This is a genomic window from Qipengyuania sphaerica, from assembly GCF_019711595.1.
GTDB classification, from domain to species: Bacteria; Pseudomonadota; Alphaproteobacteria; order Sphingomonadales; family Sphingomonadaceae; genus Qipengyuania; species Qipengyuania sphaerica.
In genome coordinates, this window is sequence record NZ_JAIGNR010000003.1 from 168853 (window position 1) to 278754 (window position 109902).

Here is a 109902-nt window from a genome sequence, read left to right on the forward strand (position 1 = left end):
GATGCCGCCCGCAAGATCGTGGCCGAGGTGAAAAAGGCGGCCTGAGCGCCGCCTTCAGCGCCTACTCCATCCGTTCGAAACGGAAAATCAGCTCGTTAATCTCGTCGCCGGCGCTCTTCATGCGCACGGCAGCGAGCAGTCCGTCCTCGCCATCGCACCGCAGCGTGAGCGAGCGGAAATAGGCCGCGCAGTCCTCCACCGCGATGAGGCGGAAGGTCAGCATCTTGTCCTTCTCCTCCCATCCGGTGAGATCGGCGTTGAAGTGCTTGAGCCGCAGGACCAGCGTGCCTTCTTCTTCCATCAGGTAGAGGATTTCGCTGAAGCGGATGCCCCCCTCGCCTGTTTCCTGCACGAAGGTGCCGACCATGGTGTCGCCGCTCGGCGGGAGCCAGCTTTCCATCGCGGGAGCGCCGCCGATTCCGGTCCCGACCCACTGGCCGACGAGCCAGTCCATCTGTTCGACGCCGGCGGGTGGGGGCACGTGGTCGTCGGGTGCGACACGCGTCTCCTGGCCTGCGAGCGGCGAACCAAGCAAAAGCAATGCGGAAACAATCGGCCAGACGCGCATGGTGCACTTCCTCCCTCGGGAGCCGAAACTATTGCCGAATTGAGGGATAGTAAAGGTGAACGTCCGTCGCGCTTGACCTGCGGTTTTACGCGGGCGAGGGAGCGGCAGGAAAGGTCAGAATTCGATGCCCGCCCAACTTGACGTTTACGTAAACGCAAGCTAGGTGGGCGCCACAGTTTCTATCGAGAGGAAGGTACTCGCATGAAAATCCTCGTCCCCGTCAAGCGGGTGATCGATTACAACGTCAAACCGCGCGTGAAGGCCGATGGCTCGGGCGTGGACCTCGCCAACGTCAAGATGAGCATGAACCCCTTCGACGAAATCGCCGTCGAAGAGGCCATCCGCATCAAGGAAGCGGGCAAGGCGGAAGAAATCGTCGCCGTGTCGATCGGCCCGGCAAAGGCGCAGGAAACGCTGCGTACCGCGCTCGCCATGGGTGCGGACCGCGCGATCCTCGTCGAAACCGATGACGAAGTCGAACCGCTTGCTGTCGCCAAGATCCTCAAGGCCATTGCCGAAGAAGAGAACCCCGGCATCGTGATGCTCGGCAAACAGGCGATCGACGACGATTCGAACCAGACCGGCCAGATGCTCGCTGCCCTCATGGGCCGTCCGCAGGGCACCTTCGCCAACACGGTCGAAGTTGACGGCGATCATGTCACCGTGAAGCGCGAAGTCGATGGCGGTCTCGAAACCGTGAAGCTTTCGCTTCCCGCCATCGTCACCACCGACCTTCGCCTCAACGAGCCGCGCTATGCTTCGCTGCCCAACATCATGAAGGCGAAGAAGAAGCCGCTCGATACCAAGAGCCCGTCCGATTACGGCGTCGACACCACGCCGCGCCTCAAGACCACCAACGTCTCCGAACCGCCGGTTCGCCAGGCAGGCGAAAAGGTAGAAGACGTCGATGCGCTGGTCGCCAAGATCAAAGCGCTCGGCATCGCGTAAGACCCCGGACTTCGAAAGGAATAGACTTATGAAAACTCTCGTCTGGGTCGAACACGACAATGCCGAGATGAAGGACGCAACCCTGGCCGCGGTCACCGCCGCAGGTAAGCTGGGCGAAGTCCACCTGATCGTCGCAGGCTCGGGTTGCCGCGCCGTCGCCGAACAGGCCGCCAAGGTCGCGGGCGTGGGCAAGGTCCATCTCGCCGACAATGCGGCTTACGAGCACGCGCTGGCTGAAAACGTAGCGCCGCTGATCGCCGACCAGATGGGCCACCACGATGCCTTCGTGGCGCCCGCAACCACCACCGGCAAGAACATCGCCCCGCGCGTCGCAGCGCTGCTCGACGTGATGCAGGTCTCGGACATCCTCTCGGTCGAAGGTGACAAGACCTTCACCCGCCCGATCTACGCCGGCAACGCGATTGCGACTGTCGAAAGCTCGGATGAAAAGCTCGTCATTACCGTGCGCGGCACGGCCTTCGACAAGGCCGCTACCGAAGGCGGTTCGGGTACGATCGAGGAAATCTCGGGTCCCGCAGATGCAGGCCTCTCGAGCTTCGTCAGCGCGGAAATCGCCGAGAGCGACCGCCCCGAACTGACAAGCGCCAAGGTCATCGTCTCGGGTGGCCGCGCGCTGAAGGACGCGGAAACTTTCGAGCAGGTCATCACCCCGCTGGCCGACAAGCTCGGCGCAGGCATCGGCGCATCGCGCGCCGCGGTCGATGCGGGCTACGTGCCCAACGATTACCAGGTCGGCCAGACCGGCAAGATCGTGGCTCCCGAAGTCTACATCGCCATCGGCATCTCCGGCGCGATCCAGCACCTTGCGGGCATGAAGGATTCGAAAACCATCATCGCCATCAACAAGGACGAGGACGCCCCGATCTTCCAGGTGGCCGACATCGGCCTCGTGGCAGACCTGTTCAAGGCAGTGCCGGAACTGACCGAAAAGCTCTGAACAGACAAACGGTTGCAATCGAGACCCCTTCGAAGCATTCTCGTTTCGAAGGGGTCTTTTGATGCGTTATCCAGGATCAGTTCTTTTACTGGCCGCCACGCTTACCAGTATGGCTGGTCGGCCAGCGATGGCCAGCGAGCCGCCGGTTCTCGAACCTTCCAGCCAGTGGCATCTCGATACGGGCGATGAAAGATGTCGCCTCGCACGCGAATTCGGCGAAGGCGCTGCCAAACATATTCTCTTTCTCGAGATGGACGAACCTAGCGCCTATGTCGGATTTCTCCTCGCCGGTCCCGCGATGGAGGAGCTGGATTTGCAGGTTCCCGTGCGCCTGCAATTCGGAAATCTCGAGCCAATTGTTCTGGATCGACACACGCAGGGTTCGCTCGAGGGGTACGGGGCCGCTCTCATGAGTACCGGCATCTCGCTCGACGAGAATTTTCCTGCCGAGCTGGAAGAGACGGGAACGAATGAAAGCAGCGTGACCGAGGCGCCCAAAGGATTGCCGCGCCTGGCATCGGAGCGCTTCACAAACGTAGAGACTCTTACAATCGCGCAAGAGGACGCGGAAAAGGCCGTTCTCAAGCTGCCGTCCCTCCATAAAGCCCTCGAAGCCCTGAACCTGTGCTCGGAGGACTTCATCACCTATTGGGGCCTCGACCTCGAACAACACAGGTCGATGCAGCGCGGACCGAAATGGACCAATTCGCAAAGGGTAGTCCGTCGAATCGCCGCCAATTATCCCTCTGCTGCCTTGCGCAAGGGCGAACAGGGATCCGTGCGGTTCCTGTTGATAATCGATGAGACCGGACAGGTCGAGGAATGTCGGCAGTCGAACGTGACGCTGCTCGACAAGCTCGAGTCTCCAGCCTGCAAGATCATGCGGCGTGGAGAGTTCGAACCGGCTCTGGATGCTGATGGGAACCCGATGCGATCCTATTACGCATCGCAAATCCGCTACGTGCTGCCCTAGTGCTAACCAAAGGCTTCCATCAATCCATGCAGCGTCAGCCCCACCAGCCCGCCCACCAGCGTGCCGTTGATGCGGATGAACTGCAGGTCGCGGCCGACCGCGCTTTCCACCCGGTCGGTCAGCGTGGTCGCATCCCAGCGGCGGACCGTTTCGCTGACCAGCTGGACGATCTGGTCGCCATAGCGCTGGGCGATGCCGACAGCCGTGCGGCGGGCGAAGCGGTTGACCTGCTGCTGGAGACGCAGGTCGTCGCGTAGCGCGCCGCCCAGTTCTGCGAGCGTCTCGCCGAGGTAGCCGCCGCCTGCGCCGCCGCTTTCGCGGATGCTCCTGATGAGGCGCGCGCGGATGCGCTCCCAGACCGACTGCCACCATTGCGCAATCGCCGGGTTGTTGAGCAGCTCGACCTTCATCCGTTCGACACGCGCCTGCATTTCCGGGTCTTCGCGCATGCCTCGGGCAAGTTCGTGCAAGCCTTCCTCGATCTTGTCGCGCAGGGGATGCTCCGGATCGACGAGCACTTCGGCGAGCAGCTTGTAGAGCCCGTCGATCACCGAATTGGCGAGCCGCTCGTCTAGCCCGGTAAAGCGCAGCACGGCGTTGGCCCGCTTGTGCACCATGTCGCGCACCATCTGCTCGTTGTCCTCAAGCACGATCCCGGCCCAGCGGATGATCTTGTCGATGATGATCCTGTGCCGCCCGTCCTCGATCATCGCATCGAGCATGCTGCCGAGAAGCGGCGCGATATCGAGCTTCTCGATCTGTGCGGCGAGACCCGCTCGCACCTGCGTCCCCAGGCGTTCGGGATCGAGCGATTCGAGCACTTCGACCGCAAGCTCGCCTGCGCCCACTCGCACGCGCGAATCGCGGACGGCCTTGGGATCGGCGAGGTAGCTCCCGATCGCCCCGGCAAGGTTCATCGCCCCCATGCGCCTTGCGACGACCTGAGGGGTCAGAAAATTCTCGCGCAGGAAGCCAGCCATCGTGTCGGCGATGCGATCCTTGTTCTCGGGAATGATCGCCGTGTGCGGGATCGGAAGGCCCAGCGGGCGCCGGAACAGGGCGGTAACCGCGAACCAGTCGGCCAGCCCGCCGACCATCGCGGCCTCGGCAAAGGCGTGAACGTATCCCCATGCCGGATGCACATCGAGATAGCGGCCCGACGCGATGAAGATCACCGCCATCAGGAACAACATGCCGGTCGCGGTCCGGCGCATGGCCTTCGCACGGTCGGGCGGCAGCGGGCCGCCGCCAGTGCTTACAGATCGTTGGATTGGGCCCGCCATACTCTAGGCGACGTTTACTCCGCCGGTTCGATCCCGGGTTTGCGCCCGCGGATCGATCCATCGTCCATTCCCGGACGATAGGAGAGGAGGCGATCGCGCAGCCATGGTCCGGCGCGCTTCTCGATACCGTCGGCAAGGCTGAAGCCGGCCGGTACGATCAGCAGTGTCAGGAATGTCGAGACGATCAGGCCCCCGATCACTGCCACGCCCATCGGCTGGCGCCACGCGCCGTCCGCCGAAAGCGACATTGCAGTCGGAACCATGCCGGCAGTCATGGCGACGGTCGTCATCACGATCGGCTGGGCACGCTTCTGGCCAGCCTCCATGATCGCGTCGTATTTGCGCTTGCCGTGATCCATCGCCTCGATCGCGAAATCGACCAGCAGGATCGAGTTCTTCGCCACGATGCCGAACAGCAGCAGGATACCGATGAAGACGGGCAACGACAGCGCCATTCCCGAGGGCATAACGATGTTGGCGAGCTGCACCGCGAGGATCGCCCCGAGCGGTGCGAGCAGGAGCGAGCCCATGTTGACCAGCGGCGACATGAGGCGGCGATAAAGCAGGACCAGGACGGCGAAGACCAGCAGGATCCCGGCGACCAGCGCGATCTGGAAATCGACGAAGAACTCGGCCAGCCAGCGATCCTGTCCGCTGGGCGCATTCGATACGCCGATCGGCAGGTTCTGCATGATCGGGAGCTCGTTGATCTTCTGCTTTGCCACGCCTTCCGCCGCACCGGGCGACAGGTCGGCGCTGACGAAGACACGGCGCTGGCGGTCTTCGCGCTGGATCGTCGTGGGTCCGGCGCCGAAGCGGATATCTGCAACCCGCTCCAGCGGAACCGAGCCGCCGGTTGCAGTGGGCACCGGCAGGTTGCGGATGGTAGCGATCCGGTCGCGCGATTCCTCCGGCAACATGACGCGGATCGGGATCTGACGGTCCGACAGCGAGAAACGCGCCGCATTCTGGTCGATCTCGCCGATAGTGGCGATACGGATTGCCTGGCTGAGCGATGCGGTTGTCACACCCAGCGAGGCCGCAAGGTCGGCACGCGGTTCGATAATGAGTTCGGGCCGCTGGAGATCCGCCTCGAGCCGAGCACCCTGGACTTCCCTGATGCCGCCCATCTGCTCGACAAGGGTTTCCGCTGTGGTCTTGAGCAAGTCTGGGTCGCTACCCGACAGCATGACGTTGATCGCCCGGCCCGAACCGCCGCCGCCGCCATCGCCCTGCATATTGCGGAAATTGAGACGTGCGTCCGGCACCTGCCGCAGGAGCGGGGACACGTCGCGCTCGATTTCGGCGCTCGTCCGTTCGCGGTCGTCGCGATAGGTGATGAAGAAACTCGCCCCGCCCTCCCAGATCGACGCCAGGACATTCTCGACCTCGGGCTGGTCGTCGATGATCGCAAGCGCCTGTTCGGCGCGTTCTTCGGTCTGTTCGAGCGTCGTGCCCGGCACCATCGACATCCTGACATCGGCAAAATCGAAGTCCGCATCCGGGAAGAACTGGGCCGGAGTCGTGGCGAAAAGGATGATCGTCAGGATGAAGGATAGAAGCCCTGCCCCCATGACCCAGGCGCGGTGATCCCCGCGAAGGTGCGCGCCCAGTTTCCCGAAGAAGCCGATCCGCCCCTTGCGGGCGATCTTGGCGGCCTTGATCTCGCGCGCCTTGTCGCGATCAAGGGTCCATTCGAGGACGCGCGCATATCTCTGGATCCACGGCCCGTTGGCATGATCCTCCACGCCGTGCGGCTTGAGGAAATAGGCCGCGAGCATCGGGGTAATCATTCGCGCGACGGCAAGGCTCATCAACACCGAGACGACGACCGTGATGCCGAAATTCTCGAAATATTGTCCGGCGACACCGGGCAGCAAGGCAACCGGCAGGAAGACCGCCACGATGGAAAATGACGTTGCCGCAACCGCGAGGCCGATCTCGTCGGCCGCGTCGATCGAGGCCTGGAAGGCGGTCTTGCCCATGCGCATGTGGCGCACGATATTTTCGATCTCCACGATCGCATCGTCGACCAGCACGCCGGCCACGAGGCCCAGCGCGAGCAGGCTCATCTGGTTGAGCGTGTAGCCCATGTAGTGGAGTACGAAGAAGGTCGGGATGGCAGACAGCGGGATGGCAACTGCGGAAATGAATGTCGCGCGCCAGTCGCGCAGGAAGAAGAAAACCACGACGACGGCGAGGATCGCGCCTTCGATCAGCGCTTCGATCGAGGAGTTGTACTGCCCCTTGGTGTACTGGACGATGTTGAACAGCTCGACGAATTTCACGCCCGGATATTCGGCCTCGATCTGCTGCATGACGATCTGCGATTCGTCGTAGACCGTCACGTCGGATTCGCCGCGCGCGCGCGCCAGCGAAATGGTCACGACAGGCTGGCCGTTGACCTTGGAGATGGTCGTGATCTCGCTCTGGCCGTCCTTGACCTCGGCAATATCGGCCAGCTTGATTGAACGCCCGCCGCCGAGCGCGATCCTGCGCTGCCCGAGTTCGTATGCTGTTTCCGCATTGCCGACGACGCGTACCGACTGACGCGACCCCGCGATCTCCGCCTGTCCGCCGCCGGCGTTGAGGTTGTTCTGGCGCAGCACCGAGTTGACCTGCGAAGCGGTCACGCCGAGCGATTGCATGCGTGCAGGATCGAGGATGACGCGAATTTCGCGCGATACCCCGCCGCCGCGCGATGCGCTTGCCATGCCGGGAACCGCGAGCAGGCGCTTCGACACCGTGTCGTCGACGAACCAGCTCAACTGTTCCATCGTCATGTCGTCGGAGATCACGGCATAGCTGGCGAAACTGTCGTTACCCGCGCGCACCTTGTAAACGCGCGGTTCGATGATGCCGTCGGGCAGGTCGCCGCGGATCTGGTCGATATTAGACTTGGCCTCGCTGACGAGGTCGTTCACGTCGTACCCGAATTCGAAAGACACGAAGGTTCGCGAATTGCCTTCGCTCACCGTGCTGCTGATCGTCTCGAGACCCTCCATCGAGGCAATCGCGGATTCGACCTTTTCGGTGATTTGCGTGTCGATTTCGGTCGGCGCGGCACCAGGCTGCGAGATCGAGATGATGAGCGCGGGGAAGTCGAGGTCGGGATCGTTCTGCACTTCCATGCGCAGAAAGCTGATCATGCCCGCCAGCGTCAGGGCGACGAAGAGGACGAGCGGGACTACCGGGTTGCGGATCGACCAGGCCGACAGATAGCGGAAATTCATCGACTTATTTCCCCGCGGCCTTCTGGAGCTTGGGTTCGACTTCCTGCCCTTCGCGCAGGAATCCGCCCGCCCGCAGGACGACGCGTTCGTTGCCGGTCAGGCCTTCGAGAACCGTTAGCCCGCCGTCGCTGATGATGCCCGTCTCGATGTCGCGCCGCGACACCTTGTTGTCGGCTCCGACGATATAGACATAGGGCTGTCCGTCATCGTCCATGATGGCGCTCTCGGGCAGGACCGGGGCGACGACGGTGCCGGAGCTGATGGTGGCGGAAGCGAAGCCGCCGGGACGCAGCGCGGGATCGTAGGACAGGGCGATGCGTGCCGTGCCCTGCCGAGTCTGGTTGTCTATCGTAGGCGCAACCTGCCAGACCTGTCCGGTGAAGCTCTTGTCCTGGCCGACCGGGATCACTTCGGCGCTCGCGCCTGCCTTCATGCTGGCGAGTTCGGTTTCGCCGAGCTGCGCGAGCATTTCCATCTCGCCGCCCTTGGCGATCGTGAACAGCGGCATGGATCCGCCGCTCACCGTCTGACCGGGCTCGACATTGCGTTCGAGCACGAGACCTGCCGAAGGCGCGACGATGTTGAGGCGGGCATTGCGGGCCTGGAGCTCGCGCAGCTGTGCCTGGGCCACGCGAACACGGGCGTTGGCAGCATCGCGGGTCGCAGTGAGGCGGTCCACATCGGCCTTGGACACGAAGCCGCGTTCGACCAGTTGCAAGGCACGGTCGAGATTGGACTGGGCAAGTTCGGCATCGGCGCGCGCCACCTGGATCTGCGCTGCCGCGCTCTGAGCCTGCTGGGTCTGGACCGAGCGATCGATTACCGCGAGCACCTGGCCCTGGCGAACCCAGCTGCCAGCATCGACCGGGACCGAGACCACACGTCCGCCTTCACCGACCACGCCGACAGGCATCGAACGCCGCGCAGCAAGAGTGCCGGTTGCCGTGATTTCACCCTCGACGGTCGTGCGGCCGGGGGCAACGACAGTGACGGTCTGCAGCTGTGAAGGCGGCGGTCCGGCTTCTTCCTCGCCGCCCATGAACAGGTAACCTGCGACAATCGCCGCGAGCAGTCCGAGCAGGGCGATGACGATGATACGCTTGCGCCGGCTCTTGCGGTACTCTTCGGCAGTTGCTTCGCTGTCGAGCATCACCTCCACCGTTTCGTCCCCGTCCGCCCGAATTTCCGATTCATACGTCATGTGCTGGCCCCGTCTGGCAGCGTCTTGCCTTAGGCTGGTGTGTTACTCGCCTAAATCACAATGCGCAAGTCTGCGGCTTTCCTAGTAGTAGCTGGTTACTGCAGGGGCAATGTTTCGCTCGACGGGAGTGGTATCGAGGCGGACGAATGTCGGGGACCTGTGCCGCCTGTGCACCGGGCGTACGAAAAAGGCGGCGAAGCCGAAGCCTCGCCGCCCTCTCGAGTTGGTCAATTCCCCGAAACGTTACCGCACGCGGCCACGCTGCACGAGGTTCGCGATACCGAGCAGCACGATGGCGCCGACGATCGCGATGATGAAGCCGGTCAGGTTGAAGCTCTGGATCGAGCCTTCGATGCCCAGCAGGGCGCCGGCGAGGAAATTGCCGAGAAGCGCGCCGATGATGCCGACGATGATATTCCAGAAAATGCCCATCGAAGCGTCGCGGTTCATGACGAGGCTTGCGAGCCAGCCGGCGACGCCGCCGACGATAATTGCGATAATCCAACCCATGTTGATCTCTCCTGTTTCACTCCCATCCGACCCTGTGCACCCCAAACGGGCGGCACAAAAGACGGTTCCCCCGGGTGCAGGGGCAATTACGGAGCGGATTCAGAGAGTTTTGGTTCCCGCGAGACGCGGAAACCGGGTGCCGAATCAATATTTGAACTGGCGCTCGTAGAGGTCGCGATAGTGCTGGATACGCGTGACGCGCAGGCCCTGCATGCCCGAGCGATCGACCGCGCGCTGCCAGGAAGCGAATTCCTCCAGCGTAAGCGTGTAACGGTCGAGCACTTCGTCGATCGTCAGCAGGCCGCCATTTACGGCAGCCACGACCTCGGCCTTCCGGCGCACGACCCAACGTTTCGTCGAGGGCGACGGCAAGTCCTCAAGGGTCAGCGGCTCGCCAAGCGGGCCGATTACCTGTGCAGGGCGGATGTCCTGATTTTCGATCATCTATTTCTCTCGGTCGCCTTGCACCGCACCAGTTGCGGCTCGTCCCCGACCTAGCGCCTCGTCTTTGCCATGCGTTAAACCATTGTGGTTAACGGGCCGTTTACTTTCGTCGTCGTTTTCGCGGCGGATTTCGCCAAAGGCATCGAAGCCGCCGCCCTCTGCCCGCGCCAGCTCCTCGCGCAGTTCGCGAGTCGCCGACAGCTTGGCCACAAGCTCGGTCCAGCGAAACTGGTGCAAACCCGTGCTTTCGCGCGCCTGCTCCAAGCTCTTCTTGTTGAATTGCCCCTCAAACATTCCTCCCCTCATAAGGGCGTATGGTAAAGAGGATGTGAATCATGTTTTCCGGCGGAAATCGGTAAATGCTGGAGGATGGCGGCAAGGAAGTGTAAGGGGCGCGCCATGCCCGAATCCCGTCTCCTCGACCCGGCGAGCGCCGCCGGACTGTTCGACCTTGGCAAGCCCGCGTCGCAGGCCCGCATCGTGGTAGCGATGTCGGGCGGCGTGGATTCGTCGGTAGTGGCTGCCCTCGCCGCGAAAAGCGGGGCCGAGGTTATCGGCATCACGCTGCAGCTCTACGATTACGGCGCCGCCACCGGCCGCAAGGGTGCCTGCTGCGCCGGCGACGATATCGCCGATGCGCGCGCTGTGGCCGACCGGCTTGGTATCGCGCATTATGTCTCCGACCACGAAAGCGCGTTCCGCGAAGAGGTAGTCGAGACTTTCGCCGACGAATATCTGTCCGGGCGCACGCCTGTCCCCTGCATCCGCTGTAACATGGGCCCGAAGTTCACCGACCTCTTCGCCATGGCGCGCGAGCTTGGGGCGGATTGCCTTGCCACCGGTCACTACGTCCAGCGCGTGATGGGTCCGGCAGGCCCCGAACTGCACCGCGCGACCGATCCCGCGCGCGACCAGTCCTATTTCCTCTACGCCACCACCGAAGCGCAGCTCGATTACCTGCGTTTCCCATTGGGGGGCCTGCCCAAGAGCGAAGTGCGAGAGCTGGCCGAAGCCGCCGGCCTGCGCAATGCCGCCAAGCCCGACAGCCAGGACATCTGCTTCGTGCCCGACGGCGATTATGCCAAGATCGTCAAGAAGATGCGTCCCGAAGGCGCCCGGGCCGGTGCGATCGTCCATGCTTCGACAGGTGAGGAGCTCGGCAAGCACAAGGGCGTGATCCACTACACCGTCGGCCAGCGCCGCGGATTGGAGATCGGCGGCCAGCCCGAACCGCTCTACGTCGTGGGCATCGATGCCGAAAATGCGCAGGTGAAGGTCGGGCCCAAGCGCCTGCTCGCAGTGACCGAAGCGCACCTGATCGAGACCAACCGGATAGGCCCGCTGCCCGATGTACCGCTGACCGCAAAGGTGCGCAGTCTCGCCAAGCCGGTCCCGATCGCTCTCGAAGGTCCGCTCGGCGACAATTCCCCCGCCACGATCCGTTTCGAAACGCCCGAATTCGGCGTCGCGCCGGGCCAGGCGGCAGTCATTTATGCCGGGGAGCGCGTTGTCGGCGGTGGATGGATCGACTCCACTACGTAAGGCGCGCTTGCCTAAGGCCCGTTTACCTTACTAGTGATGCGGGAAACAGGAGATAGAATCTTTGGGCGCGAAACGGGCTTTGATTACCGGGGTAACGGGACAGGACGGGTCCTATCTCGCGCGGTTGCTGCTGGAGAAGGGCTACGAAGTCCATGGCCTCAAGCGCCGTTCGTCATCCTTCAACACCGGCCGGATCGAGGACATTTACGAGGACCCGCATGTGCAATCGCAGCACATGTTCCTCCATTTCGGCGACGTGACCGACGCAACCAACGTCATCCGCGTGGTGCAGGAAGTCCAGCCGCACGAGATCTACAATCTCGCCGCGCAGAGCCATGTGCAGGTGAGCTTCGAGACCCCCGAATACACCGCCAATGCCGACGCACTGGGCGCACTTCGCCTGCTCGAGGCAATGCGCATCCTGAAGCTCGAAGGCCACACGCGTTATTTCCAGGCATCTACCAGCGAAATGTTCGGCATGGTGCAGGAAACTCCGCAGACCGAAAAGACGCCCTTCTACCCCCGCAGCCCCTATGCAGTGGCCAAGCTCTATGCGCACTGGATCACGGTGAACTACCGCGAGGCGTACAACATGCACGCCAATTGCGGGATCATGTTCAACCATGAAAGCCCGGTCCGCGGCGAAACTTTCGTGACGCGCAAGATCACGCGTGCGGCGGCGCAGATCCATCTCGGGATGGAAGACAAGCTCTACCTCGGCAATCTCGATGCCGAGCGCGACTGGGGCCATGCGCGCGAATATGCGCGCGGAATGTGGATGATGCTGCAGCAGGACGTGCCCGACGATTACGTGCTCGCCACGGGCGTCACGATCAGCGTGCGCGAGTTCACGCAGTGGGTTTTCAAACATGCCGGTTTCGAACTCGAATGGCGCGGCGAAGGCGAGGACGAGAAAGGTTACGACAAGGCCACCGGTCGCTGCCTCGTCGAGATCGACCCGCGCTATTTCCGCCCGACCGAGGTCGATTACCTGCTCGGCGATGCGTCGAAGGCGAAAAAGAAGCTCGGCTGGGAGGCGGAAACGCCGGTCCGCGAGCTGGCGCGCGAGATGTACGAGAGCGATCTCGCCAAGTTCCGCGCCCGCAAGAAGTGAGTGCCTATGAGCTAACCGGCAAGCGCATCTATGTCGCGGGGCAGCGCGGCATGGTGGGCAAGGCGCTGGTCCGGCGGCTGGGGCGCGAAGACTGTGAAATCCTCACCGCCGATCGCTCGGTCGATCTGCGCGACCAGGGCGCGGTGCGCGAATGGTTTGCCGGACATCAGCCTGACGCCGTCCTGCTGGCAGCGGCGCGCGTTGGCGGGATCATGGCCAATGCGGAGCGTCCGGGCGAGTTTCTTTACGACAATCTCGCCATCGCCACGACGGTGATCCAAGCGGCGCGCCAGCACGGGGTCGGCAAGCTCCTGTTCTTGGGCTCGTCCTGCATATATCCCAAGTTTGCCGAGCAGCCGATTACCGAAGACGCCTTGCTGACCGGCGCGCTCGAGCCGACCAACGAGGCCTATGCCATCGCCAAGATCGCCGGTCTCAAGCTCGCGAGCGCCTACCGCAGGCAATATGGCTGCGATTACATCTCGGCCATGCCGACCAACCTTTATGGCCCGGGCGACAATTACGATCCGGAAGGCAGCCATGTCATTCCCGGCATGATCCGGCGCTTCCACGAGGCGAAGCTGGCGGGCAAGGACGCGGTGGAGATCTGGGGCAGCGGCACGCCGAAGCGCGAATTCCTCCATGTCGACGACCTCGCCGATGCCTGCGTGTTCCTGCTCCAGAACTACTCGGACGAGAGCCACGTCAACGTCGGCTTCGGCGAGGACATCGCGATCATCGACCTTGCGCATCTCGTCGCGCGGGTGGTCGGCTTCGAGGGCCGGATCGAATGCGACACTTCCAAGCCCGACGGGACGCCGCGCAAGCTGATGGATTCATCGCGCCTGTCGGCGATGGGCTGGAAGCCGTCGATCGGTTTGGAAGAGGGACTGCGCAAAGCCTATCGCGCCTTCCTCGAAGAAGCGGCCTAGCCGTATTCCCACTTTTTCAGCACGCAGCCGTAGCCCTCGCGATAACGCGCCGTATCCGACGCGATGAAGGGGATAGAGGCAGTGACACTCCTGGCCTGGTCGTCGTCGCTGAACGACACCAGCTCCATGCCTTCGAGCTTGTCCTTCGCACAATCCTCGAGGCTGCGTCCGGCTACATAGCGGCACGAGCAGGCCACCCGTGCGCCATAGGCCGTAGCTGCCTCCCCCGTACGTCTCAGCCCCTCGCCATAGGCCAGCCATGCCGCTGCGAGACCGGCGAGGGCCAGCACGGCGAGCCACAGCCACCAGCTGGTGAAGAGAGAGCGTTTTTTCGCCATTGCGCGACCTGAATCCTCATGCGAGTGACACGGTGATGTTTCACCGGTCGCACTCCCTTATCGCCCTTGCCCTCGCAACGACAAGCCTTGTCTCATGCGGCTCGCCCGGTCCTGCCGAAGAGCCGCCGCTGAGCGAGGAAGCGCTCGCATCGGTGACCAGCGATGCGGGCGCGCCGAGCAAGGCGCTGGCGCGCGAAGTGGACGATCTGTTCCGCATGGAAGGGCTTGGCGAGACGCGCGCGCTGATCGTGATGAAGGACGGCAAGATCGCCGCAGAGCGCTATGCCGAAGGCTACGACAAGGACACGCGCCTCATCAGCTGGTCGATGGCCAAGACGGTCACCGCGATCATGATCGGCCAGCTTGTCGGCGACGGCCTCCTCCGGCTCGACCAGCCTGCCCCCGTCCCGCGCTGGCAGCGCAGCGGCGACCCGCGCGCCGACATTACCCTGCGACACCTCCTGCAGATGCGCTCCGGTCTCGAGCATACCGAGATGGTCGATCCGCTGCCCGACGCGGATATGACGCGCATGCTCTTCCTCGACGGGCGCGACGACATGGCGGATTATGCCACCGCCAAGCCGCCCGAGGCCGAGGCCGGCGAGAAGTTCGTCTACTCCTCCGCCACCACCGTCATCCTCGCCGATATCGCCGCGCGCGTGCTTGCCGACAGCGACCAGCCCGAGGCGCGCCGCCGCGCGGTTTCGGACTATCTCCACGCCCGCCTTTTCGATCCGCTGGGCGCCACCTCGATGGTCCCCGAATTCGACCGCGCGGGCACACTGATCGGCGGCAGCCTGATGCATGCCACGGCGCGCGACTGGGCGAAGCTGGGCGAGCTGCTGCGCAACAAGGGCTCGTACCGCGGCGAACAGCTGGTGCCGCGCAGCTGGGTGGCCGAGATGGTCAAGCCCAGCCCCAAATCCCCGCAATACGGGCTCCAGACCTGGCTCAACCGGCCGACCGGGGAAGCCGAGCACCCGCTCTTCCCGGACCGCGCTCCGCATTCGGCCTTCTCGATGATCGGGCACATGGGGCAGTATGTCTTCGTCTCGCCCGAACAGGGGCTCACGATTGTCCGCCTCGGCCATTCGAACCGCGAGGAGCGGATCGCCATGCTCCAGCAATTGGCCGATGTGGTCGAGCTTTACCCGTCCGAGGGCAGGTAGAAGCTCCCTTCGATCACGGTCACGCACTGGCCGCCGAGGATCGCCTTGTCGCCATCGCGGCGGCATTGCGCATAGCCCCCCCGCTGCGAAGCCTGGTAGGCGCTGAAGCTTTCGCGCCCCAGTTTTTCGGTCCAGAAGTGGGTGAGGCAGGCATGGGCAGAGCCGGTGAAACTGTCCTCGTCCACCCCGCCACCGGGCACGAAGACGCGGCTGATCACATCGGTATCCTTGCCGTAGGCGGTGCAAATGAACTGATCGTTCCCGAGCGCCCTGAGGCCCCTCAAGTCAGGATCGAGGTCGAGCACCTCGTCTGCCGTGCCGAAATAGTAGATTCCGTAGCGATCCGGGCTCAGCCAGACTTCCTTCGGCTTTCCGCCCAGCAGAGCCACCGCTTCATCCCATGCGTCGGGTGCGGTCTCGATCAGCGGCAGGGCAAGCTCGTATCCCGCTTCGCTGCGGCGCACTTCCAGTATGCCTGCGTTGCGCGTGCGGAACGTCACCGCATCGCCGCCATCGCGCTCCAGGATGACATGCCCGCTCGCCAGCGTGGCATGGCCGCACAGGCGCACTTCCTCGGCAGGCGTGAACCAGCGCAATTCCCAGTCGGCCTCGCCGCTCTCGTCCTTGATCAGATAGGCCGTCTCGGCAAACTTGTTCTCTTCCGCGATCGCCAGCAGCGTTTCATCAGGGAGCCAGCTGTCGAGCGGCATCACCGCCGCCTGGTTGCCGGTGAAGGGCCGCGCGGCGAAGGCATCGACATGGGTATAGGGCAGCTTCAAACTCACTTGTCGCCCTCCAGCTTGGCGAACTCGTCTTCCTCGACCAGCGGATTGTCGGGCTCGTCCACATGGCCTTCGGGATCGATATGGATGAGTAGCTCCATCCCCGGGAAGCGGCGACACAGGTCTTCTTCCACGCGTTCAATGATATCGTGCGCTTCCTCGACGGTCATTTCGCCGGGCAGATCGACATGGAACTGGACGAAATCGCGATTGCCCGCAGTGCGCGTGCGCAAATCGTGCAGATTCGAAAGTTCCGGATGGTTTGCGGCCGCCTCGACGAAAGCGAGCCGTTTTTCCTCGGGCCATTCACGGTCCATCAAATCGTCCACCGCTTCGCGCGCGGCGTTAAATGCGCCCCAGCCGAGCCATGCGGCGATGGCGAGACCGAACAGCGGGTCGGCCTTTCCGAAGCCCAGAAACTGGTCGAGTACCAATGCCGCAATCACCGCGAGGTTGAGCAACAGGTCCGACTTGTAGTGCAAATGGTCGGTCTGGATCGCGAGGCTGCGCGTCCGGTTCATCACGTAACGCTGCCAGCCAAGCAGCGCGAAGGTCAGGGCGATGGCAATCAGCGAGACCGCAATGCCCTCCTGGGCCGCCGAAGTCTGCCCGCCTTCGGCAAGCTGGCTGATCGCGCGCACCGCGATGCCGAAGGCCGATAGCGCGATCAGCATGACCTGGAAGATCGCCGCCAGCGCCTCTGCCTTGCCGTGGCCGAAGCGGTGGTCCTCGTCCGCCGGCATGGAGGCGATCCATACGCCGGTCAGCGTGGCGATGCTGGCGATGAGGTCGAGCGCGCTATCGGCAAGGCTGCCAAGCATGGCGGTCGAACCGGTCTTCCAGCTCGCCCAGCTCTTCAGCGCAACGAGGATGACCGCGACCGTGATCGAGGCCATGGCCGCCGAACGGGCGAGCCAATCGCGGTTATCGGTCACGGCCAAACCTTCACGGATAGAGCAACGTGTTCGACCACGCCTCCTTCGGGCCGGAGCGCGTGAACTGGCGCCGGTCGTGCAGGCGGAACTCGCGGTCGCGCCAGAACTCGATCGTGTGCGGGGTCAGCAGGAAGCCGGTCCAGTGCGGCGGGCGCGGGATGTCGCCTTCGGGAAAACGCTCGTCCAGAGCCGCCACGCGGTCGAGATAGACCTGCCGGTCGGGAAGGGGCCGGGATTGGTCGCTTGCTGCCGAACCGATCTGCGAATTGCGATTGCGCGAGTGGAAGTAACTGTCGGCCTGGTCGGACGAAACCTCTTCCAGTGTCCCCTCGATCCGTATCTGGCGGCGCAGGCTCTTCCAGTGGAACAGCAGCGAGGCCTGCATGTTGGCGCGGATTTCCTCGCCCTTGCGGCTCTGGGCATTGGTATAGAAGACAAAGCCACCGCCCTCGCCCCATTGCGAACCGTGCCCCTTCAGAAGCACCATGCGAACCGAGGGCCGCCCGTCAGGCGTCGCCGTCGCCAGCGCCATGGCATTGGGGTCATTGGGTTCGGCATCCTTCGCCTCTGCGAACCACGTTTCGAAAAGCGTGAAGGGGTCGGTGACCGGAATTGCACTTTGCGCCTGGCTCGCATCTGTCACGGAAAGGCACTCCTACAGCTTGGAACACGTGGGACACGGTCCAGAAAGAAAAAACCCTGCCCGCGCAGTTCGCCCGCAAAGACCGGAACTTCCGCGTGTTTCGAGGGATTGAGGCTGCACATGACCTGTCCCCTAACGATACGCGCGATTGTAGGAAAGCCTGCACGCTTGCACGTTTCCAGTGTTGCACCTAGCTAATACGCCCAATGGCTACAAACGCATCCGATCCCTATTCCACTCTTGGCGTCCAGCGCTCCGCGTCCGAGAAGGACATCAAGAGCGCCTATCGCAAGCTTGCGAAGGAACTGCATCCCGACCGCAACAAAGACAATCCCAAGGCGGCGGAGAGGTTCTCCGACGTGACCAAGGCCTATGACCTGCTGTCGGACAAGGACAAGCGCGCGCAGTTCGACCGCGGTGAGATCGACATGGAAGGCAATCCGACCAATCCCTTTGCAGGAGGAGGATTTGGGGGCGGCGGCTTCGGTGGCGGTGGGTTCCGCGGCGCCGGAGCTGGCGGCCAGCGCGGTTTCCGGGCGGAAGACTTCCAGGGCTTCGGCAACGAACAGGTCGATCTCGGCGATATCTTCGAGGGTCTGTTCGGCGGCGGTCGTGGCGGCGGGCGCGGCGGGGCCCGCCCCGGTGCAGACCCCTTCGGCGGCAGGCGCGCCCCGCCCCCCAAGGGCGCCGACATCACCTATACCTTGCGCATCTCGATGGTCGAGGCGGCAACGCTCGCCGAGCAGCGCATTACGCTCGCCGATGGCAAGACCATCGACCTCAAGCTGCCCAAGGGCGTCGAGGACGGCACGCAGATGCGCCTCAAGGGCAAGGGCGAACAGGGCCCGGGCGGTGCGGGCGACGGGATCATCACGATCAGGATCGACAGGCACAAGCTCTACCAGCGCGACGGGTTCGACGTCCGCTTCGACCTGCCGATCACGCTCGACGAGGCGGTAAACGGCGGCAAGGTCCGCGTGCCCACGGTCGACGGTCCGGTGATGATGACGATCAAGGCAGGGACCAGCGGCGGCACCGTGCTGCGCCTCAAGGGCAAGGGCTTCACGAAGAAGGACGGCAGCCGGGGGGATCAGCTGGTCACGCTCGAAATCCAGCTTCCGCAAGACCTTGGCGAACTTGCCAAGCGGCTCGATGGGTGGAAGGACGAGAGCGACCCGCGCAGCAAGCTCCAGGTGTAACCTGTCCGAAGCCGATCTCCCGCCAGCCAAGGAACGCGAAGTCCATTCGCTGTCCCCGGAGGCGCGCAGGAAGGAAGCGAGCCACCTGCGCGGACGGCTCAAGGAGCATGTCGGCCCCGGCACCCGCGCATGGGACGTGGCAAAGCGCACGCTGGTCGGCACGTACAACGACGGCTTCATCCACGCCGGCAACCTCGCCTATCTCGCCATGCTGGCGATCTTCCCCTTCTTCATTCTCGGCGCGGCGATCTTTTCCGCCATCGGCGAGGAAAGCGAGCGCGCTGCGACCATCAACGCGGTGTTGTTCGCGCTGCCCCCCGTCGTCGGCAATGTCATCGAGCCGGTCGCGCGCGACGTCATCCAGGCGCGCAACGGGTGGCTGCTGTGGGCGGGCGCTTTCATCGCCTTGTGGACTGTCGGCAGCCTCGTCGAAACGATCCGCGACATACTGCGCCGTGCCTATGGCACCGAGGCGACCAAGGCTTTCTGGAAGTACCGCCTCTTTTCTACCGGCGTGATTCTCGGCGCGGTGTTCCTGCTCATGCTCAGCCTGATGGCGCAATTCGTCATCGGTACGGCGCAGGAAGTGATCGAGGCCTATTTCCCCGAACTGATCGACCGGGTGGCGGATTTACGCCTGACGCGCATCGTGCCGGCCTTCGGCCTGTTCGGTTCGCTCTACCTCATCTTCTATACGCTGACCCCGTCCAAATACCGGCGGCGGCGCTATCCCAAATGGCCCGGCGTGCTTGCCACGACCATCTGGTGGATCGCCGTTACCACCATCATGCCGGCGGTGCTGAGCAATTTCTTCACCTATGACCTCACTTATGGCGGGCTTGCCGGCGTGATGATCGCGCTGTTCTTTTTCTGGCTTGTCGGGCTAGGGGTCGTTATCGGCGCGGAACTCAACGCTGCGCTGGCCGTGACTCCCGAAGAGGAACTGGCCGAGGAAGAAGACGAGGGTCGTAGGGCGCAGCTGGAAAAGGAAATGCTCGTCGAGCAGGAAGGATGCGAGGAATGACCGGTCTGATGAAGGGCAAGCGTGGCCTGATCATGGGGCTCGCCAACGACAAGTCGCTGGCCTGGGGCATTGCGAAACAGCTGCACGAGCAGGGCGCCGAAATGGCGTTCTCCTATCAGGGCGAGGCGCTGAAGAAGCGCGTGGCGCCGCTGGCCGAGCAGCTGGGCAGCGATTTCGTGTTCGAATGCGACGTTTCCAACATGGAAGCGCTCGACAGCGCCTTCGGCACGCTGAAAGAGCGCTGGGACACGATCGATTTCGTGGTCCACGCGATCGGCTTTTCGGACAAGAGCGAACTGCGCGGGCAATATGTCGACACCAGCCTCGACAACTTCCTGATGACGATGAATATCTCGGCCTATTCGCTGGTCGCAGTGGCGAAGCGCGCGCGCGACATGATGCCCAATGGCGGCAGCATCCTGACGCTCACCTATTACGGCGCGGAAAAGGTCATCCCGCATTACAACGTGATGGGCGTGGCCAAGGCGGCGCTGGAAACGTCGGTTCAGTACCTTGCCAACGACCTCGGCCCCGAAGGCATCCGCGTGAATGCCATCAGCGCCGGCCCGATCAAGACGCTGGCTGCCAGCGGGATCGGCGATTTCCGCTACATCCTCAAGTGGAACGAATACAATTCGCCGCTGCGCCGCAACGTTACCATCGAGGATGTCGGCGGCTCGGGGCTCTATTTCCTCTCCGACTTATCATCGGGCGTGACCGGCGAAACGCATCATGTCGATGCGGGCTACCATGTTGTAGGCATGAAGCAGGAAGACGCGCCCGACATCGCGCTCGACAAGGGCTGACCTGAGGGGCTGAAATGGCACGAGTGCTTGTTACCGGGGCGGCGGGCTTCATCGGCGCGGCCGTGGCGGAGCGCCTGTGCTCGCGCGGTGACGAGGTGCTCGGCATCGACAGCCTCGACAACTATTACCAAGTCTCGCTGAAGGAAGACCGCATCGCCCATGTGCGCGAGGGCGCAGCCGGGCGCTTCGTTTTCAAGCGGGTCGACTTTTCCGACTGGGACGCGCTTTCCGCCGCGCTCGAAGGCGAGCATTTCGACAGCATCATCCACCTCGGCGCGCAGGCAGGCGTGCGCTACAGCCTCGAAAATCCGCATGCCTATGCACAGGCGAACCTGATGGGGCATCTGAACCTTCTCGAAGTCGCCCGCGCGCGCGGTACTGCACATATGGTCTATGCCAGCTCGTCGAGCGTCTATGGCGGCAACGACAAGCTGCCCTTTGCGGTAGAGGACCGCGTCGACCACCCCGTCTCGCTCTATGCCGCGACCAAGCGCGCGGACGAGCTGATGAGCGAGACCTATGCCCACCTCTACCGCATCCCGCTCACCGGCCTCAGGTTCTTCACCGTCTACGGTCCATGGGGGCGCCCCGACATGGCGCTCTGGCTGTTCACCGAGGCAATCCTCGCCGGCCGCCCGATCAAGGTCTTCAACCAAGGCGAGATGTGGCGCGATTTCACCTTCATCGACGATATCGTGAACGGTGTCGTCGCCTGCCTAGACAGCCCGCCTGCCGACAACGGGGAAGAAAAGGCGGGCGGCAGCGTGAAACCGCATGCGCTCTACAATATCGGCAACCACCGCAGCGAGAAGCTGACCCGTGTGATCGAGTTGATCGAAGAGGCGTGCGGGAAGAAGGCCGAGGTCGAGCTGCTCCCGATGCAGCCGGGCGATGTCGAAAAGACTTATGCCGATATCGACGCGATCCAGCGCGACATCGGTTACCAGCCGACGACCACCATCGAACAGGGCATCCCGCGATTCGTCGAGTGGTACCGGGAGTACCACGGACTCTGACCGCTAGGCGGTAGCCAGCAAGTCGCAAATCCGCTGTGCGGCTTTCCCGTCGCCGAAGGGATTATGTGCGCGGGCCATGTCGGCATAGGCGTCCGGATCGTCGAGCAGGCGCTCGGTTTCGCGCAAGATGGCCTCGGCATTGGTGCCGACGAGCCTCGCCGTGCCCGCCTCCACGCCTTCGGGCCGCTCGGTGGTTTGGCGCATCACCAGCACCGGCTTGCCTAGCGCGGGCGCCTCTTCCTGCACTCCGCCGCTGTCGGTTAACAGGAGTGTGCTGATGGAAAGCAGCCGCGCGAAATTCGGATAGTCGAGCGGTTCGACCAACGCGACATTGTCGAGGTCCTTCAGCTGCGCCTCCATCACCGCGCGGACCTGAGGGTTCATGTGCATGGGGAAAATAACCGCAACATCATCCCGTGAGGCGATACGTTTAACCGCAGTGGCGATATCTCGCATGCCCTCGCCGAAATTCTCGCGCCTGTGGCAGGTCAGGCCGATGATGCGCTTGCCCGCAAATCGCCGTTCGAGCTCGGCAAGGCCCGAAGCCAGCCCCGGTTCTTCCTCGATCCGCCGTGTCACCCATTGCAGCGCATCGATCACCGTATTGCCCGTGACATGCACGGAACCGGGATCGACATTCTCCCCCAGCAGCGCATCCGCGCTCGCCTGCGTGGGCGCGCAGTGCAGCTGCGCGAAGATCCCGATCACGCGGCGGTTCACTTCTTCGGGCCAGGGGTGATGGATATCGCCGCTCCTGAGGCCGGCTTCGACATGGCAGACAGGGATCCGGCGGTAATAGGCGGCGAGGCCTGCAGCCATGGCCGTCGTCGTATCGCCCTGGACGACCACCCAATGGGGCTTTTCCGCGTCGAGCACCTGGCCGATCGCCACCAATGCACGCGCGGTGAGCGCGTCGAGCGTCTGTCCGGCAATCATCAGGTCGAGATCGTGCTGCGGCTCAATCCCCGCTAGCGACAGGACCTGGTCGAGCATCTCGCGATGCTGAGCCGAAACGCAGGTGAGGTTCTCGAAGCGCGGATCGGCTTCGAGCGCGTGGATGACCGGAAACAGCTTGATCGCTTCGGGACGCGTGCCGAAGACCGTCAGAATGCGCGTGACCCCCATGCGCCCTGCCTAATAGCAAAGCGCTGGGAGACAAGGATAAATTCAGCCTCGCGGCTCAGGAATCCGGATCGCCCGTAACCACTTCGGCATCGGGATCAGACTCCGGATCGGCCACCGGATCGGGGAGCGCATCCTCTTCGCCGGGGAGCGGCTGGTTGCGCTCGGCTTCGAGCCGCGCATTGTACTCGGCCTCGATCATCTCGACTTCGGCCTGCGTGCGCTCGGCATCCTCATCGATCGTCGACAGGCGCTCGGCACGCTGCGCAGCGATCACGTCGCTGAACCGCACATCGGTGGAGTTTTCCTTGTCGGCATAGGCGTTGCGGATCATTTCCTGGGTACAGCCGGTCACCCCGCCTGCGCCCGCGGGCGAGCACGACATGATGCCGAAAGCGCCGACCATTTCGAGGCGCTCCACGCGGTTGACCCAGGCTTCGGCCTGGGGGCCGTCGGTGAAACGGAGCGATTCGGGGATGCGATAGCGTTCGCTCTCGGCCTGCCTTGCGCAGACGATGATCGTGCCATCGTCACTCGTCGGGCATTCGTCGTCGCCATAGACGATGACCATGTTGTAGCTTTCATCGCCCGTATCGACCTGGGTTTGCGCGGCGAGCGGTACGGCCGATGCTGCAAGGCCGATGGCTGCGGTGGCGATAAGATAGCGGGTCATTGTGAGCCTCTCGGTTGGAACGGCGGCGATTAGGCGCTCGGCCGGATGAATTGCTTATGAAGCGAGCGAAGGGGGGTGCGCGTTCCCGTCAGATACGCTCCGAAATCTTTATTGCGGCCTTGCAGCCGAGGCGGATGAGGCCGGAAAGCAGCGGATAGGCGGGCGCGCGCTCGGCACCTGCGGCCAGCGCGGCATCGCGGTGTTCGCGTTCGTCTTCGCGGAACTCCTCGATCATGGCGGCGAGCTCGGGATCTTCGTTGGTCGCCTCCAGCTTGTCGAGCTGCTTCGAATAATGCTTGTCGATCTCGGTTTCGACCGCAGCGGTGCAGGCCATGGCGGCTTCCGGACCGATCAGTGCGGTTGCCGCGCCAACTGCGAACCCGGCCTTGTCCCAGAAGGGCTGGAGCGCGGTCGGCCGCACGCCGCGCCGCGCCATCAGCGCATCGAATTTCGCACGGTGCCCCGCTTCCTGTTCCGCCATGCCCGCAATTTCAGCCGAATCGGGGCCGCGGTCGCCCATCACGGCAAGCTGGCCCGCGTAAATGCGTGTCGCGCCGAATTCACCCGCCTGGTCGACGCGAATCATCCGGGCGATATGGTCTGGCGTTTTCGTCATGCGGCACCATCCTTGCGCAGCTGGTTGAACACGAACAGGCTCGCCGCAACCGAAATCAGGAAGTTGAACCCGGCGAGGCTGATCCCCAGCAGCGACCAGGGAGCCTCGTCGCAGCGAACTACGGGAGCTTCCATGATCGCATCGAGCGCGCTTTGCCCCTCGCCCGTGTGCGGAATGGCGGCGCAGGAAGTGATCCCTTCCCACCAGCCGTATTCGACTCCGGCATGGAAGCCGCCGATCAGGCCCGAAGTCAGGATTCCTCCTGCTGCGAGCGCGACCCACAGCTTCTTCGGCGGAGTGAGGAAAGCAAGGAGTGCCAGCGCGACTGCGGCGAAATGCGGCCAGCGCTGCCACCAGCACATTTCGCACGGATAGAGGTCGAAGCCGTATTGCGAGATATAGGCGCCCACCAGCAAGGCTGCGGGCACGATCAGCGCGACGCGCTGGGCCAGTCGCAAATGCGGAGTATCGGTCATTGCGCGCGCAGCGCTAGCGTCACTTCTTGCGGCTGGCAACGGCGCTCGGCGTGGTCCGGCGCAGCGTCTCGACCGCATAGTGTAGCTGGAAGTCCTCGATACCCCGCGCTTCGAGTTCTTCGGCAGTCAGCTGGAAGCGCGGATCCTCGCGAGTGTCGCTCTCCATGTCCTCGTCCTTGATGCCGAGCTCGTTGATCAGGTGGCCGCGCAAGTCGCTTTCGCGCATGGTGAACTTGGTGCGCTTGGCCAGGTCCGGATCGGACAGCTGCGGGACCTTGATGTCGGGCTTGATGCCGCCTTCCTGCACCGAGTGGCCCGAGGGCGTGTAATAGCGCGCCGTGGTCAGCTTGAGAGCAGCATCGCGGCCCAGCGGCAGGAGCGACTGGACGCTGCCCTTGCCGAAGCTGCGCTGGCCCATGACGACTGCACGGCGATGGTCCTGCAGTGCGCCGGCAACTATTTCGCTGGCCGAGGCAGACCCGGCATCGATCAGCACCACGATCGGCAGGCCTTCGGCGATATCGCCGCGGAAGACCGTTTCCGCGTCATAGGTGATCGATTCGCCGCGGGCGCGGCCACGCTGCGAAACGATCTGCCCCTTGGTGAGGAAGAGGTCGGACAGGGCGACAGCCTCGTCGAGCGAACCGCCCGGATTGCTGCGCAAATCGAGCACGAGCCCGTTGAGGCGGCCGGTCGACTGCGATTGCAGGTCCTTCCACGCTGCAAACACGTCTGCGCCGACATCGCGCGAGAACTCGTTGACCATGATGTGGCCGATATTGCCGTCCTGCAGTTCCCAGGTGACCGGTTCGAGTTCGATCACGCCGCGGATGACGTCGACTTCCATCGGCTCTTCGGCACCCGGACGGAAGATTGTGAGGCGGATCGAGGTTCCGGCCTTGCCGCGCATGCGCGCGACCGCTTCGTCGAGTTCGAGGCCGTAGATCAGTTCGCCGTCGAGATGGGTGATGTAATCGCCTGCCTTGATGCCCGCCTTGTCGGCCGGGCTGCCGCGGAAGGGAGAGATGATCTTGACCGCGCCATCTTCGCCCACGACCGAGAGGCCGAGGCCCGAATAATTGCCGTCAATCATGGTTTCGAGGCGCTGGAGGTCGCTGCCGTCGAGATAGGCGGAATGCGGATCGAGCGCGGCGAGCATGCCCGAGATTGCGCCGTTGATCAGCACGTCATCCTCGACCGGCTCGACATAGCTTGCCTTCACCCGCTGGTAGACCGCGAACAGCTTGGAGAATTCAGGCCCTGCACTGGCTTCGACACGGGCCAGCCCCGCGGTAGTCGCGGGCACGAGGGCCACGGCGGTGACAAGGGCAGCCGAACGGGCAAGGGCGGCGAATTTCATGGTGATCACATCTCCAGACAATCGGGCAAGTCTATCGCGCATCGGCTGTGAATGGAAGATGAGCCGCAAAGTGCCCGGCTTGCGAGCGTTTTTCTGCGAATGTCCCGTTTCGGCCCGTTCAACGCAGGCTGTCGAGCGGATTGACCGGCTTCCCGCCGCGCCGCAGTTCGAGCGCGATCTCGGGCCCGGTCCTCTCGGCGCGGCCGAGGGGGGAGCCTGAACGCAGGACCTGCCCCGTGGTGACGGCAATCTCCGCAAGCCCCGTTACGAGGCTGGTGTAACCGCCTTCATGCTCGATGATGACGATCCGGCCGTAGCCTTCGTAGGCGCCGGCAAAGGCGACGCGGCCCGCTCCCGGAGCGACGACGAGCGCACCGGGCCTCGGGGCGATCACGATGCCGGGACGACGCGATCCGGCCTCCATGCTTTCCCCGAAACCCGCAGTAATACTGCCGGCAACGGGCAGGACGTAAGTCCCCAGGGCCGCAGATGCGTTCCTGCCGCGGCCCGGCGAGGGGACTTTTGCCGAGGCCGGGTCGGCGGGGCGCGCGACGGGTCCGTCCAGTGCGGAAAGGCGAGCGCGGATCGCCTGGCGCTGCTCGAAACCGCTTACCAGCGTATCGAGATCGCGGGCCTCCTCCGCCAGTACGACGGCGCGCTCGGCTTCGCGGCTTGCCCCGCCGGCGGCGCGCGCAGCAAGGACACGCTCCTTTTCGGCAAGTGCGAGCGTGTCGCGGCGCTGCGTGTCGAGGCGCGCTTGCGCATCGCGGCGCTCGGCAAGGCGCTGGCTGCGCTCGCTCTCGAGGCCGCGCGCGCGATCAAGATCGCCGCGCAGTGAGGCCGTGCGCTGGCGGACCACGGGAATGGTGCTGCCGAGCACGGCGCGGGTATGGACGACATCGCGCAAGGAACCGGGCTGGAGGACGGCGAGGGCCAGCGGTCGGCGCGCCATCGTCTCGAGCGCGGCAGTTAACCGGGCGACAGGCGCACGCCGCCTGGCCAGATCGCGCGACAATTCGCGCCGCTCGCGCTCGATCAGCGACAATTCGGCTTCGGCGGCGGCGACGCTCGCTTCGGCTTGCTGGACCCGTGCCGCCAATGCGGCGGCTTCGACCTGCGCCTTGCCTGCCGCCTCCTCCGCGCGTTCGGCCTCCTGTTCCAGCCGTTCGGCGCGCTGGCGGGCGCTGCGCTGCTGGGCGCGTGCAATCGAGAGCGCCTCGCGCGCCTCAGCCGGAGACTGCGCGCTTGAGCCGGATTGCGCAGTTAGCGGCGCAAACCCCTGCAAACCAAGGATAATTGCCAGGGTGACGGCAAGCAGTATGGCGGCGGCGCGGTTCATGACGTCACACCCCTGCCCGATTATCCGCTGCGATGGTAGGGGTGACCGGCGATGATCGTCGTGGCGCGGTAAAGCTGCTCGGCCAGCATGGCGCGGACAAGCAGGTGCGGCCATGTCGCCTTGCCGAAAGCGAGCAGCAAATCGGCCTCGCGCCGCTCCTCCTCCGAATGCCCGTCGGCCGCGCCTAACACGAAACGGCACTCGCGCATCCCGTCATCGCGCCAGCGTTCGAGCGTTTCGGCCAGCTTTTCGGAGGAAATGTCCTTGCCCCGCTCGTCGAGCAGGACTGTCTTGTACGGCGTTTGCGGATCCGGAATGCGCCCGCCGGTCTCGGGCAGTTCGGTGAACTTCACCGGCCAAGTCAGCCGTTTCTCATACCGCGCGACGAGATCGGCCTCCGGCGAACGCGCTATCTTTCCGCGAGCGATGACGTGAAGAAGCAAAAGCAAACCCCTGAAACTCGTGGGTTCCTGGTCACGGCAGTCAAAGGGCGACTACCCGCCCGCAGGCGCTCGACGCGAAGGCGTCGAAACAGCGCCGAGGACGCGCCGACGGAGGTCGGCGCGAAAAACAGACTACGCCGTGCCGGCCACCGGCGGCGCATCTCCGAACGCCCACATGCGTTCGAGGTTGTAGAAGCTGCGCACTTCGGGGCGGAACAGGTGGACGACGATGTCGCCCGCGTCGAGCAGCACCCAGTCGGCCGCCGGAAGCCCTTCGAGCTTCACCGGACCATAGCCGTTCTGCTTCAGCTTTTCGGCGAGTTTCTGCGCGATCGAGGCGACCTGGCGGGTCGAGCGGCCGGAAGCGATCACCATGTGATCGGCAATCGAGCTTTTGCCTTCCAGATCGATCGTCACGACTTCCTGCGCCTGGTCGTCATCGAGCTGCTTGAGCACGAAATCGAGCAGTTCGTCCTTTGCCGGCTTAGTCATGCGCACGACTTTCGCAGTTTCGGTTCCGGCGGCAGCCGGAGAGGTTTGCGCCTGAGTCATAGGCGTATGCGGTACTCCTGATTGTGGGAACGAGGTGCATGGAAATAGTAACGCGCATCATGGCGTAACCGTTTCCTCCCCTGATGGGATGAGGCTATGTGTCACCTGGTCTCGCGGGGAAAAGCCGGCGTGGCGCGATGCCCAGTCGGGGTCGGCGCGGCGGATGGCCGTTGCCGAACGCGGGTCGGGATCGAAACGCAATGTCACCAGTGCCGGTGCGCTCCATTCGCCCCCATTTGCAAAGCTGGCTAGAGGAACCTGAAAGCGCCTGAGCCAGGCCATCGCGGGGCTTGCGACAGCATCCCCGTCATAGCCGGGCCGCGCGATGACTGCAATCGGCATCCTTCGCGCTATTCCCCGCCAATCGCGCCAGAGATGGAATTGCGCGAGGTTGTCGGAGCCCATCAGCCAGACGAATTCGCGCTTGGCAAAGCGGCGCTGCAAGGCGGTTAGCGTATCGACCGTATAGCGCGTGCCCAGCTCACGCTCGATTGCCGTGACGCGGATCGGCGCGCGCTTGGCCTGGGCCATCGCCGAGGTCACGCGCGCGGCAAGCGGGGCCATACCTTTCTTCGGTTTCAGCGGATTTCCGGGGGAAACCAGCCACCAGACCTCGTCGAGGCCCAGTGCCTCTCGTGCAAACAGGGAGATTCGCCGGTGCCCGCCATGCGCCGGATTGAAGCTGCCACCCAAAAGGCCGATGCGAGAGCCACGCATTGCCATGGAGTTCAGCGGTTTCCGGCCAGAAGCATAAACGGCGCCTAACAGCTTCCGGCGCGCCTGTCAGGTCGTGTGAACGTTCTCGAATCGGCGAAACATAGTTAACGTTTCGGTAATTTTTGAACCGGGCAATTTGTCGAAAATTTTGCTGCGATGAAACGCTTCACCGCATCAACTACTCCACTCGTGGATTCCACGGGAACTCGGATTCGATTTTGTTAAGATTATCCCATACGACCGGTCCAAGGGATAAAGACCAAGGGACGGGTCGTTTTGGACACACTCAACGCCAAGAGCGGTTGGCTAGACCGCATCAACAGCTGGTTTCCGGACCGTGAATTTTTCATGCGTTCGGAAGGCCAGGTTCGCTTCATCACCATCAGCTCGCGCGTGCAGAAAGCCGCCGCCGCGACTGCTGCCGGCGTAGCGGTCGTCTGGGCTGCGTCGCTGGGTGTCGCCGGCTGGGCGCAATACAGCGCCAGCGCCGACCGCGAAAACCTGCTGAGCCGTGAAGCCAAGGTCGCCACCTCGGAAGAACGCCTCGCCGCCTATGGCGACAATCTCGAAGCCGTCAGCTCCGATCTCGACCGCCGGATGGAATTCATCGAAGGCGTTGCCGAACTCCTGCCCGCCGACATGAAGGTGGACACGCGCGTGAGCGATTCCTCGGGTGAAGCCGCAGCTACGGTTGAAAAGGTCAGCGCCGCATTCCCGCAGGCCGCCGAACTCGCCCGCATCGAAGCCCGCCAGCTCGCCGTCGTCGAAGGCCTCACTCGTTATGCAGACTGGCGCGCCAAGCGCGCTGCCGACGCGCTCAAGAAGCTTAGCCTCAACCCCGACACCGTCATCCGCCGCAGCGAACGCCAGGCGATGGGTGGTCCGCTCGAGGGCCTCGCGACAGGCGCCGACGGCACAATCGATCCGCGCTTCGAACGTCTCGGTCTGTCGATGGCGCGCATGTCGGCCCTGGAAAACGCCCTCGATGGTGTCCCGCAATTTGCGCCTGCTGCCGGCGGAGTGACTTCGAAGTTCGGTTTCCGCCGCGACCCGTTCAATCGCCGCGCCGCGATGCATAACGGTATCGATTTCCGCGGAGCAATCGGCAGCCCGATCTACGCCGCCGCCAAGGGCCGCGTCAGCTTCGTCGGCTGGAAAGGCGGCTATGGCAAGACCGTGGAAATCACCCACGGTAACGGCCTGATGACCCGCTATGCCCACCTCTCGCGCTTCAATGCCAAGGTCGGCGACCGGGTCGCTGCCGGTGAACGCATTGCAGGGATGGGCAGCACCGGCCGCTCGACGGGTTCGCACCTGCACTTCGAAGTCCGCATTAACGGGCGTCCCGTCAACCCCCGCACCTTCCTGGAGACTGCCCCCAATGTTCTCGAAGAAATCCGCCGAGCCCCAGAGCTCGCCCACGCCTCCCACTAATCCAGGACGCAGCGCCCCCATGGCTTCCAAGAATAGCTCCACCTTCTCGGTTCTCGGTTCCGATCTCGCCATCAGGGGCGACATCAAGGCTTCGGCCGATCTCCATATCGACGGCAACATCGAAGGCGACATCACCTGCACCAGCCTCGTCCAGGGCGAGACCAGCAAGGTGACCGGCGCAGTCGAGGCGGAAACCGCCCGCCTTGCCGGCACTGTCGAAGGATCAATCACCGCTCGTGAACTTGTGATCCTCAAGACCGCCAAGATTACCGGCGACGTCTTCTACGACGCACTGACCATCGAGCAGGGTGCGCAGGTCGAAGGGCGTTTCGCCCACCGCGACCCGAAGAAGGGCGCGCCTGCAGCCACTCCCAAGGTGGAAGGCCAGGCCAAGCCCGAGCTCCAGCTCGCCAACTGAGTCACTCCGTTAGGAGAGGATTGGGCCGCCCCGCGACAGACGGGTGCGGCCCTTTCTTTTGTCCGGTTCAGACGCCGACTTCGGCGCGCAGGGCCTTGCGGTCCAGCTTGCCGATGATGGTCTTTGGCAGATCGTCACGGATGACGACGCTTTCCACCCGTTCGTGCTTGCCGACGCGGGCATTGAGCCAGCCGGCCAGCTCCTCGCCGGTCACCTGCTCGTCGTTCAGCGTGACATAGGCCCGCGGACGCTCGCCGAGGTAGGCGTCGGGCACGCCGATCACCAGCACCTCTTTAACGCCCTCATGCTCGAGCAGCACGTCCTCGACCTGGCTCGGGAAGACCTTGAACCCGCCCACCGCGATCATGTCCTTGATGCGGTCGACGATCTCAAGGAAGCCGTCCTCGTCCATCACCGCGACATCGCCAGTGCGCAACCAGCGCTTGCCGTCGCGTTCGACGAAAGTGTCGTTGCTCGTCTCTGGCCGGTTCCAGTAACCGCGCATGATCTGCGGGCCGTGGATCGCCAGCTCTCCCGGCTCTCCTTCGGCGGCGAGCTTTTCGGGATCCTCCTTGTCGAGGAAGATGACCTCGGTGCCCATGATAAGCTGGCCGATCGTGCCCTTCTTGCGCACGCCCCTATAGGGATTGGCCGAGACCACGCCCGAGCTTTCGGTGAGGCCGTAGCCCTCGACCACGCGCACACCGGTGACTTCCTCGAAACGATTGTGCACCGGTGCGGGCATCGGTGCCCCGCCCGAAATGCAGACCTTGAGCGAGGAGACGTCGGTCCTTGCAAGCTTCGGATGGTCGAGCAGAGCCTGGAACATCGTCGGGACGCCGGGGAAACCAGTCGTCTTGTATTTCTGGATCGTATCCAGCACCTGCCCTGCATCAAAGCGCGGGACCATCGCGATTGAGGCGCCGGTCACCATGGCATGGTTGAGCAGCGCCGTATTGGCGAAGACATGGAAGAAGGGCAGCGCGCCCATGAAGACCTCGCTCGCCGCTGTCCCGAAAGGATTGAGGCCCGCAGTCTGCTGCGCGTTCATCGATAACTGCGAATGGCCGAGCATCGCGCCCTTGGGCCTGCCCGTGGTGCCACCTGTGTACTGGAGGAGCGCGATATCGTTTTGGGCGTCGATAGCGGGGAATTCTACGCCCGCGGGATCGGCGAGGACATCATTCCATGCACGTGTAGTCTGCGAATAGCCGACCTTGGCAATCCTGCCCCGCCCCAGCGTCCTGAGCGCGAGGCCCTTGTACCACGGCAGCATCGCGCCGAGCGATCCCACTACCAGTGTTTCGAGCTGCGATTGTGCGAGAACCTCGGCAGCGGTCTTATAGAGTTCGGGGACATCGACCGTAACCAGCAGCCGGGTCCCGCTGTCGGCGACCTGCCAGGCCAGTTCCTCGACCGTATAGAGGGGTGAGAAATTGACCACCACCGCGCCAGCCAGCATCGCGCCGTAATAGGCGGAGGCGTAAATCGGCACATTGGGCAGGAACAGGCCAACACGGTCGCCGCGCTCTATCCCCATCGCCATCAATCCGGCGGCGAAACGCTGCGCCTCCGTGTGGATTTCGCGGTAAGCGTAGGTTCGCCCTAGAAAATGCAGGAAGGGGGCAGCGGGATTCTTCGCCGTGGTCGCCGCCAGCATATCCGGCAGGCTCGCAGGTTCGAAGTGCGCGTCCCACGGCGTGGGATGGTGATAGGCGTAGCTATTTACATCCATGTCAGTTGCATGACCTATCTTCTCTTAAACGCAAGTAAAAAGGGCGGGAGAAGCCGTCTGCCTCTCCCGCCCTTTCATGCAATTTCCAACAAGATCAGGCTTCTTCGGCGTCCTCGCCGGCAGCTTCTGCCTCGCGCTTGGCGGTGAGCCATGCTTCGGCTTCGGCCTCCTGCGCGGCTTCGGCGGCGGCCTTTTCATTGGCATCGCGTTCGGCGCGCAGTTCCTCGATCAGCTTCTCGCGATCGCTTGCGCCGCTGGGTGCCGGTGCCAGTTCTTCACCCTCTTCGGGAGCGGGCTTGTTCTTGGCGGCCTTGGCGACCACGGCATCGAGCTCGCGCTGCGAGCACAGGCCCAGCGTCACCGGATCCTTGGGCTGGATGTTCTGGATGTTCCAGTGGCTGCGCTCGCGGATCGCGCCGATGGTGTTGCGCGTGGTGCCGATCAGCTTGCCGATCTGCGCGTCGGAGATTTCCGGGTGGTTGCGCAGCAGCCATGCGATGCCGTCGGGCTTGTCCTGGCGCTTGGAGACCGGCGTGTAGCGCGGGCCCTTGGTGCGGCTGACCGCGACCGGCGCGCGCTGCATCTTGAGGCTGTATTCGCCATCCTTTTCGCCGCGCGCGATTTCTTCCTGCGTCAGCTCGCCCGAATGGAGCGGATCGCGCCCGGTATACTTGCTGCCCGCAAGATCGTCGGCCATCGCCTGCACTTCGAGGATGTGCAGGCCGCAAAACTCTGCGATCTGTTCGAAGGAAAGGCCGGTGTTGTCGACCAGCCAGGTGGCGGTCGCATGCGGCATCAGCGGAGTGGGTTGGTCGGCCATGAAAAATGCCTTCTCTCGTATCTCAAAATAGAAGGGCCGCCCCTTTCGGAGCGGCCATTGCCCTCTCCATGTAGGCGGGAAGAGCGGATTCGGCAAGCAAATGCGCTGCAAGGCCTGCCGCAAGACTCGCTTAACGCCCTGTTGGTAATTGCGTGTCCGAGACAAATGGGGGTTTGTGATGGATTTTAAATGGGTTGCGCCGGTGATGGCGCTCGCGCTTGCCGGATGCGGAGGCGGTAACTCGCGGGACTTCACCATTGCGGTCGACGGACAGCGCGCCGACGTGGTCCAGGAATTTGTCAATATGCAGCCGGGCCTCGACCTGCCGGGTGTGCGCGCGATCACCATGGAATCGGACGGACCCAGCCTGACTTTCACCATTCCGAGCGCCGAAGGCTATGACGACGGCGAAGTGAGGATGGACTTCGCGCAGAACGGTAAGCGCACGATGATCGACGTCTCGGTCGACGTGCCGAAGATCATGATGGGCGGAGCCCAGTTCCTGAGCGAGGAGCTAGTCGAGAAAGAGCTCGAAAAGAACCTGCGCGATTGGGCGGAACGCTACAGTACCAGCCCGAACGCCAGCGTCGCCGAATTCGAGACGAACCTCGGGATCGTCGCTATCGCGGCACAGCGGGTCGATGTGGACAATATCGTCGCCAATCACGGCGCCGGGATGGATTTTGCCGCATGGGAAGGCGAAATGAGCGGCTGGGGCGAAGACAGCTCCTTGCCCGAAGGGGACTACGGCTCGGACAGTGGTTGGGCCGAATCCGGCGACGATGGCGGCTGGGGCGCCGGGCAATAAGGCCGCTCAGGCGGGTAGCGGATCGTCGTCGAGCGCGGCGAGACCTGCAAGGAATTGCTCGGTCGCCGCCTTCCAGCTGAACTTCGCACCGTAATCGGCGCAGCTGCGGCGATCGCAATAGAGCGCCGCATCGATCGCGCGGTCGAGGTTTTCGGACAGCGCGCCGACCTCGTCGACCACGATATCGTTGGGGCCGGCCACCGGATAAGCCGCGACGGGCGTGCCGCAGGCCAGCGCCTCGATCATGACGAGACCGAAGGTATCGGTGCGGCTGGGGAAGACGAACACGTCGGCCCCGGCGTAACACCCGGCGAGCTCCGCGCCCGACTTGCGACCGAGGAAGGTGGCCTCGGGGTATTTGCGCATGAGACGCTCGAGCGCTGGCCCATCGCCGACGATCACCTTGCTGCCCGGGTGCTTCGCCTCGAGGAAGGCCTCGATATTCTTCTCTACCGCCACGCGGCCGACATAGAGCTGGATGGGGCGCGGAAGGTCGGCATATTCCGCAGGCGGACGGGCGGTCGGCTCGAAACAGGCAAGGTCGACGCCGCGCGTCCAGTGATGGAGCTTTTCCAGCCCGTGCGTGCGCAGTTCGCACCGGATGCTTTCGGTGGCGACGAGCACGCGCCGTGCGGGCGCATGGAACCACTCGATATACCGCCAGAACCATCTGGCCGGCAGATGCGTGCGACGCGCGACATATTCGGGAAACTGCGTGTGATAGGCGGTCGTGAACTTCGTGCCGGTTCGCGCGCAATAGCGGCGTGCCGCCATGCCCAGCGGGCCTTCGGTGGCGATGTGAATCGCTTGCGGGGCAAATTCGCGCAATTTCTTCGAAACAGCCCCCGGAGGGCTGATTGCCAAGCGAATTTCAGGATACGTCGGGCAGGGAAAAGAGGCGAACTGGTCGGGCGACACGACCATGACGTCATGCCCCATCTCGCGCAGGATCTCGCAGGTGGTGGTGAGCGTGCGCACCACGCCGTTCATCTGCGGCAGCCAGGCGTCTGTGACGATTGCGATGCGCTGGGGCGGCTGCGTCACGACACGCGGCGCGGGCATGCCGTCTTCGGGCAACTTCACGCAGCCTCCAGCTCTTTACCGGCTGCCTGCTCCTGGCGGGCAGCGACGACGTCGGGCCAGTGCAACAGCTCCATCGTACCGTCGAAATGCTCGACCAGCGCATTGCAGCCCTCGACCCAGTCGCCGTCGTTGAAATATTCGACCTTGCGGCCCCCATGCAGAAAATCGCGGATTTCGGCGGTGTGGATGTGCCCGCAGACGACACCATCGACTCCGCGCTCTCCGGCTGCTCGGGCGACAACCTCCTCATATTTCGAGATAAACTCGACGGCGTTCTTGACCTTGTGCTTGGCCGCCTTGCTGATCGACCAGTAAGGCAGGCCAAGCAGCTTGCGGATCGCAGCGACCCAGCCGTTCAGCTTCATCATCATGTGGTAAAGAGCGTCACCCACGAAGGCGAGCCAGCGGTGCGCGAGCATGATCGTGTCGAATTCATCGCCGTGCAGCACCATCAGCTTGCGCCCGTCGGCGGTCTCGTGGAAGGCGGCGCGCAGGATCTCGACCCCCCCGAAGTTCATGCCCGAAAAGGGCCGGATCATCTCGTCATGATTACCCGGGATGTAGACGATCCGCGTGCCGCGCCTGGCACGCTTGAGGATGCGCCAGACGATGTCGTTGTGTTCGGGCGGCCAGTAGAACTTCTTCTTCAGCCGCCAGCCATCGATAATGTCGCCGACGAGGTACATGGTCTCGCTGTCGGTATGGTCGAGGAAGTCGATCAGCAGCTCGGCATTGCAGCCCTTGGTGCCGAGATGGACGTCGCTGATCCAGATCGTGCGATATTCCTGCCGCTCGCCATGCGTGCGTTCAGGAACGCTCGGTTCGACCGGCGGGAAACCGGCGACATTGGTGAAGGCGGAAAGGTCCTTGGGCAGCTGGGTCATGGGAAATCTCCCGAAGCTCTATCGGGAGTTCCATGGCAGCCAATTGTTACAGGCGATTCACATTTCCGTTACGGAACAGAGACTTTGCGACAGTCTGGCGTCACTCCGCCGGGCGAACTTCGAGCACGATCTTGCCGATGTGATCGCCACCTTCCATGCGCCTGTGCGCCTCGGCGACCTCCGAAAGGGGGAAGGTCTGGTCCATAACGGGGGAAATGGTGCGATCCTCGAACAGCGGCCAGGCATGGCTGTAGATTTCGTCTGCGAGCAGCGCCTTGAATTCGTCTGAGCGCGGGCGGAGCGTCGACCCGGTCAACGTCTGCCGCTTGCTCATCAGCTTGGCCATGTTGATGGTCGCCTGCAGGCCGCCGAGCACTGCGATGGTCACATGGCGGCCATCCACCGCGAGGCAGTCGAGATTGCGCTGGACATAGTCGCCCGACACCATGTCGAGAATGACGTCGGCACCCTTTCCGCCGGTGAAGTCATTGACCTTTTCGACGAAGTCTTCCGTCTTGTAATTGATCGCAAGGTCCGCGCCCAACTCACGGGCGGCATTACATTTTTCCTCGCTCCCGGCGGTGGTGATGACGGTTAGCTCGAAGGCCTTGGCGAGCTGGATCGCCATGGTACCGATGCCGGAGGTGCCGCCATGCACGAGCAGCGTCTCGCCATCCATGGCAAAGCCGCGTTCGAAGACATTATGCCAGACGGTAAAGAGCGTTTCGGGGATCGCGGCTGCATCGACCATGTCCATATGGCGCGGCACGGCGAGGCAATGCGCTGCATGAGCGAGGCAGTATTCGGCATAGCCCCCGCCGCTCACCAGTGCGCAGACGCGACGGTTGAGCATCTCCGGCGCGACACCCTTGCCGATGGCGACGACCTTGCCCGACACTTCGAGCCCGGGAATCGGCGAAGCGCCCGGCGGCGGCGGATAGAAGCCCTGCCGCTGGATGACGTCGGGACGATTCACCCCTGCATGGCTGACCTCGATCAGCACCTGCATCTCGCCCGGCTCGGGAAGTGGAAGCGTTTCGGGCCGGAAAACCTCGGGTCCGCCTGGATTGTCGTAACCCATTGCAGTCATTGTGTCGGGTAAGCCGGTCGCCAAATCTGCCCCCTGATTTCTTGCGCCTGTACGCCTAGGAAACGGTGCATTACCGCGCAGGCGGATTGACAGCAACCGGCGGTTTACGGATTGTGCGGCTGCAATGGATGAAGACGACCGTCCGCGCCCCAAGGGCGATGCCGCGAGCAAGCTCGCCGCCGAGGATCTCGGCCCCTATTCGCAGGACGAGCTCTCCGAACGCATCGCCATTCTAGAAGCCGAGATCGAGCGGGTGAAAACACACCGCGAAAAGGCCGCAGCGCACCGTGACGCCGCCGACGCGCTGTTCGGGCGAAAGAGCTAGTCATGCGGCAAGGTCTTAAAACCTGCCGCCTCACCCCCATATCTTCGGAACATACAGCTTTGGCTAACCTTCATCAGGTAGCCTCACTCTATCTCGCAAGCCCGCGAGTCCTTCGGAAAGCAGAGTCGTAAATGCCCAGTTTTGCCGCAAACCTCGAAAAGACCCTCCACGCCGCATTGACCGATGCGGGTGAGCGACGTCACGAATACGCCACGCTCGAGCATTTGCTGCTCGCGCTGATCGGCGACGAGGACGCGTCGGCGGTAATGACCGCATGCGGTGTCGATACGGGCGAATTGTCGGCGGTGGTGAAGCAATATCTCGAGCAGGAATACCAGTCGCTGAAGAGCGAGGAAGGCTCCGACCCGCAGCCGACTGCCGGCTTCCAGCGCGTGATCCAGCGCGCGATCCTGCATGTCCAGTCCTCTGGCAAGGATACGGTGACCGGCGCCAACGTGCTTGTGGCGCTGTTCTCCGAGCGTGACAGCTATGCGGTCTATTTCCTCCAGCAGCAGGACATGAGCCGCCTGGATGCGGTGAGCTATATCAGCCACGGCATCGGCAAGGGCGGCAAGCAGGTCGAAGGCAAGCCGCCGCAGGGCGCGGAAGAAGCGCAGTCCGGCGGCGAGCCGGGAGCGGAAGGCGGGAAGGCTGCCGACAAGAAGGAAACCGCACTCGACCAGTTTACGGTCAATTTGAACCAAAAAGCCGAGGACGGGCGCATCGACCCGCTGATCGGCCGCGGCCCCGAAGTCGACCGCACGGTGCAGATCCTCTGCCGCCGCTCGAAGAACAACCCGCTCTATGTGGGCGATCCGGGCGTCGGCAAGACCGCGATTGCCGAGGGCCTCGCGCGCAAGATCGTCGAGGGCGACGTTCCCGAAGTGCTCGAAGATGCGATCATCTATTCGCTCGACATGGGCGCGCTCCTGGCCGGTACGCGCTATCGCGGCGATTTCGAGGAGCGGCTGAAGCAGGTCGTCAACGAACTCGAGGGCATGCCCGAGGCGATCCTCTTCATCGACGAGATCCACACGGTCATCGGTGCCGGCGCGACCAGCGGCGGGGCGATGGATGCCTCGAACCTGTTGAAGCCCGCGCTCTCCAGCGGCGCTATCCGCTGCATCGGTTCGACCACCTACAAGGAATTCCGCAACCACTTCGAAAAGGACCGCGCGCTGCTGCGGCGCTTCCAGAAGATCGACGTCAACGAACCGACGATCGAGGATACGGTTGCGATCCTGAAGGGCCTGCGGTCGGCCTTCGAGGAGCATCACAAGGTCAAGTATACGCCCGATGCGATCAAGACCGCGGTCGAACTCTCGGCGCGCTACATCAACGACCGCAAGCTGCCCGACAAGGCGATCGACGTGATCGACGAAGTGGGCGCGATGCAGATGCTGGTTCCGCCCAGCCGTCGAAAGAAGAAGATCACCGCGAAGGAAATCGAAGCCGTGATCGCGACCATGGCGCGTATCCCTCCGAAATCCGTCAGCTCGGACGACAAGAAGGCACTGCAGAACCTCGACCGCGACCTGAAGCACGTGGTGTTCGGACAGGACGCTGCCGTCGACAAGCTTGCGACCGCGATGAAGCTCTCCCGCGCAGGCCTGCGCGATCCGGATAAGCCGATCGGCTCGTTCCTGTTCTCCGGCCCCACCGGCGTCGGCAAGACAGAGGTCGCGCGCCAGCTCGCCAGCATCATGGGAATCGAGTTGAAGCGCTTCGACATGTCCGAATATATGGAGCGCCACAGCGTCTCGCGCCTGATCGGTGCGCCTCCGGGCTATGTCGGCTACGACCAGGGCGGGCTGCTCACCGATGCCATCGACCAGAACCCGCACTGCGTGCTGCTGCTCGATGAAATCGAAAAGGCGCATCCCGACCTCTTCAACATCCTGCTGCAGGTGATGGATAACGGCCGCCTGACCGACCATCACGGCAAGACGGTCGATTTCCGCAACGTGGTGCTCATCATGACCACCAATGCGGGTGCGTCCGACATGGCCAAGCAGGGCATCGGTTTCGGCGACGTGTCGAAGGAAGATGCGAGCGAGGAAGCGGTGAAGCGGATGTTCACGCCGGAATTCCGCAATCGCCTCGATGCCATCGTGCCCTTCGGCTATCTCGGCAAGAGCACTGTCGCCCGCGTGGTCGACAAGTTCATCCTCCAGCTCGAACTGCAGCTGGCCGAACAGAACGTCGACATCCAGTTCGACAAGGAAAGCCGCGCATGGCTGGCCGACAAGGGCTATGACAAGCTCTACGGGGCGCGCCCGATGGGCCGCCTGATCCAGGAAAAGATCAAGCAGCCGCTCGCCGAAGAACTGCTTTTCGGCAAGCTGGCCGATGGCGGCGAGGTGTCGGTGACGATGAAGGATGGCAAGCCCGCCTTCCAGCTCACCCCCGCCCCGCCCAAGGCCGCACCGAAGCGTAAGGCTGCGGCAAAGAAGAAGCCCGCGCCGAAGAAAAAACCCGATGCCGGGGCGAGCGAAGGGCCGGAGGCAAAGGACGGAGGCAAGGACAAGGGCTGATACAAGCCGCTGGCCTACCCCGCCGGAATGTGATTGAACCTCCCCCGCACCTGCAGGGGAGGTTTTTTCATGCGTTTCGCCTTTTTCGTTGCCGCTTTTCTCGGCCTTGCCGCCCCGGCATTGGCCCAGGATGCGCCCGCGCGCCATTTCACCGTCGACGACATCTTCGGCCTGACCGTAGCCGCCGATCCGCAGATAAGCCCTGATGGCAAGCGCATCGCGTACGTTCGCCGCACCAACGACATCATGACCGATGCTGCCGTCAGTTCGATCTGGATGATCGACATCGCCAGCGGTGCGCAGACCCCGCTGGTCACCGGCGAAGGCTCGCATGTCAGCCCGCGCTGGTCGCCCGACGGGACGCGGCTTGCCTATGTTTCGACCGAAAGCGGCGGCGGGCCCGAACTGCATGTCCGCTGGATGGCGAGCGGCGAAAGCGCAAATGTGACCGCGCTCCCCGAAGCGCCTTTCGCTATCAGCTGGTCTCCCGATGGCAAGCAGATCGCCTACACGGCCCGCGTGCCGGGCGAAGGCCTCAAGCTTGGAAAGATGCCGGCCAAGCCCGAAGGCGCGACCTGGAAAGAGCCGCTGCAGATCTACGACAAGGTGACCTATCGTTCCGATGGTGGCGGCTATGGCAAACCCGGCACTGCGCAACTGTTCGTGGTCGACGCGATTGGCGGCGCACCCCGCCAGCTTACCTTCGGCCAGTATGACAACGGTGGCGGTGTCGAATGGAGCCCCGACGGGCGCACCATCCTCTTTTCGGCCAATCGCCGCGAGGATTGGGAGCTCGAACCCTTAGGCAGTGAGATTTATGCCCTTGACGTCGCCAGCGGCGGCATTCGCGCACTGACAAGCCGCAACGGGCCCGATGAAGGCCCGCAATTCTCTCCCGACGGGCGGCGCATCGCTTATCTCGGTTTCGACGATGTCGGCAATGCCTTCGACCAGACCAATCTTTACGTGATGGATGCCGACGGCTCCAATTCGCGCCAGCTGGCCGCCAGCCTTGATCGCGGGTTCGACGGGCTCGAATGGACCGACGCCGGGCTGTACGCCAGTTTCGAGGAGGACGGGCAGCACCGAGTGGCGAAGATCGGGATGAACGGTAGGGTCGATCGCTCACCGGCACGCATTGGGAGCACCTATTACGCGTTGCCCTATACCGGCGGAGAGTGGTCGGTGAGCGAGAACGGGACGCTGGCCTTCACCACGGCAAGCGCCACCCGCCCGACCGATATCGGCGTCACCACGCCGCGCGGCACCCGCCAGCTGACCCGGCTGAACGACACCAAACTGAGTGGCAAGGTCATGGGAGAGACCCGCGAACTGGCGGTCACCTCTCCCGATGGCACGACGATCCCCGCCTGGATCATGCTGCCGCCCGACTATGTCGCGGGTACGCGTGTGCCGCTGGTGCTCGAAATGCATGGCGGCCCCTATGCCGCATATGGTCCCGAATTCTCGGTGGATTACCAGCTCTATGGCGCGGCCGGATATGCCGTCGCCTTCGCCAACCCCGGCGGCTCGACCGGCTATGGTGAAGCCTTCGCCGACCGGATCGAAGACAATTACCCGATCAGCAATTACGACGAGCTGATGGCGGTGGTCGATGCGGCAATTGCGCAAGGCTTTGCCGATCCCGAAAACCTCTTCGTTACCGGCGGATCGGGCGGCGGCGTGCTGACGGCGTGGCTCGTCGGCAAGACCGATCGCTTTAAGGCGGCGGCAACGCATAAGCCGGTGATCAACTGGACCAGCCAGGCGCTGATGGCCGATGGGACCGCGTTCTTTGGGCGCTACTGGCTGGGTGCGCTTCCGTGGGAGAATCCAACGCATTACTGGGAGCGTTCGCCATTGAGCCTCGTCGGCAATGTGACGACCCCGACGCTTGTGCTGGTTGGTGCGGAGGATTACCGCACGCCGCGGAGCGAGGCCGAGCAGTATTACGGAGCTTTGAAGCTCGCTGGCGTCGATACCGCCTTGGTCGTCACACCGGGATCGAGCCACAACAATCTCAGCCAGAGCCCGAGCCAGCAGGCTGCGCGCACGACGGCCGTGATCGACTGGTTCGACAAATACCGGAAGGGCGACATCGCCGACTAGGGATATAAGCGCGGCCCGCACCGTTGATCGGGCGATGGCCGCGCCCTTTTCCTGGATCAAACCCGAACCGCACGGGATCTATATCCCGCCCGCCGATTGCTGGGTTGATCCCAGCCGCGCGGTCGATCATGCGCTGGTGACGCATGGCCATGCCGATCACGCACGTGGCGGGCATGGCGAGACGGTGGCGACGCCCGAAACGCTGGCGATCATGGAGCTGCGCTATCGCACCGGGGCGGAAGACGATGCAGGCGAAGTACCGCACAAGGCCGTGCCGGTCGAATATGGCGAGACGATCCGGCTGAAAGGGGGCGTCGATGCGATCTATATTCCGGCGGGTCATGTGTTGGGTAGCGCGCAAATCCTGCTCGAACATGCAGGCGAGCGGGTGATCGTCACCGGTGACTACAAGCGCCGTGAAGACCCGACCTGTCCGCCCTTCGAAGTCACCGCTTGCGATATCTTCATTACCGAGGCGACTTTCGGCCTGCCCGTCTTCGAACACCCGCCGATCGAAGAGGAGATGCAGAAATTGCTGGGCCGGCTCGCCGCACATCCCGACCGCTGCGTATTGGTCGGCGCCTATGCCCTGGGCAAAGCGCAGCGCGTTATTGCCGAACTGCGCCGGGCGGGTCACAGCCAGCCGATCTACCTGCATGGCGCGATGGAAAAGATGTGCCGCCTCTACGAAGAGCACGGCGTGGACCTCGGCGAATTGCGGCTCGTCGCCGATGCCACGAAGGACGAGCTGCGTGGCCACATCGTCGTCTGCCCGCCCTCTGCGCTCAACGATAGGTGGAGCCGCCGCCTTCCCGACCCGATTACCGCCATGGCGAGCGGGTGGATGCGCGTGCGCCAGCGCGCCCGCCAGCGCAACGTCGAGCTGCCGCTGGTCATTTCAGACCATGCCGACTGGAACGAGCTCACCCGCACGATCCGCGAGGTCGATGCGCAGGAAAACTGGATCACGCACGGGCGCGAGGACGCGCTGCTTCGCTGGTGCCAGCTTCACCAGCGCCGCGCCAAGGCGCTCGCGCTGGTCGGCTACGAGGACGAGGACGACTGAGGCGTGGAGGAATTCGCTGCCCTGATCGATGCGCTGGTCTACACGCGCTCTCGCAACGAAAAGCTGCGCCTGATTGCCGAGTATCTCAAGGCGACACCCGATCCCGACCGGGGCTGGGCGCTGGCAGCCCTGTCGGACGGTCTCGACTTCCCTGCGGTCAAGAGTTCGACCATCCGCAATCTCCTGAAGGACCGGATCGACCCGGTGCTGTGGACGCTCAGCCGCGATTTCGTGGGCGATACCGCCGAGACGGCAAGCCTGCTCTGGCCCGCCCCCGACGAGCCGCCCTCGCCGCCTTCGGTGAGCGAGACGGTCGAACTGCTTTCGGAAATGAATCGCAAGTCGGTGCTAACAGAGCTTCCCAAGCTGTTGGACAGGCTGGATTCCTCGGGCCGCTACGCCCTGCTCAAGCTCGCAACGGGCGGAATGCGGATCGGTGTCAGTTCGCGGCTCGCCAAGACGGCATTTGCGCAAGGGTTCGACGTATCTGTCGATCAGGTGGAAGAATACTGGCACGGCCTCACCCCGCCCTATCCCGAGCTTTTCGCATGGGCAGCAGAGGGCGCTGACCCGCCCGATATCGAGAACCTGCCCACCTTCCGCCCCTTCATGCTCGCCCACCCGCTCGAGGAAACGGTGGTCGACCTCGCCGATTACGCGGCCGAATGGAAATGGGACGGTATTCGCGTGCAACTGGTACGCGCAGGCGGCGAAACACGGCTGTTTTCGCGCTCGGGAGACGATATTTCGGCCACTTTTCCCGAATTTCTCGAAATCTTGCCCATGAATGCGGTGCTCGACGGCGAATTGCTGGTGCGCGGCTCGCACCAGGGTGGGGAGGCCGGCGGCGCCGCCAGCTTCAACGCGCTGCAACAAAGGCTTGGCCGCAAGACCGTTTCGAAGAAGATGCTGGCGGAATACCCTGCTTTCATAAGGCTTTACGATGTTCTCTTGCTTGAGGGTGACGACATCCGAACGCTCCCCTGGACCAAGCGGCGCGGGCGGCTCGAAGCTCTGGCGTCACGGCTTCCGGAGTCTCATTTCGATATCAGCTCCGTCGTCGAAGCCACTGATTTCGAACACCTTGCCGAAATCCGCGAGGGAAGCCGCGAGGACGCCATCGAGGGATTGATGCTCAAGCGCAGGGACAGCCCCTATATCGCCGGGCGGCGCGTGGGATATTGGTACAAGTGGAAGCGCGACCCGCTTCTGGTAGACTGCGTGCTGATGTATGCCCAGCGCGGCAGCGGCAAGCGTTCGAGTTTCTTTTCCGACTACACCTTCGGCTGCTGGGACGGCGATCCCGACAGCGGCGCGGACCTCTTGCCCGTGGGCAAGGCCTATTCAGGGTTCACCGACGAGGAATTGAAGAAACTCGACCGCCATGTGCGCAGCAATACCGTCAACCGCTTCGGCCCGGTGCGCGAAACCGACAAGAGCCTGGTCTTCGAAGTCGCCTTCGACAGCGTCCATGAAAGCAAGCGCCACAAGTCGGGCCTCGCCATGCGTTTCCCGCGCATCCACCGCATCCGCTGGGACAAGCCGCCCCACGAAGCCGACCGGATCGAGGCCCTGCGCGCACTGATCGCCGATTGACGGCAGTCCCTCATGCGCTAGGGGCTGCACGCAGACGGGAGAACACGATGACGCACAAGGACCTGCTCGTTTCCACGCACCGCCAGATGCTGGGGACGCTCGACGGATTGCTCAAGAAGGCGGCCGAACACGAGAAAGGCGATGCGCTGCTGGCCGAACGCCTTGCCGAGGACATGCTTCCGCTCTCCACGCAGGTCCGCTTCCTCTACAATATGCCGGGCGAGGCGATGCAGCGGATGATCGGGCTCGACTACAAATCGGTCGAGCAGGATCCGAAGACGATCGCCGAAGCGCGCAAGATGGTGTCGGAGCGGATCGCCGATGTCGAGAAATGGTCGGCACATAACTTCAAGGCGGAAGACGAGCCGATCGAACTGGTCATCCCTAATGGCATGACCTTCGACCTGACCGCCGGCGAATATGTCCGCGACTGGGCAGTTCCGCAGTTCTATTTCCATATTACAACGGCTTACGCCATCCTGCGCAAGGCGGGTCTCGAGATCGGCAAGCCGGATTTCGTAGGCTACATGTTCCGCTACATCCGCCAGGCTGCGAGCTGACGCCTATCCGTCGAGCGCCTCGGCAACGGCGTCATTGTGGTGCTTCGCGTTCTCGGCATAGTGCGCCACGCCCATGCGCATGCTCGCCACGGCGGCATCGCTCAAATCCTTGAGCTTCTTGGCGGGCCTGCCCGCCCAAAGCTCGCGCGCGCCCATTTTCTTGCCCTCGGTGAGCATGGCCCCTGCAGCCAGCATGGCGTCGCTGCCGATTACCGCCTTGTTCATCGCGATTGCGCCGAGGCCGACGAAGCCGCGGTCTTCGATGATGCAGCCATGGACCATCGCAATGTGCCCGATGAGCACGTCGTCGCCGATGATGAGCGGGCTGCCGTCGGGATCGCCCGGGCGCGGCGGGTCGCAGTGGAGCACGCTGCCGTCCTGTACATTTGTCCGCTCACCGATGACGATGCGGCTGACGTCCGCGCGCAGCACGCAATTGTACCAGATCGAGCTGCCCGCCCCGATAGTGACATCGCCGACGATGGTGCAGCCCGGCGCGATGAAGGCGCTATCGTGGATTTTCGGTGCTTTGCCGTGGATCGGGACGATGTTTACGCCGGGGCGATTCATTGGGCTTTCTCCCATTCCTCTTTCGTAAGCGAATACTGGATCACCGGGTTGTCTTCGGGCGGGTAGGCCGGGTCTTCGAAATCGAGGTCCTCGCGCCGCACCATGCCGAGTTTCTCCATCAGCTTCCAGCTTGCCACATTCGCCCCGCTGGTGAGAGCGACCACGTGGGGCGCATCAACCCGGCCGAAAGCCCAGTCGATGATAGCGCGCACGGCTTCCTCGGCGAGCCCCATCCGCCAGCGATCTTCGCGGATGAGCCAGCCGATCTCGTGCTCGCCCGGGTTCGGAGCGCGTTCGTTGTCGACCAGCTTGATGCCGGCATGACCGACCATTTCGCCCGTTGCCTTCTCGATGAGGAACAGGAAGCTGAAGCCGTGCTGCGCGTAAAGCGCCATGCCCTTGGCATGCTTCGCCTCGATCTCGTGCATTTCCTTGGGGCCGCCAAGCCGCGCCATGACCGTGGGCGTGTTGAGGACGCGCATCTGCTCTGCCGCATCGCCTTCATCGATGGTGCGCAGGATCAGGCGAGCGGTTTCGGCGATAATGTCAGCCATCTTGCGCCTCCCACGCCTCGCGTGAAATCGAGTATACGATAATCATATCGTCGCCAAAGTCGCTGTTGGCGAAATCCAGGTCCTCGTTCCGCTCCATCCCGAGACGTTTCATCAGGCCCCAGCTGGGCGTGTTGGACTGGACCGTGAGAGCAATGACCTGTTCCGCACCGAAGCGCTCGAATGCGAGTGCGAGCGATGCCGATGCCGCCTCCCTGGCGTAGCCCTTGCCCCAGGCATCTTCGCGCAGGCGCCAACCGACCTCCATCTCGTCGAGCGGTCCGCCTTCCTGGTTGCAGCGCTTGAGACCGCAGAACCCAAGGATGACGCCATCCTCCTTGCGTTCGACGACCCAGAAAGTGTGGCCGTGATCTGCCTGGTATTTCAGCAATCTTTCCTGCGCGGCAAGGCGCTTGGCTTCATCGCATACGCCGCCCAGCCACTCCATGACGGCAGGCGTATTGGTGCCTTGCCAGAAGGGCTCCCAATCCTCCTCCCGCCAGTCACGCAGGATGAGGCGCTCGGTCTCCGTGAAGAAGGGGTTGTCGGTCATTTGTCCTGGCCGAACAGGACATGCCATTTCACGTGAGGCAGGATCGACGCGAAATCATCGGTCCACACGGCATTGGCTGGCGGTGGAAGGTCCTGCCATTCCCCCTGCTCACCCCTGAGCTGCGCCATCGCCCGGGCATTCTTCGACATCGCGATCCAGAGCGACGGCGTGGCAAATTCGTCTTCCGGGTCGATGTCCTTGCGGGCCGCAGAATGCCAGTTGCCGAGTTCGGCGAGCTTGGCGATCACCGGCTGCAGGTCGATATAGCGGTTCGAGATGTGGATCAGGATGATACCATCGTCGGAGAGGGCGCGCTGGTAGATCGCGAATGCTTCGCGCGTGACGAGATGCAAGGGGATGGCGTCCGAGCTGAACGCGTCGATGACCAGTATATCGAACTGGTCCGGTTCCATCGCCTCGAGGGCGATGCGAGCATCTCCCAGATGGGTGGTCGCATCGGGAGTGCATTCCCGCATGAAAGTGAAAGCGCCGGATTTCGAATAGTCGAGGACGATGGGGTCGATCTCGAAATAGGTCCATTCCTGAGCCGGTTTGCGGTAACAGGCCATTGTGGCCACGCCCAGGCCGACCACGCCGACCCGCGCGTTCCGGCCGAAAAGTTCGTCTGCCTTGTCGAGGGTCAATCCCACACCCGATGTGCGACTGTAATAGGTGGTCGGCTCAAATTCCTTGCCCGCTTGGGTTCGCTGTAGTCCGTGCAAGGTCGTGCCGTGGGTAAGCGTCGCGCGCTGCTGGTCGCGCTCGACGGTATAAATCCCGAAATAGCTTCGCTCGCGATCGCCCTCGAAGGATTGGGCCAAGGTGATGAAGCCGCCGCGTGCCAGCATGAGCACGAAGACGACCAGCAAAAAACCTGGCCTCCAGTTCAGCAGCAGGAAGCCGCAGAACCCGATCGCGAGCAACAAGGCGATCGCAGTCAGATCGGCTTGGGTGTTCACAGTCGCAGCCAGGCCGAGGCCCAGCACGATCGCGAGGCCGGTGACAAGGATTTCGGGTCGCCGGTCGTCTCGGGCGAGCCCGAACCGGGCTTTCCAGTCGAAATACGGGTGCAAGGGCGCGAGGATCGCTGCAGCAAGGATCAGGATCGGGTGTTCCCAGACCCAATCGAAGATCATGGGCGACAAAAGCGCCGCGAAAAGCCCGCCCAAGACCCCACCGGCGCTCATGACCAGGTAGAACAGGGTCAATTGGCTCGCCGAAGGCCGATCCTTGTAGAGCCTGCGATGAAGGGAAACCGAAACCGAGAACAGCAGGAGAAGGGTGGCCAATCCTGCGGTTGCAGCCTGGGCGACATGGCTGGTCATGGCGATACCGCCGACAAAGAGGATGACCAGCGGTGTTACTCGCACCAGAATGTCGCCGACCTTGCTTCCTTCGTTGAAGGCGAAGGTGAAGCTCAGCAGGTAAAGACCGAGCGGGAGGACCCACAAGAGCGGCATCGCGACGATATCGGTGGTGAGGTGAGTGGTCGTCGAAAGGATCAGCCCCGAGGGGACGGCCGCGAGTGCCAGCCAGAGCAGGATGCGGCGCCATCCGACATGTTCCCCAGGAGAAGTGTCGCTCTCGGAGCCATTGGTGGGGTACGGGCTTCGGCGCGACCAGCCGACCACGGCAACCAGAAGCACCAGGGCAAGGTAACCGAATGTCCAGAGCCAGCTTTGCGCGGCGAGTGGCAAATTCGGTTCGAGAAGAAGAGGATAGGCGAGAAGACCTGCGAAGCTTCCGAGATTGGACGCCGCATAAAGCCAGTAAGGATCACCGGCTTTCTTGTTGGCGGCATACCATCGCTGCATCAGCGGGGCTTGCGCCGATACGACGAAGAAGACGGGGCCGATCGTCGCGAAGAACAGCAGCGGGACCCAGAGCGTCTCGAGGCCGGCGCGTGCCGGGGGCAGGTCGGCAAGGGCGATCGGCAGGGTGAGGGCTGCCAGCGCCAGCAACGCAACATGGATGATAGCCTGCCTGCGCAGCGAGAAACGACCGAGCGCGTGCGCATAGGCATAACCGCCGAGTAACAGCGTCTGGTAGACCAGCATCGCGCTGTTCCAGACGGCAGGCGCTCCACCAAGCCGTGGTAGCACCATCCGCGCCACGAGGGGCTGGACCAGGAACAGGAGGAAACTCCCGAGAACTATGGTCGCAATGAACAGGCCCCGGGCATTTCCCCCCATAAAATGTTTATCCCTGCAGAAGCCGCGCCGCCACGGGCGCATGATAGGTGAGTATTCCTGAACATCCTGCGCGCTTGAAGGCGACCAGCTTTTCCATCAGCAGTGCCTCGCGGTCGGCCACGCCGGCCGCCGCGCCCGCTTCGATCAGCGCGTATTCGCCGCTGACCTGATAGGCGAAGACCGGCACGCCGAAACGCTCTTTCGCCCGCCAGATGACGTCGAGATAGGCAAGGCCCGGCTTTACCATCACGCTATCGGCCCCCTCGGCGACGTCCATGGCGATTTCTCGCAGGGCCTCGTCGCTATTGGCGGGGTCCATCTGGTAGCTTTTCTTGTCGCCCTTGAGCAGGCCTCCCGAGCCCACGGCGTCACGGAAAGGGCCGTAGAAAGCCGAGGCATATTTGGCGGCATAGGCCATGATCTGCACATTGGGTTTATCGTTCATTTCCAATGCCATGCGGATGGCTTTTACGCGGCCGTCCATCATGTCGGAGGGAGCGATGATGTCCGCCCCGGCCTCCGCCTGGTTCAGCGCCTGGTCGACCAGCACCGCCACCGTGTCGTCATTCAGGACATAGCCCGCATCGTCGATGATCCCGTCCTGCCCGTGGCTGGTATAGGGATCGAGCGCGACGTCGGTGAGAATGCCGATGTCGTGGCCGCAGGCATCGCGCACCGCCTTGATCGCGCGGCACATGAGGTTGTCGGGATTGAGCGCCTCGTCGCCGCGTTCGCTTCGCTTGTCGCCAGGCGTATTGGGAAACAGCGCCACGCAGGGAATTCCCAGATCGACCGCTTCCTTAGCGCGCTGGGCAATGCCGTCGACCGACCAGCGCGAAACGCCGGGAAGGCTCGCTACCGGCTCCTCCAAGCCCGATCCGCTGGTCACGAAGAGCGGCCAGATCAAATCGGATGGCGTCAGAACGGTCTCGCGGTGCATCGCGCGGCTCCAGGCATGGGCGCGGGTGCGGCGAAGGCGCGTGGCAGGATAGGCGGCGTCACTCATGGCACCGAGCCTTGCCGCAAACTGGAAGTCGGCGCAATTGTCGCGGTCTCAGGATACCTGCCGAGGCTTGTCGAGCTTGTCGATTTCGCGCTCCGGCTCTTCCGTCGCGGCTTCGTCTGCTGTCGGGGTAAGGTCGGCCAGCGCCGCGCCTTCCTCGACATCGCGCAGGGTGCCCAGCGCGCTGCGGAACCGCTCGAGTTCCTCGCCCGAAAGCTGCTTGCGGGTGACGAAGCTGACCGAGCTCGGATTCACCGCCCGCCCGCCGCGATACATTTCGTAATGAAGGTGCGGCCCGGTCGACAGGCCGGTCGAGCCGACATAGCCGATGACCTGCCCGCGCCGGACATTGGCCCCACGGCGCACTGCGATACGGCTCATGTGGCAATAGCGGGTGTCGATCCCGTTGGCGTGGCGCAGGCGCACGGCATTGCCGCACCCCCCCGCACGGCCGGCGCTGGTCACGCGGCCATCGGTCACGGCGACGATCGGTGTCCCGTAACTTGCCTTGAAATCGACGCCTGCGTGCATGCGGCGATAGCCGAGAACCGGGTGGCGGCGCATGCCGTAGTTCGAGGTCTTGCGACCCGGAACGGGGGCAACGAGGCCGCCCTTCTCCTCGCCCTGGCCATCGGCATCGAAGAAATCGCCATCCTTGCCCCAGCGCATCAGCTGGACCGAACGGCGCGAACCGCGTTCGAGCCCGGCGAAAAGCAGCTGGCCCGCCTGACGCTCGCCCGTGGCGGCGCGGCGGTGCGAGACGATGATGTCGAACTTGTCAGAAGCGCGCACTTCGCGCTGGAGGTTCACTTCGCCGCCGACCGCCTTGATATATTGCTGGACCGCGCTTGCGGGAGCGCCGGCTGCGCGGGCCGAACGGTAGAGGCTGTCGCCCACCGTGCCGCGGATCCGTAGCGGGGTCTCGTCGACGCGGATGATTCGTCGGGTGAGGTTGAGCGGGCCACCCTCGTCGAGCCGTTCGACCTTGAGTTCGAGATCGAAACGGGCGCGGAAGCTCAGCCTGTCGAGCGGGCGCGTTTCACCCGGTGCGGGGCGGCGACCGAGAGTGATGTCGATCTGCGTGCCCGGCTCCAGGTCGTCCAGCGCGACCGCATTGCCGATCAGCGCCTCGACCTGGGCTGCCTCGGCATTGCCGATGCCGGCCCGGCGCAGGGTACGCTCGAGGCTGTCTCCGCGTCCGAGCGTGGCGAGCATCTGCATCTGCGGACGTTCGGGCGCTTCGGCGAGCGGGCGGACGAGCGCGCCCGGCCCCATCTTGCGACCCGTATCCGCCCCGAGGCCGAGCGGCATGATCGTGTTGGCGCGATATTCGCTGCGGACCGAGGCATCGTCTGGCAGCGGCGAGGCGGCTTCGAGCGGTGCGAAATCGGGCCAGAATGCCAGTGCGACCACGGTGAGGCCGACGAAGGTACCCATACCGCGAAACCAGCGCCTGGAGCCGATGTCGGCCCCGAGGTCCGGCGCGATGTCGAGATTCTCGATGCGGGCATAAAGCCGGTCACGCAATTCGGCGAAGGTTACCGAGCGTTCGGGTTCGCTGGCAGGCGCGCCGCCGAGCCCGGCAACGGTCTGTTTCTTACCCTTCGTTTTGCGGTCGATGGAAAGCTCCACCCCTGCCCCTCGTCAACTTGCTCCGCGCTCCTATCCAGAATGCTGCGCGGGTGTTTCGCCTTGATTGCCGGTTTTAATGGATAAACAAAGTGAAAATCCCCTTAACCATGGGCAAAAGGATCCCTGATAACGGCGAAACGTGGGCAGGATCGGCCTGCCGGTTGCACCGTGCGGGTCGCGCTGCCACCTAGAGACCAGTGACAGACGCCACGATCAAGGCGGTCCTCGGGCCCACCAATACCGGCAAGACGCACCTCGCCATCGAACGCCTGTGCGCGCATTCGAGCGGCGCGATGGGCTTCCCGCTCCGCCTTCTGGCACGCGAAGTTTACGACCGTGTAGTGGCGATCAAGGGCGACAAGGAGGTCGCTCTGATCACCGGTGAAGAGCGGATCGAGCCGCCTAACGCCCGTTACCTGTGCTGCACCGTCGAGGCGATGCCGCGAAGCGCGAACGAGCGGGCTTTCGTCGCGCTCGACGAAGCCCAGCTTGCCGCCGACCGCGAGCGCGGTCACATTTTCACCGACCGCCTGCTCAATGCGCGGGGACGCGAAGAGACCATGCTGCTCGGCGCCGCGACGCTCGAACCGATGGTGAGGGCACTGCTGCCCAAAGCCGAGATCTCCGAAAGACCGCGCTTTTCCACGCTCACCCATATTGGCCCGCGCAAATTGTCGCGCCTGCCGCCCAGGAGCGCCATCGTCGCTTTCAGCGCAGAGCAAGTCTACGCCGTGGCGGAAATGCTCCGGCGCTTCCGCGGAGGGGCGGCGGTGGTGATGGGCGCGCTTTCACCGGAAACACGCAATCGTCAGGTCGAATTGTTCCAGAATGGTGAAGTCGATTACATTGTCGCAACCGACGCCATCGGCATGGGACTGAATCTGGACGTCAATCACGTCGCTTTTGCCGGACTGACGAAGTTCGATGGCGTTCGCATGAGGCGACTCCATCCCGCTGAAATGGCTCAGATTGCCGGGCGCGCAGGACGACACCAGCGCGATGGCACCTTCGGCACGCTGGCGGGCGGTGGCAGCAAGGCGGGGCCGGCGCCAGAGTTCACCGACGAAGAAATCTACGCAATCGAGGAGCACCGCTTCGCGCCGATCACCAAGCTGTTCTGGCGCGAGCCCGTGCCGCGGTTCAATTCTCTCGGCACGCTGATTGCCGATCTCGAAAGCCCGCCGCAACACGAGGTCCTGCGCTTAGCCCCCGAAGCCATCGACCTTGCTACCCTCAAACGCCTCGCCGACGAACCGTTCGCGGAATCGATCCGCGGGCCCGGGCAGGTGCGCCGGTTCTGGGAAGCCTGCTCGCTACCCGATTTCCGCCAGCGGGGCCCCGACGTCCACGCCCGCTTCGTCGCGCGGCTGTGGCAGGATTTGCAGCAGGGGTATATCGGGGCCGACTATGTCGCCGCGCGCATCTCCGAACTCGACAACACCAGCGGGGACATCGATACGCTGCAGGGCCGCATCGCCGCGATTCGCAGCTGGGCCTATATCTGCCAGCGCCCCGACTGGGTGCTCGCCCGCGACGAAATGGCGGCGCGCGCACGCGGGGTCGAAGCCAAGCTGTCCGATGCCCTGCACGCGCGGCTTACCGAAAGATTCGTCAACCGAAGGACTGCCATACTGATGAAATCGCTGGGACAGGACGCATCCATGCTCCCGATTACCTTGGGTGAAGACGGCACGCTGCTGGTCGAGGACGAGGCGCTGGGCAAGGTCGAGGGCTTCCGCTTTTCGGTCGATCCTGCCGCCACGCATGAAGACCGCAAGATGATGCTCGCCGCCGCCGAAAAGGCGCTGCCCCGTATCCTCGGCGAAAAGGCCGAGGCGCTGGCTGCTTCGGACATGGCCGATGTCCAACTGACCAAGGGTGCGATAAGGTGGAACGGCCAGATGCTGGCGAAGCTTCAGCCGCGCGAGGGCCAGTTCAAGCCTGCGATCGAACCTTCGCGCGAAGTTGCTGTCCTGCCAGAGAAAGCGCGCAAATCCCTCATGGATGCGCTCGACAACTGGCTCGACAAACAGCTCGAACCGCTCGAGCCATTGCGCCGGATGCATATCGCCTCCGCCAATCCCGAAGCCGGTTCGCAGGCCCGCGCTCTCCTGCTCAACCTTATCGCGGGACATGGCTTCGTAACCCGCGAGAAGGCGGGCATCGAGCACCTTCCGAAGGAGATGCGGCCCTTCCTGCGCAAGATCGGCGTCACTTTCGGCGCGCTCGACATCTTTGCACCGATGTTGCTCAAGCCTGCACCGCGCCAGCTGCTCAGCTCAGTTGGTATCGATCGCCGTCCGCTGCAGGCGGCGATGCTCCCGGTTATTCCGGACGCGAAGAAACTGCCCGCCGGCTATCGCCATGCAGGATCGCAGGCGATCCGCCTCGACCTGGCGGAGAAGGTCTTCCGCGCCGCGCACGAGGCACGCACCAAGGCCGACAAGAGCCGCAAGTTCCGGCTAAACCTGGCCCTGCCGGTTTCGATCGGCCTGGAGGAAAAGAACGCCGAACGCCTGCTCGGCCAGGCCGGTTTCCGCGTCCAGCGCGCCAATCCGTTGGAAGAAGGCGTTTTCGGGCCTCCGCGGCCCGACATCTGGGAATGGCGCCCCTCGCGCCGCAAGCAGCAGCGCCAGCAGCCGCAGCGGGGCCAGGCACCACGCGAAGGCAGCGCCTTTGCCGGGCTTGCCGATTTGATGAAGCAAGGCTGAGGCTTGCGGATCGACCGCCTGCTCTGCTTCCTGCGCTTCGTGCGCACCCGCAGCGCGGCCCGCAAGCTGGTCGACGAGGGCCATATCCGCCTTAATGGCGAACGCGTGATCCGCGCCAGCCGCGATATCGCAGCCGGCGATGTCCTCACGCTGCCGCTGGGCAAGACGGTGCGCCTCGTCGAAGTGCTATCGCTTCCCGAGCGCCGCGGACCACCCAGAGAAGCGCAGGAATGTTATCGGGAACTTGACCCCGGCGCATGAATAGCCATAGCAGCGGGACAAACACTGCCAGAGAGGGAAACTTCGGCCCATGACCTATGTCGTCACCGACGCGTGTATCAAATGCAAATATACCGACTGCGTCGAGGTCTGCCCGGTCGACTGCTTCTATGAGGGCGAGAACATGCTCGTCATCAACCCGTCGGAATGCATCGATTGCGGCGTGTGCGAACCCGAATGTCCGGCCGAGGCGATCCTGCCCGATACCGAGGACAATCTCGAAAAGTGGCTCGAACTGAACACCAAGTTCAGCGCCGAATGGCCCAACATCACGCAGAGCAAAGAAGCGCCTGCCGATGCCGACGAGCACAAGGGCGAAGAGGGCAAGTACGAGAAGTTCTTCAGCGCCGAGCCTGGTGAAGGCGACTGATTCGCGGCGGGCGGCGCCGCAGCCGCGGATTTCCGCCCTATTCGATAGTTACCGTCCGTAAAACGCCCTGCCGGGGCGATTGTATTAGCGACTCGCAATTTTCCACATGTTGTGCTATATAATGCAACAACTGCACCGCTTTGCTGCGTGCAGATGTGAGAATTGAAAGGTCCGCACTACCCCGCAACGCTACAAGAGGAAAACGCCCGCGTGTCGCTCCGAGGCTCGCGGACCGGTCCTTCTGTGACGCTGCAGCCCCCTCGCGGTCCTGACGAAAGGATTGATGCATGGCGAGCAAGGCAGACGCCTTCGACGTTGGCGATTACGTTGTTTACCCCAAGCACGGCGTTGGCCGTGTCATCGAGCTCCAGAGCGAGGAAATCGCCGGTATGCAGCTCGATCTCTATGTCCTCCGTTTCGAAAAAGAGCGCATGACGCTCCGCGTTCCGGTCAACAAGGTTGAATCGATCGGCATGCGCAAGCTCTCCAGCGACAAGAAGCTGAAAGAGGCGATGGAAACGCTCAAGGGCAAGCCCAAGGTCAAGCGCACCATGTGGAGCCGCCGCGCACAGGAATACGAAGCCAAGATCAACTCGGGCGAAATCGTCCTGATTGCCGAAGTCACGCGCGACCTCTTCCGCCCCGACGACCAGCCGGAGCAGAGCTATTCGGAGCGCCAGATCTTCGAAGCGGCCTCCAGTCGCCTCGCCCGTGAACTCGCGGCGATGGAAAAGACCGACGAGCCGACCGCCCTGGAAAAGATCCTCGACGTTCTGCGCGAACATGCGCCGCAATATTACGAGAACACCGAAGACGCCTGATCGACAGGCGACAGAGTGAACTCGACGAAGGGGCCGCTCCGTAAGGGGCGGCCCTTTTTCTTTGCCTTGAACATGGTCCTTCGCTGTATTATATCGCCAACACGCTAATCGTATGGCAGGCGAACAGGAAGGACGAGATATGTTTCACAAGGTCTTGAAGGGCGTGGCACCGCTGGCGGCATTGGCGGCTGGCGCCTTCCTCGCCGGATGCAACGGCAATATCACCATCGGCGACGGCAAGGGCGTGCCGCTGGCCGAACTCGACCAGGGCGGCGCGGCCCCGACCGAGCTGGTGCTTGCCGGGCCCGACGATGTCGTGGTCACGGAGGGCAAAACGCTGGCGATCGACGTGTCCGGCGACGAGCGCGCTGTCGACGCGTTACGCTTCACGCTCGACGACGGCGCTCTGGGCGTGATGCGCGACAAGGATGCCGAAAAGAACATCGGCAAGGCCACGGTTCGCGTGACCATGCCCAGCCTCACCGCCATCGTGATCGCCGGATCGGGCAGCGTCGAGGCCGCCAGCATGAGCGGCAATATCGACGTGACGATCGCCGGATCGGGCAAGGCAAAGGTCGCCAGCGTCGAAGCCGACACTTTCGACATGACCATCGCCGGATCGGGTGATTTCTCCGCGGCGGGCAGCGCAAACAGCCTCGACTTGACCATCGCCGGTTCCGGATCGGGCAAGATGGCGGGGCTCAGGGTCGAGCGCGCGGATGTCACCGTAGCGGGTTCGGGTGATGCCGAGTTCGATTCGGACGGCAACGTCGATGCCACGATCATGGGCTCCGGCACCGTAACCGTTAACGGCAATGCCGATTGCACGATCCAGTCGATGGGTTCGGGCAAGCTGAATTGCCGCGGCGGTTCGACCTCGGAAAAGGCCCGCACCGCAAAGGCACCCAAGGCTCCCAAACCACCGAAGGCGCCTGACGCCTAATTCACCGAATACTCACGAAAACTGCTATAGGCGGCGCATCGAAAGGATTTATCCCGATGCGTCGCCTTAGTTTTATCGCCCTTCCCCTTGCCGCCCTGTCGCTCGGCGGCTGCCTCGGCACCGTTGCCGATGTCGTGACCGCGCCGGTCAAGGTGGTCAGCAAAGGCGTGGATCTCGCCACCACCAGCCAGTCAGAAGCCGACGAGAAGCGCGGCCGCGAACTGCGCCAGCGCGAAGAGCGGCTCGGCAAGCTCGAGCGCGAATATGCCAAGCAACTCGACGAGTGTAACGAGGGCAACCGGCGCGCCTGTGACGAGGCCCGCCAGACCTATGCCGAAATGCAGCAGATCATCCCCACCATCCCGGTCGAGCCCGAAGAGGATTAATCGGGCGGAGTGGCAGCGCGGCGCAGGCGGTCGTTGATCGCCTTGCCGATTCCGGTCTCCGGAACCGGGGCGACCGCGATGCGCGGCTTTTTAGATGCCGCTGCCAAGTGAAGGCAGGCATAGAGGCGTGACGCCGCCTCGTCCAAATCGCCTTCAGGAGACAGCGAGCAATCGCCTTTAACCTCCGAAAACCCAATTATAAACTCATCCCGGTCCGCACTAGTGACGTCGAGACGTACAGGCTTTCCCGGCGCATAATGGCTTGCGAGCTGTCCAGGCGCCTCGATTCCGCCTTCCGATAGCCGGGCGGCAATTTCGAGCGGCCCGGGACGCAAGATTTCGATCTCCCCGCCCTCGCGCACGGCCACGATCGTCGATTCCACCCCGGCTTTGCACGCACCGCCATCGATCACGGCGTCGATCCTGCCGTCGAGCGAGGCCAGCACATGGGCTGCCGTCGTCGGGCTGATGAAGCCGCTGCGGTTAGCCGATGGAGCCGCCAGAGGAAAGTCGATCTCACGCAAAATATCGCGCATAACTGGATGATTAGGCATGCGAATTGCCACGGTATCGAGCCCTGCCGTCACGGCCGGCGCCAGGCTGGCGTCGCGGCGGCGCGGCAGGACCAGCGTCAGCGGCCCCGGCCAATATTTGACCGCCAATGTTTCGGCGGTGTCGTCGAATACAGCTATTTCGCGCGCCGCATCGAGCGATGCCACATGGACAATCAAGGGATTGAAGCTCGGCCTTCCCTTGGCTTCGTAAATTCTCGCCGCCGCGTCCGCGCGGTCGGCCCTTGCTGCCAATCCGTAGACCGTCTCGGTCGGCACTGCGACGAGACCGCCATCGCGCAGGATTGCGGCGGCACGCGCAATGCCCCCCTCGTCGCTTCCGAGCGTTTCCGTAGCGTATTTGCCGCCCATGCCCGCGCGCTATATCTGCAGGAACGCAAAGCCAAGAGGATAAGACGTGACCTACACCCCCGCCACCCAGGACCAGCTGCTCGCCATCCGCGTGAATGCCGGCATCGAGGAGCTTGCCGAGAGCGAGAAATTCGCTGCCGCCGAGCCCGATATGGTCGAGGCCATCGTCGAGGGCGTAGGCCAGTTCGCCGCAGGAGAATTCGCACCACTCAACCGCGTGGGCGACCTCGAAGGTGCAAAGCTGGAGAACGGCGTTGTCCGCCTGCCCGACGGCTACGCCGGTGCCTATGCCGAATACGTCGCACAGGGCTGGAACGCGATCGCTTCCCCTGGAGAATTTGGCGGCCAGGGCCTGCCCTTCACGCTCGCCTGCAACGTGCTCGAGAACCTCGGCACGGCGAATATGGCGTTCAATCTCCTGCCCATGCTGAGCGTGGGCGCGATCGAGGCGCTCGAGCATCATGGCTCTAAAGAACTGCAGCAAAAATACCTGCCCGACCTGGTGAGCGGGAAATGGTCGGGCACGATGAACCTGACCGAGCCGCAGGCAGGATCGGATGTCGGGGCGCTGCGCACGACCGCAAGGCCCGTCACCGAAGGCGAGCACGCAGGCAAATACCTGATCAAGGGCCAGAAAATCTACATCACTTGGGGTGAGCACGAACTGGCGGAAAACATCATCCACCTCGTCCTCGCACGTCTCCCTGATGCGCCCGATGGGAGCCGGGGTATCTCGCTCTTCATCGTGCCGAAGTATCACGTAAAATCAGATGGTTCTCTGGGTGCGCACAACGACCTTCGCTGCGTCAGCCTCGAACACAAGCTCGGCATCAATGCCTCGCCTACCTGCGTGATGAGCTATGGCGACAATGACGAATGTATCGGCGAACTGGTCGGCGCAGAGAACCGCGGCCTCGCCGCCATGTTCACGATGATGAACAATGCACGCATCAATGTCGGCAACCAGGGCGTGCAGATCGCCGAACGCGCCACGCAGCAGGCGCTTCGCTATGCGCAAGAGCGTGTGCAATCGGCGCGCGCCGGTTCGCCCGAGAAGTCGCCCGTTTCGATCATCGAACACCCCGATGTGCGCCGCATGTTGCTACGGATGAAGGCGCTGACCGAAGGCGCACGGGCGCTGCTCTACTACACCGCCGGTCAGGTCGACCGTGGCGTGCTGGGCGACGAGGCCGCAAGGGCACGCGGCGAGGTGCTCACCCCGCTTATCAAGGCTTGGGGTACCGATATCGGCATCGAGGTCGCCAGCCTCGGAGTGCAGGTCCACGGCGGCATGGGCTTCATCGAGGAAACCGGCGCGGCCCAGCACTGGCGCGATTCGCGGATCGCGCCGATTTACGAGGGTACCAACGGTATCCAGGCGGCGGACCTGGTCACGCGCAAGCTTGGTCTCAATGACGGTGATGCGCTGCTGGGCCTGATCAGAGACATCGCTCGCGATTGCAGCGAACGCCCCACCCTCGTCGCCTTGGCGCAGGATTGCGAGGCGATCGCCCAGTGGATGCGTTCCGAGGCCAGCCTCGACGACCGGCTCGCGGGAAGCGTGCCCTTCTGCACCATGCTGGCTGTCACGACAGCGAGCTGGCAGCTGGTCCGTCAGCTCCGCGCGGTCGAAGGCGGTGCCGCTCCGGCCCTCGCCACGGCCAAAGCGGCCAGCGTGCGCTTTTTCCTCGATCGGATCGTGCCGGAAGCGGCCGGACTGAAGGCCGCGGCAACGGCAGGGGCGCAGCCGCTCTACGATATCCCGACTGAAGCACTGCTCGCCTAGTCAGCGGTCACTTCGCGGGCATAATCGTCGTCGCCGAAACTGGCGCTCTGGCCGCGCAATTCGCGCCTGGGAGGGAGACGCTGGCCGGTCACACGCTCGATGGCGCTTTGCGGCGTCGCGCCGGGCGATGAAACGCGCCAGATTATGCCTGCAGTGTCGTCGCTGACGAGAAGCGAACCGTCACCGGCCCACTCCACCCAGGTCGGGCGCCCTCGCGTATCGCCATTTTCCTTAAGGAAGCCGGTCAGCACCGGGACGGGTTTGCCTTGCGGGTTTCCGCGTCCGTCGAAAGCCACGTAGACCACGTCATAGCCAGAAGGCGGCTTGCGGTTCCACGAACCATGGCGCGCGATGAAGGCGCCGCTGCCGAACCTCTCTCCGAGAGCCGCGCCTTCCTTGCTGAAGACGAAGCCCAGCGCCGCGACATGCGGGCCGAGCGCATATTCGGGCCGACGAACGTAGCTGATATAGTCGGGCGCCGGCTCTTTGACGCGGCGATCGTAATTGTCACCGAAATAAACCCAGGGCCAGCCGTATTGCGCGCCAACGGGCACATTGGTGAGGTAATCGGGGACGAGGTCGCTGCCGAGCATGTCGCGCTCGTTCACCGTGGTCCAGAGTTCGCCCGACCAGGGGCTGAAATCGAGGCCATTGGCATTGCGCAGCCCGCCTGCGAACTGGCGACGGCTGCCGCTGGCCAGGTCGACTTCCCAGATCAGCGCGCGGCCTTCCTCGGCCTCCATGCCCTTGTCGCCGATGTTGGTGTCGGACCCGACCGCAATATAGAGTTTCTCGCCATCCGGATCGATTTCGAGATTGCGCATCCAGTGGCCGCCGCCCCCGGCAAGTTCTGTGACCCTGCGCGGTTCTGCCGTAATTCTGTCACCACCGAGTTCATAAGGGAAAGCAAGCACCTCGTCGTGGTTTGCGATGTAGAGCGTATCGTCGGCCCAGGCGATGCCTGAAGGCGAATCGAGGCCGTCGACCAGAACGCTCCTAGTTTCAGCCGTGCCGTCACCGTCTGTATCGCGGAGGAGAACCACCTGGTTGGCTGAAGGACCGTTCGCCCCGGCCTTGGTCATGAGCATGTTGGCGATCCAGCCCGTAAGCCCCCCGCCCTTCTGGTTGGGTGAACGGGTAAGCGAAACGAGGATATCGCCATTTGGAAGCGCATAGAGCGTGCGCGGGTGGTCGAGCCCTTCGGCGAAACGCTGGACGGCCAGTCCTTCCGCCGCGACGGGTTTCTCTCCATCTGCCCAGCCCACCGGATCGGCAATCGCAACCGTCGGGAAGGTTTCAGCGTCGGGATCTTGCAGGGTGGGATCGGTTCCGGTCACCTCGTCAAAGGGAACATCGGCGGTATCCCCCCTGGTCACAGCGTAGGCGAAGATCGCTAGGATCACGATCAGGACGAGGAGGGCGATGCCCAGCTTCTTGAGGATGCTCATGGCTTATCGTTAGGACAGCCCCGCCCGTCCCGCAATCTCCCTTGCGATTGCCGCACTTGCGCCTAGATGCCCTCCCATGTTCGATTTTCGCCCCGCAGACGACTGCCCCAAGCCCGAAGCCTATCGCCAGCTCCATGATGCGGCCGAGGCGCTGACCGCCGGTGAGCCGGATGCCGTGGCGAACATGGCCAATATCGCGGCGCTCCTGTGGGATTTCCTGCCCGACATGAACTGGGCGGGGTTTTATCGCATGGTCGATGGCGAACTCGTGCTCGGCCCCTTCATGGGCCGGCCCGCCTGCATCCGTATCCCGCTCGGCAAGGGCGTCTGCGGCGTTGCGGCACAGGATGGGGCGACGCAGCTCGTTGAAGACGTCCACGCCTTCCCCGGCCACATCGCCTGCGACGCTGTCACGAATTCGGAACTTGTCGTGCCCGTCCTGCGCAATGGCGACGTCGTGGCGGTGATCGATCTCGACAGCCCGTCCAAGGCGCGCTTTGACAGTGAAGATCGCGCAGGAATTGAACGGCTTGCCGAGATTATTTCCCAGCGGATATGAAGATCAGATATCGCCGCCGGTCAGGCGCTGGCAGATGAGATCCAGCTGATCGAGCGTGCGGTAGCCGATCGTCACGGTGCCGTTTCCAGGCGCTCCTTCGGTCTTGATCCGGACCGGAAGGCCGAGAAATTCCTCGAGATGCCCCTGCACTGCCGCGATATCGGCGTCGTTCTCGCTCGTGGCGACGGACGGCGCACCGGTGGACCGCGCCTTTTTCGGCTTTTCGCCACGCGCAAGTTTTTCGACCTCGCGGACCGAGAGATTGTCATTCACGGCCCTGCGCGCGATGGCTGCCGCTTCCTCGTTCCCGATCAGGGGCTTGGCGTGCCCCATCGAGAGGCGACCTTCGGCAAGCATATCAAGCACTTCCTCGGGAAGCCCGAGCAACCGCTGGAAGTTCGCTACATGGCTGCGCGACTTGTCGACGAGCTTGGCGATTTCCGCCTGGGTCATGCCCTCGTCTTCGGAAAGCTTGTGATAGGCGCGCGCCTCTTCCACCGGGTTGAGGTCTTCGCGCTGCAGGTTCTCGATCAGCGAGATTGCGACGATCTCTCTCTGGTCGAGATCGCGGACGATCGCCGGGATCGCGTGCAGCCGTGCCCGCTGTGCGGCACGCCAACGGCGCTCACCGGCAACGAGCTGGTAACCCGCACCCTTTGCCGTCACGATGACGGGCTGAATGACGCCGCGCTGGGCGATCGAGGCGGCAAGCTGGTCGAGCGCCTCGTCATCGAAGCGCGTGCGCGGTTGCCCGGGCAGCGGGCTGATGTCAGCCACGGGAATGGATGCCAGCCCCTCACCCGAAGGTCCGGCAGAAGCAGGCGCAATCTCGTTGCTTTCGTTACCTTTTTCGCGGACCAGCGGCTCTTCCCGCTGGATTTCGCCCATCAGCGCTCCGAGGCCGCGGCCGAGTTTCTTCTTGCGATCGATGGCGGCGCTCATGCGGCTTTCCTCTTCTCGGGCAGGCGGCCGATCAGCTCGCGCGCAAGTCCGATATAGGCGCGGCTGCCGGGGCAGTTATGGTCATAGATCAGGGCGGGCATTCCGTGGCTCGGCGCCTCGGACAGCCGCACGTTACGCGGGATGACGTTCTCGAACACGAGATTGCCGAGGCAATCGCGTACATCGTCCGCAACCTGGTCGGTCAGGCGATTGCGGCGGTCGAACATGGTCAGCGCGATACCGACGATGCCCAAATCGGGATTGAAGCGCTGCTGGATGCGCTCGACGGTCTGGAGCAGCTGGCTGAGCCCCTCCAGCGCAAAGAATTCGCACTGCAGCGGCACCATGAGTGTATCTGCCGCACCGAGCGCATTGAGTGTCAGCAGACCGAGCGAAGGCGGGCAATCGATGAAGGCAATGTCGTAACCGCTGAAACCGGCCTGCGGAGCGTTCAGCGCCTTTTGCAGGCGGTGCGTGCGGTCTTCGACCGAAACCAGCTCCACTTCTGCACCAGACAGGTCCTGCGTGGCGGGAACGATATCGAGACCCGGAATATCGGTTGGCTGGGCCGCCTGGGCCAAAGTGGCGTCGCCGACGAGAAGGTCGTAGCTGGTGTATTCGCGCGCCGCATTTTCGATGCCAAGGCCGGTCGACGCGTTACCCTGCGGATCCATATCGATCAGGAGGGTTTTCCAACCCGAGGCCGCCATGGCCGTCGCGATATTGATCGCGGTCGTGGTCTTGCCCACTCCGCCTTTCTGGTTCGCAATGGCAATTGTGATCATTTTCCCGTCCCTATCTTGCCCTTGCCGACAACGATCCCGGCCTCATCGTCTGTCCGCGATTGTTCCACGTGGAACATTTTGCGCAGATTGCGCGGCAGTTCTTCGACTTCTTGCGCCGCCGAACGCCCTTTCGGCAACACCCAATGCGTGCCGGCTGTGGAGAAGCGTGAGGATAAGCTGAGCAGTTTTGGCAGCGGTGCAAAGGCGCGGGCCGAGATTACCGCGGCTTTTCGAGTGTCGACAAGTTCGAGGCGTTTTCCCTCGATTTCGCAATTTGGGAGCCCCAGTCGGTCGGTCATTCGCGAAAGCCACTCCACCCGGCGCTTGCGCGATTCGACGAGAACGGTCGGATCTTCGGGCCTGAAGACGGCGATAACGAGGCCGGGAAAGCCTGCTCCGCTTCCGAGATCGAACCACGCGCCGCGTGTTCCACGTGGAACATAGGCGAGGAGCTGAGACGAATCGGCAAAGTGCCGAACCCAAGTCTCGTCGAGCGAACCGCGGGACACGAGGTTTTGCCGCTCGTTCTCCTCGCGCAGCGCCGCTGCAAGAAGCTCGAGCTTTTCGATCGCCTCCCTGCCCCCGATCGCTTCGATAGCCTCGCGGGCGGCTGCTTCCGTGCGGATCATGCTGCGCGCTCTTCAAGGCGGCGAGCGTGGACCAGCAGGGCCGCTAGCGCAGCCGGAGTGATGCCGGGAACACGGCCCGCCGCCGAAAGCGTCTCTGGTTGGGCGCGCGACAGCCGCTCGACCATTTCGTTCGAGAGACCGGGGACGCGGTCGTATGGGAAATCCTGCGGCAGGCGCAATTGCTCGCCCGCCTTCAGGTCTCGCAGCTCCGCTTCCTGGCGCACGAGGTAGGGCTCGTAGATCGTATCCTCGACCATCTCGACCGTCAGCGCATCCTGCGGATCGAGCCCACCCACGATGCGCGAAAGATCGTCAATCGAGATCTGGCCACCCCTGAGCCATTCGCGCAGTCGCTGCGAGCCACGGTCGGCCTTGGCGCTTATCCCGCCTTCGACCAGCTCATTGGCATGCACTTCCTCGTCGAGCTTGTTGTCGATCACCGAGCGCCGCGCTTCGCGGGTGGCGAACCAATCGGCCCGCTCCTTCCCGACCAGACCCGCTTCGATACCCAGGCCTGTCAGGCGCGTGTCGGCATTGGCGGCACGCAGGCGCAGGCGGTACTCGGCACGGGCCGTGAGCATCCGATAAGGCTCGCTGACACCTTGAAGCGTCAGGTCGTCGACCATAACGGCGATATAGGAATTCGAACGGTCCAGCCCGACCGGCTCGCGGCCCAATACCTTCGCCGCGGCATTCATCCCCGCAACGAGCCCCTGCGCGGCTGCCTCTTCATACCCCGTCGTCCCATTGATCTGGCCAGCACAATAGAGGCCCGGGATCGTCCTCAGCTCAAGGCTCGGCCGCAGTGCGCGCGGATCGATGTGGTCGTATTCCACCGCATAGCCAGGCACTGCCATTTCCACGCGTTCGAGACCCTTCATCGCACGGAGCATGTCATGCTGCACATCGACCGGGAGCGAGGTGCTGATACCGTTGGGATAGACCAGCTGGGTAGACAGGCCCTCGGGCTCAAGGAAGATCTGGTGACCCTCGCGATCACCGAACCGGTGGATCTTGTCCTCAATAGAGGGGCAATAGCGGGGTCCTGCCGCGCCAATCGCACCCGAAAAAAGCGGCGAACGGTCGAGATTGGCGCGGATGATATCATGCGCCTCGCGGTTGGTGCGGGTGATGGCACAGAAGACCTGCGGGTTGGTCCTGGCAGTGCTGAGCGAGGACATCGTCCAGCTTTCGCGGTCCGAGGGCTGTTCTTCCAATGACGCCCAGTCGATGGTTCTCCCGTCGAGGCGCGGCGGCGTCCCCGTCTTGAGCCTCGCCATGGGAAGCTCGGCTTCGCGCAACTGATCGGCCAGGGCCCTCGCGGCATTCTCGCCTATACGCCCACCTTCGAAACGTTCTTCGCCCCGGAAAAGAGTCCCTCCCAGGAAGGTGCCGGTGCAGAGCACTACCGCCGATGAGGAAATTGCAATGCCGTCGGCAAGGTTCAGGCCAGTCACCCGCTCGCCCGCCAGACGAAGTGACGCAGCCTCGCCTTCGATCAATGTCAGGTTGGCCTGATCTGATACGATCGCCTGGACAGCCGCGTGAAAGAGCGCACGGTCGGCCTGGACGCGCGGTCCCCATACCGCACTCCCCTTGGAGCGGTTGAGCATCCGGTAGTGTATTGCCGCCGAGTCTGCCGCACGACCGATCACCCCGTCGAGGGCATCGACCTCGCGTACGAGATGACCTTTTCCCAGTCCGCCGATCGCAGGGTTGCAGCTCATTGCCCCGATCTTCGTCAGGTCAAAACTGACGAGTGCCGTCTGCGCACCCATTCGCGCCGAGGCGCAGGCCGCCTCGACACCGGCATGTCCGCCGCCGATGACTATGACATCGAAATTCCGCATGGCCGCGCCGATAACGCAAAGGCGCCGGTATTCAAAGCGGAGGTTGATTCTCAGCGGCTACAAGCGATGTTCCACGTGGAACACTCACTTGCCGATGCAGAATCTTCCGAACAGCGCATCGAGCATATCTTCGGTCGAGTGCCGTCCCTGAAGCCGGTCGAGCGCAACGCGCGCCAGCCGAAGGCGCTCGCCAATAAGAAGGGGGTCGGAATGCTCTTCAATCCCGCTCACCGCCGAATGCGCCTCTTCAAGAGCTGCATGCTGGCGCCGGTTCAGAGCCGCTGCATCCGGTTTCGGAAGCAACGACCTTGCTTCCGTCACCAATGCGCCTGTCAGCTCGGCCACCCCCGCACCGGTTACTGCTGAAACGACATGATCAGGTGAGGACTTGCCCTGCCCCTCGAGGTCGCAGCGGGAAGCAATCTCCCACGACCCGGCCGGACCCTGGCCCTCGAGGCCAAGCCACAAAACTATGTCGGCCTTCTCGATCTCACCGCGCGCCTTTCCGATACCGATCTTCTCGATCTCTCCGGCGCCGTCCTCGCGGAGGCCTGCAGTGTCGACCAGAACGAAAGGCACACCCGAAATCCCGACCGGTCGCTCGATCACGTCGCGAGTGGTGCCCGCCTCTTCGGATACAATTGCTGCGCCCTCATCAAGGATCGCGTTGAACAAGGATGATTTACCGGAATTGGGAGGGCCGGCGAAAACCACACGTACACCATCGCGGAGCCTCTCCGATCGGGGGGCTTCCAGAACTTCTCGCCATTCCTCTGCAAGCGCCGAAAGTTCCACGTGAAACATTTCCGGCAGACCTCCGACATCGTCTTCATCGTCGAAGTCCAAAACTGCCTCAACCAGGGCAGACAGATTGAGAAGCCTTCCGCGCCAACCCTCTATCCGGCGGGACAGGGCACCGCCAGCCGCCGCCTGTGCAGCGCGACGCTGAAGTTCGGTTTCCGCCGCGAGCAAATCACCTAGCCCCTCGGCTTCGGCAAGATCGATCACCCCGTTTGCAAAGGCGCGGCGCGTGAACTCGCCAGGCTCTGCCCTTCGTAGCCCTTCGATGGTCGCCAGCGCATTCTCGATCGCGGACACGACCGCCCTGCCCCCGTGGCAGTGGAATTCGGCAAGGTCCTCACCCGTGGCCGTTCGTGGCCCGGGAAACCACAGGAGAAGACCGCGATCCAGTTCGCGCCCCTCGGAATCGTTCAATGTTCTCAGGCTTGCACGGCGAGGCTCGGGAATGCTGCCTGCCAATTGCTCGATCGCCTGCCTTACCCCGGGGCCGCTGATCCGCACCACCCCGATCGCAGCGGGCGGCGCTCCGCTCGACAGGGCGAAGATGGTGTCGGTCATCGGCTATAGCGTGCGTCAGTCGGCGTCGGAGGTGTCGGGCTTCTTCGGCGGTGTGCGAGCGGCCTGGGCGCCTTCCATGAAGCTCTGGAACAGCTTGAAGCCGGCCTGCCCCATCGGCGCGAGCTGCTTTGCGTATTCCTGCAGCTGGTCGGTGCTCGAAACGCCCTTCATCGCCTTCGACATCATGTCGACATAGATGTCGTTTGCCTTGCCCACGTCGGGCAACCCCATGAAGGTCCGCGCCTCTTCGGGCGTGCAGTCGATTTCGATATGGACCTTCATGCCGTTTCCTCCGTTAGGGTCTTGTATGCGCCCATCTGGGCCTCCATGCCGCGTTATGCAAGCATAAGACACTCAAGCGAAGAGAGAGGGAAATCCAGCGATGAGCGAGACGGTCAAAGTCACCACCCTGTCAGGCGATACCACATTCGATGCCTATGTCGCCCGCCCCGCCGATGCGCCCAAGGCGGCCATCCTCGTCATCCAGGAAATTTTTGGTGTAAATGCCGGCATCCGCCGCAAGTGCGACAAGCTCGCGGAGGAAGGCTATCTCGCCGTGGCGCCGGACCTGTTCTGGCGGCTCGAGCCCGGTGTCGAGCTCGACCCCGATGTCGAACCCGAATTCCAGCGCGCGCTCGATCTCATGGGCAAGTTCGACCAGGATCAGGGCATTCGCGATATCGAGGCGACCATCCATCATATCCGCCGCGAGGAGGGCGTGCCGAAAGTCGGCTGCGTCGGCTACTGTCTCGGCGGCCGCCTCGCCTACATGACCGCGGCGCGCACCGACGTGAATGCATCGGTCGGCTATTACGGTGTCGGCATCGACGGTTTGCTCAACGAAAAACACGCGATTGCTCATCCGCTGTTACTACACGTCCCGACAGAGGACGGCTTCGTCGACAAGGATACGCAGAAGGCGATGCACGAGGGGCTGGACGATCACCCCAAGGTCACGCTCTACGACTACGAAGGCCTCGACCACGGCTTCGCGACCGAGTTCGGCAAACGCCGCGCGGAACAAGCCGCCAATCTCGCCGATAGTCGCACGGCCGATTTTTTCCGGGAGCATCTCGGATAGGCGCGCGCAGATGATGGAGCGCCTGCCCTATCGCTATATCGTACCTGCCGCCCTTTTCGGCCTTGCGACAGTCGCCTGGGTGAGCGGCGATGCACGCTGGACCTTGTCGGCGATCCTCCCGCTTCTTGGTCTCGCATTATGGGACTTTTTCCAGCACCATCATACACTTAGGCGGAACTATCCGCTTCTCGCCCGAATTCGCTGGCTGATGGAAGACCTGCGCCCCTTTGCGCAGGCCTATATCGTCGAGGACGACCTCGAAGGGCGCCCCTTTAGCCATCAGGCGCGGGCACTGGTCTATGCGCGCGCCAAGGGTGACCTCGACAAGCACCCGATGGGCACAGAACTGGACGTTTATTCGGACGAATACGAGTGGGTCGGCCACTCGATAGCTCCAAGCCAGGAGCCACCCGAAGAGTGGCGCGTGACAGTCGGCGAAGGGACTTGCGACAAGGCTTATTCCTCCTCGCTCCTCAACATTTCCGCGATGAGCTTCGGCTCGCTCTCGGCGCGCGCCATCGAAGCGCTCAACGCAGGCGCCAAGGAGGGCAATTTTGCGCATAACACGGGCGAAGGTTCGATCAGCCGATATCATCGCGCTCCGGGCGGCGACCTCATCTGGGAACTGGGCAGCGGCTATTTCGGCGCACGGCGTGACGACGGGCGCTTCGATCCCGACCTCTTCCGCGAGAATGCGGCGAGCGATCAGGTCAAGATGATCGAACTGAAGCTCAGCCAGGGCGCAAAGCCCGGCCATGGCGGCGTCCTGCCGGGCGCAAAAGTCACCAAGGAAATCGCCGAAGCGCGCGGAGTGCCCGAGGGCAAAGACGTCCTTTCCCCTGCCGCGCATCCCGAATTCGACACGCCGATAGAATTGCTCGAATTCGTCTCTCGCCTGCGCGAATTGTCCGGCGGCAAACCTACCGGTATCAAGCTGTGTGTCGGGCAGCCGCATGAAATCTTCGCGCTGGGAAAAGCCATGCTCGAAACTGGCTTGCATCCAGACTTCATCACCGTCGACGGGGCGGAAGGCGGGACCGGTGCAGCGCCGCTCGAACTGTCGAATTCGGTGGGCATGCCGCTGCGCGAAGGACAGATCTTCGTGCGCAACATGCTGGTGGGCACCGGCCTCAAGCAAAAGGTCAAGATAGCCACCTCGGGCAAGATCCATTCGGGCGCACAAATGGCGAAAAGCTTCGCGCTCGGGGCGGACTGGTGCAATGCCGCACGGCCCTTCATGTTCGCGCTCGGCTGCGTCCAGTCGATGAACTGCCACAAGGGTACCTGCCCCACCGGGATCGCGACACAGGAAGAATGGCGGCAACGCGGCCTGGTAATCGAGGACAAAGCCCCGCGTGTCGCTCGCTTCCAGCGCCAGACACTCCACGCCCTGCGCGAGATTGTCATCGCCATGGGTCTCGAAAGCCCCTGGGACATGACCCCGCTCGACATGCGCGAACGAATCAACGGCGCGCGCTCCGATGCCTTCGACAAGATCTATTATTTCGCCGAGGAGGGCGTGCTGCTCGAAAAGCCCGAGACCACCCCGCTGGCCCGTCACTGGGCCGCGGCTCGGGCGGATAGTTTCAGGAGGAAATCTTGAGCGCTCGAGAAGGATTGGCCACCTGGCACAAGGTCATCGAGAACGGCAGCAAACCTGCCGAACTCGCCGCCATCATCCGCGAAGACGCAAGTTTCCACTCGCCTGTGGTCCACACTCCGCAAAAGGGGCGTGATCTGGTTGTCGCCTATCTGTCGGCAGCCGGCCAGACGCTGGGCAACGATAGCTTCACCTATGTTCGAGAACTCGTCGACGACGAGAACGCGTGCCTCGAATTCACCACCGAGATGGATGGCATCCATGTCAACGGAATCGACCTGATTCGCTTCGACGAAAAGGGCATGATCACCGATTTCAAGGTGATGGTTCGCCCACTGAAAGCCGTGAACAAGGTCTGGGAACAGATGGCTGCAATGCTCGAACGCATGAAGGGCTGAAACGAAAAAGGCCGCCAGATAAACTGGCGGCCCTTCCAGAAAATCCTTCGACGAGAACCGCTTACTGGTTCATCGTCGCGAAGAAGTCTTCGTTGGTCTTGGAATCCTTCATCTTGTCGAGAAGGAATTCCATCGCGTCGACAGTACCCATCTGCATGAGGATACGGCGCAGGACCCACATCTTCGACAGCTTGTCCTTCTCGACCAGCAGCTCTTCCTTGCGAGTGCCGGACTTGCCCACGTCGAGCGCCGGGAAGATGCGCTTGTCGGCGACCTTGCGGTCGAGGACGATTTCGCTGTTACCCGTGCCCTTGAATTCTTCGAAAATGACCTCGTCCATGCGGCTGCCGGTGTCGATCAGTGCAGTAGCGATGATCGAGAGCGAGCCGCCTTCCTCGATATTACGCGCCGCACCAAAGAAACGCTTCGGACGCTGCAATGCGTTGGCGTCGACACCGCCGGTCAGCACCTTGCCCGAGCTCGGCACCACAGTGTTGTAGGCGCGGCCGAGGCGGGTAATCGAGTCGAGCAGGATGACGACATCCTTCTTGTGCTCGACGAGGCGCTTGGCCTTCTCGATCACCATTTCGGCGACCTGGACGTGGCGGTTGGCCGGTTCGTCGAAGGTCGAGGAGATCACCTCGCCATTCACCGAACGCTGCATGTCGGTGACTTCCTCCGGACGCTCGTCGACGAGCAGGACCAGCAGGAAAACTTCGGGATGGTTGTCGGTGATCGCCTTGGCGATGTTCTGCAGCAGCACCGTCTTACCCGTACGCGGCGGGGCGACGATCAGCGCGCGCTGGCCCTTGCCCTGCGGCGAAATGATATCGATGACGCGCGCCGACTTGTCCTTGACCGTCGGATCGAGCGTGTCGAGGTTGAGCTTCTCTTCCGGATAGAGCGGCGTGAGATTGTCGAAATTGGTGCGCGTGCGCACGTTTGCCGGATCTTCGTAGTTCACCGAGGTCAGGCCGGTCAGTGCAAAGTAACGCTCGCCTTCCTTGGGCGCGCGGATCTGGCCTTCGACCGTGTCGCCGGTGCGCAGGCCCCATTTGCGGATCTGGTTGGGCGAGACGTAGATATCGTCCGGACCGGCGAGGTAGTTCGCCTCGGGGCTGCGCAGGAAGCCGAAACCGTCCTGCAGCACCTCGATGGTGCCGATACCCATGATTTCCTCGTTATAGTCCTCGTCATCCGCGAGCTCGCGCAGGATGCAGAACATGAGGTCCTGGCGGCGCATGGTGCCGGCCGCCTCGACACCCAGTTCCTCGGCCATCGCCACGAGGTCTGCGGGTGTCTTTGCTTTCAAGTCTTTGAGATGCATAGTATTTCTCGGTATTCGAGTGTGGAATGGCCGGCAGGTCGATATGGGCTTGGAGAAAGCGGACCCGGCCCCGTCTGATGCGCGGGACCTGTAGCCGGTAGAGGCGCTTCAAATAATTTCGCTTGGGGCCCGCGTCAATCGGGAATGCGGAGAGGTCACACTCAGAAAGGTTTGACCACCACGAGGATCACGATCAGCGCCAGCAATACGCCGGGGATCTCCCCGATCATGCGCAGCTGCTTCTCGCTCAGGGGCCGTTCGCCCGCAGCCATCTTCTTCGATTGGGCCACCAGATAGCCGTGGAAGCCGCTCAGAGCCGCCACAAGCAGCAATTTGGCGTGGAGCCACCCCTCACCCCATGCGCCGAGCGTTTGGGCAAGGAGCAGGCCCAGAACCCACACCACGATGATGCTGGGCGTAAGGATGACCTTGCGCAAAAGCTCCATGCGCTTCGCCCAGAGGGCCGATTCCGCGGAATCCTTCGCGGCGGGATGGAGGTAGATCATCTGGCGCGGCAGCATGAAAAGGCCGGCCAGCCAGAAAACCACGAAGATGATATGACCGGCCTTGAGCCAGAGATAGGTCATCGCGAGCGCATCCTGCATCCGGGCAAGCTAGTCATTCGTGCAGAAAATTTCATCCCCGCCATCCGCGCACCGCCGCAATCAGCCGCTCGACATGCTCGATTGGCGTGCGCCGGTCGATCCCGTGGCCGAGATTGAAGACATGCGGTCGGTCGGCGAAAGCCTCGAGGATCGTGTGCACGCGCTTCTCCAACTCGTCCGACCCGGCAAGGAGCAGCAGCGGATCGAGATTTCCCTGGACCGGCATTCCGGCAGGCAATTCGCGCGAAACCCAGGCGGGATCGAGCGTCTCGTCCACTCCGACAGCCTTCACGCCCGTCTCGCGCGCATAGGCCGGCAATTTCTCACCCGAACCCTTCGGGAATCCGATCACGGGAATGTCCGGATGACTCGCCGCCAGCGCAGCCACGATCCGCGCGTTGGGCGCAATGACCCACTTCTCGAACTCGTCGGGCGCGAGACTTCCCGCCCAGCTGTCGAACAGCTGCACCGCCTCGGCTCCGGCATCGATCTGGCCGGAGAGATATCCGATCGTCTGCTCCACGATAGCATCGATGATTGTTTGCAGCGCCGCCGGATCGCGATAGGCGAGCGCCCTCGCCTCGTGCTGGTCCCGGCTCCCCTCGCCCGCCACCATATAGGTTGCCACCGTCCAGGGGCTCCCCGCAAAGCCCAACATGGTCACACCTTCGGGCAGCCGCTGGCGGCACAGGCGCACGGTTTCGTAGATCGGCTCGTAGCGTTCGGGCGCGCGAGTGAGTGCATCGAGCGAACTGTCGACCAGCTTCGGCGAAAGCTTGGGACCCTCGCCCGCCAGGAACTCGAGATGCTGGCCCAGCGCATGCGGCACGATCAGGATGTCGGAAAACAGGATCGCGCCGTCGAAGCCGAAACGATCGATCGGCTGCAAAGTGATCTCGCAGGCCGCCTCGCTATCGTAGGCAAGCTCGAGGAAACCGCCCTTCTGTGCGCGCAGCTCGCGATATTCGGGAAGGTACCGACCTGCCTGGCGCATGAGCCAGAGAGGGACCTGTGCGCTTGGCGCACCGTTCAGAGTGTCGAGAAGGATACCGGGCATTCAGGAGTCCAATAATACCTAGTTATTATAAGGATTGATGGAGTCTGTTGGCCCTGTGGATATCGGGCACAAGCGGCCCCTGCCCGAAAACTTTGCGCGATGGAAGGCTTCGCGGCGATTTGCGACTCGTGGATTCAGCAGAGTCGAGTCAAACTTGTCCCCACTGTTCCCAGCCGCTGTAAAACTTGCCCCTTGCTGTGCGGGAATCGGGGTCGGTCGGGACTCGTAGCGGGGAGAGAATTCATCACCGAACTTGTCGGCAGACCTGTCCCGTGGTTTATCCCGAAGCTGTCCACATGCCGGAATAGAGGCTCCCATCGCAGACCGCATCCACCTCCACCTGCTGTCCGACAGCACCGGCGAAACGCTGGAAATGCTGGCCAAAGCGGCGCTGGCCCAGTTCGACGATGCCGATGTGGTGCGCCACTTCTGGCCCATGGTGCGGAGCAAGCAGCATCTCGACCGGATCGTACCCGAACTCAAGGCCAATCCGGGCCTGGTGCTGTTCACATTGGTCAATGCCGAGGCGCGCGAACGGCTGGAGGAAGTCTGTGCGCAGAACGGGCTTCCCGCGGTCCCCATCCTCGACCGGGTGACCGAGGCGCTGGAAAAAGCTCTGGGGCAGGAAGCGCACGGCCGGCCGGGCAAGCAGCACAAGATGGACCAGGCCTATTTCGAGCGCGTCGAAGCGATCCAGTTCACCATCGCGCATGACGACGGGGTCGGCTGGGAGAATTGGGAGGAAGCCGACATCGTGCTGGCGGGGGTCTCGCGCAGCTCGAAAACGCCGACCAGCATCTATCTCGCCAATCGCGGCTACAAGGTCGCCAATATCCCGCTGGTGGTGGAAAGCCCGCCGCCGGAAAAGCTCTACCAGCTGAAGAAACCGATGGTCGTCGGCCTGACCACCGCTCCCGAGCGGCTAGTGCAGATCCGCCGCAACCGGCTCCTCACGCTGAACGAGAAGACCGAGACTGCCTATGTCGACAACGACCGCGTGAAGAGCGAAGTCGCCTTTGCCCGCCGGATGTTCGCGGACAATGGCTGGCCGGTCATCGACGTGACCCGTCGCTCGATCGAGGAAACGGCGGCGGCGATCATCCGCCTCTATGGAGAACGCAAATCGCGCGATGGCGACCTGTTTGAGGGGGTCAAGGCGATATGAGCGCGCTTTCGGGCAGCGGGATCGTGCTCGCGTCGAATTCGGCTTCGCGTAAGGCGATGCTGGAGGCTGCGGGCGTGGCGTTCGAGGCGCGGTCTGCCGATGTGGACGAGCGTGCGCTCGAGGCGGAGATGGAGAATGCCGAGCCGTCCGAGGTCGCGCAGGCCTTGGCAGCGGCGAAAGCGGCGGCGGTTGCGGACGAGCGGGTGGTTCTGGGTAGCGATTCGCTCGTCGAGGTCGAGGGACGGCGGTTCGACAAGCCCGCCAGCCGCGAGCAGGCGGCCGAGCACTTGCGCTTTTTCTCGGGCAAGGTGATGACGCTGCATAGCGCAGCGGCCTTGGCCAGGGACGGGCAGATCGTCTGGGTCGGTTCCGATTTCGCGCGGCTGCGGGTGCGCGAACTGAGCGCGGAATTCATCGAGGCCTATCTCGATGCCGAATGGCCCGAGGTGTCCTATTGCGTGGGCGTGTTCCGGATCGAGGGCCCCGGCGTGCAATTGTTCGAGAGCATCATGGGCGACCAGTTCACCGTGCTGGGCATGCCGTTGCTGCAGGTGCTCGATGCGCTGCGCGAGGAAGGCGTGCTCGCCTTGTGACCATTTATGCGGAAGTCATCGGCGATCCGATCGCGCAGTCGAAATCGCCCGCGATTCACTCGTTCTGGATCGAGAAGCTCGGGCTGGACGCTGAGTATCGCCCCTGTCGTGTCACCAGTGATGGCCTTGCCGATTATCTTGCCGAGCGCCGCGAAGATCTTGCCTGGCGCGGCTGCAATGTCACGATGCCGCACAAGCAAGCGATTCAACCGCACCTCTCCAGCATCGACGATACTGCGAGGGCCATTGGCGCGGTCAATACTATCTACCCGGCCTTCGACCGGATGCTCGCGGGTACGAACACCGACATGGCGGGTTTCCTTGAACCGTTGCGAGGTCGGCTGGAGCAGCAGCACTATTTCCGCATGGCGCGCGTGCTGGGCACGGGCGGCGCTGCAAGGGCGATTGTCACAGGACTTGCCAAAGAAGGCTTCACCCTGGTTCTGGCCGGGCGCAATCCGGAGAAAGCGGCAGCCCTTCTCGATGAGCTGGCAGAAGGCGAACACCACACTGCCCCGCTCTCGCACTTTGCCGACCCGACAGACTTCGACTTCGACGACCGCGAGGGATGCTGCGACCTCATCGTCAACGCCAGCCCGCTGGGCATGCGCGGGCAGCCACCGCTCGCATTCGACTGGAGCCACGCCCCGCCCGGCTCGATCGCCTACGATATCGTCACCGATCCGGTGGAGACCGATTTCCTCAAGGCCGCGCGCGATGCAGGTTTCGAGACTATCGACGGCCTCTCCATGCTGATTGGCCAGGCCGCCGCCGCCTTCGAATATTTCTTCGGCGAAAAGGCGCCGCGCGAGCACGATGCCGAATTGCGGGGGCTTTTGACCACATGACCAAGCCCCTCGTCATCGGACTCACCGGCTCCATCGGCATGGGCAAGTCGACCGTTGCAGCCATGTTCGAAGCGGCCGGCGTGCCGGTATTCGATGCCGATGCCGAGGTGCGCGCCATGCAGGGTCCGGGCGGCGAATTGATCGGGGCGATCGAAGCCGCCTTCCCCGGCAGCACCGGAGAAACCGGCGTGCTTCGCGACAAACTCGGCAAGCAGGTTTTCGGCGACAGGGAAGCGCTCGCGCGGCTGGAAGCCATCGTCCATCCGGCTGTGGCTGCGAAACGCGAGGCATTTCTGCTCGAGCACTATGGCGCCCCCTTCGTGGTCTTCGATATCCCGCTGCTGTTCGAAAAGGGTGGCCACGCCGCCGTCGACCGCATCGTCGTCGTCTCGGCCCCGGCAGAGGTCCAGCGCGGGCGCGTGCTTGCGCGGCCCGACATGACGCCGGAAAAATTCGCGCATATTCTCTCGCTGCAGACCCCGGATGCGGAAAAGCGCGATCGCGCCGATCACATCATCGACACCGGACAGTCGCTGGCTGAAACCGAGCAGGAAGTGATCGACCTGATTGCCAGGCTGCGCTCCGAAATAGGTAGCGGCGCCCCCTTGTAATCTGCGCGAACGAGTCCGATAGGTTAGGCAATGCGTGAGATCGTTTTCGACACCGAAACCACCGGCCTCGACCCCAAGACGGGTGACCGGATGGTAGAAATCGGCTGCGTCGAGATGGTCAATCTCGTGCCCACCGGGAACACTTTCCACGCTTATTACAATCCCGAACGCGACATGCCTGCGGGCGCCGAGGCAGTGCACGGCCTCTCGAGCGCGTTCCTTTCCGACAAACCGCTGTTTCGCGAAACCTTCCAGGAACTGCTCGACTTCATCGGCGATGCGCCACTGGTGGCGCATAATGCCGGGTTCGACTTCGGCTTCCTCAATGCCGAGCTCGCCCTGATCGAGCGGGAAGCGGTCTGTATGACCCGCATGGTCGACACGGTGCAGCTGGCCAAGAAGAAGCATCCGGGCGCGAAGCTGTCGCTCGATGCGCTTTGCACGCGCTACGGTATCGATCGCAGCCACCGCGTGAAACATGGCGCGCTGCTCGATGCCGAATTGCTCGCGCAGGTCTATGTCGAGCTGAAGGGCGGGCGACAGATCGGCCTCGGCCTCGCCGCCGAACCTGAAAAGATGGAAACGCCGCTGGAAGCGGTCGCCGTGCGCAAGGCCCCCGAGGGCCCGCGCCGCGAACCGCGCCCGCACGCGCCGACGCCGGAAGAACTGGCGCGGCACAGGAAATTCATGTCGGGGATCGAAAACCCTCTCTGGGGGTAAGTCACCGGCAACGACACGTCGGCTGACGGGGCCGGAGGAACACGTCGGGGCGCGCAAGAAGGAGAACGACGCTTATGGATATCCGTGTTTCGGGCCACCAGATCGACACCGGCGCTGCGCTGCAGACCCATGTCGAGGACCGACTGGAAGGCATCGTCGAGAAGTATTTCAACCGCGCGATCTCCAGCCATGTGACGTTTGGCAAGGCGGCGGGCGGCGCTTTCTCCTCCGACATCGTGACCCATGTGATGCAGGGCCTGATCCTAAAGGGCCATGCCGAGGCGCATGACGTCCACCAGGCCTTCGACGCGGCAGCCGCGAAGATCGAAAAGCAGCTGCGCCGCTACAAGCGCCGGATCAAGGACCGCCACGAACAGGCCGATCATGCGATGCGCGAACAGGAAGCGGCTTATACGATCTTCGCCGCTCCCGAGCCCGATACCGAGGAAGAGGTCCAGCACGACAGTCCGCCGGTTATCGCCGAAACCAGCGCCATGATCCCCGAATGTTCGGTCGCCGACGCGGTGATGCTGCTCGATCTACAGAACTCCAATGCGCTGTTCTTCAAGAACGGCGCGACCGAAAAGCACAACATGGTCTATCGCCGTGCCGACGGCTCGATCGGCTGGGTCGAGCCGCGCAGCTGAGGAATTTGCGATGAGCGGGGAGGCAAGCAGCGGAGCCGAGCGGCACTGGCGTGCGCTCGAGGGTCTTTATGCCTCCGCCCCGGTGAATGCCAAATTCGATTCTTCGCTCGAGGTGCTGGGAGAAGGCTCCTCGCGCATAACCTTCGAAGTCACCGAAAGCTCTTTTCATGCGGCAGGCGCAGCCCACGGGACGATCTATTTCAAGATGCTCGACGATGCCGCCTTCTATGCTGCGAATACGCTGGTGACCGACCGCTTCCTTCTCACCACCTCGTTCAATCTCCACTTCACCAAGCCGGTGCGCGAGGGCAAGGTCGTGGCCGAGGGGCGCTGGGTCAGCGGGCGCAAACGCGTCTTCGTCGCCGAATCGCGGTTGGTCGATGCCGAGGGTGACGAGATCGGGCGCGGAACCGGCACTTTCATGAAATCGCGCATCCCGCTTTCCAGCCTTTCCGGATATTCGGGCTGATGGAAGATGCGCGACTTCCGGCGCACCTCGAAGTGGCCGGTCTGTTGAAGCTCGTACAGGGTCTTGGCGGCTTCGGAACGGTGCTGAAAAAGGGCGAAAGGGACGCCGGCACTCTGGTGATATTAACCACTCATAGTGGCAATAATGCACGCCTTTGGGAACGTATGCCGCAGCTCGACGGTTCGCGGCGCTTTACCTGCACACGAGAGCAAGATACTGACAATCCTAGAGATTTTGACGAGTATGTCGCGAAAAGGCAACGTCAAGACCCCGACTGCTGGTTCATCGAACTAGACGGTCCCGATGTGGAACGGTTGATAGATTCCGCCCCGCGTTAACTTGACACAGTTTCAGATGATACTATTTGCGGCCCCAGCTTCGATGCGCAGGCGGTCGGGTTGGCAATGGGGTCGACGGACTAGCACGCAGACGGGGAGCCAGCGGCAGGCCCGCTAACGGATCGATTTATTCCAGGACGCAAATAACGCGCCACCGATCCCAGCCTGCGCAGCTACTCACCGCCAAGATAAGCGGGATCATGCGTAAGTCTATTTTTGCTATTGCGGCCACGGCCGCGACAATGGTTGCAACGTTTGCCGGTGCGGAAGAAACCGGCGCCCAAGAACCTCAGACGCTCGCCGAGGCGGTCGTCGAAGATACCACCGCAGAAGAAGCGGTTCTCACCGAGGAGGTGGTTCCGGTCTTCGTCAGCGAAGAAGTGGTTCAGGAGCTTCCCGTGGAAGCCGCCCCCGAATATTCAGGAAACGTCCCCGCCGCGGCAAACAGCCTGCGCGAACTGGTGTCCGGCATGTCCGCACCGGAGGAACTTTCCGACGAAATGCGCTGCCTTGCAGGCGCCGTCTATTTCGAATCGCGCGGCGAACCGCTCGCCGGCCAGCTGGCCGTGGCGCAGGTCGTGATCAACCGTGCGGAATCGAGCCGTTTCCCTTCGAGCTATTGCGGCGTTGTCTACCAGCGCGCGCAGTTCAGCTTCGTGCGCGGCGGATCCATGCCGCGCATCAAGACCGGCTCGGAAGCGTGGCAGCGCGCAAAAAAGATCGCTCGTATCGCGCACCAGGGCCTGTGGGATAGCGAGGCGCAGGATTCGCTCTATTTCCACGCGACCTATGTTAGCCCGCGCTGGGCGCACAAGAAGACGCGCCGCGCAGCCATCAAGACGCACATTTTTTACCGTTGATCGGTAGCGAATGACGAATATGAGGCCGCTGCCTTCGGGTGGCGGCCTCTTTCGTTGGCGCTAGTCGCGGATTTCGACCCAGACCGGGGTGTGATCACTCGCTTTTTCGCGTCCGCGATATTCCTTGTCCACGCCCGCGGCTACCATGCGGTCGGCCAGTTCGGGCGAAAGCAGCAGGTGGTCGATGCGAAAGCCATGGTCGCGCTGCCATGCGCCCGCCTGGTAGTCCCAGTAGGTCCACACGCCGCCGCGCGGATTGAGCGTGTCGATTGCGTCGGTCCAGCCATCGGCAAGCATCCGCCTGTAGGCATCGCGGCTTTCCGGCTGCATCAACGCATCGCTGGCCATGGCCTTGGGCGACCAGACGTCCTTGTCCTCCGGAATGACGTTGAAATCGCCCAGCACTACTGCGGGCACTTCTTCGGCCCAGATCGAGTGCATGCGTGAGCGCAGCTTCTCCATCCACGAAAGCTTGTAATCGAACTTGGGCCCGGGATGCGGATTGCCGTTGGGCAGGTAGAGATTGCAGATGCGCACGCCGTTCACTTCGGCCTCGAGATAACGCGACTGCTCGCCCTCGCCATCCTTCGGGCCATCGATGCCCAGTCCGCGCTGGATTTCTTTGGGCTCCACGCCCTTGGCGAGGATCGCCACGCCGTTGAAGCTCTTCTGGCCGTGCCAGATCGCCTGGTATCCGATCTTCTCGAAGTCTTCCGCCGGGAAGCCTTCGTCCATCGTCTTGATTTCCTGCAGGCAAGCGACGTCGGGCTGGGTTTCGTCCAGCCATTCGAGGAGGCGCGGCAGGCGCGCCTTGATGCCGTTGATGTTGAAAGTGGCGATACGCATGGCAGGACCCATGCCCTAAGCCGCCGCGCGGGTCTAACCTAAATCCCGAAACTCGAACCGCAGCCGCATCCGGCAGCCGCATTGGGATTTTCGACGCGGAAGGCCGCCCCGCCCAGAGACTCGACGAAATCGACGACGCTGCCCGCCACCAGGTCGAGGCTGACCGGGTCGACTACCAGACGCACGCCATCGGTGTCGCTCACCGAATCGTCGTCATCGGCACCATCCGCTAGGTCGAACTTGTACTGGAAACCCGAACAGCCCCCGCCCTCTACCGACAGTCGCAGGATCGCGGGTTTCGCCTGCTTTTCGGCGATGGCGGCAACGCGCTTTGCGGCTGCCTCGGTCAGGGTGAGCATTTCGGCCATGCAGGCGATGTAGGAAGCGTTTGCTGCCCGCTCAAGCCGTCTGGATATATTCGCGCATGGCTTCGGCCTCGTGCTGTATCTCGTCTAGCCGTGCCTTGACGAGATCGCCGATCGAGATGAAGCCGCACATGGCTTCACCGTCAATGACGGGAAGATGGCGGATGCGACGCTTGGTCATCAGGTCCAGCGCATCAAGGATATCGGTCTGCCGGTCGGTCGTGATCGCGGGCGAGGTCATCACTGCGCCCACCGGCCGGTCGAGACAGGACTGCCCCTCTTCGGCAAGCCGATAGATCACGTCGCGCTCGGAAAAAATGCCGGCAACACGCCCGCCTTCCATGACGGGAAGCGCGCCGATCCGCCTGGAAGCGAGCAGGCCCACCGCATCGCGCACCTTTTGCTCGACATTGACCGAGATGATGTCCGAACTTGTACGGTCTTCGATCAGCTTCCCGATATTCATGCGTGCCTCCTTTTATGGGCGCAAGAATGCCACTTTTGCGCGCGTTTGGCGAATCGGTCTTTTTAGCCATGTTGAAACCGCCGCGGCGCGCGTCCATGAGAGGCGCGAATGACAAGGAAATCGCCTCTCGACGACCCGGAAACCGCCGCATACGCCTGGGCGCGATACCGGCGGATCATGCGCTTCATGCTGCTTCTGACAATCGGCATCGTGGCGATAGCGATGGCGCTTCTCTACAAGTTCGAGGACGTCTCGGTTCATTTCTACATTGCGACTGCGCTCGGTATCGGTTTCACGATGTTGCTGGCGGGCGCGCTGATGGGGCTGATGTTCCTGTCATCGGGCACCGGCCACGACGATGCGGTGGACAACACCCTGCCCGACAATTCGATCGACGAGGACTAGGCTTCTTCCATCCCTCGCAGGCGGTATTCCTCGACCGGGACACCGCCGATGAGATGGCGCTGGATGATTGCTTCGAGCACATCCTCGTTGCAGGAATGATACCAGACGTTTTCCGGCCACACGACCGCGATGGGTCCGTGCGCGCAGATCTGGAGGCAATCGGCCTTTGTACGCTGCACCGTTGCCCCGCGCCCGACGAGGCCCAGCTCCTTCATGCGCCGCTTGAGGTAGTTCCAGGCAGCCTTGCCTTCCTCGCGAGAGCAGCACTTCTGCTTCTCGCTCAACGCGCAGAGGAAGATTTGCCGCTCGACCTCTTCCCCGCCGATCTTGGCGAGCGCGGCTTCGGCCTTTTTCAGCGACTTGCTCAGCGTTTCTTGCCCGCAATCCGGGCGATTTCGGCCTTGACCATTTCCTCGACCATGCCGGGAAGGTTCTTGTCGAGCCACTCCTTGAGCATCGGGCGCAGCATCTCGCGCACCAGTCCTTCGAGCGAGGTTTCGCCCTGACGGACGATCTGCGGCTGCTTTCCGGGCTTGGCCAGCATGGTCAGTGCGGCAAAGTTCTGCTGCATCGCGCTGCGCGTGGCATCGGCAATCAGGCTTTCGCCCTCTTCCTCGTCTTCGCCGGGCTCTTCGCCGAAGCGTGCATCGAGCGCGGCATTGTCCTCGATGATCATTTCTTCGGCGAGGACGGCGTCAAGTTCGAGCACGTCTTCCGCCTCGTCCTCGTCGACCGGTTCGGAACTGCCTGCGACCAGCCCGCGGCGGCGCGGCGCGGCTTCGCGAATCTCGCTGTCGCGCGCGATCACTTTCTTGATCGAGTCGAGGATTTCTTCGACGGACGGTTCGTCGTGATTACGCATCGGCGGTGACCCTGTTGCCTCTTGTCGATCCCGAATCGGGACGGGAAGGACGCTAAGGCGTATCGGAAGTTTCTTCAATCGCCGGAATTTCGGCGGTGGGGGCCGGAATTGTGACAGTCGATGTGCTGGTTGCAATCGGCTCGGGGTCACGGTCCCAATCCCAGACACGCCCGCTGACGCGCTGGTAGTTCTCGAGCGGGTCGTAAAGCACGCCCTCGTCGCCAAGACCCAGGTCGCGGGCCTCGGCACGACCCATCGCCGCGAGCAACGCAAAACCGGCGACATAGGCGTTGCGCCGCGCGGTCACGAGTTGGACGCGGGCCGAAAGCAACTCCTGCTCGGCATTGAGCACATCGAGGATGGTGCGATTGCCAATCGAGTTTTCGGCGCGCACGCCTTCGAGACTGAGCGTCGCAGCGTCGACGGCGGCTTGCGAACTCTCGATAATCGCGAGGCTGGCCTGCCAGTTAGAATAAAGCGAGCGCGTCTGAGCAATAACGTTGCGCTCGGTAGCTATTACTTGCTCTAGCGCTGCGGTCTCGAACGCCTGGGCCTGTCGCTGCCGCGCTGCGGGCAGGCCACCCTGGAAAATGGGAATGTTGAGCTGAACGCCGGCATTGGCAGTGGTCTCGCGCTGCGAAACGCCGCCAGCGCCACCGGCGAGCGTGTCGAAATAGTCGGTATAGTCGGCCCCGGCGAAGAGCGATACCGATGGGAGTCTACCCGATCCGGCGACTGCAACATCGAACCCGGCGGCGCGGGCGCGCTCTCTGGCCGCAACCAGATCGGGATTATTCTCCAAGGCCGCATCGACCGCCACGCCGCCCGTAGCCGGAAGGCCCGGCAGTGGGGGTGGAGGCTGGAGGTCGGTTGGCGCTTCTCCCACCAGCGCGATATATTCCTCGCGCGCCTGGATAAGCGTCGCCCGTGCGGTCTGGAGGTCACCTTGCGCAACTGCGAGGCGTGATTCGGACTGCGCAACGTCTGTGCGGGTCAGGTCGCCGATTTCGAACCGGTCACTCGTGGCTTCGAGATTGACCGTCAAAACGTCGACCTGGTTGGCCGATAACGCAACGAGCGCCTGCCCGCGCAGCACATCCATGTAGGCCGCCACAACCTGGCTGAAAACAGCGCTTTCGGTTGCGCGAAGATCTGCCCGACCGGCCTCGACCCGCTCTTTGGCCGCCTTGATGCCGTTGCGAACCGCTCCTCCGTTGTAGACCGGAATAGAAAGGTCGGGACCGAACTGGAGACGACGTTCGGGAGCGGTGAAGCTGTTCGGCGAATTCTTGACGAACTCGATGTAATTGCCGCTCGCGTTGACATTGGGGAGGCCTTGGGCCCGCTGGATTTGCACCGTTTCGTCGGTTGCGCGCTGGTTGGCCCGCGCCGCTTCGAGCGTGGGGTTGTTGATATACGCGTCCGTAAGCGCTTCCTGCAGCGTATCTGCGCGGGCAGGCGCCGAGCCGAGTGCGAGCGCGAGCACGCTTCCGGAAATTGCCAGGCGTTTCACGACCCCTCCCCTAATCATTCAGAAGCTCCAGCTCTCCGGCTTGTCGAAAGCGCCCATACGCGGCACGCCCATTTCGGCGAGCGGCAGCAGCGCAAGCGCCTTGCCTGCCTTGCGGCCGGTGGCGAGGCGCGTGACACCGCGTTCAACGAGGCCGGTCACGATCCGGCCGCCCTCGGCGACCAGCTTGGAAAAATTGGCCGGGACATGTTCGATCGCGCCGTCGACCAGCACGAGCGAATAATCGCCCTTCTTGGCCTTCAGCGCGTCGCCTGCCGACATGGTCTTCACCGAAGCCACCAGCGGTTCGACCAGCGCGGTCAGATAACCGCTGCCGCCATCGACCACGAGTACCTTGTCCTCGCTCGAAGGACGCGCTTCGGCCAGCATTGCGCCGTGGAACAGCGGCGCGGGCAGCGAACCGCCGCCTTCGAGACGGATTGCCCGGTCCATATAGGCCGTGCCCTTCGCGCCTTCGGGCACAAAATCTTCGCGCGCGACGGTACCCATGCGTTCGAGGACGAAGGCCTCGTTCACGCCGCTGGTGCGCAGCTGGCTGTCGATCATCGCCTTGCGGGCGGCAGCGTAGTCGGGGCGGGTCTGGGTGGTCGTAGTCATGTCTGTGCTCGTGATATTCCGGCTGTATTACATCTATAACACGGCTTTGCAAGTCGCGAGGTTGCCTTAGGCGCAAGTACCGTTGTGTCCAAGCGCTTTGACCGATGGCTGCAAACGCGACTATCGGGGAGCACAAATCTGCAACATGGGAATGCGCGGCGATGAGCGACATGACGATCATCAAGGAAGAAGACCTGATCGAGAGCGTGAAGGATGCGCTCCAGTATATCTCCTACTACCACCCGATGGATTACATCCGCGCGCTCGGTAAGGCCTATGAGGCGGAACAGGGCCCCGCGGCGAAGGATGCGATCGCGCAGATCCTCACCAACAGCCGCATGTGCGCCGAGGGCCATCGCCCGATCTGCCAGGACACGGGCATCGTCAACGTCTTCGTGAAGTGGGGCATGAACTGCCGCCTCGATACGCAGCGGTCCCTGCAGGAAGTCGTCGATGAGGGTGTGCGGCAGGCCTACAACCACCCCGACAACAAGCTCCGCGCCTCGATCCTCGCCGATCCGGCCTTCACCCGCCGCAATACGCGCGACAACACGCCTTGCGTGCTGTCGGTCGAGATGGTGCCGGGCGATACGATCGATATCGATGTCGCGGCCAAGGGCGGCGGCAGCGAAAACAAGTCCAAATTCAAGATGATGAACCCCAGCGACAATATCGTCGAATGGGTGGTCGAACAGCTCCCCGCGATGGGCGCCGGCTGGTGTCCGCCGGGCATGCTGGGCATCGGTATCGGCGGAACGGCCGAGCATTGCATGAAGCTTGCCAAGCTTTCGCTGATGGACCCGATCGACATGGGGCAACTGAAGCAGCGCGGTGCGCAGAGCGATATCGAACAACTCCGGATCGACATTTTCGATGCGGTGAATGCGCAGGGTATCGGCGCACAGGGGCTGGGCGGCCTCTCTACCGTGCTCGACGTGAAAATCCTCGATGCACCCTGCCACGCGGCGGGCAAGCCGGTTGCGATGATCCCGAACTGCGCCGCCACGCGCCATGCCCACTTCACGCTCGACGGCTCGGGTCCGGCCTATCTCGAGCCGCCCAAGCTCGACGATTATCCCGATGTGACCTGGCAGCCCGATGCGGCGGCGAAAAAGGTCGATCTCGACAACCTCACGCCAGAGGAAGTCGCAAGCTGGGAGGATGGCGACCGCCTGCTGCTTTCGGGCAAGATGCTTACCGGGCGCGACGCGGCGCACAAGCGCATCCACGACATGCTCGACAAGGGCGAGGAGCTGCCGGTCGATTTCAACGGCCGCGCGATCTACTACGTCGGGCCGGTCGATCCGGTTATGGGCGAGGTTGTCGGCCCCGCCGGCCCCACCACCGCCACGCGGATGGACAAGTTCACCGAAATGATGCTCGACCTCGGCCTCCTCGCCATGATCGGCAAGGCTGAGCGCGGGCACGATGCGGTCGAGGTCATCAGCCGCTTCAAGGTGGCCTACCTCATGGCAACCGGCGGCGCGGCCTATCTCGTCAGCCGCGCGATCAAGGGCGCGAAGGTCGTCGCCTTCGAGGATCTCGGCATGGAGGCGATCTACGAATTCGAGGTGCAGGACATGCCGGTCACGGTAGCCGTGGATGCGCGGGGCAACAATGTCCACAAGCTGGCGCCCGCCAAATGGCGCGAGAAGATCGCGAAAGGCGAAGTCCAGCCCGCCGAATAGCATTTCCGCTCGACCAACACCCTAGCGCCGTCGATGGCGGCGCTGGCATTTCGCGCCCGCGCAAGGCAGAAGCAGCCTGTTTTGGACACTGAACCCCAGATTAATCGCGAAGATGCCCGCGTCCCGGCCAAGGTGGTGCTGCTATCCATCCTAGGCTTGTGGCTCGTCTACTTCCTGTTGCTCACTGCACGCGGCGCGGTGGTCGGGCTCGAAGCCGAGAACGAACTGCTCTGGCGGCGCCTGGTCGTTTGCATTGGCGGTGGTGGAATCACGATCCTCCTGTGGCTGTTCCTCCGCCTGTTCGATGGCCGGACGCTGGCGACCAAGGTTGCTGTGGCGGTCGTGGCCGCGGTCCCTGCGGCGCTTGCGATCGCTCAGGTCAACACCATGGTCTTCGCGCCGGTCGAGGACGAGATTCGCAAGAAGATCGGTGAAGAGCGCGGGCTTACCATCCGCCGCGACGAATCGGGCAATTTGCTGCTCGATGTTCCCGGCCCATTGACCAGTGCCGGCGGGAATACGACCGAAACCTCGCAAGAAGCGGTTCCTGCAGCATCGATCGTGATCGAACCTGCGCCCACGATAGCCGATTACTGGCGCCGCCTCACCGACGTTGCTCTCAGCCGCTACTTCCTGCTGCTCGCATGGGCCTCGCTCTATCTCGCCATTGTCGCAGGTGCGCGAACGCGCGCGGCGGAACGTCGCGGAGAGCGCTTCCGGACTGCCGCAAAGGCCGCCGAACTGCGCTCGCTGCGCTACCAGGTGAACCCGCATTTCCTGTTCAACACGCTCAACTCGCTGTCCGCGCTGGTGATGACCGGGAAGGACGACCGGGCCGAGCAGATGATCCAGTCGCTATCGCGCTTTTACCGGCATTCGCTGGCTGACGATTCGACCGGGGATGTCAGTCTCGAGGACGAAATCGATCTCCAGGAACACTATCTCGAGATCGAAGCAGTGCGCTTCCCCGAACGCCTCAAGGTAAGGGTGGACCTTCCTTCCGACCTTGCGCAGCTGAAGGTGCCGGGCATGATCCTCCAGCCTCTGGTCGAAAACTCGGTCAAATATGGCGTCTCGGCCAGCAACAGCCCGGTGACGATTTCGATTGTCGCCCGGGAGGAATACGGCCGCCTGGTCTTGCGCGTAAGCGACAATGGCCCAGGCCTGCCGAGCGGCCATTCGGGCGGCTTCGGCATAGGCCTCGCCAATGTGCGCGACCGGATCGAAGCGCGATTTGGCAAGGAGGCGACGATTACGTCAGGCCCGTCGCTCGAGGGCTATGAAACCGAATTGCGAATTCCGATGGTGAAACATGGCTGAAGAAAAAAGCGCGCCCTTGCGGACGCTTATCGTTGATGACGAACCTCTTGCGGTCGAACGCATGCAGGTGATCTGCTGCAAGATCGCCGACCTCCACGTCGTCGGCACGGCGAGCGACGGCGCACAGGCGCTGCGGCTGGTCGAAGCGCTCGAGCCCGATCTCATCCTGCTCGACATGACCATGCCCGAAGTGGATGGTTTGTCGGTGGCCAAGACGCTCTCGAAACAGGAGCAGCGGCCCGCTGTCGTGTTCGTCACCGCGCATGACAATTATGCCGTGGAGGCCTTCGATCTCGATGCGGTCGATTATGTGCTCAAGCCGGTGAAGCCCGATCGCCTCGAACGCGCGATCCAGCGCGCGCTGGCGCGGCGGGGCGAAGGAGGGGGCGAAACCAGCCAATGGCTGGATGAGCTATGGATCCCGCACCGCAGCGAATTGATCCGGATCGATACCGAAGAGGTTTCGCGCATCGACGCCGAGCGCGATTACGTCCGACTCCATGTCGAGGATCGCAGCTATCTCCTGCTGCAGACGATTGCCGGGCTCGAAAAGCGGCTCGATCCAGCCAAGTTCATCCGGATCCATCGCTCCACCATCCTCAGGAAGGACCGCATCAAGGGCCTGCGCCATGATGGCCTTGGCGTGTGGTCGGCGGAGATGGACGACGGGGAGACCCTGCGTATCGGGCGGACCTACCTGCCCAAGGTCAAGGCGATGGCGGGCCGTTAGCCGGAAGTGACGCGAAAACAAAAAAACGCCCCGGCCGGGGGACTGCTAGTCCGGCCGGGGCGCAGAGGCGAAAGACGCGTGCGTCAGCCGCCTTTTTCCGTAGTGTCGACGATAGTAGCCAGCTGCCGTTCGATCTGGCGCTTGGCCTGCTTCAAGCATTCGCGCGTTTCATTGGTGCGCAGACGGCTTCCGGTGGAAACGTCTTCGAATTCGCAAGCCACCTTCGCGGCCTTCTCGATGCGCTGGTCGAGGGCCTTCTGGCCTGCCTTCGTCGAGAGATCGAGATCTCTGTACTGGACGGTGGCGCGGTTTTCTTCCGCGCTGGCGGAAACGGCAAGGGTGGCGATGGCTACAGCTGCTAGAATGGTCTTCATGGCGAATTCTCCTCGGTTTGCGGCGGGCCGTGAACTTTCGGGGGACTGGGAGACCGGCCCGCCGCACAGCTGTATTGCTCGGTTACAACTGTAGATGCACGCGACTATCGACCAGCGATGAGGGCGATTGGACAGGGTGCGAAGTCCTGCCGACGAAGCGCGATTGGGAATCTGCGAACAGCATTCCTATGTTGGGAGGATGGTCGTGCTGGTTTTCATTTTCATCCTCGGCATCGGGAATTTCGCCGTGCACAAGGCAGTTCTCGAAAGCGGCCATCCGATGCTCGATGCACTGCCCGCCTTCTACCGGTCGCGCGGCGGCCGAGTATCGCTCGGTTTCGAGTTTTTCCTGCTGGTGGCTGCGATGCTGCTTGCCGGCAATGGCTGGCCGGGAATGGCCTTCGCCTATGCGATCTACAGCCTGCTGAATTTCGCCACGGCCTGGCTGGTCCTTAGCGGACGGATCTAGGCTGCGGGAACCGCGCTGCTCATGGCGCGCTTTCCCCACATGTCCAGCGATAAACCCATCTGGTTGCTGACGAACTCGCGTTCGGGAAGCAATAGCGAAAAGGCCATCGAACTGCTCGAACGGCACTGCCGCGAGAAGGGTTTTTCGATCGAGAAGACGATCGCGTTCCCCGATGAGGACCTGCCTGATGCAGCAGGGCTGGACGAAGCCGGGATCGGCAGGCTGGCAATCTTCACCGGCGACGGATCGCTCAATGCGGCGATTACCAATCTGGCTGGATGGGGCGGCGAAATCATCGTTTTGCCCGGGGGCACTATGAACCTGCTCAGCAAGCGCCTGCATGGCCCGCAGGCTGATCTCGAGACGATCATCGGCCGTGTCGCGCAAGGTGCTGTCCGCGCAGTCAGGCCCCTGATGGCGCGGTGCGAGAAGGGCGATGCGCTTGCAGGACTGCTCGCCGGCCCCGGCACCTCGTGGGTCAGCGTGCGCGAGGCCATGCGCGATTTCGACCTGCCGGGCATTGCCGAAGGGACAAGCGAGGCGCTGGCAGAAACCACAGGTGGCGCCATGGTGCGCTGTTGCGGCCCGCAACTCGGCCGCGAGGAAGGCTACCCGCTCATCGAGTTCACCCCGAGCCACCGCGGAATACAGCTCGATGCATTCCATGCGGAAGGGGCAGGCGAAGTCCTCCAGCAGAGCCTTGCGCTACTAAAGCGCAATTTCCGCGAGGGGCCCCACACACGCCTGGGGCTGGTCGACGAAGTGACGCTCGAAACCTGCGACGGATCGCCGCTCGAGGTGCTCATCGACGGGGAGCCCGCGACATTGCCTGCAAGGGCGAAATTCACGGTGGTCCCCTGCGAGGTCGATCTGCTAGCGACCCATCATGGCTTCTGACGCAAGGCGCATCTTCCATCTTTCGGACATCCACTTCGGGCTCGAGAACAATCGCGCGCTCGACTGGGTCAAGCAGGAGATCGAGGAGAAACGGCCCGATGCCGTGACGATCACCGGCGACCTGACCATGCGCGCGCGCCACCGCGAATTTGAGGCGGCCACGCACTGGATCAATTCACTGACCGCCCCCGTCACGGTCGAAGTCGGCAATCACGACATGCCCTATTTCAACCCGATCGAGCGGTTCCTGACGCCATACAAGCGATTTCGCGGAATGAAGGAGAAAGTCGAGAAGGAACTCGACCTCGGTTGCCTGTCGATCGTGCCGCTGAAAACCGCCGTGCGCGCGCAGCCGCGGCTCAACTGGTCCAAGGGCTGGGTGACCGATGCCGCCTTGGAAAAATGCCTCGCGGCGATCGATGCATTGCCCGAAGGGAAAAAAGCGCTGGTGGCCGTCCACCACCCTTTGCGCGAAGTCGGTACGCAGGGAACCGCGCTGACCAAGAATGGCGACAAGGCGCTCCGGGCACTGGCCAAGCGGCCGGTCGAAGCCGTCCTCTCGGGCCATGTGCATGATGCCTTCGACATCATGGAAGATACGGCCGAAGGGCCTGTCCGCATGATTGGTGCCGGCACCCTGTCTAAACGCACGCGCTCCACACCGCCGAGCTTCAACGAAATCGAATGGGACGGCGAAGCGCTGACGGTCTGTGTCCGCAATCTGGAGGACGTCGAAACCCGCGACATGCAGATCGACGATGTTCCCGAAGACGCGATGCCACCGCGTCGTCCGGGCGAACCGGTCGCCCCGATCCGGCAGGTCCCGCGCGTCGACCCACCCGTGCATTAACCACTTCTGCACCGAGAATCTCAATTTCCTCTAGAGAATATCCGCGCGGGTACTCGGGGGAACCGGCATGGAATTTTTCAAGGCAGTGCCGCTCGGCAGCATACTGACCTACGTCGTCTCGCTCATCATCGGCAGCCAAGGCTCGCGGGGCGGCCAGCTCTGGATATTCAAGCAGGAAGTCTACCAGTACGACATCTGGTGGAGCTGGCCGCTGTTCTTCGGCGCCACGGGCCTTGCCTGGGGCCTGATGATGCTCCAGCGCTGAACCACTATCGCTTCAACGGAAAAGGGCGGCCCCTCGCGGAGCCGCCCTTTGGTTTGTTCGCAGTGGAAGCGGATTAGCGCTTCGAGAACTGGAAGCTGCGGCGTGCCTTGGCACGGCCGTACTTCTTACGCTCGACCACGCGGCTGTCGCGGGTGAGGAAGCCGGCGGCCTTCACCGTCGAACGCAGTGCCGGTTCGTACTTGGCGAGAGCCTGGGCAATGCCGTGCTTGACCGCACCGGCCTGACCCGAAAGGCCGCCGCCGCGCACGGTGGCGATGACGTCGTACTGTTCCTGGCGCTCGGTGATGGCGAAAGGCTGGTCGATCACGAGACGCAGCGTCGGACGTGCGAAGTAGACTTCCTGGTCCTTGCCGTTGACGGTGATCTTGCCGCTTCCCGGGACGAGCCAGACGCGTGCGGTGGCGTCCTTACGACGACCGGTCGCATAGGCGCGGCCCTGTGCGTCGAGTTCCTGCTCGCGCAGGGGAACGTCGGCCTTGGCGGCGATTTCTGCCGAATCACCCTGCGGTGCGTCGCCAGCGATGTCCTTCAGATCGGCGAGATCCGAGACGGTTTCGTTCTTGGTTTCGTCAGCCATTACGCAACAGCCTTGTTCTTGCGGTTCATCGAAGCGACGTCGAGCGTCTTGGGCTTCTGCCCGTCGTGCGGATGCTCGGTGCCGTTGTAGAGGTGGAGCGAACGCATCTGCGCACGGCCGAGGGGGCCGCGGGGAATCATGCGCTGCACGGCCTTTTCGAGGACGCGCTCGGGGAAACGGCCGCCGAGAACCTTGCTCGGAGTGGTTTCCTTGATGCCGCCCGGGTGGCCGGTGTGCTTGTAATAGATCTTGTCATCCATCTTCTTGCCGGTGAACTTCACCTTGTCGGCATTGATGACGATGACGTGGTCGCCGCAATCGACATGCGGGGTGTAGCTCGGCTTGTGCTTGCCGCGCAGGTGATTGGCGATGATGACGGCCAGGCGACCGACGACGAGATTTTCGGCGTCGATGATGTGCCAGTCCTTTACGACCTCTGCCGGCTTGGCCGACTGGGTCACTTTCGTGAGAGCCTTCATGGCTGGATTTCCGTTTGCTCGAGTTATCGCGGCCTGCTTCAGCCCGCTAAACGATTGCGCGGCCCCACGCATGGAGCCGCTAAGCGCGCGCCAAATGGCGGTGCGGAGTCGATTCGTCAAGCAATTCTGCGGGTCTTGGGTGGGGTAAAATAATACTCCCCAGCCGGACGGTCAGATGATCGACCAGCTTTCACGCGATATGCGGGTGCTGTCACCGATCCGCGTGACGATGCGTCTCTCGCTGGTATCGAGCAGCCCGCTACCTGCCGCCGTACGCGCCTCAACCGTCAGCTCGTATGTCCCCTTCGCGCCGTTGGGCAGGTCAAGCGCCCGCTTTTCATGACGCTGGCCGGGGTGGGGGTAAAACAGGTCGCGTGGAACCTGGCTGACGAGCTCGGCTGCGGTCTTGCCCATTTCGGCGACATAGCGTTTCGCTTCCTGCGCGCCGGAACCGGCGAGCTTCTTGCCGTCGATCGCACGGCGTGCCGCGACCACGGCCTTGTCCAGATCGATAGCTTGACCCGCCCAGCCGACGATCAGGCCGCTATCGTCCAGTTGCATGGGAAACAGGCCGGCCACTTCGCGCGCCTTCTCAAGCTGCGCCAGGGCTGCAAGGGCCTGTGGGGCATCCACATCCACCAGGACCTGGCGCGCCCTTATCGACGCACCGTTCTGCGATGCCAGAAAGTGACACTCCCAGTCGCGCGAAACTGTCAGCGAAATCCCGTCGCCGAGCCCGCGCTCGAGGACCCGGCGCAGCCGCACCGGCCCCTTGGGAAACCGCACGGGCCCGCCCCTGGCTGCCAGGCCCACGGGCGCACCCAGCCCCGCCAATGCCACACTCGCGGCCATCGCCGCCATCGCGTTACGTCTGCTGGTCATCGCTTCGAGAATTTCCCCCGTCGAACCCCGCCAGCCATTCCCCGGTCGCTTTACCGGCCATGCAGGGCCAGCCCAATATCGCCGGAGCATCGTAGGGGTGCAAGTCCTCCAGCCGCGCGATAGCGTTCTCAAGCACATCAGCGTGCGTTTTCAGGAGCGCAGGGCATTCTTCACCCGCACCGCGCCCGCCGTCCCAATCGAAAATCGAGGCGATCGGATTGCCGATATTGATGCAGGCGATCAGCTTCTCGTCGAGCAATAGCGCACCGACGCGCTCCGCTGTCCCGGCATCGGGAAACGGACAATAGATCAGGGCGCTCATTCCTGCCGCCCGATCGAATGCGCACCCCAGGCCCATGAAGCGACGAGCAGCGCTCCGACGAGCTGGTGGAGCACGGCCAGGTGGAATTCCACCCCCGTCATCACGGTCGCGATGCCGAGCAGGATCTGGGTGCCGAAAGCGCTGTGGATGGCGATCGAAGCGCGGCGATCCACCTTTTTCACCTTGCGCGCCATGACCACGAGCGCTGCCACGGCGACCCAGGCCCACCACCGGTGCATCCAGTGGATCAGAAACGGGTCATGCGTCATCGCCCAGAGCAAGCCGCGCGAGTTGTCGAATTCCGGCACGAACTGCCCTTGCATCAGGGGCCAGCTATCCGAGGCGAGGCCCGCATCGAGGCCCGCGACCCATGCCCCGAGCAGGAGCTGCACGAACAGGATGGCTGCCGTCCATGCGGCGACGGGGCTCAGGAAGGCAGGCCTCTCGTTGCCTTTTGCCAGAGCGCGTAAGTCGAGCGCGGTCCAGATGAGGCCAGCGAGAAGGATGAGTGCGGTGCACAGGTGGATGGCGAGGCGGAAGTGGCTGACATCGGTGCGCGTCTCGAGGCCCGATGCCACCATCCACCAGCCAAAGCTGCCCTGCAGGCCGACCAGCGCCACCAGCGCGAAGAGGCGCCAGAAATAGCCATGCGGGATCATCTTGCGCATAGCAAAGATCGCCAGCGGCACTGCCAGCGCAAGTCCGATCAGCCGGCCGAGCTGGCGGTGGATCCACTCCCACCAGTAGATCGACTTAAAGGCTTCCAAGTCCATTCCCGCCGGACCATTGATCTCGCGATATTCGGGAATCTGCTGGTAGAGCGCGAACTCGGCCTGCCAATCGGCTTCGCTTAGCGGGGGCAGCGCGCCAAGGAAGGGCTTCCACTCGGTGATCGAAAGGCCGCTTTCGGTCAGCCGGGTGATTCCCCCTACCGTCACGATAAGGATGACGAGCGCGGCGACGGCGAAAAGCCAGTTCGCCAGCAGGTTCGGACGGGCACGGGAAGCAATTTCGGACATGGTACGCCTGTTTGCCGTCACCGGCTCATTTCGCAAGTGCAATTAGGGCAATCGGCATAACGGCCACGGCAAGCGACGAACTGCGTCCTTAAACGCAACTCGCCCTTGTAACAGGTGATACTATCACATATCTACCATGTCATGTTGCAACGCGCCATCAATCCGATTCGGCAAGGGCTGGATCGCATCGGTATCGGGCTTTCGGGCCTGTGCGCATTGCACTGCCTTGCCAGCATCGTGCTCGTTTCGGGTCTCGGCATTGGCGGTGAATTCTTCCTTTCTCCCGATATCCATCGCTGGGGCCTCGCAGTGGCGACGCTGATCGCCGCGGTGGCCATCGGCTGGGGCGCACTGCGCCACCGGATGGCCGCGCCCTTCGTCATCGCGATGATGGGCCTCACTTTCATGGGCGGCGCGCTGGCGGTCGAACATGGCTACAAGGAAGCCATTCTGACCATCATCGGCGTCGCTCTCGTGTCGCTCGGCCACATCCTGAACCTGCGCCATGTGCATTCCGCCGCTTGCAAGGAGCGCTGCGGGGACTAAGTGACCCGCATGTTCAGCGTCACCGTCAACGGCGAAAGCCGCCGCACTTCCGCTTCCACCATCGCCGATCTCGTCCGCGAGCTCGAACTCGATCCTGCCAAGGTGGCGGTCGAGCGTAATGGCGTGATCGCACCGCGAAGCGAGTTGGCGCAACATCCGGTCGGCGAGGGCGATGTGCTGGAGATAGTCCATTTCGTCGGCGGGGGTCAGGACGATAGCTGGAGCGTGGCGGGCCGGACCTTCAGGAGCCGCCTGATCGTCGGCACCGGCAAGTACAAGGATTTCGAGCAGAACGCTGCTGCCCTGGAGGCAAGCGGTGCCGAGATCGTCACGGTCGCCGTGCGCCGGGTCAATGTCAGCGATCCCAAGGCGCCGATGCTGACCGACTATATCGACCCGAAGAAGGTCACCTATCTCCCCAATACCGCCGGCTGCTTCACCGCCGACGAGGCGATCCGCACCTTGCGCCTGGCGCGCGAGGCGGGCGGCTGGGACCTCGTGAAGCTGGAAGTGCTGGGCGAGGCGAAGACGCTTTATCCCGACATGCGCGAGACGCTGAAGGCGACCGAGGTTCTGGCGAACGAGGGCTTCCTGCCCATGGTCTATTGTGTCGACGATCCCATCGCCGCGAAGCAGCTGGAAGAAGCGGGCGCAGTGGCGGTGATGCCGCTGGGCGCGCCGATCGGCTCGGGACTCGGCATCCAGAACCAGGTTACCATCCGCCTGATCGTCGAAGGCGCCAATGTGCCCGTACTGGTCGATGCGGGCGTCGGCACTGCATCGGATGCGGCGGTCGCCATGGAACTGGGTTGCGACGGCGTGCTGATGAATACCGCGATTGCCGAGGCGAAGGATCCCATCCGCATGGCGCGCGCGATGAAACTGGCGGTCGAATCGGGCCGCGAGGCCTATCTCGCCGGTCGCATGGGGCGCCGCAAATATGCCGATCCGAGCAGCCCGCTCGCCGGCCTCATCTAAGGGAGATACCGCGCATGGCCGACATCGAGATCACGCTGGAGGAGGGCGAGACCAAGGGCCGCTATGTGCACCGCACCGCATCTGGCGACGAGGCCGAGGTCACGTTTTCACGCGTCAATCCGACGAGGATCATCGTCGATCACACCGGCGTTCCGGAAAGCATGCGCGGGCAGGGTATCGGCGAGGCACTGGCCGAACATGTCGTCGAGGATGCCCGCTCCAAGGGCATCACGATTATCCCGCTTTGCCCCTTCTTCAAGGCCATGGCCCAGCGCAACGAAAGCTGGCAGGACGTCGTCGAACTCTAGCGTTTACGCGGTTTTCGCCGCCCCACCACAAAAAATTAACCATATTGGCGGAGATTGAGATTCGACAGGGAGTCGAATCATGGCCGTTACCAATGCCGCATCGCTGACCATTGCCGAAATGCGCGAGTTCGCCAGCTTCACCGCCGCCGAGCAGCGCTATATCCGCCGCAGCCTCGACATCGGCCTCGGCCGCAACGATGCCTTCCGCATCTGGGGCCGCACGCAGGGAGAAACCGCCGCGATCCGCAGCCAGTATGTCGCCTACCAGGAACTCAAGAGCCTGCGCGGTGCGATACCGCACGAATCGGGTTTCGACGCGATCGAGAGCTTCATCGGCAAGATCACGCGCGTCGCCGCCTTCGACCTCGCGCAGGAACGGATCGAGTGCTTCTCGGCCTTCCGCTTCCTTTACGAACGCCTGCTCGGAGCCGAAGCGCGCCCGTGGTTGCCGAGCGCCTTCTGCGCCGCCGCCGCATTGCCGCAGATCCGCCCCGAACGCCGCAAGATGCTCCTCCAGTCGCTGAGCGAAGCCGCCGCGACCGCGCCCGGCTGGTCCGACCGCGCGCCGAGCTTCTATCCCGAATTCATCGAGGAACTAGCGGCCTAATTGGCGTCCGGAGCGAGGCTCGCTTCCTCGCTTCCGCCGCTTTTCCATCCGAAGATTCGCTCGGCCACGAGCCAGGCGAGGACGGCACCTGCAATCTGGCTGGCGATGAACGCCGGAGCGTCGGCGGGTGCTATGCCTGAAAAGCTGTCGGTGAAGGCTCGCCCGATCGTAACTGCCGGGTTTGCGAATGAAGTCGAGGCGGTGAACCAGTAGCCCGCCACGATCACGAGCGCGACGGCTGCCGGCACAGCCTCGGGCCGGGCCCGGATCGCACCGATAATCGTGAAGACGAGCGCGAATGTCGCCACGCCTTCGGACAGCCATTGCGAAGGGCCGGTGCGTACATTGGTCGAAAGCTGGACGAGATCGACATCGAACATGGCGTGCGCGAGGAAAGCGCCGCCAACGCCTCCCGCGACCTGCACCATGACGAACCACAGCGATGGGACTGCACCGATATCGCGCCGCAGCAGAAAGGCCAGAGTTACGGCCGGATTGAAATGCGCGCCCGACACCGGGCCCAGGATCGTGATGAGCACGTAGAGGATCGCGCCGGTCGCGATCGTATTGGCGAGCAGCGCGACGCCGAAGTTCTCGGGCGACAGCGTCTCCGCCATGATTCCAGAGCCGACCACGGTCGCCACCAGCAGCAGTGTGCCGAGAAATTCGCTCGCCAGCTTCGCTCCCACCGATCCCTCCTGCTTGTCGTCCGACCCTAAAGCTCTTCGACGATCAGATACGTCACCGTGGTCTCACCCACATTGACCACCTCGTGCCACGTCACTCCGTCGCTCGTATAGTCCGAGCCGGTCGCGAGCGTCGCGGTGCGCGTGCCGCGTTCGTCGGTCAGCTGCATCGCGCCGCCGCTCAGCGCGTAGCCGTAATGCGGGGGATGGTAGTGCCGCTCGTGACCCACTCCGGGCGGAAAGGTGCAGCGAAGGACACGGTGGGTATCGGTCTGGTGTTCAAGGGCGCAGACGCGCGCCCCGTTCCAGCCCGCCTCGAGCGCCGAAGGCAGCGCGTCGCTGACGTGCTGCACGCCCGTGCAAGCGCCCAGCGCCAGCGGCGCGGCAAGTATTATCCTTGGAAATCGCATATTTAGCTGCGGTAAAGCCCGTCGAGCCGCTCGCCGTAGCGGTCCTTGATCTTGTGGCGGCGGATTTTCATCGAGGGGGTCATTTCCTCGTTCTCGATCGTGAAACCTTCGTCAGCGAAAGCGAACTGGCGAACCTTCTCGATGACCGAGAGGTCCTTGTTCACCCGGTCGACCGCCTTGCGCACCGCGCCCTTGAACTCGGGATCGTCCTGTAGCGCCTTCATGTCGAACTTCTTGCCGTTGGCCTTGGCCCAGTCGACTGCCCATTCGGCATCGGGCACGATAAGTCCGACGATATAGGGCCGCTTGTCGCCTGCCACCATCGCCTGGCCGATCTCGGGCTGCAACGTCAGCATGCCCTCGACCTTCTGCGGGGCGATATTGTCGCCCTTGTCGTTGACGATCATGTCCTTCTTGCGGTCGGTGATGACGATCCGGTCCTTCTCGTCGAGATGGCCGATGTCGCCGGTGTGCAGCCAGCCGTCCTTGATCGTGCGCTCGGTCTCGGCCTCGTTCTGCCAATAGCCGTGCATCACCAGCTCGCCGCGGCACAGGATTTCACCGTCTTCGGCGATCTTCACGTCGACCCCGCGCATCGCCGGGCCGACCGAATGCATCGCGATGCCGGCCGCCGGACGGTTGCAGGCGATGACCGGACCCGCTTCGGTCTGGCCATAGCCCTGCAGCATGGTCAGCCCCATGCTTTCGAAAAAGATGCCGACTTCTGGGTTGAGCGGCGCGCCGCCCGAAACCATCGCCTTGATCCGCCCGCCGAAACGCTGGCGGATTTTCGGCTTCAACAGGCGGCCGACCACGAAATCCTTCGCGCCGTCACCGAACTTCGGATTGCCCTCTGCCCGGCGCTCGCCCACTTCGAGCGCGGTGTTCATCAGCTTTTCGGCCATGCCGCCCTGCTTGGTGACCTGCTTCATGATGCGTGTGCGCAGCACTTCGAACAGGCGCGGGACCACGACCATGATTGTGGGCCTGGTTTCCTCGATATTGCTGGCGAGCTTTTCGAGGCCTTCGGAATAGTAGATCTGCGCGCCGACGCTGATCGGCAGGTACTGGCCGCCGGTGTGCTCATAGGCATGGCTGGCAGGCAGGAAGGAGAGGAAGCGTTCCTCGTCGCTGATGCCGAAATCCTCGATCAGGATTTCCGCGGCGCCGGCAATGTTGCACAGGATCGCGCCATGGTGCTGCATCACGCCGCGCGGAGCACCGCCCGTGCCGCTGGTGTAGATGATGCAGGCGGTATCGCCGCGACCGATCTTCGAAATCCGCTCCTCGACCGCCTTGCGCGCGGCAGCGGCATCGCCAGCGACCAGATTGTCCCACTGGTGGAATGCGAAGCTGCCCGACTGCTGGCGGTGGAGGTCCTCGATGCCGATCACGTGCTCGGCGACGCCGCTCGCCTGCAACGCGCCGTGCAGCGGCCCCAGCAGCTTCTCGGTCGAGACGATGACCGCCTTGGCGCCCGAATTGTCGAGGATGTGGACGTGGTCGCGCTCGGTATTGGTGATGTAGGTCGGCACGCTGATGCAGCCTGCGGCCATGATCGCCAGGTCGGCGATGCACCATTCGGGGCGGTTTTCGGAGACGAGGCAGACGCGGTCGCCGTCCTTCAGGCCCAGCCCGCGCAGGGCCTCGGCAAGCAGGCAGAGTTTCTCTGCCGCTTCACCCCAGCTGATGGTCTGCCATTCGCCATTGATCTTGGCACCGAGGAAGGCGCGGTCGGGGCGCTCATCGGCGCGCTTCAGGAAAAGTTCGACCAGATTATTGGCGGAATCGATATCCGACAGCACAGGCAGGCTCCTCAGCTACGTCTATTCTTTTGTTGTGCGACCAACGAAGCGCAGGGGCTTAGGCTCCCGCTGCCGATCCGGCAAGTGGATGGGCGCGGCTTCAAGGCATGTCCAGATAACCCTCTAGACGGGGATCGCGCGCACTCTGCCATTCACCGTCGCGCAAGAGGAGCGCTCCGCCCTTGATCGGTGCCTGGCGGACGAAAATCTCTTGGTGGCCGAGATTCCGGAAGGCATCCTGCGCCGAAGCAAGCCAGGTGCCTTCTTCGAGAAGGACGCGGCCTCCGAATGCCATCAGGAAAGGTAGGCGCAGCGATTCCTCCGCCGACAGGCCGAAATCGATCGCGCCGATAATTGCCCGTGCGGTGGTGACCGGGATGGTGCTGCCGCCTGCCGCGCCGACCGCCATGAACGGGCGGCCCTGCGGGTCGTAAACGACTGTCGGAGACATCGAGGAGCGTGGCCGCTTCCCGCCCTCGACACGGTTTGCCACTAGTCGGCCGTCGACAGTCGGCGAACGGCTGAAATCGGTGAGTTCGTTATTGAGGTAATAGCCCCCCACCATCAGCCCCGATCCGAAGGCACTTTCAATCGTCGAGGTGTAGCTGACCATCACGTTCCGGCTGTCTACCACCGCGAAATGCGATGTGCCTTGTTCCACCGGCTCGTCGCCATCGGCCAGCGCCATGGGTGCACCGCGCGGGCGGCCCGCCTCGACAAGGCCGAGCGATCTGTCGCTCGATATCAGGGCGCTGCGCTCGGCGAGATAGGATTTCTCGAGCAGGCCTTCGACCGGCACGGTGATGAAATCGCTATCGGCAAGGTAAAGCTCGCGGTCGGCATAGGCGAGCCGCTGCGATTCGAGGAACAGGTGCCAGGTCACCGGATTTTCCGCGCCCAGTGCCGATAGATCGAAGCGTTCGAGCTGGCCCAGCATCTGCTGCACCGCGATCCCGCCCGAAGTCGGCGGGCCCATCGAGCAAATGCGATATGCGCGGTAGGTCGAGCAAACGGCGCCGCGTTGCTTGGCCTCGTACCCAGCGACGTCCTGATAGGTCATTGCGCCACTGTGCGGAGTGTCGGCGGCGACGGTGGTGGCCAGTTCGAGCGCGTGCTCGCCCGAATAGAATGCCTTGGCCCCACCGGCGGCAATCCGCGCGAAGGTCTTCGCCAGCGCTTCGTTTCTGACCAGCGTTCCGATAGGCAAGGGTTCGCCATCGGGTCCGTAGAAAAGATCTTTCGCCGCCTCGCTATGGCCGCCCGTCATCCGCGACCGACCAAGCGCATCGTGCATGCGCGGATTGATCTGGAAGCCCTCGCGCGCAAGCCGGATGGCGGGCTCGAACAATGTCGCCCAGTCGAGGTTGCCGAATTCGGAGTGAGCCTTGGCGGCGAGCGCGACATTGCCGGGAACGCCCACGCTCAACCCGCTGCGGACCGAAACGGCGAAACCTGGCACCTTGCCATTTTCGTCGAGGAACCAGTCGGGCGTCGCGCCTGCCGGAGCCGTCTCGCGGCCATCGACGGTCGTGACATGGCCACCGGGCTCCCCGCGAACGAAGAATCCTCCGCCGCCGATCCCCGAGCTTTGCGGTTCGACAACGGTCAGCGCGAGCATCACCGCGATCGCGGCATCGGTCGAATTGCCGCCCATACGCAGTATTTCCTCGCCCGCTTCCTGTGCGCGCGGATCAGCCGCCGTCACAGCGCCTTGCATGGGCTGCAGTATGCCGGGTGTCATCCCGAAGTCGGGGGCGTCAACGGGCGAAGTGGCGCAGGCCGAAAGGGCAAGCGCGGCGAGCGGCAGAGTGGCGAAGCGGATCATCGTGGCGAAGGCTATTCGCTTCCGACCGCCTCGGCAATCGAGGAAAATCCGTCGCGCTTCATCAGGCGCTCCAGCCCGCGCGTGATGCGCTTCGGCAGGCCCGGCCCTTCATAGACCATCGCGCTGTAAAGCTGCACGAGGCTCGCGCCTGCGCGAATGCGCGCCCATGCATCCTCGGCGCTGGCAATGCCTCCGACACCGACGAGCGGGATAGTGCCGCCGGTCGCCTTGGAAAAATCGCGAATGCGTTGGAGGGCGAGGTCCTTGAGCGGAGCGCCCGAGAGCCCGCCTGCCTCGTCCTTGTGATGCGAGCGCAGCGGAGGACGCGAGATGGTCGTGTTCGACACGATGAGCGCGCCGAGCTTCTTGTCGGCGGCGATCCGCGCGATGGCTTCGATGTCGGCGGGTTCGAGATCGGGAGCGACCTTGAGGAAGACCGGCGGGCCGAGCTCGCCGCGCGCCTCGAACACGGCATCGAGCAGACCGGTCAGCGCGCTCTCGTCCTGCAGCGCCCGCAGGCCCGGCGTATTGGGACTGGAGATGTTGACCGCCAAATAGGTCGCAAGCGGTGCCATGATGCGGGTCATCTCCGCATAGTCGGCGATGCGGTCTTCGCTGTCCTTGTTCGCGCCAATATTGATTCCGAGAACGCCGGGCCGGCCCTTGCGCGCCGCGAGGCGCTCTCGCGCTGCCTCTGCTCCGCCATTGTTGAATCCCATCCGGTTGATCACCGCGCGGTCCTCGACCAGCCGGAACAGGCGCGGCCTGGGATTGCCAGCCTGCGGGCGCGGAGTGATCGAGCCGACCTCGGCGAACCCGAAGCCCAGCGCGAGCAGTTTGTCCGGGACCTCGCCATCCTTGTCGAAGCCTGCCGCCATGCCGAGCGGGTTGGGAAATTCGATCCCGGCGATTTCAGTCGCCAACACGCTCGACTCGCAGGGCTGCCCCATCGGCGCCGCTTTCAACGCGGCCACGGTGAGTCGGTGCGCACGCTCCGGATCGAGCGCGAACAGGGCTGGGCGGGCTAGATCGAAGAGCATTGCGCGCGCCTATGGCGCAAGGAGAGTCCAGTGTCGAGCAACACAATGTCCCGGCGCGAGGCGCTTTTGTAAAATTCCGCCAAAATGCTTTGGAGCATCAATCCATGTCGCGTGCATACAATCAATTGTAACAGGGATTCGCTAGATATCCCCCTGCGACCCGAAGGGCTCGAGGCAGCAATGCAACGAGTTCTCACCTACAAGGGGCGGCTCCAAGTGGGCCGCCCTTTTTTTGTGTTGCGTCCCCTGTGCCTCTTTCGGAAGGTTGTTTTCCGGCCCGGCCCCCACCCTCGATGATGGTGGAAAACGTTGACGCGTCGATTGCTGTGGCGCAAGCCAGCAGGTCACGAACATCCAAAATAGAAAAGCAACAGGGGCGCCGAAATAAACGACCGGGGGCAATCGGGCGAAGAGCCATATGAATTCGAGTGGGTGGCATCGCCGCCCGATCTCGAACCATATCTCAATTCCCTCTACATCCTTCGCGTAGGCAGTCAGCCCGTTACGGACCGGATGCCGGCCTATTCCGGCCAGATGCTGCTCGTTTTGGACGGCGGCGGAGCCATGCGCTTCGCAAACGGAGGCCACGGAATGGCCAAGGGGCCTGTTTTCCAATGCCCCCTGACGCAGTCGCATGAATTCTCGCTCGAACCCAACACAAGGATGCTCGGCGTATCGCTCAACTTCAGGGGCTGGGCAGCGCTAACGGGGCTGGCGGTCGACGACTATTGCGACCGCTATGTGCCGATCGACAGAGGCCTCCGCCCGGAGCTTGCGCAGCGGACCGAGGACGTCGCGAAGAGAGCCGGTTCGGGCGACATGGACGAGGGTGCGGCGCTGGAAGAACTCGCCGCGATCGTCCGCGAAGGGATTTCGCAGCTCTCCGAACGGCATTTGCAGGTGATCGACCGCACGCTCGAATGGTTGTCGTCCTCGCTAAAGCCGGAAATTGCCAATTTGCTGGACAAGCTCCCCTATTCCGAACGCCAGGTGCAGCGCCTCGTGACGCGGTTCTTCGGACAGCCGCCCGTTCGTCTGATCCGCCGCTACAGGGCCATTCGCGCCGCGACGCTGCTTGCGATGCCGGAACTCTCGCCCAAGCTCGAGGCGGAGATCCGCGAGGCATTTTACGACCAGGCGCATATGATCAAGGAAATCCGCCACTTCACCGGGCGCACGCCGCGCCGCCTCCAGCCCAAGGTAGATTCGGTGGTGAAGGCCACGCTGGGCGAGCCGGGCTATGGCTCGGTCGACCTGTTCGGCGGCAACCAGGACGAGGAACTGGCAAAGAAGGGCGACTGACGTCTAGTTGCTAACGACTCGCAATTGGCGGTTTTCCGTTGAAAATCCCGGCCTCCGCTCATAGCTGGTTAATCGGACCGATATCGTCCGATTAAAAACTATGCGCCTTTCGAACCTTGCAGATTACGCTGTCGTCACGATGAGCCAGGCAGCCCGCCATTGCGGCGGGGGCAGGGTGAGTGCGTCCGAACTCGCGGCCGAGACCGGCCTTCCTGCGCCTACGGTGCAGAAGCTGGTGAGCAAGTTGACCGCGGCGGGCCTGCTGCGCTCGGTCCGCGGCGCAGGCGGCGGACTGCAGCTGGCGCGTCCGGCTGCGGCGATCACGCTGGCCGATATCATCGAGGCGGTGGAGGGGCCGATTGCACTCACCGCCTGTATCGAAGGCAATGATTGCTCGGTCGATCACGATTGCCGCGTGCGGCCGCACTGGCCGCTGGTGAATGAAACGCTGCGCAGCGCGCTGGCTGGCATCAGCCTCGTGCAACTGGCGCAGGAAAAGGAACTCGCGTGAACGAGCAAGTGGACATCCAGGACCGCGAAGCGAAGGAAGCTGCCGCCAAGGCAGCCGAATACGAGCACGGCTGGTCCTCGGACATCGAGACCGAATTTGCCGAAAAGGGTCTGACCGAGGATACGGTCCGCTTCATCTCGGCCAAGAAGAACGAGCCCGAATGGATGCTCGACTGGCGTCTCAAGGCCTTCCGCATGTGGCAGGAGATGGAAGAGCCGGACTGGGCGAAGCTCGGCTATCCCGAAATCGATTACCAGGACGCCTATTACTACGCCGCGCCCAAGAAGAAGCCCGAGCTGGAATCGCTCGACGAGCTCGATCCCGCAATCCGCGAGACCTACGAAAAGCTCGGCATCCCGATTGCCGAGCAGGAAGTGCTCGCCGGGGTGAAGGGCGCGCGCAAGGTCGCGGTGGACGCGGTGTTCGACAGTGTCTCGGTCGCCACGACCTTCCGCGAAGAGCTGAAGAAGGCGGGCGTCATCTTCATGTCGATCAGCGAGGCGATCCGCGAATATCCTGACCTCGTAAGAAAGTGGCTCGGCAAGGTTGTGCCGCAGAAGGACAATTTCTTCGCGACATTGAACTGCGCGGTCTTTTCGGACGGCACCTTCGTCTACGTGCCTGAAGGCGTGCGCTGCCCGATGGAGCTCAGCACCTATTTCCGCATCAATGCCGAAAATACGGGCCAGTTCGAACGCACGCTGATCGTGGCCGAAAAGGGCTCTTACGTCAGCTATCTCGAAGGCTGTACCGCGCCGATGCGCGATGAAAACCAGCTCCACGCCGCAGTTGTCGAGCTGGTCGCGCTGGAAGATGCCGAAATCAAATATTCGACCGTCCAGAACTGGTATCCGGGCGACGAGAACGGCAAGGGCGGGATCTACAATTTCGTCACCAAGCGCGCCCTGTGCCAAGGTGCGCGCAGCAAGGTCAGCTGGACGCAGGTCGAAACCGGCAGCGCGGTGACGTGGAAATACCCTAGCTGCGTGCTCAACGGCGAAGACAGCGTGGGCGAGTTTTATTCCGTTGCGGTTACAAATAACTACCAGCAGGCCGATACGGGAACCAAAATGGTTCATAACGGACGTGGTAGCCGCTCGACGATCATTTCCAAGGGTATCTCGGCGGGCAAGTCGAACAACACCTATCGCGGCCTCGTGCGCGTGGCGGCCAATGCCGACGGCGTGCGCAACCGAACCGAATGCGACAGCTTGCTGATCGGCGACGAATGCGGCGCTCACACCGTGCCCTACATCGAGGTGAAGAACCCGAGCGCCCAGATCGAGCATGAGGCGACCACCAGCAAGATCAGCGACGACCAGCTTTTCTACGCCATGCAGCGCGGCCTCGACGACGAGGAAGCCATCGCGCTGATCGTCAACGGCTTCGCGAAAGAGGTGCTGAAAGAGCTACCGATGGAGTTCGCCGTCGAAGCGCAGAAGCTGCTGGCGATTTCGCTTGAGGGGAGTGTGGGGTGATGACTGGCATTCAGGGCCTCGTTTCCCTTGCGAAGGAGCACGGCCTGTCGGGCTCCTTTGGCGAATGGTCGAAGCGCGATGTGTGGTGGTTCGATGAAAGCATGCCCGCAGAAGTCCGGGCGGCAGGCCAGAAAGACACTTCACTCGAATATTTCTCGACCGAAGGAACTCCGCACAACCGGGCGGACGAAGGTTTCCTCGACGGGCACAAACTAGCTATCTCATTTGCGAGGGCGAAATGACTGACCGCAAGACCCTCCAGCTTCGCGATCCTAGCGAAACCGCCGACGCCGCGCCTGCGCTCAAGAAGAAGGGCCGCGGGTGGGAGATTTCGGAGAAGCGGCTCGATGCGCTGCACGAGCAGGCGCGCGATATGCGGCGGCACTCGACCGAGGCGCACAAGGCGCTCGCCGAGAAGTTCGCCGGCGCGAACATGGGCCCTTTCACCTTCAAGCGCCACGCCGTGGTCGGCAGCGCGATCGTCGACTTCAACTGTCACAAGCTCGGCATGGCCATCATGATCGACGAAGAAGGGCAGGACGACACGCTCGCCAAGCGCCGCGACAAGAGCCTCGAGGCGGTCGGCATCCGCGTGATGCGGATCGCCGCCAACGACATCCTCGAGGACATGGACAAGGTCCTCGAACGCATCACCCTCGGCATGCGCAGCCGCATCGCCGACAAGCAGCAGGCCCGCCGCGACCACCAGCGCAACAGCGCCCCGCGGCCCCGCTACACCAGGAATGACAATGCTGAAGATTGATAACCTCACCGCCGAAATTGGCGGCAAGCAGATCTTGAACGGCCTCACGCTGGAAGTCCCGGCGGGCGAGGTCCATGCGATCATGGGCCCCAATGGCGCGGGCAAGTCGACGCTGTCCTATGTCCTCGGCGGCCGTCCCGGCTACGAAGTGACCGGCGGCTCGGTGACGTTCAACGGCGAGGACCTGCTCGACATGGAGCCGCACGAACGCGCGGCGGCTGGCCTCTTCCTCGGCTTCCAGTACCCGGTCGAAATTCCCGGCGTCTCCAACGTCCAGTTCCTGCGTGAGGCCCTGAATTCACAGCGCAAGCAGCGCGGCGAAGAACCGCTCACCGGCGGCGAATTCCTCAAGCTGGCGAAGGAAAAAGCCGTACTACTCAAGCTCGACATGGACATGCTCAAGCGCAATGTGAATGTCGGCTTTTCGGGCGGCGAGAAGAAGCGCGCCGAGATGGTCCAGATGGGCATCCTCGATCCCAGCTTCGCCGTGCTCGACGAGACCGACAGCGGCCTCGACATCGACGCGCTGCGCGTGGTGGGCGAGGGCATCAATGCGATCATGCGCGCGCCGGGCAAGGCCGTCCTGCTTATTACCCACTACCAGCGCCTGCTCGAAGTGGTGAAGCCGGACAAGGTCTCGATCCTGAGCAAGGGCCGCATCGTGATGACCGGCGGCCCGGATCTTGCGCTGCGCCTCGAAAACGAAGGCTATGACGCCGTGATGGAGGCCGCGTAATGCTTGGCGCGCTCACTCTTCTCATCGTGCAGGCCGCCGCGCCTGCGGCCGCCGAAATGCCCAGCGAGGAGGCGATTGCCAAGGAAGTCGTCGCCATCAACCGGACGCTCGATAAGTGGCAGGGCGGCGTCTACAAGAAAGAGGACGGCAAGCTCACCTGCCGGATGGAGCAGAGTTCGGGCGACCAGGCAGTCGACCTCCTGCGCTGCGGTGCGATGGTCGGTTGCTACGCGCCGCGGGTTGAAGAACTCGATGCCATCGCTGCTTCCGACGCGCCTGCCGCAGACCGCAAGGCGAAAATGCGCGAGGTGATGGACGAGGTACAGCCCTGCGTCGAGAAGGCGCACCGTGAAGGCGTGCGCCGGATCGCAATCGTCAGGGCCTCGCTGTGACCGGAACGCTGGACCTACCCACCCGCAGGGACGAGGCGTGGCGCTATGCCGCGGTAGAGAAACTGCGCGCCGGGGATTTGGATAGCTGGCGTCAGATCGACGTGGCGGCAGGCGAGACACTGCGTGAACTGATCGTCATAAGCGACGAGAATGCGGGGGAAACCGAGCTTGTCCGGTTGCGGGTCAATCTCGGCGATGATGCCCGCTGCGAACTGTTTGGCGTCATTGCTTCTGCGGATTATGCGCGCGTCGAAGTCGAAGTGACCTTGGGGCGTGGCGCTCACTTCGAGATGGGCGGCATTACCGTCGGCGGGCGCGACACCGTGCGCGAATTCGTTACCCATGTGGTCCATGCCGAGCCGGAGGCGACGAGCAACCAGACCGTCCGCAGTGTCCACTGGGGCAAGGGGACGGGCAACTTCCTCGGTGCGATCGACGTCGTGCGCCATGCGCAGAAGACCGACGCGGCGCAGGATTTCAAGGGCTTGCTGCTTGAGAAGGGCGCGAGCGTGAACGCCGTGCCGCAACTCGAGATTTTCGCCGACGACGTGAAATGTGCCCACGGCGCCACGGTCGGCCAGCTCGATGAAAGCGCGCGCTTCTATATGGCGGCACGTGGCCTTTCCCCCGATCTTGTGCGGCGACTGCTGGTGCAGGCCTTCATCGGCGATGCGCTCGTCGCGCTCGACGATGAAGAGGCGCACGAACGCCTGCTGCACGTCGCGCTCGACAAGCTGGACAAGCACCTGTGAGCGAGACGGACACCCTTCCGCATGTTTCGGCGCGAAAGGCCGACTTCCCCGGCCTTGTGACGCCGGATGGCGATGTCTGGCACTATCTCGACACCGCTGCCTCTGCGCAGAAGCCGCAGGCGGTTATCGAGGCGATGAGCCGCGCGCTGGGCCGCGATTACGCGACGGTCCACCGCGGGGTTTATGGCCGCTCGGCGCAGATGACTTTGGGCTACGAAGCGGCCCGTCGCCGCGTTGCGGACTTCATCGGCGCCAGATCCGAAAACGAAATTGTATTCGTTCGCGGCGCGACCGAGGCGATCAACCTGGTCGCGGCGACCTGGGGCGTGACGCGCATCGGCGAGGGCGACAGGATCGTTCTTTCCACGCTCGAACACCACTCGAATATCGTGCCCTGGCAGATGCTTGCCGAGCGGACCGGAGCGGAAATCGACGTTTGCCCGCTGACCGGGGATGGCCGGATAGACCTCGGCGCGCTGGAAGCTACGCTGACCTCGCGAACCAAAATGGTTGCTTTGGCGCATGTTTCGAACGTCCTTGGTTCTGTGCTCGATGCGCGCAAGGCCGCTGACCTCGCCCACTCTGTTGGCGCGAAGATCCTGCTCGACGGGTGCCAGGCTGCCCCGCGCTTGGCGCTAGACATGGCTGCACTCGACTGCGATTTCTACGCCTTCTCCGGGCACAAGCTCTACGGCCCGACCGGCATCGGCGTGCTGTGGGCACGCGAGGAGGTTCTCGACGAAATGCCGCCATACCAAGGCGGCGGCGCGATGATCGAAAAGGTGGCTTTCGACGGCACGACCTATGCC

The 109902-nt window shown here is 63.3% G+C and carries 122 protein-coding genes (2 of these 122 cut by a window edge); 62 read left to right on the forward strand and 60 right to left on the reverse strand.

What is annotated here, in order from left to right:
• Positions 1 to 45 carry the end of an ADP-forming succinate--CoA ligase subunit beta gene (sucC, locus tag K3178_RS10625; protein ID WP_221571407.1) on the forward strand. Its footprint begins 1155 nt before the window's first position, so 45 of the gene's 1200 nt are visible here — the last part of the coding sequence; its start codon lies off the left edge, out of view; its stop codon occupies positions 43 to 45.
• A gap of 16 nt (positions 46 to 61) precedes the next feature.
• On the opposite strand, the gene K3178_RS10630 is transcribed toward sucC, so the two are convergent.
• Complete coding sequence (locus K3178_RS10630) at positions 62 to 568, reverse strand: DUF6265 family protein (protein ID WP_221571408.1); 507 nt, start codon at positions 566 to 568, stop codon at positions 62 to 64.
• A 201-nt stretch (positions 569 to 769) separates the two neighbouring features.
• Here K3178_RS10630 and K3178_RS10635 point away from each other — a divergent pair, with 201 nt between their 5' ends.
• From K3178_RS10635 to K3178_RS10645, 3 genes are all read left to right on the forward strand, one after another.
• A complete protein-coding gene (locus K3178_RS10635) occupies positions 770 to 1516 on the forward strand; it encodes an electron transfer flavoprotein subunit beta/FixA family protein (RefSeq protein ID WP_221571409.1) in 747 nt (248 codons plus the stop codon).
• A gap of 28 nt (positions 1517 to 1544) precedes the next feature.
• Positions 1545 to 2474, forward strand: coding sequence for an electron transfer flavoprotein subunit alpha/FixB family protein (locus K3178_RS10640; protein ID WP_221571410.1), 930 nt, complete (start codon positions 1545 to 1547; stop codon positions 2472 to 2474).
• A gap of 127 nt (positions 2475 to 2601) precedes the next feature.
• Positions 2602 to 3447 carry an energy transducer TonB gene (locus K3178_RS10645; protein ID WP_221571411.1) on the forward strand — a complete coding sequence of 282 codons (846 nt, stop codon included), beginning with the start codon at positions 2602 to 2604 and terminating at the stop codon, positions 3445 to 3447.
• A 2-nt stretch (positions 3448 to 3449) separates the two neighbouring features.
• Here the strand turns inward: K3178_RS10645 and K3178_RS10650 are convergent, their stop codons facing one another.
• The 6 genes from K3178_RS10650 to K3178_RS10675 form a co-directional block, all read right to left on the reverse strand.
• Entirely contained in the window at positions 3450 to 4661 is a 1212-nt protein-coding gene (locus tag K3178_RS10650; protein ID WP_221571648.1) for a DUF445 domain-containing protein, read from the reverse strand.
• 83 nt (positions 4662 to 4744) lie between these two features.
• Positions 4745 to 7963, reverse strand: coding sequence for an efflux RND transporter permease subunit (locus K3178_RS10655; protein ID WP_221571412.1), 3219 nt, complete (start codon positions 7961 to 7963; stop codon positions 4745 to 4747).
• A gap of 4 nt (positions 7964 to 7967) precedes the next feature.
• Entirely contained in the window at positions 7968 to 9164 is a 1197-nt protein-coding gene (locus tag K3178_RS10660; RefSeq protein WP_221571413.1) for an efflux RND transporter periplasmic adaptor subunit, read from the reverse strand.
• A gap of 243 nt (positions 9165 to 9407) precedes the next feature.
• Positions 9408 to 9674 carry a GlsB/YeaQ/YmgE family stress response membrane protein gene (locus K3178_RS10665; RefSeq protein ID WP_221571414.1) on the reverse strand — a complete coding sequence of 89 codons (267 nt, stop codon included), beginning with the start codon at positions 9672 to 9674 and terminating at the stop codon, positions 9408 to 9410.
• Between the two features lie 144 nt (positions 9675 to 9818).
• On the reverse strand, positions 9819 to 10118 hold the full coding sequence (gene sciP / locus K3178_RS10670; protein ID WP_221571415.1) for a CtrA inhibitor SciP: 300 nt from the start codon (positions 10116 to 10118) through the stop codon (positions 9819 to 9821).
• Entirely contained in the window at positions 10119 to 10412 is a 294-nt protein-coding gene (locus tag K3178_RS10675; RefSeq protein WP_221571416.1) for a hypothetical protein, read from the reverse strand.
• A gap of 105 nt (positions 10413 to 10517) precedes the next feature.
• On the opposite strand from K3178_RS10675, the gene mnmA reads away from it, so the two are divergent.
• The 3 genes from mnmA (at position 10518) to fcl (ending at position 13706) form a co-directional block, all read left to right on the forward strand.
• The gene (mnmA, locus tag K3178_RS10680) at positions 10518 to 11660 is read left to right on the forward strand and encodes a tRNA 2-thiouridine(34) synthase MnmA (protein ID WP_221571417.1); all 1143 of its coding nucleotides are present in this window, start codon (positions 10518 to 10520) and stop codon (positions 11658 to 11660) included.
• Between the two features lie 61 nt (positions 11661 to 11721).
• Positions 11722 to 12774, forward strand: a complete 1053-nt coding sequence (gene gmd / locus K3178_RS10685; RefSeq protein WP_221571418.1) for a GDP-mannose 4,6-dehydratase — start codon at positions 11722 to 11724, stop codon at positions 12772 to 12774.
• Entirely contained in the window at positions 12771 to 13706 is a 936-nt protein-coding gene (fcl, locus tag K3178_RS10690) for a GDP-L-fucose synthase (protein WP_345719893.1), read from the forward strand. Before gmd ends, fcl begins: the two co-directional genes overlap by 4 nt.
• Here the strand turns inward: fcl and K3178_RS10695 are convergent.
• Complete coding sequence (locus K3178_RS10695) at positions 13703 to 14044, reverse strand: hypothetical protein (RefSeq protein ID WP_221571419.1); 342 nt, start codon at positions 14042 to 14044, stop codon at positions 13703 to 13705. The genes fcl and K3178_RS10695 overlap by 4 nt on opposite strands.
• A 35-nt stretch (positions 14045 to 14079) precedes the next feature.
• On the opposite strand from K3178_RS10695, the gene K3178_RS10700 reads away from it, so the two are divergent.
• Positions 14080 to 15213 carry a serine hydrolase domain-containing protein gene (locus K3178_RS10700; RefSeq protein ID WP_221571420.1) on the forward strand — a complete coding sequence of 378 codons (1134 nt, stop codon included), beginning with the start codon at positions 14080 to 14082 and terminating at the stop codon, positions 15211 to 15213.
• Here K3178_RS10700 and K3178_RS10705 read toward each other — a convergent pair.
• From K3178_RS10705 to pdxH, 3 genes are read right to left on the reverse strand one after another with little or no spacing between them, the layout of a single operon-like run.
• Entirely contained in the window at positions 15192 to 15992 is an 801-nt protein-coding gene (locus tag K3178_RS10705; protein WP_221571650.1) for a PhzF family phenazine biosynthesis protein, read from the reverse strand. The genes K3178_RS10700 and K3178_RS10705 overlap by 22 nt on opposite strands.
• A 2-nt stretch (positions 15993 to 15994) precedes the next feature.
• Positions 15995 to 16930 carry a cation diffusion facilitator family transporter gene (locus tag K3178_RS10710; protein WP_345719894.1) on the reverse strand — a complete coding sequence of 312 codons (936 nt, stop codon included), beginning with the start codon at positions 16928 to 16930 and terminating at the stop codon, positions 15995 to 15997.
• Between the two features lie 10 nt (positions 16931 to 16940).
• On the reverse strand, positions 16941 to 17573 hold the full coding sequence (pdxH, locus tag K3178_RS10715) for a pyridoxamine 5'-phosphate oxidase (RefSeq protein ID WP_221571421.1): 633 nt from the start codon (positions 17571 to 17573) through the stop codon (positions 16941 to 16943).
• A 206-nt stretch (positions 17574 to 17779) separates the two neighbouring features.
• Here pdxH and K3178_RS10720 point away from each other — a divergent pair, with 206 nt between their 5' ends.
• Genes K3178_RS10720 through K3178_RS10735 form a run of 4 tightly spaced genes read left to right on the forward strand, consistent with a single transcriptional unit; the run spans position 17780 to position 21618 of the window.
• Positions 17780 to 18772 (forward strand): DnaJ C-terminal domain-containing protein, encoded by a 993-nt coding sequence (locus tag K3178_RS10720; protein ID WP_221571422.1) that lies wholly within the window; start codon positions 17780 to 17782, stop codon positions 18770 to 18772.
• Positions 18726 to 19796: a YihY/virulence factor BrkB family protein gene (locus tag K3178_RS10725; protein ID WP_221571423.1), complete on the forward strand. Its 1071-nt coding sequence runs from the start codon at positions 18726 to 18728 to the stop codon at positions 19794 to 19796. The genes K3178_RS10720 and K3178_RS10725 overlap by 47 nt, the downstream gene beginning before the upstream one ends.
• Positions 19793 to 20602, forward strand: coding sequence for an enoyl-ACP reductase FabI (fabI, locus tag K3178_RS10730; protein ID WP_221571424.1), 810 nt, complete (start codon positions 19793 to 19795; stop codon positions 20600 to 20602). The genes K3178_RS10725 and fabI overlap by 4 nt, the downstream gene beginning before the upstream one ends.
• Before the next feature lie 14 nt (positions 20603 to 20616).
• Positions 20617 to 21618, forward strand: coding sequence for a GDP-mannose 4,6-dehydratase (locus tag K3178_RS10735; RefSeq protein ID WP_221571425.1), 1002 nt, complete (start codon positions 20617 to 20619; stop codon positions 21616 to 21618).
• A gap of 3 nt (positions 21619 to 21621) precedes the next feature.
• Here the strand turns inward: K3178_RS10735 and wecB are convergent, their stop codons facing one another.
• From wecB to K3178_RS10780, 9 genes are all read right to left on the reverse strand, one after another.
• Positions 21622 to 22743, reverse strand: a complete 1122-nt coding sequence (gene wecB / locus K3178_RS10740; protein WP_221571426.1) for a non-hydrolyzing UDP-N-acetylglucosamine 2-epimerase — start codon at positions 22741 to 22743, stop codon at positions 21622 to 21624.
• A gap of 55 nt (positions 22744 to 22798) precedes the next feature.
• Positions 22799 to 23413, reverse strand: coding sequence for a hypothetical protein (locus K3178_RS10745; protein ID WP_221571427.1), 615 nt, complete (start codon positions 23411 to 23413; stop codon positions 22799 to 22801).
• Positions 23414 to 23501: 88 nt separating this feature from the next.
• On the reverse strand, positions 23502 to 24029 hold the full coding sequence (locus tag K3178_RS10750; protein WP_221571428.1) for a demethoxyubiquinone hydroxylase family protein: 528 nt from the start codon (positions 24027 to 24029) through the stop codon (positions 23502 to 23504).
• Positions 24026 to 24505, reverse strand: a complete 480-nt coding sequence (locus K3178_RS10755; RefSeq protein ID WP_221571429.1) for a disulfide bond formation protein B — start codon at positions 24503 to 24505, stop codon at positions 24026 to 24028. Before K3178_RS10755 ends, K3178_RS10750 begins: the two co-directional genes overlap by 4 nt.
• A gap of 19 nt (positions 24506 to 24524) precedes the next feature.
• Complete coding sequence (locus K3178_RS10760; protein ID WP_221571430.1) at positions 24525 to 25865, reverse strand: S41 family peptidase; 1341 nt, start codon at positions 25863 to 25865, stop codon at positions 24525 to 24527.
• A 118-nt stretch (positions 25866 to 25983) separates the two neighbouring features.
• Positions 25984 to 27204, reverse strand: coding sequence for a murein hydrolase activator EnvC family protein (locus K3178_RS10765; RefSeq protein ID WP_221571431.1), 1221 nt, complete (start codon positions 27202 to 27204; stop codon positions 25984 to 25986).
• A gap of 20 nt (positions 27205 to 27224) precedes the next feature.
• Complete coding sequence (locus K3178_RS10770; protein WP_221571432.1) at positions 27225 to 27647, reverse strand: 23S rRNA (pseudouridine(1915)-N(3))-methyltransferase RlmH; 423 nt, start codon at positions 27645 to 27647, stop codon at positions 27225 to 27227.
• A gap of 132 nt (positions 27648 to 27779) precedes the next feature.
• Positions 27780 to 28139 (reverse strand): ribosome silencing factor, encoded by a 360-nt coding sequence (rsfS, locus tag K3178_RS10775; RefSeq protein WP_247713727.1) that lies wholly within the window; start codon positions 28137 to 28139, stop codon positions 27780 to 27782.
• A 117-nt stretch (positions 28140 to 28256) separates the two neighbouring features.
• Positions 28257 to 28922: a nicotinate-nucleotide adenylyltransferase gene (locus K3178_RS10780; RefSeq protein ID WP_425594618.1), complete on the reverse strand. Its 666-nt coding sequence runs from the start codon at positions 28920 to 28922 to the stop codon at positions 28257 to 28259.
• Positions 28923 to 29192: 270 nt separating this feature from the next.
• On the opposite strand from K3178_RS10780, the gene K3178_RS10785 reads away from it, so the two are divergent.
• The gene (locus K3178_RS10785) at positions 29193 to 30350 is read left to right on the forward strand and encodes a M23 family metallopeptidase (RefSeq protein ID WP_247713728.1); all 1158 of its coding nucleotides are present in this window, start codon (positions 29193 to 29195) and stop codon (positions 30348 to 30350) included.
• A 19-nt stretch (positions 30351 to 30369) separates the two neighbouring features.
• Entirely contained in the window at positions 30370 to 30768 is a 399-nt protein-coding gene (locus K3178_RS10790; RefSeq protein WP_221571434.1) for a bactofilin family protein, read from the forward strand.
• A gap of 67 nt (positions 30769 to 30835) precedes the next feature.
• On the opposite strand, the gene K3178_RS10795 is transcribed toward K3178_RS10790, so the two are convergent.
• Together K3178_RS10795 and K3178_RS10800 are read right to left on the reverse strand one after the other, a co-directional pair.
• Complete coding sequence (locus K3178_RS10795; protein WP_221571435.1) at positions 30836 to 32503, reverse strand: long-chain-fatty-acid--CoA ligase; 1668 nt, start codon at positions 32501 to 32503, stop codon at positions 30836 to 30838.
• 94 nt (positions 32504 to 32597) lie between these two features.
• Complete coding sequence (locus K3178_RS10800; RefSeq protein WP_221571436.1) at positions 32598 to 33323, reverse strand: DUF1013 domain-containing protein; 726 nt, start codon at positions 33321 to 33323, stop codon at positions 32598 to 32600.
• 178 nt (positions 33324 to 33501) lie between these two features.
• Here K3178_RS10800 and K3178_RS10805 point away from each other — a divergent pair, with 178 nt between their 5' ends.
• Complete coding sequence (locus K3178_RS10805) at positions 33502 to 34131, forward strand: hypothetical protein (protein WP_221571437.1); 630 nt, start codon at positions 33502 to 33504, stop codon at positions 34129 to 34131.
• Between the two features lie 6 nt (positions 34132 to 34137).
• On the opposite strand, the gene K3178_RS10810 is transcribed toward K3178_RS10805, so the two are convergent.
• The 3 genes from K3178_RS10810 to K3178_RS10820 all read right to left on the reverse strand — a co-directional run bounded on the left by K3178_RS10810 (position 34138) and on the right by K3178_RS10820 (position 37179).
• Complete coding sequence (locus tag K3178_RS10810) at positions 34138 to 35193, reverse strand: glycosyltransferase family 4 protein (RefSeq protein ID WP_221571654.1); 1056 nt, start codon at positions 35191 to 35193, stop codon at positions 34138 to 34140.
• A gap of 17 nt (positions 35194 to 35210) precedes the next feature.
• On the reverse strand, positions 35211 to 36098 hold the full coding sequence (locus K3178_RS10815) for a UDP-2,3-diacylglucosamine diphosphatase (RefSeq protein ID WP_221571438.1): 888 nt from the start codon (positions 36096 to 36098) through the stop codon (positions 35211 to 35213).
• A 100-nt stretch (positions 36099 to 36198) separates the two neighbouring features.
• Positions 36199 to 37179, reverse strand: coding sequence for an NAD(P)H-quinone oxidoreductase (locus K3178_RS10820; RefSeq protein ID WP_221571655.1), 981 nt, complete (start codon positions 37177 to 37179; stop codon positions 36199 to 36201).
• 133 nt (positions 37180 to 37312) lie between these two features.
• On the opposite strand from K3178_RS10820, the gene K3178_RS10825 reads away from it, so the two are divergent.
• The 6 genes from K3178_RS10825 (at position 37313) to K3178_RS10850 (ending at position 45378) form a co-directional block, all read left to right on the forward strand.
• Entirely contained in the window at positions 37313 to 37513 is a 201-nt protein-coding gene (locus K3178_RS10825) for a DUF1192 domain-containing protein (protein WP_221571439.1), read from the forward strand.
• 131 nt (positions 37514 to 37644) lie between these two features.
• A complete protein-coding gene (gene clpA / locus K3178_RS10830) occupies positions 37645 to 40047 on the forward strand; it encodes an ATP-dependent Clp protease ATP-binding subunit ClpA (protein WP_221571440.1) in 2403 nt (800 codons plus the stop codon).
• A gap of 69 nt (positions 40048 to 40116) precedes the next feature.
• Positions 40117 to 42156, forward strand: coding sequence for an alpha/beta hydrolase family protein (locus tag K3178_RS10835; RefSeq protein ID WP_221571441.1), 2040 nt, complete (start codon positions 40117 to 40119; stop codon positions 42154 to 42156).
• A 34-nt stretch (positions 42157 to 42190) separates the two neighbouring features.
• Entirely contained in the window at positions 42191 to 43222 is a 1032-nt protein-coding gene (locus K3178_RS10840) for a ligase-associated DNA damage response exonuclease (protein WP_221571442.1), read from the forward strand.
• A gap of 3 nt (positions 43223 to 43225) precedes the next feature.
• Positions 43226 to 44818: a cisplatin damage response ATP-dependent DNA ligase gene (locus tag K3178_RS10845; protein WP_221571443.1), complete on the forward strand. Its 1593-nt coding sequence runs from the start codon at positions 43226 to 43228 to the stop codon at positions 44816 to 44818.
• 47 nt (positions 44819 to 44865) lie between these two features.
• Positions 44866 to 45378, forward strand: a complete 513-nt coding sequence (locus K3178_RS10850) for a DUF1993 family protein (protein ID WP_221571444.1) — start codon at positions 44866 to 44868, stop codon at positions 45376 to 45378.
• A gap of 3 nt (positions 45379 to 45381) precedes the next feature.
• Here K3178_RS10850 and K3178_RS10855 read toward each other — a convergent pair whose 3' ends face one another.
• From K3178_RS10855 to K3178_RS10880, 6 genes are read right to left on the reverse strand one after another with little or no spacing between them, the layout of a single operon-like run.
• A complete protein-coding gene (locus K3178_RS10855; protein ID WP_221571445.1) occupies positions 45382 to 45948 on the reverse strand; it encodes a gamma carbonic anhydrase family protein in 567 nt (188 codons plus the stop codon).
• Positions 45945 to 46502, reverse strand: coding sequence for a GNAT family N-acetyltransferase (locus K3178_RS10860; RefSeq protein ID WP_221571446.1), 558 nt, complete (start codon positions 46500 to 46502; stop codon positions 45945 to 45947). Before K3178_RS10860 ends, K3178_RS10855 begins: the two co-directional genes overlap by 4 nt.
• Positions 46495 to 47052, reverse strand: coding sequence for a GNAT family N-acetyltransferase (locus K3178_RS10865; RefSeq protein ID WP_221571447.1), 558 nt, complete (start codon positions 47050 to 47052; stop codon positions 46495 to 46497). The genes K3178_RS10860 and K3178_RS10865 overlap by 8 nt, the downstream gene beginning before the upstream one ends.
• Positions 47049 to 49244 carry a fused MFS/spermidine synthase gene (locus K3178_RS10870; RefSeq protein WP_221571448.1) on the reverse strand — a complete coding sequence of 732 codons (2196 nt, stop codon included), beginning with the start codon at positions 49242 to 49244 and terminating at the stop codon, positions 47049 to 47051. The genes K3178_RS10865 and K3178_RS10870 overlap by 4 nt, the downstream gene beginning before the upstream one ends.
• 7 nt (positions 49245 to 49251) lie before the next feature.
• Complete coding sequence (hemB, locus tag K3178_RS10875; RefSeq protein WP_221571449.1) at positions 49252 to 50250, reverse strand: porphobilinogen synthase; 999 nt, start codon at positions 50248 to 50250, stop codon at positions 49252 to 49254.
• Between the two features lie 48 nt (positions 50251 to 50298).
• On the reverse strand, positions 50299 to 51879 hold the full coding sequence (locus K3178_RS10880) for a peptidoglycan DD-metalloendopeptidase family protein (RefSeq protein WP_221571450.1): 1581 nt from the start codon (positions 51877 to 51879) through the stop codon (positions 50299 to 50301).
• A 197-nt stretch (positions 51880 to 52076) separates the two neighbouring features.
• On the opposite strand from K3178_RS10880, the gene K3178_RS10885 reads away from it, so the two are divergent.
• The 6 genes from K3178_RS10885 to K3178_RS10910 all read left to right on the forward strand — a co-directional run bounded on the left by K3178_RS10885 (position 52077) and on the right by K3178_RS10910 (position 57389).
• The gene (locus K3178_RS10885) at positions 52077 to 54590 is read left to right on the forward strand and encodes a helicase-related protein (RefSeq protein ID WP_221571451.1); all 2514 of its coding nucleotides are present in this window, start codon (positions 52077 to 52079) and stop codon (positions 54588 to 54590) included.
• Positions 54591 to 54593: 3 nt separating this feature from the next.
• Positions 54594 to 54851, forward strand: coding sequence for an RNA-binding S4 domain-containing protein (locus K3178_RS10890; protein WP_221571452.1), 258 nt, complete (start codon positions 54594 to 54596; stop codon positions 54849 to 54851).
• Between the two features lie 49 nt (positions 54852 to 54900).
• Positions 54901 to 55239, forward strand: coding sequence for a ferredoxin FdxA (gene fdxA, locus K3178_RS10895; protein WP_221571453.1), 339 nt, complete (start codon positions 54901 to 54903; stop codon positions 55237 to 55239).
• A gap of 287 nt (positions 55240 to 55526) precedes the next feature.
• On the forward strand, positions 55527 to 56060 hold the full coding sequence (locus K3178_RS10900) for a CarD family transcriptional regulator (protein WP_221571454.1): 534 nt from the start codon (positions 55527 to 55529) through the stop codon (positions 56058 to 56060).
• A gap of 139 nt (positions 56061 to 56199) precedes the next feature.
• Positions 56200 to 57003 carry a head GIN domain-containing protein gene (locus K3178_RS10905; protein ID WP_221571455.1) on the forward strand — a complete coding sequence of 268 codons (804 nt, stop codon included), beginning with the start codon at positions 56200 to 56202 and terminating at the stop codon, positions 57001 to 57003.
• Between the two features lie 56 nt (positions 57004 to 57059).
• Positions 57060 to 57389, forward strand: coding sequence for a hypothetical protein (locus K3178_RS10910; RefSeq protein WP_221571456.1), 330 nt, complete (start codon positions 57060 to 57062; stop codon positions 57387 to 57389).
• On the opposite strand, the gene K3178_RS10915 is transcribed toward K3178_RS10910, so the two are convergent.
• On the reverse strand, positions 57386 to 58312 hold the full coding sequence (locus K3178_RS10915) for an L-threonylcarbamoyladenylate synthase (protein WP_221571457.1): 927 nt from the start codon (positions 58310 to 58312) through the stop codon (positions 57386 to 57388). The genes K3178_RS10910 and K3178_RS10915 overlap by 4 nt on opposite strands.
• A gap of 46 nt (positions 58313 to 58358) precedes the next feature.
• Here K3178_RS10915 and K3178_RS10920 point away from each other — a divergent pair, with 46 nt between their 5' ends.
• The gene (locus tag K3178_RS10920) at positions 58359 to 60098 is read left to right on the forward strand and encodes an acyl-CoA dehydrogenase family protein (protein ID WP_221571458.1); all 1740 of its coding nucleotides are present in this window, start codon (positions 58359 to 58361) and stop codon (positions 60096 to 60098) included.
• On the opposite strand, the gene K3178_RS10925 is transcribed toward K3178_RS10920, so the two are convergent.
• Positions 60095 to 61546 (reverse strand): PQQ-dependent sugar dehydrogenase, encoded by a 1452-nt coding sequence (locus K3178_RS10925; RefSeq protein WP_221571459.1) that lies wholly within the window; start codon positions 61544 to 61546, stop codon positions 60095 to 60097. The two genes, K3178_RS10920 and K3178_RS10925, sit on opposite strands and share 4 nt — an antisense overlap.
• Positions 61547 to 61622: 76 nt before the next feature.
• Here K3178_RS10925 and K3178_RS10930 point away from each other — a divergent pair, with 76 nt between their 5' ends.
• Positions 61623 to 62105 carry a GAF domain-containing protein gene (locus K3178_RS10930; RefSeq protein WP_221571460.1) on the forward strand — a complete coding sequence of 161 codons (483 nt, stop codon included), beginning with the start codon at positions 61623 to 61625 and terminating at the stop codon, positions 62103 to 62105.
• Positions 62106 to 62108: 3 nt separating this feature from the next.
• Here K3178_RS10930 and K3178_RS10935 read toward each other — a convergent pair whose 3' ends face one another.
• The 6 genes from K3178_RS10935 to K3178_RS10960 all read right to left on the reverse strand — a co-directional run bounded on the left by K3178_RS10935 (position 62109) and on the right by K3178_RS10960 (position 67952).
• Positions 62109 to 63047 carry a ParB/RepB/Spo0J family partition protein gene (locus K3178_RS10935; protein WP_221571461.1) on the reverse strand — a complete coding sequence of 313 codons (939 nt, stop codon included), beginning with the start codon at positions 63045 to 63047 and terminating at the stop codon, positions 62109 to 62111.
• Positions 63044 to 63832 carry a ParA family protein gene (locus K3178_RS10940; protein WP_221571462.1) on the reverse strand — a complete coding sequence of 263 codons (789 nt, stop codon included), beginning with the start codon at positions 63830 to 63832 and terminating at the stop codon, positions 63044 to 63046. Before K3178_RS10940 ends, K3178_RS10935 begins: the two co-directional genes overlap by 4 nt.
• A complete protein-coding gene (gene rsmG / locus K3178_RS10945; protein ID WP_221571463.1) occupies positions 63829 to 64461 on the reverse strand; it encodes a 16S rRNA (guanine(527)-N(7))-methyltransferase RsmG in 633 nt (210 codons plus the stop codon). Before rsmG ends, K3178_RS10940 begins: the two co-directional genes overlap by 4 nt.
• Positions 64458 to 66311, reverse strand: coding sequence for a tRNA uridine-5-carboxymethylaminomethyl(34) synthesis enzyme MnmG (gene mnmG / locus K3178_RS10950; RefSeq protein WP_221571464.1), 1854 nt, complete (start codon positions 66309 to 66311; stop codon positions 64458 to 64460). Before mnmG ends, rsmG begins: the two co-directional genes overlap by 4 nt.
• 84 nt (positions 66312 to 66395) lie before the next feature.
• Positions 66396 to 67670: a tRNA uridine-5-carboxymethylaminomethyl(34) synthesis GTPase MnmE gene (mnmE, locus tag K3178_RS10955; RefSeq protein ID WP_221571465.1), complete on the reverse strand. Its 1275-nt coding sequence runs from the start codon at positions 67668 to 67670 to the stop codon at positions 66396 to 66398.
• A gap of 15 nt (positions 67671 to 67685) precedes the next feature.
• Entirely contained in the window at positions 67686 to 67952 is a 267-nt protein-coding gene (locus K3178_RS10960; protein ID WP_221571466.1) for a DUF6489 family protein, read from the reverse strand.
• 100 nt (positions 67953 to 68052) lie between these two features.
• Between K3178_RS10960 and K3178_RS10965 the strand changes: the two genes are divergently transcribed.
• The 3 genes from K3178_RS10965 to K3178_RS10975 are packed head-to-tail and all read left to right on the forward strand — an operon-like array spanning position 68053 to position 70749.
• Positions 68053 to 68751 carry a dienelactone hydrolase family protein gene (locus K3178_RS10965; protein ID WP_221571467.1) on the forward strand — a complete coding sequence of 233 codons (699 nt, stop codon included), beginning with the start codon at positions 68053 to 68055 and terminating at the stop codon, positions 68749 to 68751.
• Between the two features lie 13 nt (positions 68752 to 68764).
• Complete coding sequence (locus tag K3178_RS10970; protein ID WP_247713750.1) at positions 68765 to 70354, forward strand: FMN-binding glutamate synthase family protein; 1590 nt, start codon at positions 68765 to 68767, stop codon at positions 70352 to 70354.
• Complete coding sequence (locus tag K3178_RS10975) at positions 70348 to 70749, forward strand: nuclear transport factor 2 family protein (RefSeq protein ID WP_221571657.1); 402 nt, start codon at positions 70348 to 70350, stop codon at positions 70747 to 70749. The genes K3178_RS10970 and K3178_RS10975 overlap by 7 nt, the downstream gene beginning before the upstream one ends.
• A 61-nt stretch (positions 70750 to 70810) precedes the next feature.
• On the opposite strand, the gene rho is transcribed toward K3178_RS10975, so the two are convergent.
• The 3 genes from rho to hemE form a co-directional block, all read right to left on the reverse strand.
• Complete coding sequence (gene rho, locus K3178_RS10980; RefSeq protein WP_221571468.1) at positions 70811 to 72076, reverse strand: transcription termination factor Rho; 1266 nt, start codon at positions 72074 to 72076, stop codon at positions 70811 to 70813.
• Between the two features lie 161 nt (positions 72077 to 72237).
• Entirely contained in the window at positions 72238 to 72681 is a 444-nt protein-coding gene (locus K3178_RS10985; RefSeq protein ID WP_221571469.1) for a CopD family protein, read from the reverse strand.
• 31 nt (positions 72682 to 72712) lie between these two features.
• Positions 72713 to 73738: a uroporphyrinogen decarboxylase gene (gene hemE, locus K3178_RS10990; RefSeq protein WP_221571470.1), complete on the reverse strand. Its 1026-nt coding sequence runs from the start codon at positions 73736 to 73738 to the stop codon at positions 72713 to 72715.
• 373 nt (positions 73739 to 74111) lie between these two features.
• Between hemE and K3178_RS10995 the strand changes: the two genes are divergently transcribed.
• The 9 genes from K3178_RS10995 (at position 74112) to K3178_RS11035 (ending at position 79989) form a co-directional block, all read left to right on the forward strand.
• Entirely contained in the window at positions 74112 to 74903 is a 792-nt protein-coding gene (locus tag K3178_RS10995) for a pyruvate, water dikinase regulatory protein (RefSeq protein WP_247713751.1), read from the forward strand.
• A complete protein-coding gene (locus tag K3178_RS11000; protein ID WP_221571471.1) occupies positions 74900 to 75496 on the forward strand; it encodes a Maf family protein in 597 nt (198 codons plus the stop codon). The genes K3178_RS10995 and K3178_RS11000 overlap by 4 nt, the downstream gene beginning before the upstream one ends.
• On the forward strand, positions 75493 to 76344 hold the full coding sequence (locus tag K3178_RS11005) for a shikimate dehydrogenase family protein (protein WP_221571472.1): 852 nt from the start codon (positions 75493 to 75495) through the stop codon (positions 76342 to 76344). The genes K3178_RS11000 and K3178_RS11005 overlap by 4 nt, the downstream gene beginning before the upstream one ends.
• Positions 76341 to 76955 (forward strand): dephospho-CoA kinase, encoded by a 615-nt coding sequence (gene coaE, locus K3178_RS11010; protein ID WP_221571473.1) that lies wholly within the window; start codon positions 76341 to 76343, stop codon positions 76953 to 76955. The genes K3178_RS11005 and coaE overlap by 4 nt, the downstream gene beginning before the upstream one ends.
• Positions 76956 to 76985: 30 nt before the next feature.
• Positions 76986 to 77675, forward strand: coding sequence for a DNA polymerase III subunit epsilon (dnaQ, locus tag K3178_RS11015; RefSeq protein ID WP_221571474.1), 690 nt, complete (start codon positions 76986 to 76988; stop codon positions 77673 to 77675).
• A gap of 74 nt (positions 77676 to 77749) precedes the next feature.
• On the forward strand, positions 77750 to 78322 hold the full coding sequence (gene hpf, locus K3178_RS11020; RefSeq protein ID WP_221571475.1) for a ribosome hibernation-promoting factor, HPF/YfiA family: 573 nt from the start codon (positions 77750 to 77752) through the stop codon (positions 78320 to 78322).
• 10 nt (positions 78323 to 78332) lie between these two features.
• Positions 78333 to 78791, forward strand: a complete 459-nt coding sequence (locus K3178_RS11025) for a PaaI family thioesterase (RefSeq protein ID WP_221571476.1) — start codon at positions 78333 to 78335, stop codon at positions 78789 to 78791.
• Positions 78791 to 79129 carry a DUF1491 family protein gene (locus tag K3178_RS11030; RefSeq protein WP_221571477.1) on the forward strand — a complete coding sequence of 113 codons (339 nt, stop codon included), beginning with the start codon at positions 78791 to 78793 and terminating at the stop codon, positions 79127 to 79129. Before K3178_RS11025 ends, K3178_RS11030 begins: the two co-directional genes overlap by 1 nt.
• Positions 79130 to 79329: 200 nt before the next feature.
• Positions 79330 to 79989 (forward strand): cell wall hydrolase, encoded by a 660-nt coding sequence (locus K3178_RS11035; RefSeq protein ID WP_247713731.1) that lies wholly within the window; start codon positions 79330 to 79332, stop codon positions 79987 to 79989.
• Positions 79990 to 80049: 60 nt separating this feature from the next.
• Here the strand turns inward: K3178_RS11035 and xth are convergent, their stop codons facing one another.
• The 3 genes from xth to K3178_RS11050 are packed head-to-tail and all read right to left on the reverse strand — an operon-like array spanning position 80050 to position 81666.
• A complete protein-coding gene (gene xth, locus K3178_RS11040; protein ID WP_221571478.1) occupies positions 80050 to 80835 on the reverse strand; it encodes an exodeoxyribonuclease III in 786 nt (261 codons plus the stop codon).
• Between the two features lie 38 nt (positions 80836 to 80873).
• Positions 80874 to 81203 carry an iron-sulfur cluster insertion protein ErpA gene (gene erpA, locus K3178_RS11045; protein ID WP_221571479.1) on the reverse strand — a complete coding sequence of 110 codons (330 nt, stop codon included), beginning with the start codon at positions 81201 to 81203 and terminating at the stop codon, positions 80874 to 80876.
• 31 nt (positions 81204 to 81234) lie between these two features.
• The gene (locus tag K3178_RS11050) at positions 81235 to 81666 is read right to left on the reverse strand and encodes a CBS domain-containing protein (protein ID WP_221571480.1); all 432 of its coding nucleotides are present in this window, start codon (positions 81664 to 81666) and stop codon (positions 81235 to 81237) included.
• A 108-nt stretch (positions 81667 to 81774) separates the two neighbouring features.
• On the opposite strand from K3178_RS11050, the gene K3178_RS11055 reads away from it, so the two are divergent.
• Positions 81775 to 82071: a hypothetical protein gene (locus tag K3178_RS11055; protein WP_221571481.1), complete on the forward strand. Its 297-nt coding sequence runs from the start codon at positions 81775 to 81777 to the stop codon at positions 82069 to 82071.
• On the opposite strand, the gene K3178_RS11060 is transcribed toward K3178_RS11055, so the two are convergent.
• Genes K3178_RS11060 through K3178_RS11075 form a run of 4 tightly spaced genes read right to left on the reverse strand, consistent with a single transcriptional unit; the run spans position 82068 to position 85061 of the window.
• A complete protein-coding gene (locus tag K3178_RS11060) occupies positions 82068 to 82439 on the reverse strand; it encodes a (2Fe-2S) ferredoxin domain-containing protein (RefSeq protein WP_221571660.1) in 372 nt (123 codons plus the stop codon). The genes K3178_RS11055 and K3178_RS11060 overlap by 4 nt on opposite strands.
• Complete coding sequence (locus K3178_RS11065; protein WP_221571482.1) at positions 82436 to 82933, reverse strand: DUF2497 domain-containing protein; 498 nt, start codon at positions 82931 to 82933, stop codon at positions 82436 to 82438. Before K3178_RS11065 ends, K3178_RS11060 begins: the two co-directional genes overlap by 4 nt.
• 52 nt (positions 82934 to 82985) lie before the next feature.
• On the reverse strand, positions 82986 to 84446 hold the full coding sequence (locus tag K3178_RS11070; protein ID WP_345719895.1) for a TolC family outer membrane protein: 1461 nt from the start codon (positions 84444 to 84446) through the stop codon (positions 82986 to 82988).
• A gap of 18 nt (positions 84447 to 84464) precedes the next feature.
• Positions 84465 to 85061, reverse strand: a complete 597-nt coding sequence (locus tag K3178_RS11075) for a protein-L-isoaspartate O-methyltransferase family protein (protein WP_221571484.1) — start codon at positions 85059 to 85061, stop codon at positions 84465 to 84467.
• 170 nt (positions 85062 to 85231) lie between these two features.
• Here K3178_RS11075 and K3178_RS11080 point away from each other — a divergent pair, with 170 nt between their 5' ends.
• The 3 genes from K3178_RS11080 to K3178_RS11090 all read left to right on the forward strand — a co-directional run bounded on the left by K3178_RS11080 (position 85232) and on the right by K3178_RS11090 (position 88799).
• Positions 85232 to 86749 carry a fumarate hydratase gene (locus K3178_RS11080; RefSeq protein WP_221571661.1) on the forward strand — a complete coding sequence of 506 codons (1518 nt, stop codon included), beginning with the start codon at positions 85232 to 85234 and terminating at the stop codon, positions 86747 to 86749.
• An 81-nt stretch (positions 86750 to 86830) separates the two neighbouring features.
• The gene (locus tag K3178_RS11085) at positions 86831 to 88069 is read left to right on the forward strand and encodes a sensor histidine kinase (protein WP_247713733.1); all 1239 of its coding nucleotides are present in this window, start codon (positions 86831 to 86833) and stop codon (positions 88067 to 88069) included.
• Positions 88062 to 88799, forward strand: coding sequence for a LytR/AlgR family response regulator transcription factor (locus tag K3178_RS11090; RefSeq protein ID WP_221571486.1), 738 nt, complete (start codon positions 88062 to 88064; stop codon positions 88797 to 88799). The genes K3178_RS11085 and K3178_RS11090 overlap by 8 nt, the downstream gene beginning before the upstream one ends.
• Before the next feature lie 83 nt (positions 88800 to 88882).
• Here the strand turns inward: K3178_RS11090 and K3178_RS11095 are convergent, their stop codons facing one another.
• Positions 88883 to 89173, reverse strand: a complete 291-nt coding sequence (locus tag K3178_RS11095) for a UrcA family protein (protein WP_221571487.1) — start codon at positions 89171 to 89173, stop codon at positions 88883 to 88885.
• Positions 89174 to 89372: 199 nt separating this feature from the next.
• On the opposite strand from K3178_RS11095, the gene K3178_RS11100 reads away from it, so the two are divergent.
• From K3178_RS11100 to K3178_RS11115, 4 genes are all read left to right on the forward strand, one after another.
• The gene (locus tag K3178_RS11100) at positions 89373 to 89642 is read left to right on the forward strand and encodes a hypothetical protein (RefSeq protein WP_221571662.1); all 270 of its coding nucleotides are present in this window, start codon (positions 89373 to 89375) and stop codon (positions 89640 to 89642) included.
• A gap of 39 nt (positions 89643 to 89681) precedes the next feature.
• On the forward strand, positions 89682 to 90539 hold the full coding sequence (locus K3178_RS11105; RefSeq protein ID WP_221571488.1) for a diacylglycerol/lipid kinase family protein: 858 nt from the start codon (positions 89682 to 89684) through the stop codon (positions 90537 to 90539).
• Positions 90529 to 91389, forward strand: a complete 861-nt coding sequence (locus tag K3178_RS11110) for a metallophosphoesterase family protein (protein ID WP_221571489.1) — start codon at positions 90529 to 90531, stop codon at positions 91387 to 91389. The genes K3178_RS11105 and K3178_RS11110 overlap by 11 nt, the downstream gene beginning before the upstream one ends.
• A 67-nt stretch (positions 91390 to 91456) precedes the next feature.
• The gene (locus K3178_RS11115; protein ID WP_221571490.1) at positions 91457 to 91654 is read left to right on the forward strand and encodes a hypothetical protein; all 198 of its coding nucleotides are present in this window, start codon (positions 91457 to 91459) and stop codon (positions 91652 to 91654) included.
• A 73-nt stretch (positions 91655 to 91727) separates the two neighbouring features.
• On the opposite strand, the gene rpsI is transcribed toward K3178_RS11115, so the two are convergent.
• The 5 genes from rpsI to K3178_RS11140 form a co-directional block, all read right to left on the reverse strand.
• A complete protein-coding gene (gene rpsI / locus K3178_RS11120; RefSeq protein WP_221571491.1) occupies positions 91728 to 92252 on the reverse strand; it encodes a 30S ribosomal protein S9 in 525 nt (174 codons plus the stop codon).
• Positions 92252 to 92731, reverse strand: a complete 480-nt coding sequence (rplM, locus tag K3178_RS11125) for a 50S ribosomal protein L13 (protein ID WP_221571492.1) — start codon at positions 92729 to 92731, stop codon at positions 92252 to 92254. Before rplM ends, rpsI begins: the two co-directional genes overlap by 1 nt.
• Positions 92732 to 92902: 171 nt before the next feature.
• Positions 92903 to 93613 carry a hypothetical protein gene (locus K3178_RS11130; RefSeq protein WP_221571493.1) on the reverse strand — a complete coding sequence of 237 codons (711 nt, stop codon included), beginning with the start codon at positions 93611 to 93613 and terminating at the stop codon, positions 92903 to 92905.
• Positions 93597 to 93935: a divalent-cation tolerance protein CutA gene (gene cutA / locus K3178_RS11135; protein WP_221571494.1), complete on the reverse strand. Its 339-nt coding sequence runs from the start codon at positions 93933 to 93935 to the stop codon at positions 93597 to 93599. Before cutA ends, K3178_RS11130 begins: the two co-directional genes overlap by 17 nt.
• The gene (locus K3178_RS11140; RefSeq protein ID WP_221571495.1) at positions 93932 to 94954 is read right to left on the reverse strand and encodes a COX15/CtaA family protein; all 1023 of its coding nucleotides are present in this window, start codon (positions 94952 to 94954) and stop codon (positions 93932 to 93934) included. The genes cutA and K3178_RS11140 overlap by 4 nt, the downstream gene beginning before the upstream one ends.
• A 141-nt stretch (positions 94955 to 95095) precedes the next feature.
• Between K3178_RS11140 and K3178_RS11145 the strand changes: the two genes are divergently transcribed.
• From K3178_RS11145 to K3178_RS11160, 4 genes are all read left to right on the forward strand, one after another.
• On the forward strand, positions 95096 to 95500 hold the full coding sequence (locus tag K3178_RS11145; protein ID WP_221571496.1) for a MerC domain-containing protein: 405 nt from the start codon (positions 95096 to 95098) through the stop codon (positions 95498 to 95500).
• A 9-nt stretch (positions 95501 to 95509) separates the two neighbouring features.
• Positions 95510 to 96478 (forward strand): sulfur carrier protein ThiS, encoded by a 969-nt coding sequence (gene thiS / locus K3178_RS11150; protein WP_221571663.1) that lies wholly within the window; start codon positions 95510 to 95512, stop codon positions 96476 to 96478.
• 14 nt (positions 96479 to 96492) lie between these two features.
• On the forward strand, positions 96493 to 96786 hold the full coding sequence (locus tag K3178_RS11155) for a GNAT family N-acetyltransferase (protein ID WP_221571497.1): 294 nt from the start codon (positions 96493 to 96495) through the stop codon (positions 96784 to 96786).
• Positions 96787 to 96865: 79 nt separating this feature from the next.
• Complete coding sequence (locus tag K3178_RS11160; protein WP_221571498.1) at positions 96866 to 97393, forward strand: hypothetical protein; 528 nt, start codon at positions 96866 to 96868, stop codon at positions 97391 to 97393.
• On the opposite strand, the gene K3178_RS11165 is transcribed toward K3178_RS11160, so the two are convergent.
• The 5 genes from K3178_RS11165 to K3178_RS11185 all read right to left on the reverse strand — a co-directional run bounded on the left by K3178_RS11165 (position 97390) and on the right by K3178_RS11185 (position 103159).
• Positions 97390 to 98082, reverse strand: coding sequence for an aquaporin (locus K3178_RS11165; protein WP_221571499.1), 693 nt, complete (start codon positions 98080 to 98082; stop codon positions 97390 to 97392). The two genes, K3178_RS11160 and K3178_RS11165, sit on opposite strands and share 4 nt — an antisense overlap.
• Positions 98083 to 98108: 26 nt before the next feature.
• On the reverse strand, positions 98109 to 98489 hold the full coding sequence (locus tag K3178_RS11170; RefSeq protein WP_221571500.1) for a cupin domain-containing protein: 381 nt from the start codon (positions 98487 to 98489) through the stop codon (positions 98109 to 98111).
• A 2-nt stretch (positions 98490 to 98491) separates the two neighbouring features.
• Positions 98492 to 100294: an AMP-dependent synthetase/ligase gene (locus tag K3178_RS11175; protein ID WP_425594619.1), complete on the reverse strand. Its 1803-nt coding sequence runs from the start codon at positions 100292 to 100294 to the stop codon at positions 98492 to 98494.
• A 100-nt stretch (positions 100295 to 100394) separates the two neighbouring features.
• The gene (ggt, locus tag K3178_RS11180; protein WP_221571501.1) at positions 100395 to 102119 is read right to left on the reverse strand and encodes a gamma-glutamyltransferase; all 1725 of its coding nucleotides are present in this window, start codon (positions 102117 to 102119) and stop codon (positions 100395 to 100397) included.
• Positions 102120 to 102130: 11 nt separating this feature from the next.
• Positions 102131 to 103159 carry a quinone-dependent dihydroorotate dehydrogenase gene (locus K3178_RS11185; protein ID WP_221571502.1) on the reverse strand — a complete coding sequence of 343 codons (1029 nt, stop codon included), beginning with the start codon at positions 103157 to 103159 and terminating at the stop codon, positions 102131 to 102133.
• 432 nt (positions 103160 to 103591) lie between these two features.
• Between K3178_RS11185 and K3178_RS14395 the strand changes: the two genes are divergently transcribed.
• From K3178_RS14395 to K3178_RS11230, 9 genes are all read left to right on the forward strand, one after another.
• Positions 103592 to 104461: an AraC family transcriptional regulator gene (locus K3178_RS14395; protein WP_221571503.1), complete on the forward strand. Its 870-nt coding sequence runs from the start codon at positions 103592 to 103594 to the stop codon at positions 104459 to 104461.
• A 100-nt stretch (positions 104462 to 104561) separates the two neighbouring features.
• A complete protein-coding gene (locus K3178_RS11195) occupies positions 104562 to 104972 on the forward strand; it encodes an SUF system Fe-S cluster assembly regulator (RefSeq protein WP_221571504.1) in 411 nt (136 codons plus the stop codon).
• Positions 104969 to 106450: a Fe-S cluster assembly protein SufB gene (gene sufB, locus K3178_RS11200; protein WP_221571505.1), complete on the forward strand. Its 1482-nt coding sequence runs from the start codon at positions 104969 to 104971 to the stop codon at positions 106448 to 106450. Before K3178_RS11195 ends, sufB begins: the two co-directional genes overlap by 4 nt.
• Positions 106450 to 106692, forward strand: coding sequence for a hypothetical protein (locus K3178_RS11205; protein ID WP_221571506.1), 243 nt, complete (start codon positions 106450 to 106452; stop codon positions 106690 to 106692). The genes sufB and K3178_RS11205 overlap by 1 nt, the downstream gene beginning before the upstream one ends.
• The gene (locus K3178_RS11210) at positions 106689 to 107213 is read left to right on the forward strand and encodes an endonuclease domain-containing protein (protein WP_221571507.1); all 525 of its coding nucleotides are present in this window, start codon (positions 106689 to 106691) and stop codon (positions 107211 to 107213) included. Before K3178_RS11205 ends, K3178_RS11210 begins: the two co-directional genes overlap by 4 nt.
• Positions 107200 to 107949, forward strand: coding sequence for a Fe-S cluster assembly ATPase SufC (gene sufC / locus K3178_RS11215; protein WP_221571508.1), 750 nt, complete (start codon positions 107200 to 107202; stop codon positions 107947 to 107949). Before K3178_RS11210 ends, sufC begins: the two co-directional genes overlap by 14 nt.
• Positions 107949 to 108341 (forward strand): hypothetical protein, encoded by a 393-nt coding sequence (locus tag K3178_RS11220; protein WP_221571509.1) that lies wholly within the window; start codon positions 107949 to 107951, stop codon positions 108339 to 108341. The genes sufC and K3178_RS11220 overlap by 1 nt, the downstream gene beginning before the upstream one ends.
• Positions 108338 to 109093 (forward strand): SufD family Fe-S cluster assembly protein, encoded by a 756-nt coding sequence (locus K3178_RS11225; protein WP_221571510.1) that lies wholly within the window; start codon positions 108338 to 108340, stop codon positions 109091 to 109093. Before K3178_RS11220 ends, K3178_RS11225 begins: the two co-directional genes overlap by 4 nt.
• Positions 109090 to 109902: the 5' portion of a cysteine desulfurase gene (locus tag K3178_RS11230; protein WP_221571511.1), read on the forward strand. It continues 417 nt past the right edge of the window; 813 of the gene's 1230 nt are visible here — the first part of the coding sequence; it begins with the start codon at positions 109090 to 109092; the stop codon falls past the right edge of the window. Before K3178_RS11225 ends, K3178_RS11230 begins: the two co-directional genes overlap by 4 nt.

Excerpts from the sequence above, each read along its gene's own strand:
- K3178_RS10630 (WP_221571408.1), bottom strand. The coding sequence starts at position 568 with ATGCGCGTCTGGCCGATTGTTTCCGCATTGCTTTTGCTTGGTTCGCCG.
- K3178_RS10635 (WP_221571409.1), top strand. The coding sequence starts at position 770 with ATGAAAATCCTCGTCCCCGTCAAGCGGGTGATCGATTACAACGTCAAA.
- K3178_RS10640 (WP_221571410.1), top strand. The coding sequence starts at position 1,545 with ATGAAAACTCTCGTCTGGGTCGAACACGACAATGCCGAGATGAAGGAC.
- K3178_RS10645 (WP_221571411.1), top strand. The coding sequence starts at position 2,602 with ATGGCCAGCGAGCCGCCGGTTCTCGAACCTTCCAGCCAGTGGCATCTC.
- K3178_RS10650 (WP_221571648.1), bottom strand. The coding sequence starts at position 4,661 with ATGCGCCGGACCGCGACCGGCATGTTGTTCCTGATGGCGGTGATCTTC.
- K3178_RS10655 (WP_221571412.1), bottom strand. The coding sequence starts at position 7,963 with ATGAATTTCCGCTATCTGTCGGCCTGGTCGATCCGCAACCCGGTAGTC.
- K3178_RS10660 (WP_221571413.1), bottom strand. The coding sequence starts at position 9,164 with ATGACGTATGAATCGGAAATTCGGGCGGACGGGGACGAAACGGTGGAG.
- K3178_RS10665 (WP_221571414.1), bottom strand. The coding sequence starts at position 9,674 with ATGGGTTGGATTATCGCAATTATCGTCGGCGGCGTCGCCGGCTGGCTC.
- sciP (WP_221571415.1), bottom strand. The coding sequence starts at position 10,118 with ATGATCGAAAATCAGGACATCCGCCCTGCACAGGTAATCGGCCCGCTT.
- K3178_RS10675 (WP_221571416.1), bottom strand. The coding sequence starts at position 10,412 with ATGTTTGAGGGGCAATTCAACAAGAAGAGCTTGGAGCAGGCGCGCGAA.
- mnmA (WP_221571417.1), top strand. The coding sequence starts at position 10,518 with ATGCCCGAATCCCGTCTCCTCGACCCGGCGAGCGCCGCCGGACTGTTC.
- K3178_RS10695 (WP_221571419.1), bottom strand. The coding sequence starts at position 14,044 with ATGGCGAAAAAACGCTCTCTCTTCACCAGCTGGTGGCTGTGGCTCGCC.
- K3178_RS10700 (WP_221571420.1), top strand. The coding sequence starts at position 14,080 with ATGTTTCACCGGTCGCACTCCCTTATCGCCCTTGCCCTCGCAACGACA.
- K3178_RS10720 (WP_221571422.1), top strand. The coding sequence starts at position 17,780 with ATGGCTACAAACGCATCCGATCCCTATTCCACTCTTGGCGTCCAGCGC.
- K3178_RS10725 (WP_221571423.1), top strand. The coding sequence starts at position 18,726 with ATGGGTGGAAGGACGAGAGCGACCCGCGCAGCAAGCTCCAGGTGTAAC.
- fabI (WP_221571424.1), top strand. The coding sequence starts at position 19,793 with ATGACCGGTCTGATGAAGGGCAAGCGTGGCCTGATCATGGGGCTCGCC.
- K3178_RS10735 (WP_221571425.1), top strand. The coding sequence starts at position 20,617 with ATGGCACGAGTGCTTGTTACCGGGGCGGCGGGCTTCATCGGCGCGGCC.
- wecB (WP_221571426.1), bottom strand. The coding sequence starts at position 22,743 with ATGGGGGTCACGCGCATTCTGACGGTCTTCGGCACGCGTCCCGAAGCG.
- K3178_RS10745 (WP_221571427.1), bottom strand. The coding sequence starts at position 23,413 with ATGACCCGCTATCTTATCGCCACCGCAGCCATCGGCCTTGCAGCATCG.
- K3178_RS10750 (WP_221571428.1), bottom strand. The coding sequence starts at position 24,029 with ATGACGAAAACGCCAGACCATATCGCCCGGATGATTCGCGTCGACCAG.
- K3178_RS10755 (WP_221571429.1), bottom strand. The coding sequence starts at position 24,505 with ATGACCGATACTCCGCATTTGCGACTGGCCCAGCGCGTCGCGCTGATC.
- K3178_RS10760 (WP_221571430.1), bottom strand. The coding sequence starts at position 25,865 with ATGAAATTCGCCGCCCTTGCCCGTTCGGCTGCCCTTGTCACCGCCGTG.
- K3178_RS10765 (WP_221571431.1), bottom strand. The coding sequence starts at position 27,204 with ATGAACCGCGCCGCCGCCATACTGCTTGCCGTCACCCTGGCAATTATC.
- rsfS (WP_247713727.1), bottom strand. The coding sequence starts at position 28,139 with ATGACTAAGCCGGCAAAGGACGAACTGCTCGATTTCGTGCTCAAGCAG.
- K3178_RS10780 (WP_425594618.1), bottom strand. The coding sequence starts at position 28,922 with ATGGCAATGCGTGGCTCTCGCATCGGCCTTTTGGGTGGCAGCTTCAAT.
- K3178_RS10790 (WP_221571434.1), top strand. The coding sequence starts at position 30,370 with ATGGCTTCCAAGAATAGCTCCACCTTCTCGGTTCTCGGTTCCGATCTC.
- K3178_RS10795 (WP_221571435.1), bottom strand. The coding sequence starts at position 32,503 with ATGGATGTAAATAGCTACGCCTATCACCATCCCACGCCGTGGGACGCG.
- K3178_RS10800 (WP_221571436.1), bottom strand. The coding sequence starts at position 33,323 with ATGGCCGACCAACCCACTCCGCTGATGCCGCATGCGACCGCCACCTGG.
- K3178_RS10805 (WP_221571437.1), top strand. The coding sequence starts at position 33,502 with ATGGATTTTAAATGGGTTGCGCCGGTGATGGCGCTCGCGCTTGCCGGA.
- K3178_RS10810 (WP_221571654.1), bottom strand. The coding sequence starts at position 35,193 with ATGCCCGCGCCGCGTGTCGTGACGCAGCCGCCCCAGCGCATCGCAATC.
- K3178_RS10815 (WP_221571438.1), bottom strand. The coding sequence starts at position 36,098 with ATGACCCAGCTGCCCAAGGACCTTTCCGCCTTCACCAATGTCGCCGGT.
- K3178_RS10820 (WP_221571655.1), bottom strand. The coding sequence starts at position 37,179 with ATGGGTTACGACAATCCAGGCGGACCCGAGGTTTTCCGGCCCGAAACG.
- K3178_RS10825 (WP_221571439.1), top strand. The coding sequence starts at position 37,313 with ATGGATGAAGACGACCGTCCGCGCCCCAAGGGCGATGCCGCGAGCAAG.
- clpA (WP_221571440.1), top strand. The coding sequence starts at position 37,645 with ATGCCCAGTTTTGCCGCAAACCTCGAAAAGACCCTCCACGCCGCATTG.
- K3178_RS10835 (WP_221571441.1), top strand. The coding sequence starts at position 40,117 with ATGCGTTTCGCCTTTTTCGTTGCCGCTTTTCTCGGCCTTGCCGCCCCG.
- K3178_RS10840 (WP_221571442.1), top strand. The coding sequence starts at position 42,191 with ATGGCCGCGCCCTTTTCCTGGATCAAACCCGAACCGCACGGGATCTAT.
- K3178_RS10850 (WP_221571444.1), top strand. The coding sequence starts at position 44,866 with ATGACGCACAAGGACCTGCTCGTTTCCACGCACCGCCAGATGCTGGGG.
- K3178_RS10855 (WP_221571445.1), bottom strand. The coding sequence starts at position 45,948 with ATGAATCGCCCCGGCGTAAACATCGTCCCGATCCACGGCAAAGCACCG.
- K3178_RS10860 (WP_221571446.1), bottom strand. The coding sequence starts at position 46,502 with ATGGCTGACATTATCGCCGAAACCGCTCGCCTGATCCTGCGCACCATC.
- K3178_RS10865 (WP_221571447.1), bottom strand. The coding sequence starts at position 47,052 with ATGACCGACAACCCCTTCTTCACGGAGACCGAGCGCCTCATCCTGCGT.
- K3178_RS10870 (WP_221571448.1), bottom strand. The coding sequence starts at position 49,244 with ATGGGGGGAAATGCCCGGGGCCTGTTCATTGCGACCATAGTTCTCGGG.
- hemB (WP_221571449.1), bottom strand. The coding sequence starts at position 50,250 with ATGAGTGACGCCGCCTATCCTGCCACGCGCCTTCGCCGCACCCGCGCC.
- fdxA (WP_221571453.1), top strand. The coding sequence starts at position 54,901 with ATGACCTATGTCGTCACCGACGCGTGTATCAAATGCAAATATACCGAC.
- K3178_RS10900 (WP_221571454.1), top strand. The coding sequence starts at position 55,527 with ATGGCGAGCAAGGCAGACGCCTTCGACGTTGGCGATTACGTTGTTTAC.
- K3178_RS10905 (WP_221571455.1), top strand. The coding sequence starts at position 56,200 with ATGTTTCACAAGGTCTTGAAGGGCGTGGCACCGCTGGCGGCATTGGCG.
- K3178_RS10910 (WP_221571456.1), top strand. The coding sequence starts at position 57,060 with ATGCGTCGCCTTAGTTTTATCGCCCTTCCCCTTGCCGCCCTGTCGCTC.
- K3178_RS10915 (WP_221571457.1), bottom strand. The coding sequence starts at position 58,312 with ATGGGCGGCAAATACGCTACGGAAACGCTCGGAAGCGACGAGGGGGGC.
- K3178_RS10925 (WP_221571459.1), bottom strand. The coding sequence starts at position 61,546 with ATGAGCATCCTCAAGAAGCTGGGCATCGCCCTCCTCGTCCTGATCGTG.
- K3178_RS10930 (WP_221571460.1), top strand. The coding sequence starts at position 61,623 with ATGTTCGATTTTCGCCCCGCAGACGACTGCCCCAAGCCCGAAGCCTAT.
- K3178_RS10935 (WP_221571461.1), bottom strand. The coding sequence starts at position 63,047 with ATGAGCGCCGCCATCGATCGCAAGAAGAAACTCGGCCGCGGCCTCGGA.
- K3178_RS10940 (WP_221571462.1), bottom strand. The coding sequence starts at position 63,832 with ATGATCACAATTGCCATTGCGAACCAGAAAGGCGGAGTGGGCAAGACC.
- rsmG (WP_221571463.1), bottom strand. The coding sequence starts at position 64,461 with ATGATCCGCACGGAAGCAGCCGCCCGCGAGGCTATCGAAGCGATCGGG.
- mnmG (WP_221571464.1), bottom strand. The coding sequence starts at position 66,311 with ATGCGGAATTTCGATGTCATAGTCATCGGCGGCGGACATGCCGGTGTC.
- mnmE (WP_221571465.1), bottom strand. The coding sequence starts at position 67,670 with ATGACCGACACCATCTTCGCCCTGTCGAGCGGAGCGCCGCCCGCTGCG.
- K3178_RS10960 (WP_221571466.1), bottom strand. The coding sequence starts at position 67,952 with ATGAAGGTCCATATCGAAATCGACTGCACGCCCGAAGAGGCGCGGACC.
- K3178_RS10965 (WP_221571467.1), top strand. The coding sequence starts at position 68,053 with ATGAGCGAGACGGTCAAAGTCACCACCCTGTCAGGCGATACCACATTC.
- K3178_RS10970 (WP_247713750.1), top strand. The coding sequence starts at position 68,765 with ATGGAGCGCCTGCCCTATCGCTATATCGTACCTGCCGCCCTTTTCGGC.
- rho (WP_221571468.1), bottom strand. The coding sequence starts at position 72,076 with ATGCATCTCAAAGACTTGAAAGCAAAGACACCCGCAGACCTCGTGGCG.
- K3178_RS10985 (WP_221571469.1), bottom strand. The coding sequence starts at position 72,681 with ATGCAGGATGCGCTCGCGATGACCTATCTCTGGCTCAAGGCCGGTCAT.
- hemE (WP_221571470.1), bottom strand. The coding sequence starts at position 73,738 with ATGCCCGGTATCCTTCTCGACACTCTGAACGGTGCGCCAAGCGCACAG.
- K3178_RS10995 (WP_247713751.1), top strand. The coding sequence starts at position 74,112 with ATGCTGGCCAAAGCGGCGCTGGCCCAGTTCGACGATGCCGATGTGGTG.
- K3178_RS11000 (WP_221571471.1), top strand. The coding sequence starts at position 74,900 with ATGAGCGCGCTTTCGGGCAGCGGGATCGTGCTCGCGTCGAATTCGGCT.
- coaE (WP_221571473.1), top strand. The coding sequence starts at position 76,341 with ATGACCAAGCCCCTCGTCATCGGACTCACCGGCTCCATCGGCATGGGC.
- dnaQ (WP_221571474.1), top strand. The coding sequence starts at position 76,986 with ATGCGTGAGATCGTTTTCGACACCGAAACCACCGGCCTCGACCCCAAG.
- hpf (WP_221571475.1), top strand. The coding sequence starts at position 77,750 with ATGGATATCCGTGTTTCGGGCCACCAGATCGACACCGGCGCTGCGCTG.
- K3178_RS11025 (WP_221571476.1), top strand. The coding sequence starts at position 78,333 with ATGAGCGGGGAGGCAAGCAGCGGAGCCGAGCGGCACTGGCGTGCGCTC.
- K3178_RS11030 (WP_221571477.1), top strand. The coding sequence starts at position 78,791 with ATGGAAGATGCGCGACTTCCGGCGCACCTCGAAGTGGCCGGTCTGTTG.
- K3178_RS11035 (WP_247713731.1), top strand. The coding sequence starts at position 79,330 with ATGCGTAAGTCTATTTTTGCTATTGCGGCCACGGCCGCGACAATGGTT.
- xth (WP_221571478.1), bottom strand. The coding sequence starts at position 80,835 with ATGCGTATCGCCACTTTCAACATCAACGGCATCAAGGCGCGCCTGCCG.
- erpA (WP_221571479.1), bottom strand. The coding sequence starts at position 81,203 with ATGGCCGAAATGCTCACCCTGACCGAGGCAGCCGCAAAGCGCGTTGCC.
- K3178_RS11050 (WP_221571480.1), bottom strand. The coding sequence starts at position 81,666 with ATGAATATCGGGAAGCTGATCGAAGACCGTACAAGTTCGGACATCATC.
- K3178_RS11055 (WP_221571481.1), top strand. The coding sequence starts at position 81,775 with ATGACAAGGAAATCGCCTCTCGACGACCCGGAAACCGCCGCATACGCC.
- K3178_RS11065 (WP_221571482.1), bottom strand. The coding sequence starts at position 82,933 with ATGCGTAATCACGACGAACCGTCCGTCGAAGAAATCCTCGACTCGATC.
- K3178_RS11075 (WP_221571484.1), bottom strand. The coding sequence starts at position 85,061 with ATGACTACGACCACCCAGACCCGCCCCGACTACGCTGCCGCCCGCAAG.
- K3178_RS11080 (WP_221571661.1), top strand. The coding sequence starts at position 85,232 with ATGACGATCATCAAGGAAGAAGACCTGATCGAGAGCGTGAAGGATGCG.
- K3178_RS11090 (WP_221571486.1), top strand. The coding sequence starts at position 88,062 with ATGGCTGAAGAAAAAAGCGCGCCCTTGCGGACGCTTATCGTTGATGAC.
- K3178_RS11095 (WP_221571487.1), bottom strand. The coding sequence starts at position 89,173 with ATGAAGACCATTCTAGCAGCTGTAGCCATCGCCACCCTTGCCGTTTCC.
- K3178_RS11100 (WP_221571662.1), top strand. The coding sequence starts at position 89,373 with ATGGTCGTGCTGGTTTTCATTTTCATCCTCGGCATCGGGAATTTCGCC.
- K3178_RS11105 (WP_221571488.1), top strand. The coding sequence starts at position 89,682 with ATGTCCAGCGATAAACCCATCTGGTTGCTGACGAACTCGCGTTCGGGA.
- K3178_RS11110 (WP_221571489.1), top strand. The coding sequence starts at position 90,529 with ATGGCTTCTGACGCAAGGCGCATCTTCCATCTTTCGGACATCCACTTC.
- K3178_RS11115 (WP_221571490.1), top strand. The coding sequence starts at position 91,457 with ATGGAATTTTTCAAGGCAGTGCCGCTCGGCAGCATACTGACCTACGTC.
- rpsI (WP_221571491.1), bottom strand. The coding sequence starts at position 92,252 with ATGGCTGACGAAACCAAGAACGAAACCGTCTCGGATCTCGCCGATCTG.
- rplM (WP_221571492.1), bottom strand. The coding sequence starts at position 92,731 with ATGAAGGCTCTCACGAAAGTGACCCAGTCGGCCAAGCCGGCAGAGGTC.
- K3178_RS11130 (WP_221571493.1), bottom strand. The coding sequence starts at position 93,613 with ATGACCAGCAGACGTAACGCGATGGCGGCGATGGCCGCGAGTGTGGCA.
- cutA (WP_221571494.1), bottom strand. The coding sequence starts at position 93,935 with ATGAGCGCCCTGATCTATTGTCCGTTTCCCGATGCCGGGACAGCGGAG.
- K3178_RS11140 (WP_221571495.1), bottom strand. The coding sequence starts at position 94,954 with ATGTCCGAAATTGCTTCCCGTGCCCGTCCGAACCTGCTGGCGAACTGG.
- K3178_RS11145 (WP_221571496.1), top strand. The coding sequence starts at position 95,096 with ATGTTGCAACGCGCCATCAATCCGATTCGGCAAGGGCTGGATCGCATC.
- thiS (WP_221571663.1), top strand. The coding sequence starts at position 95,510 with ATGTTCAGCGTCACCGTCAACGGCGAAAGCCGCCGCACTTCCGCTTCC.
- K3178_RS11155 (WP_221571497.1), top strand. The coding sequence starts at position 96,493 with ATGGCCGACATCGAGATCACGCTGGAGGAGGGCGAGACCAAGGGCCGC.
- K3178_RS11160 (WP_221571498.1), top strand. The coding sequence starts at position 96,866 with ATGGCCGTTACCAATGCCGCATCGCTGACCATTGCCGAAATGCGCGAG.
- K3178_RS11170 (WP_221571500.1), bottom strand. The coding sequence starts at position 98,489 with ATGCGATTTCCAAGGATAATACTTGCCGCGCCGCTGGCGCTGGGCGCT.
- ggt (WP_221571501.1), bottom strand. The coding sequence starts at position 102,119 with ATGATCCGCTTCGCCACTCTGCCGCTCGCCGCGCTTGCCCTTTCGGCC.
- K3178_RS11185 (WP_221571502.1), bottom strand. The coding sequence starts at position 103,159 with ATGCTCTTCGATCTAGCCCGCCCAGCCCTGTTCGCGCTCGATCCGGAG.
- K3178_RS11195 (WP_221571504.1), top strand. The coding sequence starts at position 104,562 with ATGCGCCTTTCGAACCTTGCAGATTACGCTGTCGTCACGATGAGCCAG.
- K3178_RS11205 (WP_221571506.1), top strand. The coding sequence starts at position 106,450 with ATGACTGGCATTCAGGGCCTCGTTTCCCTTGCGAAGGAGCACGGCCTG.
- K3178_RS11210 (WP_221571507.1), top strand. The coding sequence starts at position 106,689 with ATGACTGACCGCAAGACCCTCCAGCTTCGCGATCCTAGCGAAACCGCC.
- sufC (WP_221571508.1), top strand. The coding sequence starts at position 107,200 with ATGCTGAAGATTGATAACCTCACCGCCGAAATTGGCGGCAAGCAGATC.
- K3178_RS11220 (WP_221571509.1), top strand. The coding sequence starts at position 107,949 with ATGCTTGGCGCGCTCACTCTTCTCATCGTGCAGGCCGCCGCGCCTGCG.